The sequence below is a fragment of the Hydrogenophaga pseudoflava genome (assembly GCF_004353865.1).
In the GTDB taxonomy this organism is placed as follows: Bacteria; Pseudomonadota; Gammaproteobacteria; order Burkholderiales; family Burkholderiaceae_C; genus Hydrogenophaga; species Hydrogenophaga pseudoflava.
Window position 1 is genome coordinate 3,315,253 of the sequence record NZ_CP037867.1, and the last position, 114,098, is coordinate 3,429,350.

Here is a 114,098-nt window from a genome sequence, read left to right on the forward strand (position 1 = left end):
TCAGCATCTATTGGTCCAGTGCTTGCCCTGGCTGTGCAATGAAGGCGCAATGCACAACGAGCAATTACCGACGCATCAGGAGATGGGAGCATGAGGAAGTCATGGACAGGGCCCAGCAACGGCTAGACCAGATGTCCAACGCCATGACCGTGCGCAAGAGCACCGTTGAACACGTCTTCGGAACCCTCAAGCACTGGATGGGCTGGACGCACTTCCTGACCCGAGGCATGCAGAACGTCGCAACCGAGATGAGCCTGAACGTGTTGGCGTACAACTTCAAACGCGTCCTTGCCATCTTGGGCTTTGAGGAGTCCAAGAAGGCGATGCGGTTGTTGGGCGGATAGGCGCCCTTTGCAGCCGCTGAAGGCCCGATGTAAAGCCTCGAATACGCTCCAGCGTCGCCTTGCCGACGCTCAGACGACGTCAATTCGCTAAAGCCGAAAAATCTGCGGTTTGAGCGTGACTCGCCCGAACTGCCAGGGAGTTGTCACACGGCCTCCAGCGTTTGCGGCCGGTCGCCGCCAGCGGCCCTATTCACGCTGCCTGGCACCAAGCGGCCATCGGGACCGGCGACCGGTGGGCGACGGAAAGTCTGCTCTCCAAGGTGACGCGTCGTGTGACGACTTACACCCAAGTAAGGCCCCAGTGACCGTTACCGTGCTGCGGGAACTGGAAGTACCGAGTTTGTGCCGCAGTAGGGCTGGCTCGCATTCACCCGACTACCGAGCATCAGCCCGACGCGAATCGCATCGAGCAAATAGCCGCACGCCGCCACCGGCGGTGGGCTAGCGGCCGACAATTGCGGGCGGCGGAACATCACAAGGATCTTCCCCTGATTCAGTTCCATCGGCTTCGATGCCATTCCGGCCAATTGCAGGCGGTGGAGAAGCCAAGATCTTCAGCAAGGTCAAGCGCCCCTTTGAGATAGGTCAACGTGGCCCATATCGCTGGGATGTCGGCTATCCTTCTTGCGCCGCAGCGACCAGCCAATCCAACTCTTACCTGACCGAAACGGTGGCGCCCTGCGCGTCAGTGCTGTTCGCATCCACAGCGATTCGCCGAACCGCAGATACAGCCGGCAAAGACTCGCTTACAAGTCTTCCCGCAAGCTCCTCGGACCGTGTTGGCCACGTGTTGACATGTAGCGTCATGGGCAAATCGGGAATCGGCGTGGGGTCCCAGAGCACTCTCCGATGCACAAGGCGATCGTCGACGAACCATCGGATCTCGTCAGACGCCCATTCAATAGCGTAGGTGTGGAACGCCTCGGAGGCATCGAACCCGAGTTCGATGGCGAATGGCGTCCCCCGGTAACCGTAGTCAAACTTCGCACCATCGCAGCCTGGATTGAAGAAGACATTGGCCAGCATCTGGTCTGGACGGCTACCTGTGATCTCCACATCGATCTCCTGGCGCGGAAGATCTCGGTGGAGGAAGAAGCCCGAGACCAAGCCAGGCACGTTGGTTGCTCGCAGAGTTGCCTCGAAGCGTCCATACAAAAACAGGCCTCGGCTGGAAACAGCGCCCGCGCTTAGCTCGCGAACACCGAGTGACTCACTTGCGACCACCAGTTCTAAACCGCCAGAAGGCAGAGCTCGCACGTTACCAGGCCTGAAGAGTGCGAGGTTCCCGGGGAACGTATCGTCGCGCGACAGCCAACGAGATGGATCGAGTTCGCTCAAATGGTCGTCAAACCGGGTTCGAGATGGCATCGACGTCGGCCCCGGCTCGCGTAGCTCTACGTCGATACCGTGCCAGTGGCGGGATGGCGGGGCAACCCATGGCGAAACGTCGTGCTTAAGCCGCTTGCCTCTTGCAAGTCTCTCAATTGCGGCCGCAGGAGAGCGAAGGCGACGAACACCCCGCTCTGCAGCGTACGGAAAGCTACTGCTGGGTGGCGGCATGCGCAGGTACTCACACAGCTCCGTCCAGTCCTCCGGAACGGCACGCCGGTGCAAAACGCTCTCAGGGGGCAGCGGCAAGTTCTCAGGGATCTCGCCGACGAAGATGAACTTCGCCCCGGGATACCGCCCCTTGAGCTGCGCAATGTGGGGCTCAAGCGCGGCGACATTGACGTAGGCATCAAAGACGCGTCCACGCAGACCTCGAAGCAAGCGGCCTCGCTCCACGGGCGGTAGGTCGTCCATGTCGCTGCAGCAGCGATAGCCCAGCATCGACAAGGCCACGGCCAGAGTCGATAGGCCCGCGTTCCGAGAGCCGAAAGCAAAAACCGGTGTTTCCCTAGGACGCTGATGAAACGTACCGGGTGTCGAGTCGGAAAGAATTCCGATCTGGCTGAGGACGGGGAGAATCGAGTAGGAGTTCGTGGAATGCAGATCGATGCGCTGAGGAACTACAGAGCGGCGCAGCGCGCGCACATCTGTCACTGGGAACTGCTGATTGATCCAAAGGTCGACCGGTCCGCGGCACGGCAGGCGTGCAAGAAGCCGCTGCGCGCCGCGCTTGGAAAGCACATATCCCGAGAGATACCAAAGCCCGCGCTCCGGTCGAAAGACGCTGCGCGACAGCGCAATCTTGGGAGCGCCGTGCTTCACCTCTTTGTAGGACAGATAGAGCACGTCAAAGTCAGGATCGGTTCCGTCGCGATCCCGCATCTCCTCCCAGGCTGTGTCGACAAGACTGCCAAAGCCTTGTTCGAACCAGACGTCATCTTCCAGCACCAGCGCGTATGGCGCATTTGAACTGGCAATCTTCTTCCAGATATCAATGTGCGATTGAGCCACCGCAATTTCTGCATTGCTCATTCGGATCGGAAGGGTCAGATCAAACATGTCAGGAAGCACCTGCGGGTACGGGTCGACGGAAAGTTGATCCGCAAGTGTGTAGTAGGGCTCGACATCGACACCAGCAAGCGTTACGGCCGGGAGGGCCCGCGCGTCGCAAGCTGCGTGTCGGATGAGTCGCATAGACAGTGGTTGCCCCGTGCAATCCACGATGCGATCCAGCTCCCGGGCAACAGCCATCAGCCGCTGCGGCTGACGGTCAAGATTGATCACATGGATGTCGCTGATCCTCCCCGGGTAGCCACCGCCAGCGGGGCCGAATGCGCAGGCCGTCTGTTTCGGCAGCAGCACGCGCAAGCGCAAGAACATGGTGTGCAATAGGTGGCGGATGCCACTCAGTGGCTCAAATAGGTTCATTGCGCCCCTCCCCATCAAAGGCAAAGCGCTTCCTATTGGAGATTCGCCAATTTCTCCCGTCGGCACGATAGCCCAGCGGCCACTTGGACACACCGATTGAGTCCCAAGTTCGAAGTATGGTCACCCCGGGCTCATCAGGGCATCGCACGCCTAGCTCGAAGATGATGCGCGAAAGGTTACCCGGGCCGGTAGTCGATTGAATTTCCGGCAGCTCATCCTCGGCTGCGAAGTTCAAGCGCATGGTTGCACGCTCAAGTGCTCGGCTGACGATGGGATCTCCCTCGCAAGCAATCAACGGATTATTGTTGACGTAGAAGATCAACCCTTCCCGGTTGGTCCCCGCTTGCAGGAAGACCTCGCACTGAACCATCGAATCCGAAGCGATGTCGTAGCAAAGTGGCTGAACCTTGACGCCGCTCCCAACGAACAGCTCCGAGATGTCTTTGGCGATGCACACGTCGTCGGCATCGACGTACATCCCGCCACTGATGACGAGATAGCACAGCCGGAAGTAGTCGGCCTGCATCGCGGGGTGATAGCAGCGCATGAACGCACTCAGGTGGTCCCTTCCGAGTGATTGCTCGATGAAGCGACCCGCGCTGCGCGCATCGAAGACACGGTACTCAAATCCGCTTGAATGCCACCTCGACCAAGAATCCATGCACTCCTGCACGTCAGCAGGCAGTGCCTGCAGGTTGTGCCAGTACTGCACGATTCGCCGAGGAATGGACAGTCCCTGACTGTCCGGAGCCATTGATGGTGGTGTCTGAACAAGCCGTCGAATGAAGTCTGATCGTTGCAGGTGATGGCAGTGGCTGTCGTCTTCGAGTTGCATGGGTGCGCGAGTCAGTGGCTCTTATGAAGGGCTTTTAACAGCAGATTGGATTCGTTCGAGCGACGAAACTTCTGCGCGATCATTGGGCTTGCGGACGTGGATGCCCGGCTGTTCGGCATGGTCGACCAAGCGCAGAGCCTCACCCATCAAGCGACCCGCTGACCACAACCCAATTCCCTACGCATCAGCCGCCGCTATTTTGCTGTCCAATAGGGCAAAGGGAGGGGTGAGGCATGACACGCGCGGACTCAACCGGGCGGCATGTGCGCCTCTTGTATCAACGCCGCGACAATCGCGGCAACTCAATACGGGAGGCACGGCACCGTGACCACGCCATCAGCACCAGCAGCACCTTCGGGAAGCATCACGCTGCGATATGTCGAGTTGTGCAAGTTCCGGCGCCTGGGCAAGGTCCAGCTGGACCTGGACTCGCAGACGACGATTCTTGTGGGCGCGAACAACAGTGGCAAGACTGCCATCCTTACCGCGCTCCGGCACTTCCTGTCTGAATCGTACCCCTTCGGCGCGTTCGACATCAGCCTGTCTGAGTGGCCCGCGCTGCGTGCGCTGGGCGTCAAGTGGGAGGCATTGGCGGAGGATCCGGCGACCGCGACACCGAAGGATGGCGACGACTGGGAAGGCCAGCTCGCTACGCTGCTGTCAGCAATGCCCACGCTGGATCTGTGGTTCGATGCTGAGGCTGGGATGTTTCACTACGTCCAACCCTTCTTGTCCAAGCTGGTCTGGAAAGGGGGCGCCGTCGGCGTCCGGCTGCGCCTAGAGCCGGCTAGCGATGTCGCGTCGCTTCAAGAGCTGGCCTGGGCTTACAACGCCGCGCGCCAGCCCGTGAAGGGTATGAGCAACGATTCGCATGCTTGGCCGATCGACCTGTTGGACTACTGGCTGCGCGAGCCTCGGAAGCTAGGTCAGGTCAGGTCGTACAGCTTGGATGGGGCCAACAATCCCATTCAGGGGATCAAGACCTACCAGACGCAGCCCCTGGCGGCCAGTGCGCAGCCGGCCGACCGCAAGCACTTGGCCAAACTGATCCGCATCGACTTCGTGGCCGCCCAGCGGGGCTTGGGCTCGGAAGAGGCCGATTCCAAGTCCACATCGTCGTCAAATCCCGTCGGATTGTTTTCGAACCAGCTCCTGAAGTTCGCGCGCCAGCATCTCAACGTCGCCGTGACGGGACACGGGCAACGCGCCGACCTCATCCAGGCGGTCGCCAACGCGCAAAAGGACCTGGATCAGAAGATCCACGATGCCTTGGCACCCTCGGTGGCTGAGGTGAAGCTGCTCGGCTACCCAGGCCTTCACGATCCCCAGGAGATCCGGTTCAGGACTCGCATCCACACTGCCGACCTTCTCGACCACAGCACCGCCGTCCAGTACAGCATGAAAGGTGGGACCGGCGAAGACATGCTGCCGGAGTTCTCGATCGGCCTGGGCTACCAAAACCTGCAGTCGCTGAGCTACCAACTCGTGTCGTTCAAGACTGCGCGCATGAACCCCGAGAAAGGCTCGCCGCCGCCGGTTCACCTCGTTGTGATCGAGGAGCCAGAGGCCCACCTGCACGTCCAGGTTCAGCGAATCTTTCCGGCTAGGGCGCACAAACTCATTAGCCCAACCGACGAGGATTCCGTCGCGCTGCAAAGCCAGTTGCTGATCAGCACGCATTCAAGCCATCTCGCGCACGCAGAGGACTTCAACCGGCTGCGGTACATGCGGCGGATTCCACCATCTGAAGTCCACCCTATGCCGAGTACCGAGGTCGTCGACCTCGGCGAAGTGTTCGGCGACGATGATGAGACGCGTCAATTCGCAGAGCGCTACTTCCGCGTGCAGCACACCGATCTTCTGTTCGCCGATGCCGCTGTATTCGTGGAGGGCGTCGCAGAGCGCATGCTTGTGCCGCTCTTCATGGAACGTCAGCACGCCAGCCTGAGCAGCCGCTACGTCTCCTTCCTGGATCTTGGCGGCAGCCACGCCCATAGGCTGAGACCCCTCATCGAGAAGCTTCGGATTCCGACCGTGGTCATCACCGACCTCGACCCGACTGAGTTGAAGGTTGGTCCCAAGGGCAAGCCGCGCTGGATAGCCACGGCGAACACAGGCCAGGCCGGCCTCAAGTCCGGCAACTCCACGCTGCGCGACTGGCACCCACAGTTGCAGGACGTGGAGGACTTCAAGGTACCGACTCCTGCCCAACTCATATGGACCGGCGCCCCGGAATGCAAAGTGCGGTTTGCATGGCAACTGCCGGTTGCCGAGGCGGGCAGTCAGTGGCCAACGACTTTTGAGGACTCACTGGTCCTGACCAACATCGATTGGTTTAAGGGGTTGAACAAGTTGGCTGAAGAAGCCGAGGCCGCGAAGGCCAGCGGTCAACAAAAGGCTGACGATGACAAGAAGGTCAGACCGCCGACTGGCGCACTGGCTGACGTGGCGGAGGCAGTTGCTGACGCTGCCACTGCTGTCGATCTGCTGACCGCCCTGCACGCATTGATGCGCAATTCGTTCAGCAAGGGCGATTTCGCGGCCAGCATCTTCGAGTGCGTCGCGGCCGGAGAGGACGTGAAATGCCCGAAGTACATCGCTGACGCCCTCACCTGGTTGCAAGACGAGCTTGATCCCGCCGGAGGGACCACGCCATGAGCGGCGTCTTGGTGCCTGAAGGCAACGACCGCGATGCGGGCGTCGTCGAGGAAATCTGCGGATACCTGACGGAGCAGCCGCCGCGCAGCTTTTTCATGTTCGCGGGAGCCGGCTCGGGCAAGACGCGCACGCTGGTTGAAGTGTTGCGCCGGCTGACCGGCGTGGTGGCGCACGACAGCGGCGGAAAGCTAGCCCGCCGCCTACGCCTGTATGGGCGATCGATCCGTGTCGTCACATACACAAAAAACGCGGTCGCGGTCGTCAGCGGCCGGTTGGGCAGCAACGACCTGGTCGCCGTCTCCACCATCCACTCCTTCTGCTGGGAACTGATCGGCGGCTTCGACGACGACATCCGCGAGGCGCTCATTGCCGTAAAGACGGCAAAGCTCGAAGGCAAGCGCGCCAAGGCGTCGAAGAAGGAGAAGGGAATCAGCAAGACGGACCTGAGGAACTTCGCCGAAATCGAGGCAGAGATAGAAGCTCTAAGAGCCGTGCCGACGTTCATCTACCATCCCGACAAGGACACCTACGGTGAAGGAGCCTTGCAGCATGGCCAAGTGCTAGAGGCCACGGCCTGGTTGCTGTTAAACCGGCCAACGCTGAAAACCATCCTGCACGACCGTCACCCCGTCATCCTGATCGACGAGTCCCAGGACACGATGAAGTCGGTTTTGGACGCGCTGATGAAACTGGCTGAGCCCAGGGGCAGCGGCCTCACGCTCGGCCTCCTCGGGGATCACCGCCAGCGCATCTACATGGAGGGGCATTCCGACCTTCCCGGACTCGTGCCTGACGGCTGGGCCAAGCCCGAGCTCAAGATGAATCACCGCAGCCAGCAGCGAATTGTTCAGCTCATCAACAAGATCTGGTCGTCGAAGCTGGCCGGTCGGACACAGCCAACATCAGGCGTCGAACAGAACCATCGCACCGAGAAGACCGGTGGCATTGTTCGCCTGTTCATCGGGCATACATCCCTCTCGACACCTGAAAAGCGCCAAAAAGAAGCCTGGGTTGCATCGCAGATGCAGCAGGCGACCCAGAGCAACGCCTGGGCGACGCCTGCCGGCTATCAGTCGCTCGCGTTGGAGCACAAACTGGTCGCAGCGCGCGGCGACTTCTTGAATGTGTACACGGCGATGACCCTTATTGATCCGAACGCCGCCGCGCCATCGGGTAGGGGTGACAACACTGGGCCTGCAGCCGCCCGCCTGCTGCTTCAGGATCTCGCGCAGCTCGCGGCCTGTGTGGCCGAAGATGGGACCATCAACGACTTCGCGACCACAGAGATGCTGAGACGCGCCGGCTGTCTTGATCAACTCCCGGCCGTTGCCGATCAGCGGATCACGCGAACCGAGGAAATTCATGGTGCCGTCGTGGCGTTCGGCGCGGCATCCATCAAGTCAGGTGCCATCGTCGAAGAGGTAATCGCGCCAATCATCAAGGCGCAGGTGTTCAAGGTTGACGCCCGGCTGCTGCAGCAGTTCGCTGACGAGACCCCACCGCCGGCCGCTCCCATTCCGCGCAAGGAAACCGAGACGGACGACGCACGACGGCGTAGAGGGTGGTACGCCTTGTTCAACGCGCCGTGGGCCGAACTGGAGCGGTACCGCCGCTACCTGGCCGGCAATTCCGAACTAGCCACGCACCAGGTGGTCAAAGGGTCGGAGTTCACTCACGTCATGGTCGTTATGGACGACGAGCAGTCCGGCGGTAACCAGATCTCTTACGACAAGCTTTTTGGCGCCACCGCGCTGGGAGAGAGTGATTTGGACAACGTCCAGGCCGGCAAAGAAACAACCATCGACCGGAGCCTGCGACTTTTGTACGTCACCTGCAGCCGTGCCTGTGAATCTCTGGCGCTTGTCTTATGGGCTGAAAACCCGACCGAAGCGCTGAAATTCGCGCAGCACGAGAGCGGCTGGTTTGCCGAGCAAGAAGTTTTTGAGATTCCATAGGACGCCGGATCAGACCAGGGCCGGAGCGGCTGTTCATAATCGACTCAGCGATCACAAATCTCGAAGCACCTGGTACTGGATGCAATGCGGACGTACGAGCAATTTCGCGTCGGACGGTCGCTATTGATCGCAGCGGTCGCTCGGGTGGCGACCGCGAGTGACGGCACCCAGCCTGAAGCAGCCAGATCGTAGAGCCGCTCTGCAGCGAGGCCGTGTGACAACTCCCTGGCAGTTCGGGCGAGTCACGCTCAAACCGCAGATTTTTCGGCTTTAGCGAATTGACGTCGTCTGAGCGTCGGCAAGGCGACGCTGGAGCGTATTCGAGGCTTTACATCGGGCCTTCAGCGGCTGCAAAGGGCGCCTATCCGCCCAACAACCGCATCGCCTTCTTGGACTCCTCAAAGCCCAAGATGGCAAGGACGCGTTTGAAGTTGTACGCCAACACGTTCAGGCTCATCTCGGTTGCGACGTTCTGCATGCCTCGGGTCAGGAAGTGCGTCCAGCCCATCCAGTGCTTGAGGGTTCCGAAGACGTGTTCAACGGTGCTCTTGCGCACGGTCATGGCGTTGGACATCTGGTCTAGCCGTTGCTGGGCCCTGTCCATGACTTCCTCATGCTCCCATCTCCTGATGCGTCGGTAATTGCTCGTTGTGCATTGCGCCTTCATTGCACAGCCAGGGCAAGCACTGGACCAATAGATGCTGATCTGCAGTCCAGCCTCTTCTCGGCTGAAGCGGTGGATGGCTCGTTCGCCTGCTGGGCACTGGTATTCGTCGGCATCAGCGATGTAGATGAAGTCTGTCTTGTCAAACCGGCCCTCTGCTCTCGCATTGGATGTCATGGGCTTGGGTACAAGCGCTGCAATCCCGGCGTCGTCACAAGTCTTGAGCTCCATACCGTTGTAGTAACCGCGGTCGGCAATGGCCTTCAATCGGCGCTTTCCCATCACATCACGCGCGGCCATTGCGATTGCACTGAGCTGTGACCGGTCGCTGCCATTGTTGGTGACCTCATGGGCGACGATCAGATGATTCTTCGTGTCGACCGCTGTCTGCACGTTGTAGCCCACCATGGCCGTCCCCTTGGCGCTGTGGGTGGTCATTGCACGTGCGTCAGGGTCCGTCTGGGAGAGCTGCCGATCAGGCAGCGTCTCCAGTTGCGCCTTGACGACTTGAAGGTCTTGCAAGCGCTGGCGCATCTTTTGGATCTTGCCTTGCAGACGCTCGGTCTTTGCCTGCATCTCAATGGGCTGGGTTCGATCCGCAGTCTCAAGGGCATCAAGGTAGCGCTGGATGCTCTCCTCCAGCTCCCGTTCACGTCGCTCGATCTTGCCTGGCGTGAAGTTGCGCTCGCGGTTGTTGACAGCCTTGAACTTGCTGCCGTCGATGGCCACAACGGCGTCGGTGAACAGCTTCAACTCGCGGCACAACATCACGAAGCGACGGCAGACGTTGCGAATGCCTTTGCCGTTGTCGCGGCGGAAGTCTGCAATGGTCTTGAAGTCAGGGGCGAGCCGGCCGGTCAGCCACATCAGTTCCACGTTGCGCTGGCATTCGCGCTCCAGTCTGCGGCTGGACTGGATGCGGTTGAGATAGCCGTAGAGGTACAGCTTCAGCAGCACTGAGGGGTGGTACGAAGGCCGCCCGGTTGACGCCGGCTGCAAGCCCTGGAACTCCAGAGACGCAAGGTCCAACTCGTTGATGAAGGCATCCACGATTCGAACCGTGTTGTCCTCTGCGATGAAGTCATCCAAGCATTCCGGCAGCAATGTGACTTGCTGCCTGTCCTGACCTTCGATGAATCTGGACATATTGACCTCGCTGTTCAATATGTCTGCGGACTCTACCGGCTGGATAACAAAGCTGCGAGAGGGTTTTCACACGGCCTCCAGCGATTGCTGTCGGCGCGTGCTGCCCAGCGTTTTCACGCTATCGGGCACAAAGCGGCTGTTGGTCACGGCGAGAGTTGCTGGCCGGAATGACGGATGTCCGAGGCACAGCGGGCATCAGAATTCCTTGACGTAGCGACTGCGGCGGAAATGATGTCGCCCTCATGGTCAGGCTGTCAGCGGCAGCCGAGTGCATTCGCGACCGCCGCCCCCTATTTGCTGCATCAAGACCGGAGTTGGCCAGCGCTTGACCTCCGCATCAGCCGATAGACAACCGGCACCACCAGCATGGACAGCAGCGGCGCACTGAGCATGCCGCCCACCATCGGCGCAGCGATGCGCTGCATCACTTCGCTGCCAGCGCCCACGCCCCAGAACAGGGGCAGCAGGCCGGCCACGATCACCGCCACCGTCATCGCCTTCGGCCGCACGCGCAAGACCGCGCCCTCACGGATCGCGTCGAGCAGATCGGCGTCGGTGTTCAACCCCTTCTCCAGCCGTGCCGCCCAGGCCTGCTTGAGATACAGCAGCATGATCACGCCGAACTCGGCCGCCACACCCGCCAGCGCAATGAAGCCGACCACGCTGGCCACCGACAGGTTGTGCCCCAAGGCCCAGAGCAGCCAGATACCGCCGATGAGCGCAAAGGGCAGCGTGGCCATGATGAGCAGGGCCTCGTCCAGGCGGCGGAAGGTCAGGTACAGCAAGAGGAAGATCACCAGCAGCGTGAACGGCACCACCAGCTTGAGCTGGGCGCTGGCGCGCTCCAGGAACTCGTACTGGCCCGACCACGACACCGAGTACCCCGCGGGCAGATCCACCTGCTCGGCCACTGCCTGCTGCATGTCCAGCACGGCGCCGCGCAGGTCGCGGTCGCGGATGTCCACGTAAACGAAGCCGGCCAGCCGCGCGTTTTCGCTGCGCAGCATGGGCGGGCCGTCGGTGATGCGCAGGCGCGCGACGTCGCCGAGCACCAAGCGCTGACCACGCGGCGTGACGATGGGCAGATTCCGAAGGTCGGCGAGCGAGTCGCGAGCGTCGCGCGGGTAGCGCAGGTTGATCGGATAGCGCTGCAGGCCTTCCACAGTCTCGCCGATGTTCACGCCGCCCACCGCACCAGAGACCACGGCCTGCACGTCGGCGATGTTCAGGCCGTAGCGCGCGGCTTCGTCGCGGCGGATGTCCACATCGATGTAGCGGCCACCGCTCAGGCGCTCGGCCAGTGCGCTGGTGACACCGGGCACGCCCTTGATCACCGCTTCAATCTGCTGGGTGAGGCGGTCGATGGTGGCCAGGTCGGCACCGGCCACCTTCACCCCCACGGGGCTCTTGACGCCGGTGGCGAGCATGTCGATGCGGTTGCGGATGGGCGGCACCCAGATGTTGGCCAGGCCGGGCACGCGCACCGTGCGGTCTAGCTCGTCCACCAGTTTTTCAGGCGTCATGCCCGCTCGCCACTGGTCGCGCGGCTTGAACTGGATGGTGGTCTCGAACATCTCCAGCGGCGCCGGGTCGGTGGCGCTGTCGGCGCGCCCGGCCTTGCCGTACACGCTGGCCACCTCGGGCACGGTCTTGATCAGCCGATCGGTCTGCTGCAGCAATTCGGCGGCTTTGGCGGCCGAGAGGCCGGGCAAGGCGGTTGGCATGTAGAGCAGGTCACCCTCGTCCAGCGGCGGCATGAACTCGGCACCGATGTGCTTGAGCGGCCAGAGGCTCACCCCCAGCAGCAAGGCCGCTACCAACAGCGTCGTCTTCGGCGCCTTGAGCACCGCATTGAGCACCGGCCGGTACAGCGCGATGAGGCCCCGGTTGAGCGGGTTGGCGGTTTCCTCAGGAATGCGCCCGCGCACCAGATAGCCCATCAGCACCGGGATCAGGGTGACCGCCAGACCCGCCGCCGCTGCCATGGCGTAGGTCTTGGTATAGGCCAGCGGCGCGAACAGCCGCCCTTCCTGTGCCTGCAACGTGAACACTGGAATGAAACTCAGGGTGATGATCAGCAGCGAGAAGAACAGGGCCGGGCCGACCTCGGCGGCTGCGTGGCCGATCACCTGCCAGCGTCTCTCGCCTTCGAGCGCCTCGCCTGGGTGTTCGTGCGCCCAGCGCTCCAGGTGCTTGTGAGCGTTTTCGATCATCACCACCGCCGCGTCCACCATCGCGCCAATCGCGATGGCGATGCCGCCCAGCGACATGATGTTGGCGTTCACGCCCTGCTGGTGCATCACGATGAAGGCCGCCAGAATGCCCAGCGGCAGCGAGACGATGGCGACCAGCGCGCTGCGCAGGTGAAACAGGAACAGCGCGCACACCAGCGCGACCACGCCAAACTCTTCCAGCAACTTGATGCCGAGGTTATGGGTCGCGGCCTGAATCAGGCCGGATCGGTCGTACACCGGCACGATTTCCACCCCTTCGGGCAAGCCTCGCTGCAGTTGCGCCAGCCGCGCCTTGACCGCTTCGATGGTCTGCAAGGCGTTCTTGCCCGAACGCATGACCACCACGCCGCCAACCGCCTCGCCCTCTCCATTGAGTTCGCCGATGCCGCGCCGCATCTCGGGCCCGATCTGCACGCGCGCCACGTCGCCCAGCCGCACCGAGACCCCGGCATCGGTGGTCTTTAGCGGCAGCGACCGGAAGTCGTCCAGGGTTTTCAGGTAACCGTTGGCGCGCACCGCGTATTCGGCCTCGCCGAGTTCGAGCACCGAGCCGCCGGCTTCCTGGTTGCCGCGCGCCACGGCCTCGCTCACCATCTGCTGCGTGATGCCGTAGGCCGCCAGTTTGTCCGGGTCCAGCACGATCTGGTGCTGGCGCACCATGCCGCCGATGCTGGCGACCTCGGCCACATCGGGCACCGTCTTGAGCTCGAAGCGCAGGAACCAGTCCTGCAGCGAGCGCAGCTGGGCCAGGTCCTGCCGCCCGGTGCGGTCGATCAGCGCGTACTGGTAGATCCAGCCCACACCGGTGGCGTCGGGACCGAGCGATGATTTCGCCGTGGCCGGTAGGCGGGACTGCACCTGGTTCAGGTACTCAAGTACCCGCGAGCGCGCCCAATACAGGTCCACGCCATCGTCGAACAGCACATAGACGAAGCTGTCGCCAAACATGGAGAAACCGCGCACCGCCTTGGCGCCGGGCACCGAGAGCATGGTGGTGGTCAGCGGGTAGGTGACCTGGTTTTCCACCAGCTGCGGTGCCTGGCCGGGCCAGGTGGTGCGGATGATGACTTGCGTGTCCGACAGGTCGGGCAGCGCGTCCAGCGGTGTGCGCAGCATCGACACCACGCCCCAGGCGGTGATCATCACCGTGGCCATCAGCACCAGGAAGCGGTTGGCGATGCTCCAGTGGATCAGGCGCGCGATCATGGCTTCGCTCCCGGGGTCGCGGGCTGGATGCGCGTGATCTGAGGGATGTCGCCGTCGCGCATCTCAAACTCGACCTGGACCGACTGGCCCGCCGCCAGACCCTTGGGTCTCTGGTCGGCGGGTGGCAACCCGAAGTCCATGGTCATGGCAGGCCACTTGAGCGCCGGGATGGCCGGGTGGTAAAGGGTGACGGTGTCGCCATCCACCGCCTTGATCTCGGCGGGCGTCTGATGCGTTGCCGTTGGCATGGTGCCGGGCTGCTCCGTCATCTGCATTGGCTTGTCCATCCCCGCCTCTTGAGCCGGGCTCAGCCGTGCCAGCAAACCGTTGAGGCTGGCCTCGGAGTCGATCAGGAACTGGCCCGAACGCACCACCTTCTGCCCGACTTGCAAACCTTGCAGGATCTCGGTCTGGTCGCCCACTTCGCGCCCGGTGCGCACCTCCACCGGCGTGAATCGGCCATCGCCTTCGGCCACCATCACCACGCTGCGCTGGCCGGTGTGGATCACCGCGTCGCTGGGCAGCAGCAGCACCTTGGCGGCGTCGGGGTTGGCCAGGCGCATCTGCACAAACATGCCCGGCACCAGCCGGTCCTGGGGGTTGGCCAGTTCCAGCCGCGCCTTGATCGTGCGGGTGGCCGGGTCCACCGACGGCAGCAGCGCCTGCAGCCGACCAGTGAAGGTCTGACCCGGGGCAGCCGGGCTGGTGGCGCTGACCTCGGCGCCGGGCTTGAGCTGGGCGGACTGGCTCTCGGGCACCTGGCCTTCGGCCCAGACGCTGCCTGTGCCTTGCAGCCGCATCAGGGTCATGCCCGGCATCACGGTCGCCCCTTCGCTCACCATCAGTTCTGTCACCACGCCGCCGAGTGGCGCGCTCAGCGTGAAGCGGGGTTGCAGACTGCCGTCGCGCACCACGCGCTCGATCTGCGCCGGGCTCATGCCCGCCTGTCGCATGCGCTGCTGCGCTGCCTCGCGCAACGGCGCCAACTGCGCGTCCTGTTCGGCCATGCGCGCCACCGCCAGGTACTCCTCCTGCGCCGCCACCCAGTTGGGCACGTAGATGTCGGCCAGCGGAGCGCCCTTAGCAACGCGGTCCTGCGTGGCGCGAACGTGCAGCCGCTCGACGAATCCCATCGACCGGGCGCTGACCAGCACCTGGTCGCGCTCGTTCCAGGCCACGCTGCCGACCACCGACACCGCGCTGTCCAGCCGGCCTTCGCTCACCTCCACCGTGCGCAGTCCCAGGTTTTGCTGTACGCGCGGACTCACGGTCACCCCGCCCGTGTCGGCCGCGCCGCCAGCACCGGCGTAGCGCGGCACCAGCAGCATGTCCATGAACGGCGACTTGCCGGGCGCGTCGAAGTTCTTGCCCGGCACCATGGGGTCGTGGTAGTTGAGGATTTTCGAGCCGGTCATTGGGTCCACGTCGCCCGCCTTGAGGCCGTCGCGCATGTGGCGCTCGGTGGCCTCAAACCCCTGGTTCATGCTCCAGGTGCTGGGGTCCTGTGTGGAGGCGCTCGCTGCGCCCGCGTCGGTGGACGCGCCCTGGGGTGTGGCCATGCCCATGCTCATGCCGGCGTTCATGCCGGCGGTCCAGGCGCCGTAACCCACGGCGCCCAGGATGGCCAGAGCGACGGCCGAAAGGCCAATGGAGGTGGAGGTTTTCATGGTGTCAGTCCTTTTGTGTGAGGGCCGCGGCCGTGTCGGGGGCCGCTGCTGCGGTGGAGTGGCTCAGGTCAGCGGGCTCGGGCAGGAGGTATTCGAGCCGGGCCCACAGGCGGGCCGTCGAGAGCTGCACCTCGATGCGTTCCATCTCCAGCGCCAGGGCCATGCGCCGCGCCGCAAGCACATCGCCCAGTCGGGCGTTGCCGCCGCGGTAGGCCGCCTGCGCCAGGTCGGCGCGCTGGCGCGCCAAGGGCAGGCGCTCCTTGTCGATCAGCGCCAGTTGTTCCAGGCCACCACGCCAGGCCGCCAGCCAGCGCTCGGCCTCGGCGAGCACCTCGCGCGAGCGCTCTTCGCGCTCGGCCTGCAGCTCGTCCACCCGGGCCAGCCGCGCCGCCAGCAAGCGATCTTGCCGCTGCGCGCGGTCCCATTGCAGGGGTACCGACACCGCCAGCGAGACCATGTTGTCAAAGCCCGGCCGCCGGTGAACAAACGCCAGCTCGCCGCTCCAATCGGGCTGGCGGTCTTGCCGCGCCAGTTCGGCGTCGGCTTCAGCTGCTGACAGGCGAGCGCTGAACAACGCCAGATCCGGGTGTTGCTGCAGGTGCGGCGCGAATCCCGTTGCCGAGAACGCCAATGACCTCAGTGCGGGCGCTTCGCCCAAGGGCTGGCCGAGCGGCGTGCCGGTCCAGCGGGCCAGCGCCTGGCGCGCGTTGTCCAGGGCGGCCTCGGCCCCCAGCAGGGCTTGCTGAGTCTGGGCGAGCGCGTCGCGCGCAGTCAACCAGTCCACCGAAGGACTGCTGGCACCGGCGGGTAGCGCGCCGCGCGTAGCGGCTTCGGCCGCCTGGAGCTGCAGGCGGTTCTCGGTCAGTTGTGCACGCAGCAGCGACACCCGCTGTTCCTGGGCCTGCCGTTCAAACCACGCGATGGCGGTGTCGCGCCGCAGGCTGGCGGCGCGCTGTGCCCGTGTGGCCAGGGCCACGTCGGCTTCGCGCTCGAAGCGCTGCGAGCGGGCCTGGCGCTTGCCCTCGGCAGGGAACGCCTGCATCAGCGACACGGCCTTGCTGGTCATCCTCTCGCTGGATATGCTGAAGCGGTTGTCGCCTTCAATGGGCAGGTTGTTGAGCGAGAACCGCAGCACCGGGTCTGGCCGCTGACCCGCTGCCACAGCAGCCTCTCGCGCCGAACGGGCGGCGGCGTCTTGCGCGCTCAGGGCCTGCGAGCGCGCCATTGCAGCCTGAACCGCCATGGAAAGACCCAGCGCCCCTTGCTCCGATGCCCGGGCGGGTGATGCAACGCCCAGACACAGGGCGAGCAGCAGGGCTGCGGTGTTGAAGACGTGTTTGGGCGTAATGGCGCCAACCAACGGCCGGGCTTGCCGGTTGTTGCCGGGTGGAAAGACATGCATGTCTGTGCTCCATGAAGATGAACATGGGCTGCAGGCGCCATGGGCGCGCAGCCACGTCACGGACTGCGGACCGCCTCAGCGGCAGCGCGCAGTCCGGATCAGTGGAGTCAGAGGGTGGGGGGGCGCCAGACGCTGGCGCCAGCGCCGTCGGGCGGCGTGGGCGAGCCGACCACGAGCAGCACGCTCGACGGCTGGGTCTGGACGAAAGGCTGCGAGAAAGGCGTCATCCAGCCGGTGGGGGCCTGGCATTCCTGGCCGGTCTTGCAGAGTTTGCCGGTCAGCGCAAAGGTGGCTGCGTCGTTGCAACAGTCGCCAAGTTCGGCCGTCTGCTCAATGTCGCCGTTGGCAGCCATTGATTGCATGACCATCATGTCGCCCATGGGGCATGGCGCCTGCACACCCGCAGCCGCCGCCCATCCCTGGAGCGAGATGCTCAGGCTCAGCAGGAAGGCGACGAACGAGCGCATGGGCGGATTCTAGGCCGACATCGCGGATTCAGCGCGTGGCAGACGGAACACCCCGATCAAAGCCTGTCACAACTGCTGCATTGGCCGGTCTGAATGGGCGGGCAAGGCACCGAGCCGTAGGAACAGAACACGCAGCAGTCACCGGGCTGGGGCTTGAGCACCTCGTGGCACTGCTCACATTCGTAGAACCACTGGCACGCATCGGTGGGCATGGTTTCGGTTTTGCAGTGCCCGCAATGGGGGCAGGTGAGCGTGGAGATCAGGTTCACCGCGCTCATGGCTGGCGCTCCGCCAGGGTGGATGGGTAACCCGCTCCCGCCGTGGCACGCATCAAGGCGTCGACCTGGGTCCGTTCGTTGTCAAACGTGACCAGGGCTTCTTTCCGTTCGAAGTTCACTTGAGCCTGGCTGACCCCTGCCACCTGGAGCAGGGCTTTCTTGATGGTGATCGGGCAGACCGGGCAATCCATGGTCGGCACGGACAGCCTGACGGTCTGGGGGGCGGCCACCGCGATGCCCGCTGTCAGGAAGAGTGCCAGAGACAGACAGATCTTCTTCATGAGGTGCCTTTCAGTAAAACCAGTGCGCGATGAATGGGAACACCAGCGCCACGGCGATCAGGGCCACGGCCAAGCCAAACAGCCATTGGTAGGCGCGCTTGACCGGAGGCAACGCACAGACCTGACCCGGTTCGCAGACCTGGGCCGGTCGCCAGATGCGGCGCCAGGCCAGCGCCAGTGCAAGCACCGCTGCGCCGAGGAACACAGGTTGCAAGGGGCCCAATTGAGTCAGGTGGCCGATCCATGCGCCAGAAATGCCCAGGGAGATCAACAACAAAGGCCCCAGGCAGCAAGCAGACGCAAGCAGGGCCGCCAGCCCGCCCGTCAACAGCGCCCACAGGCCGGTTTTCTGACTGGTGTTGGTGGATTGGTGGGTGTTCATAGCGTAAGCTTAAAACCGTACCTAAGTACGGAGTCAAGCAGCATGTCTGGCACTTTCACCATCGGAGCCCTGGCGCAAGCCGCCGGGGTGAATCTGGAAACCATCCGCTTCTACCAGCGTCGGGGACTGTTGTCAGAGCCGGAGCGGCCTCAAGGCGGCGTCCGCCGCTATGGAGAACCTGAACTGGCACGGGTTCGTTTCATCAAGTCGGCACAGCGCCTGGGTTTCAGCCTGGACGAGGTGGCCGAGCTGCTGAAGCTGGAAGACGGCTCGCATTGCGGTCAGGCTCGCGCGCAAGGGGAACGGAAACTGGCCGATGTGCGCGCCCGACTGGCGGACTTGCAGCGCATCGAACAAGCCTTGTCCGAATTGGTGGAGCGTTGCCACAGTGCACGAGGACGGGTGTGTTGCCCGTTGATCGCATCGCTGCAGAGTTGATCGGTTGCACCAAATCAGCTCTGCACCGTGAGCGGCCCGTCGCCGTTGAATGGCCGCTGCTGAAGATGCCGCGGACGCTCGCCTTGCAGGATGACAAATGTCAGGTTCCGGCCGCGGCTGTCATCGGACTGCAAAACCTGACTGGCTGGAGTCAGCCTTGAACCGACATCGTGATGCCGAGGACGGACGTGCAGCGTTTGCTGCAGGTCAAGCGGTCCACCCTGTAGGGAGGGCTAGCTGCTGGGAGCAGCCCATATCTCGATGACGCCGTTTCCAACGGCTCACCGATGTATAGGAAACCCGGGTCGATTTACGGATGTTGAGCCTTCAGAGCACCAAGATAGCTCTGAAATCGTTCACGTTCGTGTGAGTGGGGCCTGTGATCACCAGATCATTCAATGTCTTGAAAAAGCCATAAGAGTCGTGGCGATCGAGATGGTGCTGCAGGGACAGCCCCGCCAACTCGCTGCGGGCGACGGTATCTGGTGTGACCAACGCGCCAGCGTTGATCTCGACACCGTCGATGCCATCTGTGTCAGCGGCCAGCGCCCAGATGTTGGGCTCCCCCTTGAGGGTCAATGCAAGACCCAGGCAAAACTCGCCAGCCCGGCCACCGCGGCCTCGGTTAGGGACCAATGGATTCACAGTGACTGTGGTCTCTCCGCCCGAGAGGATGACGCACGGCCTCTGAAGGGAGCTTTTGCCGTGGGCCACCGCCCGCGCAATCTCGGCGTGCACCTTTGCCACCTCGCGCGATTCGCCTTCGATCGAGTCGCTCAGCACATGAGCGTTGAAGCCCGCCTGGCGAGCGGTTTCTGCTGCCGCCTGCAGCGATTTCCATGGCGTGGCTATCAGCGAGACGTTGTGGTTCCATGTTGAAGGGCTCGCATCGGCAGCGTGCGCGCGCGCCTCGCATTCAAGGTGTTCCAGAACCGATCCCGGGACACGAATACCGTGGCGTTTGAGCAGTTCAAGCGCCTCGCCCGGCGAACTCGTACACGGGATGGTCGGCCCGCTGCCGATGACCGAAGGGTCGTCACCGGGTACATCACTGATGGCCAGCGTCACCACCTTCGCCGGTGCGCAAGCCTTAGCTAGCTGACCGCCTTTGATCCGGGACAGGTGCCGACGGATCACATTCATGTCCTTGATGTTGGCCCCGCATGCCAATAACTGCCGGTTGATGTCCTGCTTCTGTTCGAGCGACAGCCCTTCCACCGGCAACGTCAGCAGCGAGGATGCTCCGCCGGACATCAGGCACAGCACCAGATCGTTCTCGGTCAGTCCCGCCACTTCCGACAGCATCCGCTCGGCCGCATCGACGCTGGCCTGGTCCGGGACCGGGTGCGCAGCCTCCAGGACTTCGATCCGATGCGAGAGCCCGTGTGGACGCGGCGGGACATGGCCATAACGCGTCACCACTGCACCCGAAATCGCGTACCCGGGCTGCCAGTGCTCTTCTACCGCGAGAGCCATGGCCGCCGCGGCTTTCCCGGCGCCCACTACCACGGTGCGACCTTTGGGGGGCGCTGGAAGGTAGGTTGCAATGACCTCGCGGGGGTGGGCGCGGCCGATTGCGCTCAGAAACATGGCTTGGAGCAGATCTCGGGGATTCATGGTGATCACGGCGTGAAAGGGGCGGGTCAGTGCAACGGGATGCAGCGATGGAAGGGATAGAGTCGTTGCGCGTTGTCGTCGGCCTGGTCGGGCGAAATGAAGCCCTCGTCGGACCACCAGCATCCGGCATCGGCCTGTGGCAGGCCACTGCCCAGCACCACCCGGTCCGGGCTATGGCGGCACACCAGCCGGTTCATGGGGTGGAAGCAGTCGTCTGACTGTGAGCCGGTCAGCTTGAGGTAAACATTGCCCATGTCAAACCACCATAGGATGGTCCGACTGGATGCCTCGTGCGTTTCGGCGCGGGACAGCTGTGGTGCGAGGCAGAACCGGCGGTCCAGGCGGGCGAAAACCGGGGCGAGCCTGCCCACTAGGGTCCAGGGCATGTCCAGTTCGATGTGCCAGGTGCGGGGCAACGCGTCGTGCAGACGTTGCACCTCATCGTGGGAGCGGGCGCGGGAGTCGGAATCCGTAAAGCGGACCAAGGCACCACAGGTGCCCTGGGCTTGCAGGCGGTCAAAGCCCAGTACCAGGTCGTGGCCGTTGATGACCGCCACGCCACAGGCGCCCTGGCCTGGACCGAGACGCGACAACCACTCGTTCCTGGATCTCGGGTCTGCGCCCTTCTGCACAAACACCACGCCGGACGGCTTCCAGCGCCTGAGATGCTGGTCCACGCGGTCCGGATGCGTGAGACTGGAGACCTCCAGGTGGCAGTCGTAGTGCATGGCGTTGCCGGACTACACCGTCACAAGATTTCTAGGCTGACCGTTCACGAACCCTTCGATGTTGTCGATGAGCTGGTCGGCGAGGCCTTGAATGGCCTCGTCACTCGCCCAGGCCACGTGGGGCGTGAGGATGAAGTCGGGCCGCTGGCTCAGGGCCATGAACGGGTGATCGGGCGGCGGCGGTTCGACGCTGACAACATCAAAGCCAGCGCCGGAAATCTGCCCCGAGGCCAGCGCCGCAGCCACGGAAGACTCGTCGACAAGGCCGCCACGCGCGGTGTTAATGAGCAGGGGCCTGCGCTGCATCTTCGCGAATTCGGGGGCGCCGATCATGCCCCGCGTCTCGTCGTTGAGTGGGCAGTGCAGGGTGATGATGTCGGCGCGTGCCAGCACATCGTCAAACGGCGTGTAGAGGGTTCCCATGGGCTGGTGGCCCTTGAAGCCCGAGAACAGCACCCGCATGCCCAGCGCTCTGCCCATCGTGGCCACGGACTGTCCCAGCACGCCATCGCCGATCACCCCGAGAGTGGACCCCGCCAGGTCGCGGATCGGGTAGTCGAAATAGCAGAATTGGCCCGACGACTGCCAGCGACCGGCGTTGACCGAATCGCGGTAGGCGCAGATGCTGCGGCGCAGGGCGAAGATGAGAGCAAAGGTATGCTCGGGCACCGTATGGACCGCGTAGTTGCGGATGTTGCTGACCGCAATGCCACGGGCCGCACAGGCCTTGAGGTCCACGTTGTCGGTACCGGTGGCGGCCACCGCCACCAGCTTGAGGCGCGGGGCCTGCCGCAGCATGTCCTGCGTCAGCCGCACCTTGTTGATGACCACGATGTCGGCCTCGGCAATGCGCGGCACGACCTCGTCGGGTACCGTCTTGCCGTGGATCGTCAACTGGTGAGAAAACCCGGGACGGCGCAGCACCGTCTGCGGCGAAATGGTGTCCCGGTCGAGAAATACGATATTCATGGATGGCATCACCGATTGCGTTTTGCGTAGAAGTCACGGATGAAGTCAAGACGCGAAGAGGCCTTCAACGGGGCGGTCGAGAGGTTGGCACCAAATTCGAAGTAGGTTTCGTTCGTCGGTGTGTAGGCTGGCCAGTTGGGCAAATCGCCTGTGTTGGGATTGCCCGTCTTGACAAAACTTGCCCAGGCAGAGGCCATGGCGGCAGAGACCTTCTCGTCTGACTTATCGAAAGGTCGGAGCCGACCTCTGTGCAACGCACCAAGGTTTTCGAACGGGTATTGAAGTTCATCACCGTGAATAGGGTCGATGGCCGCTGCGTTGCGACGCTGCGAGAAGACATACCGGTAAACCCTAGGCTGGCGAGGTGCCACGGTGCGTAGCATTTCCCGGGTACCGAACTGGTACTGAGTGTCGGACACGAGATCACTGAGAACCTTCATGACATCTGCATCGCTGCTTGCCTCGTATTCCTTCAACGCTCGCGCTTCGTCCCCCAGGAAGTTTCGAGTTATGTACGCGTTAAGGTCTGGCACGGTCTTCAATGCCAGGCGGCGGGCAATTCCCGCGCCTTCGTTCGACACAGTTCCCACGATCAACGGAATCTGCATGTGCTTGCCTTCGCGGTATGCGGCCCGATCATCCCTGGGAACCACATAGCCATCGACGATGGTGCCAATCCCGCGCGAACTAGTCACTTCGCGGCTGGGCGGCGAGACGTCGGCGAGTCTCTTGACAAGATCTTCGGCCGGTAAGCGGCGCAAAGCAGAGATGTCCGGTCCCACTGTCATCCCGAACTCCTCAGCCTCCTTCAGAACACTCATGGGTCTCATAACGCCAACGCTCTGCAGAATGGCTTGCTGAAACAGCCCGCGAGACAGATCAGAAGTCATCAATGAGCTGATGGACATCGCTCCGGCCGACTGACCAGCGACTGTGACTCGGAGGGGATCGCCACCGAAGGCCGAAATATTGCGCTGAATCCATTTCAGGGCCGCAATCTGGTCCATGAGTGCATAGTTTCCGGACGCCTTGTGCGGACTCTCCGCCGTCAACTGGGGATGCGCCATGAAGCCGAATAGACCCATACGGTAGTTGAAGGTAACGACGACGACACCTCTTCGTGCGAGCGCCTCTCCGTCGTAAGTTGGGTGGGAGCCGGAGCCATAGGTGAATCCGCCGCCATAGATCCAAACAAGCACCGGAAGACGCTCAGCAGAGGTCCTGGCGGGCGTCCACACGTTGACCGATAGGCAATCCTCGCTCATACCAGCACCGCGCAACTCCGGGTACTCGTTGGGCTGCATGCAGTCGGGACCGAACTTGCTGCCATCACGAACTCCCGACGACGTAGGCGCAGCCTGTGGTTCTCTCCAACGCAACGCTCCGATGGGTGCCTTGGCGTAGGGAATGCCTCGGAACGCAAGAACGTCCGTGCCAGTGCCAGACACCAGCCCCCCCTCGGTCTGAACAGCTTCAGTCAGACTTCTTTCGGGGTTGAGTCCGGCACAGCCAGAAAGAGACAACACAATGAAGACAGCGCTAAGAAATTTCATAATCCGCTCCTTGGCCATGGTCAGTCCAAGGTGATGGCGGCCTTCTTGATCACCTGGCCCCAAAAATCGAGTTCCCTCTTCGTGTATGCGCCGAGCTGGGCGGGTGTCATGACTTCGGTCGTCGTGCCCGAATCCTCAGCCTTCTTCTTGACGTCGGCCTGCTGAAGAATCTTGCTGACGGCCTGATTCAGGGTTTGCACCACGTCGGCGGGCGTGCCGGCGGGCGCGTACAGAGCAAACCAGGAATCCAGCTTGAACTGTGGCAGGCCGGCTTCCGCTACCGTGGGTACATCGGGCAGCGAAGGCAAGCGCTTGTCGCTGGTCACAGCGAGAGCTTTCATCTTGCCCGCCTGTATCTGGCTCACCACTGAAGCGGGCGTGGTGATGAACATGTCCACATTGCCTCCCAGCAGGTCCTGCACTGCCGGTCCTGCTCCCTTGTAGGGCACATGGGTCATCTCTGTTCCCGTCTGCTGCTGCAGCATCTCGGCAGCAATGTGCTGGATGGAGCCGTTGCCCGATGACGCATAGTTCAGCTTGCCCGGGTTGGCCTTGGCGAAAGTGACCAGCTCTTGCATGCTCTTGAACGGCAGTCCCGTCTTGGTCACCACCACCTGCGGCGCCCGGGTCATCATGGCCACGGGTTCGAAATCCTTGATTGGGTCCCAGCCTGCCTTCTTGAACAGGTGCGGGTTGCCGACCTGGTAACCGCTGTAGGCGACCAGCAAGGTGTAGCCATCGGGCTTGGCGCGGGCCACAGCCTGATTGCCGATGTTGCCGGCGGCACCCGCCTTGTTCTCCACGATCACCGGCTGACCCAGGGCGGTCGACAGCTGATCGGCCACCAGGCGAGCGGTGAAGTCGGTCGTACCTCCCGGAGCGCTGGGCACCACCAGTGTGATCGGTTTGTCCGGGAACTTGCCTTGCGCGTGTGTGGCGCTAGTGATGACACACAGCAGCGCCGAGGCGCCCAAGATGGTGAGGTTACGTCGCTTCATTCTTGTCTCCAGTTGGTGTGTTGAGGGAACTCAGGAATTGCTTAGGGAGCAGTCGAGCCATTGACACAGTGCCTGTGTCACAGCGGTCGGTTGCTCTAGGGTGGACAGGTGACCGCAGTCCTCGATCACGATCAGCCGGGAACCGGGTACGCACGCCGCCATGGCCTCGTGGTCCGAGACCGGCGTGACCGGGTCCTGGCGGCCACAGATCAGCAGCGTGGGAACCTTGACGCGCTCAAGGTCTTTGTGAGAGTCCGGGCGGCCCAGCATTGCGGTCTGCTGGTGGTATTGACCCAGGGCACCTACGCTGTGGGCCATGCTGCCCATCAGCGCCACCAGCGCGGCGTCGCTTGTGTGGGCTGGCAACAACCAGCGCGATGGCAGTTCCGGAATCAGCGCCTCGATGCCACCTTTCTGAACCGCGGCGATGTCGCGCAGCCGGCCATCCCGGCGGGCCGGGTGATCGGCCACTGCCGTGGTGTCGATGAGCACAAGACGCTCCAGCCGATGCAAGGCCTGGCGGATCACCTCGAACGCCATGTAGCCTCCCAGCGAGAGACCGATCAGCGTGAAGCGTTCGGGGGTGTGGGCTAGCAGGTGTTCTGCCATGGCCCCCATTGACGACTGCTCGCGGAAGACAAACACCTTGCAGTCGTGGGTCGCGCTCAACGCTTCGATCTGGTGGGCATACAGGCGCTCATCTGTCATGTGCGCGCAGGCGAACGCGAGAAAGGGGCGAGTGCTCATGCCGTGGCTCCTTGAAGGCTGGGGACCGCTTCAGGCCAGCTCAGAGATCTCGATGAGGTTCAGGTCTGGGTCGCGTACATAGACGGATCGGATCTTCTGTGTCGCGCCCGTGCGCATGACCGGTCCTTCGACGATTGGCCACGGCGCCGCACGGAGCCGTTCAATGACCTGCTCCAGCGGCACGCTGGCGATGAAGCAAAGGTCCAGCGCACCCGGCACCGGCAGGTGGGCCTTGGGTTCAAACTCTGCGCCCTGCACATGCAGGTTGATCTTCTGGTGCCCGAACTTGAACGCCTGGCGCTCCACGGGTGGTGTGCCACCGACGAAAGTCTCCAGCTGCATGCCCAGCACGCGGGTGTAGAAGTCGACGCAGGCCTCGCGGCGGGCGGTGGTGAGGACCAGGTGGTCGAGGTGGTGAATCATGCGAACTTGCTCCTGATGTCGGCGACGAAATCGGGTTCAGGGTGCAGGTCCAGGATGCGGCCGGCCTTGGCCACCTGACCCGGTACGTCGTGCCCCACGATGTCCGGAAGCTGACGGGCTACAGCGAGCAGGCGGGTCAGATCGATACCGGTCTCGTAGCCCTCGGCCTGCAGCATGTGGATCGCGTCCTCGCTGCAGATGTTGCCGCTCGCGCCCGGTGCGTAGGGGCAACCGCCCAGGCCACCCAGCGAGCCGTCGAAGCGATCGATGCCCTGCTGGGCTGCGGCCAGCACATTGGCCAGCCCCATGCCCCGCGTGTTGTGGAAGTGCAGGGTCAGCTGCAGGCCGGGGAAGCGTTTGCGCAGCGTCTCGCACAGCCGGCTCACCTGCGAAGGGTGGGCCATGCCGGTGGTGTCGCAGATGGTCAGGCCGCGCACGCCCAGTTCGGCGAAGCGGTCGGACCAGGCGATGACCACATCGGCCGGCACCAAGCCCTCCATCGGACAGCCGAAGCAGGCCGACAGCGACACATTGACCGGCACCCGGCCCTCAGCCAGCGCGACCACCTCCTTCAGTGCCGCGAAACTGCGTTCCCGAGGCATGCGCAGATTGGCCAGGTTGTGCGTTTCCGAGGTCGACATCACGAGGTTGAACTCGTCTGCTTTAGACTCAAGTGCACGCTCTGCGCCCCGCACGTTGGGCACGAGTACCGTGTACTCGACGCCTGGCACCCGCTGGATCCGACCCATCACTTCTTCTGCGTCGCGCAGCATCGGGATGGATTTGGCGGACGTGAAGGACGTCACTTCGACTTTCGCGTAGCCGCACCGGCTGAGGGCATCGACCAGCGCCACCTTGCTCTCGGTGGGAACGAACTCGGGCTCGATCTGAAAGCCGTCGCGAGTGACGACGTCATTGAAGTAAATGCGTTGCATGTCAGCGTGTCTCCACAATGCCGCGGTCGATGAGTTGCCGGATCTGGTCGGCGCTCAGTCCGATGTCGTTGAGCACCGAGACCGTGTCCTGCCCCAGACCAGGCGCCACCCGGTCGCGGGCGCCCGGCGAACGCGACAGCTTGGGCACCACACCGGGTACGGTCAGTTCGGTGCCGTCGTCCATTCGCACCTTCTCCAACATGCCTCGGGCCTGGTAGTGGGGGTCCTTGGCGATGTCCTCCACCGTGTAGATGCGGCCGGCGGGTACCGACGCCGCATCGAGCGCAGTCATCACCTCCTCCACCGTGCGGTCCTTGGTCCAGTCACCAATGACCTGGTCCAGTTCGGCGACCCGCGCCACGCGACCGGCGTTGTCGGCCAGCGCCGGATCGTTGGCCAGGTCATCACGACCGATCAGCGTCATCAGTCGACGAAAGATGCTGTCGCCGTTGCCAGCGATCAGCGCATAGCCACCATCGCGACACAAATAGGCGTTGGTGGGCGCAATGCCGGGCAGCGCCGATCCGGCGGGGCCGCGCACTGCGCCGAACGCGCTGTACTCGGGCAGCAGGCTCTCCATGCAGTTGAAGACCGCTTCGTACAGCGCCACGTCGATGACCTGGCCTTCGCCCGTGGTGTGGCGGTGCTGAAGCGCCAACAGGATGCCGATCACGCCGTGCAAGGCAGCCAGCGTGTCGCCCAGGCTGATGCCGACACGCACCGGTACGCGGCCAGGTTCTCCGGTCAGATGGCGCAATCCGCCCATGGCCTCGGCAACGACGCCAAAGCCGGGACGGTTGCGGTAGGGGCCGGTCTGGCCGTAGCCGCTGATGCGCAGCACGATCAGCCGCGGGTTGAGCGACTGAAGCTCGTCCGGGCCCAGGCCCCAGCCCTCCATGGCGCCGGGCCGGAAGTTCTCGATCAGCACATCCGATTCAGCGGCCAGGCGCCGCACGATGTCCTGGCCTTCCGGGGTGCGCAGGTCCAGCGCCAGTGAACGTTTGCTGCGCGATTGCACCTGCCACCAGACCGATGTACCGTCCTTGAGCAGACGCCACTTACGCAGCGGGTCGCCTGCACCGGGTGGCTCGATCTTGACCACATCGGCACCGAAGTCGGCCAGGGTCTTGCCAGCGAACGGCCCCGCGATCAGCTGTCCCAGTTCCAGCACCTTCAGGCCAGACAGCGGTCCGGGCCGGGGTGCTTGCGTTGTCTCACCGTGTGTGTGTTGTGTGTCCATGGCCGGCAGTGTCCGGCCGGTGGCTCACACGGTCTATTTGAACTTGGCGAGGGAAGCCTTAGCGTTTTGCTTAGGGTCGCACAGGAAATCCCGGATGGCGCGGATCGCGGGATCGGCGTCCGACCGGATGGCGATCTTGAGCTGGCGGTGCGACCAGTCGTCGCTCAAGGGCCGCCAGGCCAGCTTCATCGCCTTGATCACGGGCAGCGCCACGCCCTTGGGCAAGGCAGCGATGCCGAGGCCCGAGGCGACCATGTGACCCACGGCGTCGAAACTGCGGACCTGCATTCGCAACTTGAACGGACGCCCAGAGGAGAGAGCGGCCTGCTGCTGCTTGATCAGAAGAGCTGCGCCTGCCGTCAGGCTGATCCAGGGTTCGTCCAGTGTGTCCACAAAGGCGATCGGTGAGCGTCCTGTCAGCCGGTGACCCACAGGAAGAATCAGCACCAGTTGGTCCTGGCGAAAGTTGCGAGTTTCCAGTCCCTCGTCGTCTGGCCCTTCCACATAGGCGCCGACGTCGGTGCGACCGTCGCGCAGGCTGGAGACCACGATCTCCGAAACCTGCTCATCCAGGTCGACCTGGACATCGGGATTGACCTGGGCGTAGCGCGCCAGCAGTGGCGGCAGAAACTGGTTGATGGCTGCAGTGCTGGAAGTCAGTCGGATGTGTCGCATCACGCCTTTGCGCAGGTCGGACAGGTCTTCCATCAGCAGGTCCATCTCCTGCAGCAGCACCAGTCCGTGCTTCACAAACGCCCGGCCCGCCGGTGTCGGGTGCAGTCCACGCGAGTGCCGCTCGAACAGCGGCTCACCAATGCTCGTCTCCAGATCCCGGATGCGGCGGCTGGCTGCCGGTAGCACCAGATTGCAGTCGCGCGCCGCAGCGGTCAGGCTACCGCTCTGTGCGCACAACACGGCCAGGCGAACAGAAACGAAGTCGAAACGGGCCAGGTTGTAGGCGCTCATGTTCCGCGGATGATAGAGCGAGGCACAGCAGCACAGCGCAGCATCAGAAGCGGTAGAGGTAGCCGAGTCGAACTTCTGGCACCGATCGCCTGTCCACGAGCGGGCTCTTTCTGATCTGCTGGCCCAGCACCTCGACGCCGAGATCGAGGAACAGCGTCTGTTGTGGCGCGAGCCGGTAGTCCAGGCGCACCCCAGCCGATGTGTTTACGGTGGCATCGGGGCTGTAAGCCGAGCGACCCGGGCGGGCTTCCCCTGTCGACACGCCGTAGTAGTAGCGTGTGAACTCGCGGTCTATCCAGGTGGCGGCCAGACGCGGCGTGATGCCCAGCTCGCCCAGCGCAAAACGCCGTTCCATGCCGATCCTGACCTTCGTTCCGCCGCTGTGATCAGAGGCGTCTACCGAAATTTCGCTGGACATCGTGGCCCAGTCGAATGCATGACGACCGCGCAAGCCCAGCCAGGCGCTGTTCTTGCGCTCACCCATACCGGACAAGAAGGGCGAGTCGCTGGCCTTGAACCCATTGTCCGAATAAGTGGCGGTCAGGCCCAGGGCTGTGTCGCCCACCGTGCCGAGTTTGACCTCCAGTCCTGGTCCAAAGACCCGTACCCAGCGGTTTTCAAAGGTGACGACCGGCAATGCCTTGGTCTCGTCGTCCACACCGCGGTAAGGTGAGCTTTCAAGGATCGCGGCCAGGCCGACACCCCAGACAGACCCGTCGATGTCGGTTGGACCCCCGTGCTGTGCGAAGGCGCCAGCAGACAGCAGCATAGACCCTGCAAAGAACAGTGTTGAGAAGGTGGCGGACAGATGAGGAATTTGATTCATGGGTGTCGGGGTGAGTTGAGAAGGCTGTTGATGTCTCGACGGTTTGCGTGGTTCGAGGGCTTGGGGGCTCTTCGGATCATTCTGGACACTCGCCGAAGCGGTAGCTCGACACCGCGATGAAGCCCATCAGCCGCTCGCGGTAGATGCACTCGGCGGGGTCTTCTAGCGCGGCGCCCGCTGCAACCATCAGCGGAATCAGGTGGTCTTCGCGCGGATGGACGGCTCGGGCCTCGGGAGCACGCGTCCATTCGCACAACGCAGTCCACCTCGTGGCGCTGTCCTGCATCACCAGCGTCTGCTGCAACCAGTCATCGAATGCGACAGAACGCATTCCCATGTCAGGGCCCCGTTCATGACAGCTCATGCCACTGCCAATGATCAGCACGCCTTCGTCGCGCAGGGGTGCCAGTGCGCGACCGGCGCGCAAGTGCTCCAGAGGATCGAGGCCGGCCTTTAAGGATAGTTGCACGACTGGCACCTGGGCCTGAGGGTAGAGGGTCTGAAGCACGCTATAGCTGCCGTGGTCGTACCCGCGATCTGCGCTACCACAGGCAACAAGCCCCGAGCTTTCCAGCAAAGCGGTCACCCGCTCCGCCAGCGGGGGCGATCCTGTACTGGGGTAGCGTATGGCGTAGGTCTCGGGTGGAAAACCGAAATAGTCGTAGACCATGCCTGGTTGCGATGCGGTTGTGACTGTGAACACCGGTTCTTCCCAGTGGGCAGACACGACGAGAACCGCGCGCGGCTCCTCGGGCAACTGCCGCGGTATGGCTTGCAGTCCACGCTCAAGGCCACGCAGACTTTCGCGCAGGGGCCCTTGCAGCCAGGGCCATGGACCGCCGCCATGGCAAAGGTAGTAAGAGGGTTGGCGCATATTCAGCCGTCTGCCAATAGGCCGCGATGCGCGCGAACCCAATCCACAAAGCGCTGCGGGTCGCGGCCAGTGATGAGCCGGTAGTCGGAGGTCACATCAGCCACCCGTCCGGCGGCGGTGTTTGTGTCGAACGACGCCAGGACGCGCGCGACGCTTTCGGGAACGCCCGCCTTGCACATGCCTTGCACCAGATCCTCCAATGGCACTTGGTTCACTGTGATGGACGTGCGCAGCTCCTGTGACAGTATGGCCGCCTGCTCCTCCGTGCTCAGTGCCTCGCTACCGCTTAAGGTGTAGGTGGAGCGACCGCCATCGGCAGACGCCAACACCATGGCTGCAGCGCGCGCCAGGTCATCACGCGAGATGTTTGCCAACCTTCCCTCCCCCGCGGCGCTGTACCACTGTCCACCCTGTGCCCGGACGGCGGGGAGCGTGAAGTACAGATTCTCGAAGTACCAGTGGTTGCGCAGCACCGTCCAGCCCTTCAAATCGCTGAGAGCGAGCGCGCGCTCGGTGCCCTCATGGTCGCCAGCAATCAACAGAGGCGATAGCTCTGGCTGGGGCATGGAGGTGTAGATCAGGTGCTTTACACCAGCCTTCTCAGCTGCGGCGATGGCCTTCGTGTGCTGTTCCTGTCGGCGGCCGGGCCGGTCGATGGGGTCCGTGCTGATGAGCAACATGCGCTGTGCTCCATGGAACGCGCCACTCAGCGACGCTGGATCGTCGAAGTCTGCAGCGCGCACTTCCACCCCTCTTTCCGACAGGGCCACCAGTGCTTGTGGCCGACGCGTCGTGGCGATGATGTCTTGCGGCGCGACATGCAAGGTGTCCAGCAGATGGTGCAGGACGCGCTTGCCCAACTGGCCGGTGGCTCCGGTGACGAGCAGTTTGGTCATGATCGTGGTCCTGGCAGTGGTCAGCGATTGATCGCAGGGATGGCATGGGTGCGTCCCCACAACACGAAGGCAACGAGGGCGATCAGCACCACGTTCATAGGCAGCACTGTCGGCTCATGGCGGCCATGGACCTGATCAACACACGCTTCGGGAAAGGCACCGTGCACTCCGGTGGCACCGGCAACCCGGGAACAAATCGGGTGTGGACGATGAAGCAGGAGCGCAGGACACCGGCCTACACCACCTGTCTGGCCGACGTGCCGGTGGCAAGGGCGTAGCCGCTCAACCGCCTATGCTGATCGTTTGAAACAGATGTGAGGACGACCTCAAGGCCACAGAGTGATTGGCGATCTTCTGACCTGCCCGCTCAGCGGCGCCGTGCCCGGGCCTATCCCCTGTCGCGCGGGGGAACATACACCAAACTTTGGGATGTGGTGATGCGGCAGGACCTATCCCCGCTCGCGCGGGGGAACCTCTTGTCCTGAAAGGTCCGGGAGTTCAGCCATGGGCCTATCCCCGCTCGCGCGGGGGAACCGGAAACATGCTCCGTCGTTTCATCGCGGGCCTGGGCCTATCCCCGCTCGCGCGGGGGAACCCACGACAAAGCGGCCACCTCTCCCCTCAATTCGGGCCTATCCCCGCTCGCGCGGGGGAACCGTCGGGCTGATGGCGTTCTGCCCGGTGGTGTAGGGCCTATCCCCGCTCGCGCGGGGGAACCGCCAGCAGGCCGTCGATTCCGGCGCCCGTGTAGGGCCTATCCCCGCTCGCGCGGGGGAACCGGGTGGACACGACCAATCAGGGCGTTGTAACGCGGCCTATCCCCGCTCGCGCGGGGGAACCCCTGACATGAGCAACGCCTATGAAGACCTCCTGGGCCTATCCCCGCTCGCGCGGGGGAACCTTCGTTCATGGCGCGGGCCCTCTCTGGGAGTGGGGCCTATCCCCGCTCGCGCGGGGGAACCTGGCGCAGGCGCTGCAGCGTGTGTTGCAGCGGGGGCCTATCCCCGCTCGCGCGGGAGAACCTGCTCACCGCGCACGCCGGCATCGATCATCAGGGGCCTATCCCCGCTCGCGCGGGGGAACCGTTCATTCGGGCCGCGAACTGGGCCCTGGTCAGGGCCTATCCCCGCTCGCGCAGGGGAACCACGTGCTCGCCCACCACGCGCACCTCGGTCGTGGGCCTATCCCCGCTCGCGCGGGGGAACCGCTCAGCAAGCCTTCAACACCCAATACGGGCAGGGCCTATCCCCGCTCGCGCGGGGGAACCTTTCGGGAAGAACGCATGAGCTTGAGGGCTCGGGGCCTATCCCCGCTCGCGCGGGGGAACCAGCACCTGCAAACAGGCCCTGTGCGCCCTGCTGGGCCTATCCCCGCTCGCGCGGGGGAACCGCCGAAGGTCGGCAGCGTGGGGCGCTGGGTCTGGGCCTATCCCCGCTCGCGCGGGGGAACCTGGGCCATGTGCCACTCGCGGAAGGGTGGGCGGGGCCTATCCCCGCTCGCGCGGGGGAACCGGAGCATCAGGCGTCGCCGTGGCTGTTTGCAGGGGCCTATCCCCGCTCGCGCGGGGGAACCTCGCCAACCTTGGCTGTGACGCGCGCTTCGCCGGGCCTATCCCCGCTCGCGCGGGGGAACCTATTCAGCAGTTTTCGGGAAGGCCAACACGCTGGGCCTATCCCCGCTCGCGCGGGGGAACCATGTTGAGACGCCGACCACGCCGGCCGAATAGGGGCCTATCCCCGCTCGCGCGGGGGAACCTACGTGGGCGACCGCGACGGGTGGCTGGACTGGGGCCTATCCCCGCTCGCGCGGGGGAACCCCACCGCACGCGGTCGTCTCCGTCGCTGTCTCGGGCCTATCCCCGCTCGCGCGGGGGAACCACGATAGAGGTCCATTTGCATCAGTCCTTTTGGGGCCTATCCCCGCTCGCGCGGGGGAACCGGGGGGCCAGTAGGTATGTCCACTCATGGGCGGGGCCTATCCCCGCTCGCGCGGGGGAACCTGGCAGGAATACCCGTCCACACCTGACGAAGCGGGCCTATCCCCGCTCGCGCGGGGGAACCATTCCGGCTCTGGTGGGCGGCGTGACGGGTGCGGGCCTATCCCCGCTCGCGCGGGGGAACCGGAGCCGAAGAGGCCCAGGCGCGCGCAACGGTGGGCCTATCCCCGCTCGCGCGGGGGAACCCGTCATCCCGACATTCGGTCTGATCGCTGGGAAGGCCTATCCCCGCTCGCGCGGGGGAACCATTTCGTAGATCACTGCCTCGTGGCCTTGCTCGGGCCTATCCCCGCTCGCGCGGGGGAACCTTGAGTTCAGAGGTCTTGCGAGCTTGGTACTCGGGCCTATCCCCGCTCGCGCGGGGGAACCCTACCGCCCATGACTTCCATGATTTCCATGCGGGGCCTATCCCCGCTCGCGCGGGGGAACCGCAAACACCGACATCCGCCGCACGTTCGCGGCGGGCCTATCCCCGCTCGCGCGGGGGAACCTGCTTGGTCAGGATGTAGCAGGCGTCACGGTACGGCCTATCCCCGCTCGCGCGGGGGAACCTCGATGATCTTGAGGTAGCCATAGGTCGGCGCGGGCCTATCCCCGCTCGCGCGGGGGAACCAAGCATTCCCGCGCCGCGCCGGCTCGCCGGCTGGGCCTATCCCCGCTCGCGCGGGGGAACCCAGGTGCGGTCATGGTCAGATGAATCCTTCTACGGCCTATCCCCGCTCGCGCGGGGGAACCGAACAGCAGCGCTGCCACGGGGCGGCTGGGCAGGGCCTATCCCCGCTCGCGCGGGGGAACCCACGTAAAACGTGCTCGCTGGCGGTGCCAGCAGGGCCTATCCCCGCTCGCGCGGGGGAACCGGCGACATGGTCGAGATCGTCGACCCCGACCACGGCCTATCCCCGCTCGCGCGGGGGAACCGAGTCGAGGCCCCGGCAGTTGGACCGGCAAGGGGGCCTATCCCCGCTCGCGCGGGGGAACCAAGCTCCATTCGCCACGCCCCCTGCCTGATAGGGGCCTATCCCCGCTCGCGCGGGGGAACCAGCGTCAGTCTGCTGGCAGAGGTGCGTCGCCAGGGCCTATCCCCGCTCGCGCGGGGGAACCGAAAAGGCGCGAATGCGGGCATTCAGCGGGAGGGGCCTATCCCCGCTCGCGCGGGGGAACCACGTAGATGTAGGGCGCCGAGACCTCGGCCAGGGGCCTATCCCCGCTCGCGCGGGGGAACCGACGTCAGCTCGGCGGCGCTGGATCTCGCCAAGGGCCTATCCCCGCTCGCGCGGGGGAACCGCTGGATCGGCTGACGATGTGGCCGGTGACGAGGGCCTATCCCCGCTCGCGCGGGGGAACCGTCGATTGCCATTGGCAGGGATCAATCGTGACGGGCCTATCCCCGCTCGCGCGGGGGAACCGGCGTTGAAGTGAAGGCCAGAGGTAGGGAACCGGGCCTATCCCCGCTCGCGCGGGGGAACCATCACCGCCCCATCGGGCACCGTCTCCATCCACGGCCTATCCCCGCTCGCGCGGGGGAACCATGCGGTTGGTTTCTTCCAGGCTGGCGGCCAGGGGCCTATCCCCGCTCGCGCGGGGGAACCTGAACGCAGCGCGCAGCGCGTCCGCGTCAGCGGGGCCTATCCCCGCTCGCGCGGGGGAACCACGGCGCGCACGCTGTCGGCCCGCGCACGGGTGGGCCTATCCCCGCTCGCGCGGGGGAACCTCTCACACCCAACTTGTTGAGGAGTAAGAGAAAACAACGAATCACATTCGGATTATTAAAGAGCGTTTCCTGATCCGCCGAGACGGGTCACCCACATGCCGTCCAGCTCCACCAACTCACGAGGAGGAGTACCGAGGTGCGCAAGGCCAATACCGCCAACCTCATTCAGATCACGCCAAACCATCACCAGACTGCCTCTCGGGTCCTGTCCATACCAATCGGCAACAACTCCCCATATGCGCTCCCGAACACCCTTGTTCATCCTGGGTGCGACGAACACTTTGGGAGCCACCTCCAACATCACAGACGCGAGGAAGCCGTGGAATCGGTCGGCGACATCACGTGCCACGATCATCACAAGCGCCATCGATCTCCTCCATGCGCAGCACCTGCTTGATCTTATCGATCATCGACGGGATGACTTGCTGTTTGCGAAACACCTGTGCCGCTTCACGGCGAACCAACCGGTCAACCGTTTCCTCGGCTCCTCCGGCCATCCTCTTCGCTGTCGAGAAGGCGATCTGCAACGTGACCGTCTCGCGAAACAAGTCAGCAATATCCAGCACAAACGACTGTCCCGAATCCTCATGAATGAAGCCGAGAGGTGGCAGCGCCGCCAGAGACTGAACGGCAATTGCCGCCGCTGCTTGTACGGCAGTGGCGGCGTGGTTCAGAGCCTGATTGGGAATGTCGGCGGCCGTTGGGTCGGCACGGTCGTAGTGGCGACCATTCCATTCAATGCCGTGTCTGTCTGCGATCAGCTTGTACATGATCTTGACGCGAGAGCCCTCGATGCCTCGCAGCGTGTCCAGATCGCGATGTGGCAGAACCTCGCCAAGCCGCAAGGCATACATATGTCGCGCGACACTCACCCGCCGACGCGGGTTTCCCCACAGCGCTGCCTGTCGCCGTGCGACATCTGAACGATCCGGCATCAGTGGAGGTGCGGTGTATGCGCGCACACCGTCCGCTCCAACGGCTGCCATCAAAGTGCCGTGGCGGGCGAGCAATCGCAATGCGTCGTGTGTCACGCTGCTGCCCGGCCCCAGCAAGATCATGGACACCGTTTGGTGGGGAACCTGATCCGCTCGCGGAGTCAAGGTGTCGCTGCCCCGCACGAAGTGCAGACACCCGTCAACCACGCACAACTCACCACGTTCTAGCCACAGCAACCCATGGCGGTCTGCATGCGGAAATCGAGCCGTTTCCAGCCCGAGGCGTCCTTTCAGCACTTTGGAAACCTCGCCGTCTCAGCTTCGAGCAGGACGCAGCAGCAACAGGCCAAAACCAAAAGAGCGGTGTCGCCCAACACCTTGCGCTAGCAACCCTGCGAACGCAAGCGGGTCGGCCACTCTCAAGTGGCCCGCCAGTAATGCGTCGGGTCCATCGACAACGCGGCTGTGGCGAGCATCATCTGCGCCCCTTTTCTGACTCCTGCGTGTCACCCCCAACTGCCTATAACCCGTCACCTGAGCATCCACCAGCTCTGCGCCGCGCTGCCGTATCAACAGATCGCGCAGCCATTGCACATACACCTCGCCGCGATTCGGCTCGCCATCACCAGCCTTCTCAATCGCAACCAAAAAGGCATCTCTCTCTCGCCCCGTCTTTCCCTCGCGAATGACGGGACGCACACGCACCTCGAACCCAAGCACGTGCCCTTCGGCCCATTGCGTTGGGAACGACCGCACGTTCATGCCACTGTGGTGCTGAGTCTCACCAAGACCCAATGCAGCCGCCGCATCTGGTTCTGCCAAAGCAGCAAGTTGGGCCAGTTCGGTAGCACTTAATCTGGTGTAAGCCAGCAAGCCCTGTTCAACATCCACGTAGCGAAATGGCTGCGGCGCATGTTCACCGAAGACCGATCGCAACAGCGCGTGAAACGCATAGCCCAAATCGCCTTGAGCATCCAACAGCCGATGGCGCGCAGCCCATGCAGCCAGTCGCTGCGGATCAGGTCGGGTGTGCAGAAGATAGAGAGGTTCAACACTCATGACATGTTTCCTGCGTATCGGATGAGCCCTTCGCGCACGGGACGCCAGCCGCCGTGGACGCCACTGGTCCAGTTGCGTTCATCGCACACATCCACCAAACGGTCACCCGGTAGTTGCCCTTCGCCATCTGGCCACTGGGCTCGCAAACCATCTTGCCCACTGGCCAATGGCGCAAGTTGCAGGGCTTGCAAAACCGTATCGGCGTCAATCCATCCGGCCACCAACCGACCCACGGGCAAACAAGGTTTGCGCCCGATGAAAAGAGGACGCTGGGGTCGGTCCATCGCTTGGGCTATTTCCTCCAGCGTGGGCGACTCGTCAGCAGGATCAAGCCGCAAGGCAAGAAGGGCCGTGAGGTCGGCGTGGTAGTCGCGGTACCGCTGCAATGTTAGGGACTTCCGCCCATTCTTTTCCATCGAATAGCTAGGGCTCTTTGCTCGCCCCTCTGGTTGCCCAAAAGTCGTCCAGCCGGCGTCATCTTCAAATAGCTCTGCTGTTTGATATTCCCGCAGCTTCTGCGCTTGCGTCTCCAGTCGGGTACCCACTAGCAACCGCTCTTGCAGCCGGTTGTGCAACACGTCGTCGCCCCGATCCCAGCCCAAGGCATTGGCAATCAGCCCAGTGACCATGGAGAGCGCCGGGAAGTCACGAATGACACCGAAGTTGTCGATGGTTTCGCCCCCAAACGCTATGAGTGGGGACGACAACCTGATCAGCAGATGGCGCGCCATATCAGTCCGCCTGCGCTGGCGCTGCACCTTGGGTGATGTAGGCCTGCACCCACGTTGCTAGGTCATTGAGGGGCAGGCGCTCGGCGTTGGGGACGGTCACCTTGTCCAAGGCCAGGAAGCGCCGATCCAGCGTAGCCCCGTAAGCCCCGTCCAGCTTGCCAATTTCGTCTGCCAGCATCTGCACAGCGGTCTCTCGAAGCGCTGTGTGGTCGGTCGGCAAGGCATTCTGGAATGCACCCGCGAGGCTGCGCGGTTGCCAGTCGCCTACTTCCACCAACATGAACTTGGCCCAGTCAAACGGTGCGGTCGATCCACGCTTGGCACCGGGGCTGACCGTGGCGATCAGATGCAACAAGTGTTGAACTACGCGGCCCGCCAGTTCCCGCTTCTCCTTAGGCAAAGTGGCCCAGTCTTTGGCTGCCTCACCTTCCAGGTTGGCAATCAGTTGCGGCACGTCCACCACCACGTAGCCGTAGTACAGGCCGGAGGCCAGTTCGGTATCGAAGATGCCAGCGGAACCCAGTTCACCCGCTTCGCGCTGCAGGTCGTCCACCACGGTGAAGTAGTCGTTCTCCACTTGGGCTTCGTGCACCGTGAAGGCGTGTGCCACGTACACAGCGGCATCGCGGCTGGCCAGTACGTCAGAGGTGACCATGCGACCGAACAGGGCAGACTCCAGCCCACTGCCGTGTTTCAGCGCTTCGATGTTCTTCTTCTCGTCCTTCTCCTTCAGAAACTTGCCGATGGACGCTTTGAGCGCCGTGGCTTCAGTGTTCTCCCGTGCCAGCTCGGCACACCTTTTGACAAGGTAGTCAATCTCCGCGTAGCCCATCAAAACGGCTTGCCCTGTTTCAAGTGCGTCTTTGCCTTTTGATTCTTTTCCGCCCTTGTCCAAAAGACCTGCGTCGCGCAGACCTTCGCCGGCCGCCTGTGCCAAGGCTTCGGACAGACCGCCCTCCATCAACCTTCTGCGGATCAAGTCCAGTGTCACCCTGGAGCGGACGGCCATGGGCACACCCAGGTTCGCCAGCGAGAAGTGATCCTCCGCAACCCGCCAGTGGCGCTTCAAACACTGAGACGAAATGCGCGTGCGTATGGCATCACCATAGGGCAAACGCTTCGCCAGACCGGCGTCGTCGCGGTTCAGCAGTGCGCCGGGGTAGTTGTGCAGGGTGTGAATTTGGATGAAACGGGGCAGATTCATGAAAGCTCCTTGAGTGATGGTCTGTTATGACTTGGATTCGGCTCGGGCCAGCGCCGAGAAATAGGGTCCAGCGATCTGGAGACGTATTTCCTCGGCCTCTGCTTGGCTGCTGCGCAAGGCGCTACCTTCCTTGAGTACCAGTTCACCCAGTTCGCGCCAGTTGGGTGCCACGCCTTTGCTGGCCAACAGTCGCAGCACACGAGGCAAAAGCTGCGTAAAGGCATCACCTCGCGAAGTGAGCAGTTTGGTGACGCGCGACTCAGACACACCGGCGGTGGCCAACTGCCGGCCCAGCCTTTGTTTGCCGTCGTGTCCAGTGAGCGCCATGCCGTGAGCAATCAAAGCCCAGCGTGGCCAGGTATCTGCATGCCATTGCTCTAGGGCCAAACCTGCCGCAGACAAGGCCCGCGCCAAAGCGGCAAGCTGGTGGGGCTGGAGCGCTTCTGGTTTGAGTCGGGCCAGTGCCGCGCGGTCACCGGTGCTGGCGCGCTTGATGCAGGCAGCCAGCGCACCAAAGGGCTCGCTGTACGTGGCGGCCGCCTCTGGTGGGGCGTGCTCTTCCAAAGTGGGTTCAAGCGTGGTCACTGGTTTCCTCCTGACGTTGGGCGGTTTGTTGGCGGTAGTAATTGACCAGATCGGGTATAGGGAACTTGTCACTGCGAAGCCCGCCATGAAAGCGTGACAAGGCCGCGGACTGGGCTCGGTACTTTTGGATGCCGCTGCGCGGTCCGGCGTCAAACGCCACTTTCAAAATGGCTTCTGCCCGTTCAACCAACCCAAGCAACCATTGCAGTCGCTGTGCGGCGGGATCAGCGGCCTCCATCTCTTCATTGAGGTCAACAAAGAAGCGCGAGTCTTCGGCTTCTTCAAATGGTGCGGAAAACTTGCTTGCCTTTGCTTTGTTTCCTTCACTGCTGTCATCAGAGGCACCGTTCCCAAACAAGACCGCCAGCGCAAGCCAGAGCAGCTTCCGAACTTCGCCAATAGCAGAGATGCGCTGCCCGGCAATGCGCTCCAGATGAGCTTTCTGGTTCGTCTTCAAAAGCCCCTGCACCTTGGGTGATACAGGTACGCGACGCTCGTGGTAACCCTCCGTCTTCCCTTGCCCACGAGTAACTCCCTGCGTGACAAAAACCAAGCTATCGCCGTTGGTTGAGTGATCAAAGTCTTGAGCAACCGGTGCTTGGTATTTACCGCCGAACATCAGCTCCGAAACCAATTTGTAGGTGAACCCATTGGCGGTAATCGTGAGTGCCTTACCGCCTTCCACATCAATGGGTGTCCATGCATCACCCGTCAACCCGTTTAGCTCTTTCGCAGCAATGCGCGCCGCTTTGCTGCCCGTCCCAACAGACATGATTTCACCGTCAACACACCGCAAACGAATACGACGACAAATCTCGATGTAGAACGGATCGAGCTTGGAAAACGACAGGCTGCTGAGCCCATCCCAAGGAGCCAGCCAGACCAGGGCCAAGCCGTCATCACCTTGCAAACCATGCGCTTCCACCGTTCGGTCGCGTCTCCTGAGCAACGCAGCAATGTCTCGCATCCAACGGCCTCCGGGGAAACCGACAGCAGCCACCCCCACACCTGGCTTGCTGGCAAAGCCTCCATTCATGCGAGAAATGCCGTAGTTGCCAGCACCCAAAAATCCCTCCTGGGTCTGCAAGCTCAACAAAGCAAACAGCCAGTCTTCAGGCTGTGATCGTCGCGCGCGGCTGCCCTTGAGATCATGGTTTTTTGATGTGACCAGCATGTCAATTTCGTCAGCGGCAAATGCTTCAGATTTCCAATCCGAGATACTTCCGCCGACGACGGTCGCCTGCAACAGCGCAGGTCGATTCGGTGGCGATACCAAACACCACGCAGCCCCGTCCGGGTCATCCGGCGTGAGCGCCAACAACGCATCACGCCACCCCTGCGCAGTTTCAAAAACCGCGGTCCTCTCTGCTTTGTGCAGTGCTATTGCGGCCAACTGCACCAGGAATGCATGCCATGGGTGACGCTGATGCGGACGCAAAGCCGGGTAGTCGCGTACCTCGTCTGCGGCCAGTGCCACGAACAACTCAGGCAAGTTGGCACATACGGTTTGCCCGTCGCTCGCACGGCGATAGCGAATGAGAGGCTCGGTGAGCAAGCAAAACTGCAGCTCCGGGGCAATCGTCATATGGGTCTTCCCTGTGTGGGTTAGTTTTTGTCGTGGGCTTTCAAGCGCTCAAGCCCAAAGCGGTTGTAACGATAACGCGCGGAGCCCAAGGTGAACTCAAAACCTGCGCTGGCGGGCAATACGGCGATGTCTGTTGGCAGCGCGTCAGGGCTGACCCCCTCGGGAATCTGATGGTGACGCAGCGCCAATTGCTTCACGGTCTGCTGAAACGGCCCGGGCTGGGGCGGGTCAAAAACCACAAGACGGTCAGCCGCGCCAAGGCGAGTCGCAATTTTTTGATCACTGTCCGGAAACAGAACCTCGCCAAACGCCTCGTAGTAAGGCAAGGTGTGGAGGTGCCCAACGCCTCTGCGAGCACTGGTGTCGCCCTCAATGGCCTGCCCCAGTTTCTGCCAGTCGGGCCCAAGTTCTTCCTCGACCCCCTGCAGCGCCTCAATGTGCGTGGCGTGCTCAACCAGCTGGCGGTTGTCGGCGGGTATCTGGCGGCTGGGCTGCGCCTGAACCAGGCGCTTGGTGGCTTCCACCATGCGCAAGTCGGGATAGACACCACCCCCATCGTGGAAGCGGCCCAGGCCATGGCGAGCACGCTTGAGCAAGGGTGAGAGATCGTGACCCGCGGGTGTGAGCACCCAGGCGTGTGGTTGGCGATAACCCTCGGGCCGCTCAGCCTCGGGGCGGTTGTGCCTGTGCAAACGGCCCAGGCGTTGCAGCAGCACATCCATGGGGCACAGGTCGGTGATGAGCAAATCGGCATCAATGTCCAGGCTTTGTTCCAGTGTTTGCGTGCCGACGATGACGCGCCCCCTCCCGTCTTGCCGTGTCTTCCCCAATTGGGCTTCGACCGCTTGATCAAGCAAGGGACGGTCTTGTCGGCTGTAGCGGCTGTGGTGAACGGTGCTGACGCCGTTGACCTTGAACAACCAGTCACCGCCTTGAGCCAAGGTCAGTTCTTCCAGTGCTTTCAATGTGGCGACGGCAGCAGGCACGGTGTTGCGTACCACCAGCACGCGCGCGCCTTGTGCCGCAGCCTGCGCGGCGAGCATCGCGATCTGCTTGGGGTTATCCATGGCATCCAGCGTCTCCCAATGCACTGTTTTGTGTTGTGGGTTGCCTGCCACGGGGTGCAAGTGAATGCCAGTTGAATCTCGGAAGCTGAGTACCGGATAGGCTGCTGCGCATGCATCGGCCAGCGAGGGTGGCGCATGCTTCTTTTTGTTTCCAATGTTGAGATAGCGCGTTCGGGCCATGGCGCCGAGGGTGGCGGAAAGCAATATGGAGTGACCACCGGCCTTGATGTGCGCTTGAAGCAATTTCTCCAACAGCACGGTCATGTACGCATCGGATGCGTGCACCTCATCAACCACCAACAAACTGCGAGCCAACAAGGCGTGCCGCATGTGGGCGTGCTTGACCTTGAGCGCCCCAAGCAATGCCTGGTCGATGGTGCCCACCGCGATGGTGGCGGCCAGAAAGCGCTTGGGTGATTCGGCCACCCACCGCTGGTGAGCTGTGTAGTCACCAGGGACATCTGGCCACTGGACTTTGAAATCAGGCAGGCTGATTTTTTCCTGATCGTCCGCGGCTTCGTATCCTGGCAACGCGCGCACGACCACAGGAGCACCCTTTGGCCACAGCCGCGTCACCAGTGCCAACACGCGTTGATAGAGCTGTGTCGCCGCAACGCGTGTGGGCAAGGCGAAGTACAGGCTGTCAACCTTGCCCGCTTCAAACAGCTGCACGAAGCGCCACAACGCAGCCTCGGTCTTTCCGCTACCGGTTTCAGCCTCCAGCACCACGATATCGCCCAAGGAGAGCTCGGCTGCGGCCAACTGCATGGGGCGGGCCGTCGGCACACCAAAAGCTGCGCTAAAGGTGGGCGGTTGACCATTCAGCTCGTTCTTCCAAGCAGACACATCCAAACCAATGGACCGCACCGCATAAGCGGCACGCGCGACAGCCGACTGGATTCGATCTTCCCCCGGCGCGGTGTAGGGAAAGAATGCTTCGCGCGTGTCAGAGCCCAGCCAGTCAGCCAGCTGAACCAGCCCGGCAAATAGATGTACGAAGGCGGGTTGGTCGGGCAGAGGTCGCAGGCATTCCATGAACGCCAGCGGATAGCTTTGCTTCAAGCGCTCACCCATGCGGGTCAAAGTAGCAGCCGGGTCGTACAACACCGTCCCGCTATTCGCCAACACCGGCTTCCAGATACTCGCCGTTTGCTTTTCAGGACATTCACACAGCGGTCGACCGTGATGGCTGATGCTTGCCTGAAGCAATTCACCGACAGCCACTTCACCCCAGGCAACTATTTCTGCAATGGGCAACCCGGCTGCGTAGTGTTCGGCGTTCGGCACGCGCCCGGCAATCAGTTCCCAGCCTTCGGGTCCATGTCCAAATGGGGTCGTGGGCCAAAGCGCTGGCGGTCGTTCGGGTGGTTGCCATCGTCGAGACTGAAAGCCGGCGTTGGCTTTGCCGACATCGTGCAGAAAGACCAACACGGCCAGTCGTTGCAAATCTGATTCGTCGAGGGGCCGACCAGCTGCAAGTTCAAGCGAACGCCGAATACCCGCGCATTCAGCCAAAGCCAAGAAGCACGCGGCGACGTCGGTCATGTGATCCAGCAACGGATGCTCGCCGATCAACTGCCCCGATTGGTCTCGCGAGAGCTTTCCCCAAGCCACCGGGTTGGTATTCGCCGTCAACGTGCGCCCTCCTGTCTGTGCCTCTGCTTCTGACACGACCGATTTCTCCCTGAAGGTTTTGCCAAAGCTGGTGGATTGCTTGACGGAGTGTGCAAGCGCCCGGTCTCAATTCATGAGACACCCCACCGAGCCACCCCATCCCGCATCCTTTCCAGCACCCGCTCGCGCAACCCAACTGGCGCCAGCACCTCCACCTCCGGCGTGTGCCGCAGGATGTCCATCACCAGTTCGCGGTCGTCGCTGTACGGGATCTGCAGCAACCAGTGGCCCTCGCTGTCCCACTCGCCTTTCTGCGCCGGGTGCCACTGCTCCGCCGCGACCCAGCGGGCGCGCTCTGGCGAAAAGCGCAGCGTGGCCCATTGCACTTCCTTGCCGCTGAAGATGCCATAGCCGTTGCCCAGGGTCTGGTTCAGCTCGTCTTCGGGCACGTCGATGGCCGGCGTGTCTTCGATCTGCGGCTGGCTGATGTTGTCGAGGCTGAAGCTGCGCAGTTCGTCGCGCTCGTGGCACCAGGCGTCCAGGATCCAGTTGCTGCGGTAGTGGATCAGGCGTTGGGGAGACACGGTGCGCTCGCTGCTCTGGCCAGAACCGCGCGCTTGGTAACGTATGTTCAACCTCTTGCGCTCCGCAAGGGCCATACCCACCGCTTCAAAGCACCGAGGGGGTACTTCACGCTTCCCGAGACCGATGATTCGGACGCGACTACGCAGGCGGTCGACGAAGTCGCTCAAGCCCTCCTTTTGGAGAATGTGCTGCAGTCGATTTTCAATCGGTTGGATGTGTCGGTGCAGCAGGTCGCCGGGTTGAACATCCGAGATCAGGTGCTGTAGTGTGAGCAGTGCCAGGACTTCACTCGGCTTGAACCACAGTCCTGAAATCTCCTGCGGAGCATCATGGCTTCCTGCTTGTGGTGTCCAGCGATAGGTCTGGCCTTCGTTGTCCCAATGTATGGGATGACCAAGCTTGTCACGCAACCAGGCCAAATCTCTCATCAAGGTCGCTCTTGAGGCGCCGGTCTCTTCCTGTAGGTGAGCCAGTGTGGTACTTCTTCTTGCGCGAAGCAGCGCGACGATGTGGTGCAGACGATCCGTCTTGTTCAATGCAACACCTCCCCTGACCAGCTACTTTTCGATACCTCCAACTCTATCTTGAAGCGCTTTTCGGGGAAATGGATCGGGGCGCAGGGGAAAGCCCGCTCGTCCATGAACGCACATGTCGCTCTAGATGAAGCAGCACCAAGAGCCTCACTGCCGAAAACCGCCGTCAGAGAATGGCCCGCTGCATCGGTCATAAAACTAACCGCGAGAGACACGACAGAGAATCACCCCTCGCCCGCAACCCCGCGAAAACACTGGGCCCAGAAAGACAAAAGGCCCCCACTTGCGTGGGAGCCTTGTCTTACTGGCGGAGTGAGAGGGATTCGAACCCTCGATGAGGCTCTACACCCCATACTCCCTTAGCAGGGGAGCACCTTCGGCCACTCGGTCATCACTCCTGAGCCGCGTATTATGCCTCAAGTCTTTTCCGTTTCCGGGGACCCAGGCCTTGGCGGCATCACTTAGAAATCGTGTCGGCCGTCTGATCCAGATCGAACTCGCGGTGCAGCGCGCGCACAGCCAGTTCCATGTACTTCTCGTCGATCACCACCGAGGTCTTGATCTCGGAAGTCGAGATCATCTGGATGTTGATGCCGTCGTCGCTCAGGCACTTGAACATGCGGCTGGCCACGCCCACGTGGCTGCGCATGCCGATGCCGACGATGGACACCTTGCAGATGCGATTGTCGCCCACCACGTCGGCCGCTCCCAGGGCTGGCAGAACCTGGCCCTTGAGCAGGTCCAGCGTCTTCTGGAAATCGTTGCGGTGCACCGTGAAGCTGAAGTCGGTCTTGCCGTCCTTGCTCAGGTTCTGGATGATCACGTCCACTTCGACGTTGGCAGCCGCCACGGCGCCCAGGATCTGGTAGGCGATGCCTGGCTTGTCGGGCACGCCCAGCACAGAAACCTTCGCTTCGTCGCGGTTGAAGGCAATGCCGGAAACAACGGCTCGTTCCATATCTTCGTCTTCCTCAAAAGTGATCAGGGTGCCAGAGCTGGCTTCTTCATTCAGGTCGATGTCCCAAGGGGTGAAGCTGGACAGCACGCGCAGCGGCACCTTGTACTTGCCGGCAAATTCCACCGAGCGGATCTGCAGCACCTTGGAGCCCATGCTGGCCATCTCCAGCATTTCCTCGAAGCTCACGCGCTCCAGGCGCTTGGCTTCGGGCACCACGCGCGGGTCGGTCGTGTACACGCCGTCCACGTCGGTGTAGATCAGGCACTCGGCGGCCTTCATGGCTGCTGCCACAGCCACGGCCGAGGTGTCGCTGCCACCACGGCCCAGCGTGGTGATGTTGCCATCGGGGTCCACGCCCTGGAAACCAGTGACGATCACCACCTTGCCAGCGGCCAGATCAGCACGCACGCGGGCGTCGTCAATGGATTCGATGCGGGCTTTGGTGTAGGCGTCGTTGGTCTTGATGGCCACCTGCCAGCCGGCATAACTCACAGCGTCGATGCCCTCGGCCTGCAGCGCGATGGCCAGCAGGGCCGACGAGGCCTGCTCGCCGGTGGCGGCCAGCATGTCCAGCTCGCGGCCGTAGGCCTTGCCCAGCTGGGCGGGTTGCAGTTCCTTGGCCAGTGCCAGCAGGCGGTTGGTCTCGCCGCTCATGGCGCTGGGTACCACCACCATCTGGTGACCAGCCTTGTGCCACTTGGCGACACGCCGGGCCACGTTGCGGATGCGCTCGGTGGACCCCATGGAGGTGCCGCCGTACTTGTGAACAATCAAAGCCATCGGGTTGGATCGGGAAGAGGATCGTTGGAATGACCACGCGGCCGTTGGTCGCGCTGGGCCGGTCGCCGGAACCGGCCGGGCCGCCGGATGCATCCGGCAAAGCCTTGGAATTATATCGGCGCGGCCCCGGCCGTCCGGCCGAACGTCAGATGCCCACCGTCCCGACGCAGGGTCCCGTCGGCCACCTTGAGCTCGATGCGATGCCCCCGCGTCCGACAGGCCGCCAACTGGTCCAGCACCTGCTCCATCTGAGCCGCAGCGGGCACCACACCCCAGTGCCTGTGCAACCAATGGCGCAAGGCATTGGCTTGACGCTCGCGGCTGAGCGCTTGCAAACCGGCGATGGACGGGGGCTCTCCCACCGTAGCCAGGTCGATGCGCGCGAGGTCGCCCAGCAACTGCTGGGCCTGCGCGGCATGGCGCGCACTGCGGGCAAGCATGGGGCGGAACCCCGGGAAGCAGGCGTCCCAGGCGGGCAGCAAGGTCTTGCGAATGCGGTTGCGCGTGTAGCGCAAGTCGGCGTTGCTCGGGTCGTCGACAAAAGGCTCCCCACTGCTTTCGACCCAGGCCCGCAGGGTGCTGACAGGAAGCTCCAGCAAGGGGCGGGCGAAGCGCATTCCGTGGCGCTCAAAGTGATCGGGCATGGCTGCCAGCCCGGGCAGCCCGGCACCACGGCTGAGCGCCAGCATCAGGGTCTCGGCCTGGTCATCGGCGTGATGGGCCAGCAGCACAAGGTCCGCACCCGCAGACCTGGCCAGATCCGCCAGTGCGCGGTACCGATGGAGGCGCGCTGCGTCCTCCGGGCTCTGGCCTCGCGCAGGCGTGGCACGGACATGCGCCAGATGCAATGGCACACCCAGCCGGTCGCAGGTGATCCTTGCTGTGGTTTCGAAGGCATCTGCCGCGGCCTGCAAGCCATGGTGCACATGAAGGGCCACCACGCACCCCGGCCAGAGCGCGTGGGCCGCCAGCAGCAGCGCCGTGGAATCGGCACCGGCGCTGTACGCGACGGCCAGCCTGGGGGAGGTGTCTGGCGCCCTTTGTGAGTACCAGCGCAGCAGCGCCGGCCCGCACGGGTTGGGCGACGCGGCCACGCTGCGCCTCAGCGCTTGGCGCTGTCGGCCTTGGTGTCGGTGAAGCGGCCGTAGCTGTCCAGGCGCGCGTGGCGTCGCTCCAGCAGCTCCTTGACCTTGAGATCGGCCACCTGACGCCAGGCGTCGTTGAGGGCGCGCTTGAGGAACGCGGCCATCTGACCAGGGTCGCGGTGCGCACCGCCAACCGGCTCGTTGACGATCTTGTCGACCAGACCCAGCGCCTTGAGGCGATGCGCCGTGATGCCCAGCGCCTCGGCCGCGTCGCTGGCACGGTCGCTGGTCTTCCAGAGAATCGACGCACAGCCCTCGGGACTGATCACCGAGTACACCGAGTACTGCAGCATCAGCACCTGGTCGGCCACCGAGATGGCCAGTGCACCGCCCGAACCACCTTCACCGATGATGGTGGAGATGATCGGCACCTCCAGCTGCGCCATCTCGAAGATGTTGCGGCCGATGGCCTCGGACTGGCCGCGCTCCTCGGCGTCGATGCCGGGATAGGCACCGGGCGTGTCGACGAAGGTGAACACCGGCAGCTTGAATTTCTCGGCCAGCTTCATCAGGCGCAGCGCCTTGCGGTAGCCCTCGGGCTTGGTCATGCCGAAGTTACGCAGACCACGCTCCTTGGTATCCCGCCCCTTCTGGTGGCCGATCACCATGCAGGGCTGACCGTTGAAACGGGCCAGACCGCCGACGATGGACAGATCGTCCGAGAAATGCCGATCGCCGTGCAGTTCCTGGAAGTGCGTGAAGATCTCGTTCACGTAGTCCAGCGTGTACGGCCGGTCCTGATGGCGCGCAATCTTCGTGATCTGCCACGGCGTCAGGGTGCTGTAGATGTCCTTGGTGAGCTGCAGACTCTTGCCCGACAGCTGTTCGATCTCGGCAGAAATGTCGACCGCGGATTCGGTCTGCACATAGCGGAGCTCTTCGATCTTGCTTTCGAGTTCGGCAATGGGCTGCTCGAAGTCGAGAAAATTTCTTTTGGCCAAGGTATGACTCCTTTGGTCTTTGTGCGAACGACGTCCGGAAACAGGAAAGCCCCGAAGGGCTCAGTAGCTGACCGGCAGTGGGTCCAGCGAGCGCCAAATATACCAAGTGGCGACGCTGCAGTAAGGCGCCCAGGAGGCAGCCACTTCGCGGATCTCGCTGCGGCTGACCGGTTCACCGGAAAAGTAGGCGCGGCTGATGCCGTTCTGCAGGCCGATGTCGTCCAGCGGCAGCACGTTCGGACGCATCAGGTGAAAAATCAGGAACATCTCGGCGGTCCAGCGGCCAATGCCGCGGATGGCCACCAACTCGGCGATGATCGCCTCGTCGTCCATCTCGGCCCACTTGTCGACGTGCACCTGATCGTTGGCAAAGTGAAGCGCCAGGTCCACCAGGTACTCGACCTTGCGTGCTGACAGACCGGCTGCCCGCATGTCGTCCACTTTGAGCTTGAGCACATAGGCCGGCGTCATCTTGCGCGGCAGCTTTTCGAAGCGGTCCCACACGGATTGCGCCGCCTTGACCGATATCTGCTGCCCCACAATACTGCGGGCCAGCGTGACAAACGCATCGCCCCGAGACTGAAGGCTGGCGCCCGCGTGCTGGGGGATGAGCTTTTTCATCACCCGATCGCGCTTCATCAGATGCCGACATGCCTCCTGCCAATACAGCGGCGCATCGGGCCCGACATCGGGCAATTGCGAGGTCACCATCAGGCACGCTCCCAGGTGGTGCCGGCAGGACTGTCCTTGAGCACGATGCCCTGGGCCAACAGCGCCTGGCGGATACGGTCCGCCTCGGAGAAGTTCTTGGCGGCTTTGGCGGCGGCCCGGGCCGCAATCTGATCAGCAATGGCGGCTTCGTCCAGGCCATCACCGGCGCCACCCGCTTGCAGATAGCTTTGCGGATCCTGCTGCAACAGTCCCAGCACGCCCCCGAGCGCCTGCAACACACCGGCCAGCGAGGCATCGCGGGTGCGGTTCACTTCGCTGGCCAGATCGAACAACACGGCGACGGCCTCGGGCGTACCGAAATCCTCGTCCATGGCGACCTTGAACCGGGCGGCAGACGGCTGGTTCCAGTCAATGCGCTCGGGCACCTCGGCCCTGACCGCGGCCAGCGCGGTGTAGAGGCGCTTGAGGGCCGAGCGTGCATCGTCCAGATGGGCATCGCTGTAGTTCAGGGCGCTGCGATAGTGGGCGCGCAGCACGAAGAAGCGCACCGTCTCGGCGTCGTACTTCTCCAGCACCTCGCGGATGGTGAAGAAATTGCCCAGGCTCTTGGACATCTTTTCGTTGTCCACCCGCACGAAGCCGTTGTGCATCCAGAAGCGCGCCAGCGGCTGGCCAGTCGCACCCTCGCTCTGGGCGATCTCGTTCTCGTGGTGCGGAAACTGCAGATCAGCGCCACCGCCGTGGATGTCGAAGCTCTCACCCAGCATCTCGCAGCTCATGGCAGAGCACTCAATGTGCCAGCCCGGTCGACCGCTGCCGTAGGGACTGTCCCACTTCGCCTCGGCAGGCTCCTCGGCCTTGGCCGATTTCCAGAGCACGAAGTCCAGCGGGTCCTGCTTGCCGTCGTCTACTGCGACACGCTCGCCAGCGCGCAGATCGTCCAGCGACTTGCCGGAGAGCTTGCCGTAGCCAGGGAACTTGCGCACCGCGTAGTTCACATCGCCATTGGGACTGCGGTAGGCCAGCCCTTTGTCTTCCAGTTGGCGCACGATGCCCAGCATCTGCTGCACGTAGTCGGTGGCGCGCGGCTCGTGAGTGGGCCGCTCGATTCCCAGCGCATCCGCGTCCTGGTGCAGCGCCTCGATCATGCGGTTGGTCAGCTGGGTGATGGTTTCACCGTTCCTGACCGCACGGGCGATGATCTTGTCGTCGATGTCCGTCACATTGCGCACATAGGTGACGCGATACCCGCTGGCCTTGAGCCAGCGCTGCACCACATCGAACGCCAGCATCGAGCGGGCATGACCGAGGTGACAGAGGTCGTACACGGTCATGCCGCAAACGTACATGCGCACATGCCCGGGATCGAGCGGCAGGAACGGCTCGACGCCGCGGGAGAGGGTGTTGAAGATTCGCAAGGACATGGAAGGCCAGCCGAACGACCCGACCGGAGCGCACCTGCATGCAGGGAGCATCTCGACCCGGACGTCGACAGGATTCAGGGAAAAGAAGCGCGAGAACAGCGGACAACTCACCGGTGTCGCGCGACCACCGGACTGCAGGGCCTGGCGGGGGGCCCTCAGATACAATGCGCCAGTATATCCAGCCCACTGCGCCACCGGCATTTTCGATGCCCGCACACAGGAGCGCTATAGTATTCGCCGACCGGCGCAGGCCGGCCTTCGGTTTGCTGTTGTCGCCATCTGAGGTCACATGATCAACCCCATGCAATTTCCCTCTGCCCAGCCCGTCAAGTCCCGCAGTCTCGGCACCCGGCGACCCTTCGCTCCGCTGCGCCTGATGGCCATGTGCGTCGCAGTTTCAGCCGCTCTCGCCGCGCCGCTAGCGCAAGCCCAGGCCGACGACTACGCAGAGGTCAATCGCCTGTTGCGCGCCGGACAGTTCTCGGAAGCCATGAGCAAGGCCGACCAGTACCTCGCAGGCAAGCCCCGGGACCCCCAGATGCGCTTTCTCAAGGGCGTGATCCAGACCGAAAGTGGCAAACAGGCCGATGCCGTCGCCACCTTCCAGAAGCTGACCGAGGAGTTCCCCGAACTGCCCGAGCCCTACAACAACCTAGCCGTCCTGTACGCAGGCCAGAGCCAGTTCGACAAGGCACGAGCGGCGCTCGAAATGGCGATCCGCACCAACCCCAGTTACGCCACAGCGCACGAGAACCTGGGCGACGTCTACGCCAAGCTTGCCAGCCAAGCCTACAGCAAAGCCTTGCAGCTGGATGCCGGCAATGCCGGAGTCGCGCCCAAGCTGAGCCTGATCCGCAACCTGTTCGCGGCCGATGCCAAGGGCGCCAAGCCTGCAGCAGCTCCCGCAGTATCGACGCCCCCTGTTGCCGCAGCCAAGCCCGCAGCGTCGGCGCCCGCCGCAGCACCCGCAGCCCAGGCGCCAGCTGCCACCGGCAACGCCGAAAGCGACGTGGAATCAGCCGTAGCGGCCTGGGCCAAGGCCTGGTCCAGCAAAAACATGTCGGGCTACCTGGGTGCCTACGCCGGTAGCTTCACCCCTCCTGGCGGCCAGAGCCGCAGCGAATGGGAAGCCGACCGCAAGGCCCGCATCATGCCGCGCAACCGCATCGACGTGGACATCAGCGAACTCTCCGTTTCGGTCAACGGTGACCGGGCCTCTGCCAAGTTCCGTCAGGCTTACTCTTCCGATTCACTGAGTGTGACAAGCCGCAAGACACTGGACTTGGTCAGGAGCGGGAATCGCTGGCTGATCGTGCGCGAATCCACGGGATCCTGATGGCCGGTCGGCGGTTTTTCCAACGGGGTCACGCCAGCGTACCAGCCGCCTCCCTGCGCACCGTTTCCGGCCTGCCCCGATGGCTGATCGGAACCTTGGCATTTGCAGCCCTGTCAGGCTCTCTCCTTGCGTTCTTGCACCAGGGACCTGTGGATCCCCTGCTCTTCCGGGACGACTCGCCTGCAGGATCGACCTCAACGGACACCGCGGTAACCGGCCCGTCGATCATTGATGCCGCCATGGCCCGGATGCACGACGCGTCCGATGCCATCAAGTCGGTGACCAGGCCCTCCGGCCTGCGACCACAACCGTTGTCGGACGACGCCATGGCCCGCGTCGCCCCTTTGTTGGGTCGGGCCGAGGCCAGGCTGATCGATATCTACCGTCTCATCAGCCAGGGCCAGCACCGCGAGGCGCTGTCACAAGCCGATCGCCTGGTCCGCGATCACCCCAACTTCCACCTCGCTCACCTCGTGCACGGAGACCTGCTGAGCCTGCAGGTCCGGCCGGTCCGCCAGCTGGGTGACGTGCCCGACACCACCGCTATTGCAGCGGCGCAGCAGCTCGCCGTTCTTCGGGACGAGTCGCGCCGACGCCTACGTGCGTTGACCGAAAGACCACCCGAAGGAGCCATTCCTTCCCAGTTCCTGAGCCTCTCCTCCCAGAGCAGGCATGCGATCGCCGTCGACGCGTCCCGGTCACGCCTGTACCTGTTCGAGAACCAGACGCCGTCCGGCGGTACGAACGGCTTGCTGGCGACCCCTCCCAGGCTCAAGCTGCTGGGCGACTTCTACATCTCGGTCGGCTTGTCGGGTATCGAGAAAGAGGTCGAAGGCGACAAGCGCACACCTCTGGGCGTCTACTACATCACCAGCAATCTGCACCCCGACAGCCTGCCCGACCTCTATGGCGTCGGTGCGCTGCCCATCAACTACCCGAACCCGCTGGACCTGCAGCGCGGCAAGACCGGTAGCGGCATCTGGCTGCATGGAACACCGCGCGAGCAGTTTGTCCGGGCGCCACAAGCGTCGGACGGCTGCGTGGTGCTGTCCAACCCGGATCTCGAACGACTGCTGGCCACCGTGCAGATCCGCACCACGCCGGTGGTGATCGCCCCCGAACTCCAATGGGTGCAACCGGAGGAACTCGAAGCCGAACGGCTTGCGTTCGAAAGCGCACTGGCCTCCTGGAAAGAAGCCAAGAGCGCGGGCCAGAGCGAACGCCTGAGCGCGTTCTACTCCAGCAAGTTGCTCGCCGGGAGCGGGTCCGGCGGCGGCCGACCGGAGGCTGGTCCAGACTCCGCCAAAGGCGTGAGAGCAGTCGACATCAAGGATGTTTCCGTGCTCCGCTGGCAGGACCAGCAGGAAACGATGGTGGTCACCTTCGGAGAGGTGCCACAAGGTCAGAGCCGAGGGGTGACCCGGCGCCAGTACTGGGCTCGTGAAAGCGACCAGTGGAAGATTTTTCATGAAGGGACTCCCTGATGCCGTCCGAGCTCGATCACACCACCCTGAACCGCCGGACCTCGGTGCGCACCCTTGTACTCGCCACCCTGGCGGCATGCACCTTCGGCGCCCTGTCCATATCGGATGCCAGGGCCGCCGGCGCGTCGAACCCCAAAGTTCGCCTGAGCACCTCGGCCGGTGACATCGTGCTGGAGCTGTACCCCGACAAGGCACCCAAGACGGTCGAAAACTTCCTTCAATACGTCCGTGACAAACACTACGACGGCACGGTGTTCCACCGCGTGATCAACAACTTCATGGTCCAGGGTGGCGGATACGACGCCCGCTACCGCGAGAAGCCCACCCGCGCACCGGTGGTGCACGAGGGCCAGGCGGCGCTGGAGCGAGGTGGCCCGCGCAACGTGGCGGGCACGGTCGCCATGGCGCGCACCAACGACCCGCACTCCGCAACCGCCCAGTTTTTCATCAACGTCAAGGACAACGCCTTCCTGGACCCGACCCCCATCCCGCCAGGGGATCCAGTGCCGCGCTTCGAATACGGCGGCCGTGTCTATGAAAATGTGCCTCGCGCCAATCTGCTGGCGGCCGGACAACTGTTTGGCTACACCGTGTTCGGCAAGGTGATCGCCGGCATGGACGTGGTCAACAAGATCAAGGCCACGCCCACCGGTGCCGGCGGCCCCTTCCCGACGGATGTCCCCAAGACGCCCGTCACCATCCTCAAAGCCACTCTGGAGAACTGAACATGGCCAACCCCCAGGTCGAACTGCACATCACGGGCCTCGGCGTCATCACGCTTGAACTCGACGCAGAAAAAGCCCCCCTGACGACCGCCAACTTCCTGGCCTACGTCAACAAGGGCCACTACAACAACACCGTGTTCCATCGCGTGATCCCCGGCTTCATGGTGCAGGGCGGCGGCTTCGAGCCCGGCATGAACCAGAAAGCCACCGACGCCCCGATCCAGAACGAAGCCAACAATGGCCTGCGCAACGAGATCTACACCGTGGCCATGGCGCGCACCAGCGACCCGCATTCGGCCAGCGCCCAGTTCTTCATCAACGTCGCCAACAACGCTTTCCTGAACCACACCGCTCCGAGCGCCCAGGGCTGGGGCTATGCGGTGTTCGGCAAGGTGGTGTCGGGGTCCGATGTGGTGAAGAAGATCGAAGCCACCCCCACCGGTCGCCGCGGCTTCCACGACGACGTGCCCAAGCAGGACGTGGTGATCGAAAAGGCCGTCGCGCTCTGAGGCTCAGGGTGCATCCCTGACCGATGACGAACCTGCCTGTCGACCGCTTTGCCGAGCTGCGCGCCCCCGCGCACTGGCAGGCGGTCGATTTCATTTCAGACCTCCATCTGCACCCCGGGGAGCCACAGACCTTGGGCGCCTGGTGGCGCTACCTGGAACGCCCGCCAGAGGAACGGGCCGATGCACTGTTCATTCTCGGCGACCTGTTTGAAGTGTGGGTCGGAGACGATGCGCTTGAGAACCCGGACTCCTTCGGCGCCCTGTGCGCCCGGCAGCTGCACCAGCACAGCATCGACACGCCGGTGTTCTTCATGTGCGGCAACCGGGATTTCCTCGTTGGCCCCTCTGCCCTGAGCGCCTGCGGCATGCAGGGCCTGGATGATCCCACAGTGCTCGAATTCATGGGGGCGCGCTGGCTGCTCAGCCACGGCGACGCGCTGTGCCTGGACGACACCGACTACCTGGCCTTCCGGGCCATGGTCCGCTCTGCAGAATGGCAGCGCAGCTTCCTGGCCCAACCGCTCGCCCAGCGGGAAGCCGTGGCGCGCGACCTGCGCGAACGCAGCGAAGCCCGCAAGAAGAGCCTGGCGCACGACCCTGCGCTGTGGGCGGATGTCGACGCGGAAGAGGCGCGCCGCTGGCTCCGAGCCGCTGGTGCCGCCACACTGATCCACGGACACACCCACCGCCCTGCGACGCACGACCTGGGAGAGGGTCTGCAACGCGTGGTGCTCAGCGACTGGGACGCCGCAGCCACCCCCGCCCGGCTGGACATCCTGCGCCTCAGGCACAGCGGTTTTTCGCACCTGCGCCCGTGATACAGACACTGCAGCGCTGGCTTCCGCGCCGCTGGCGCACGGAGCCCCAACTGCCCGACGGGCCGTGGTCGGCCATTCTTGGGTCCCACCCCTTTCTGGCGGAGCTCTCCGGGCCGGATCGCTTCCGCCTGCGCCAGCTCAGCGGCCACTTCCTGATGGAAAAGGAATTTCACGGCGCCCATGGACTGGTCGTGACCGACCCCATGGCGCTGGCGATTGCCGCCCAGGCCTGTCTGCCCCTGCTGCACATCCGCCCTCCCTCAGGCCAAGCCGCGTCGAATCCGCTGGACGCGCTGGCCTGGTACGACGACTTCGTCGGCATCGTGGTGCAGCCGGGGGCCGCGCTGGCACGCCGACGCGTCGCCGACGCCAGCGGGGTGGTACACCACTACGAGGAAGTGCTGGCTGGCGAAGCCATGGACCGGGGGCCGGTCATGCTGAGCTGGCAGGAGGTGAGCCAGGCGCCCGATGCCGCCAGCACCGGCAGCAACGTGGTGATTCACGAGTTCGTGCACAAGATCGACATGCGGGGCATGCATGCAGGGGGCAATCCGGACGGCGCGCCCGCCCTGGTTGCGGGGCTCTGGGGCACTCGCAGCGATGCCCAGGCCCGGGAACACTGGCGGCGCACCATGGCGCAAGCCTACGACCACTTCCGGGAGAGCGTGTCCATGGCAGAGCGCTTCGGCGCCGAACGTCCCTGGCTGGACGACTACGCAGCCACCAATCCAGCTGAATTTTTTGCAGTGACCTGCGAAGCCTACTTCGTGAGCCGACCTCGGTTTGGCCAGACGTTTCCCTCGCTCCTCGCACTCTACGACGGCTTCTTCCGCCCGGACGCCTGAGCACCCGGGCGGGCCGGACGGATCAGCGCCGCAGCAGCACCTTCAGCGCCTGCTGCAGGCGCCGCGCGGAACCTGCGTCGAACGGTGCGGCCAGCACACGCCCCACATCCTGTGGCCAGGTGTCCGCCGGAGCGGCCTCGTGGCGCCGGGTCAGCAGCTGCAGCTGCAGAAGCCGGCGCGCCTCCACATGTTCGGCGGGCGTGGGCACTTCGGCCGCCATCTCCAGGCGCAACAAGGCCTCGGCGGGTATGGCCGCGGACGGCGCCGCTCCCAGCGACTGCACCCAGGAGCCGCGCGCCGCCGTCACCCCACGGCCGCCCAAGGCCTGGGCTGCCGGCACTGCCGACGGATCGCGCTTCTCCCAGGCAGTCAGCAACTGCGTGAGCACCTCACCATGCGCCTGCGCCGCCAGCTTGCGCAGCGCCGCTTCGGCATGCTCAAGCGCCTGGCGCTGTGCGCGGAACGCCGCATCGCCCAGCCTGGGAGCCGGTGCACCCCGCGGTTCGCGGGGCGGGCGGGCATCCCCCCAGCCATCGCGCGAGCCTCTTCCGGCGTCCCGAGCCCCGCGACCATCCCGTCCAGCGGGTCCACGGCGCTCGTCGCGCCCGGCGGGCTCTGCCTTTTTCATGCCCGGCCGGTCGTCACCACGCATGGCCACCAGCTTGCGGGCCGGCGCGGATGCTGGCTTCGGCACTGCCTCGGGCGAATCGGCGGCCTCAGGAGCGGTCTCAGCTTGTGGCGTCGCGCCATCCAAGGCGGGAGCGTTGGCCGCCTCTTCCCGAGCAGGGGTTTCACCCCGCATCGCCTGCTCAAGCGCCGCCTGCGCTGCACGGATCTGCTGGGCATCGCCGCTGGCGCTGGCGGCATCGAGCGCACGAGCAGCATCCAGCACGCGCTGGTCGTGTGCGTTCAGCGTGGCCACGGCGCGTTCCCGCTCGGAGCTCTTGCGCTGGAACGCAGCGTCGATCGGCTGGCGGAACGCCTCCCAGAGCTTCTGTTCCTGCTTTCGCTCCAGCGGCACCGCGTGTGCCTCGGCCTGCCAGCGCTGCTGCAAGGCCTTCACCGCATCGATGCGCAGCTGAGGCGCCTCGCCCAGTGCCACCGCCTCGTCGATCATGGCACGGCGACGCGCCACGCTCTGTGCCTGGGCAGCCTCCAGTTCGACGTGAGCGGCCTGCATGGCGGCCTTCCAGAGGGGCTGCAGCTCGGCAAATGCCTTTTCACTCAGGTGTCCGGCCTCGCGCCAGCGCTCGGAGAACGCGTGCAGGTCGCGGATCTGGCTTTTCCAGTCGCTCTGGCCGGCATGGGCTGCGGTCCAGGCCTTGACCTCTTCGATGATCGCCAGCCGCTGGGCCCTGTGGGCCTCCGCCTGCTGGCGAACCTGGGTCAGCCAGACCTCAACCTCCTTGTGCGCCAGGGTGCAAGCCTCATCGAAGCGCTTCCAGAGGGCGTGGTTGGCAGGCCCGCCTTGGTCCGTCGTCTTCCATTGGTCTCGAAGGCTGCGCAGGGTTTCCTGCATCTTGCGGCCACCCAGACGCTGCCCTTCTGGCGCTGCCATCAGAGCTTCGGCTTTGCGAACCAGCTCCTCACGCAATTGGTCGGCGCGCCAGCGCTGCCAGTCTTCCAGTTCACCGGCCTGGGCCAGAATCGCGTTCGCCTTGCCTTCGAGCTCAGCCCCGACCAGCCGCCCCGACGAACGGAGCAGCGCACGGACATCGGCCGCGGCCTTGGGCGTGGCCTTGCCATGTCCTTGCGCCAGCTCACGCTCCAGCGCTTCCAAAGCCTTCTGCAGCTCCGCCTGCGCCCGGGCGCGGCGCTCGGCCGCCTGCGTGTCGGTCTTGTCGGCTTCAGCAGGCGTCTCGATGCCACGCGCCTGCCTCAACTCATCGGCCCACACCGGAACGGCCGGCAATGGCGCCTGCGGGTCCGCATCAGCGGCCACGGCCTGGGCCAGTGCGGCTTCAAAGGCGTCCCAGACCAGTTGCAACTGCTGTCGCGATGCCTCCAGCATGGGCGGAAACCGCACTTCCACGCTGGGCCACTGAGGGTCGTCGGCCAGCCCACTGGCCTGCGCCTGCCACTGCTGGACATCCGCCCGCAGCCCATCAATACCCGCCTGGGCCTCTTTCCATGACTTGGTCGAGAGGATTTCGATGCGCTGGGCCATCAACACAGCGGACTCGCGCTCGACCTGCACCCGGTGCTGCAGGTCTTCAATGGCCTTGACCCGCTCGGCCAGCGCCGCCTTGAGCCCTGCGAGTGGTTCGCGCGACAGCGGCGCCCCTGCCCGCGCGGCATCGCGCTGCCAAGCCATGGCGTCGGCCAGGTTCAGCCGCGACTGCGCAATCAGCGCCTGGGCTTTCTGGGCCCATTCCACGCCAATGTGCTCCTGGGCCTTCTGGCGCTTGAGTTCGTCGAGCTTTTCCTTCAGAGGCTTGGCGGCCCCGCGGTCCCGCTGGGACAGCTCCTTGAACACCTCGTTCATGCTCTCCCAGCCTGGCTCGGTCTGCAACCAAGCACGCACGCGGGCAGCGCGCTCTCCACTCGTGGGTGCGGAAAATGCACCTCCCGTCAATGCATCCAGAGGATGGGACGACGGGGTCGAGGCGGCCCCGCCACCGCCGGCCGGTGTCGCGGCGGGATCGGGCGTGGGAGACTGGGGCGCGCTCTTGCGCAGGGAGAACAGCGACATATTGATAGGTACAGCAGTGAGAGACGCCCACGCCGACGGGCGATGGACCACATCCGCTATTGTCGCCCGGGATGACCCGCCAACGACCTGATGCGCTGGCCCAAAAAAGAAACCCCGGCAGGAGAGCCTGCCGGGGTTGACGGCGGGCAAACTGCACTTGCCGTCGGGGCTGGCAGACAGGGAGTTGAATGTCCCTGACGCCTGGAAGCAAGAGATTGCTTCCATTGGGAGCCGACTGGCAGCTGAACTGCCTGATCGGCTGAATGCCGGTCATCACAACCGACGGTTGAAGATTACGCCGGAAGCGTCTCGATTTCAAGCGCAGAGACGCTCAGTTACCCGTGCACTTCAGTCTGTCCGACTGGCGGTAGCACCCCGTGCTGCAACCAGGTGCAACGACTGGCTTACCCGACGAACGGCATCGAAAAGGCGGATGGACGGCAACCTGCATGTGTGCTGGACCCGCCGCTAGGAATCTGCAAACAAGGGCAAAATCCCCATCCTCTTAATAACCAAATATTGTTTTAAACGTCGTTTAAAACATTGACCGAACATTAACGGGCACATACCATTCGCCCCGTTTTCCGTTCCGGGTAAACCCTCACGACGTCGGCACCCCTCAAACACCACAGGTGCCCGCGAAACCGCCATTGATGGCGCCCCCCTCACCGCTGCATCAGACCTTGTGGTCGGCGCAGCCCTGCAAGGAGCGACAACATGACAACGCTTTCCATTTCAGAGGCGCAGCAAAAGAGCAGCGCCTCCGCTGTCCAATCTTCCGTGTTCATCGCGCTCGCCGATGCGTACAGGGGCTTCGTCGCCCTCACCCGCAACGGCATGGTCGCGCTGGGTGCTGGCTTTGCGGTGCTGGTCATTGCACTCGCCGTGCAAAGCGAACTGCGCTCGAATATGGAGCAGTTGCTGCTGAGCTGGTTGCAGGAGCGCCAGGATTCGGCCGTGGTGGCAGCAGATGACGCCGCCCCCATGCCGGAAAACAGCAATGACGACCGCCTTGCGGTCGCTCCGCCCCCCCTTCTGCCCAAACAGCAGGCTGCCGTGACCCAGTGGCTCAGCCGCAAATACCGTGTGGCGCCGGAGCCGCTGGGCGCATTGGTGGCCGAAGCCTTTGCGGTCGGGGCCAAGGTGCGCCTTGATCCGACACTGATCCTGGCAGTCATGGCCATCGAGTCGCGCTTCAATCCCTACGCGCAGAGCCCTGTGGGCGCTCAGGGCCTGATGCAGGTGCTCACCCGCGTCCACACCGACAAGTACGACGACTACGGGGGCGCCATGGCCGCCTTCGACCCCCTTTCCAATCTGCGGGTCGGCGTCAAGGTGCTCCAGGATTGCATCAAGCAGGCCGGCTCTGTCGAAGGTGGACTGCGGCTCTACGTGGGGGCGGTGACCACCGACGGCAGCGGCTACATCAACAAAGTCATGGCCGAGCACCTTCGGATCCAGAGCGTGGCGCTGGGCAAACCGATGCCGACTTCCTTCCCGATCTTCACCGCCGCGCCTGCGCCCGCCGCGCCGGAGCCGATCGAGCCAACCCAGACCGGGCTGCTCGATCCCCAGCCCGAAGCCATCCCTGCCGGCCAGCCGGTTGAACCGGCAGCCGACGCCGCTCTCACCAGTTCCTGACCACAGACCGCCAAGCTGCGAGGCCTGCGGGCACCTCGCCACTCGGATAAACTACACAGGTGCGCAACTGGCGATAGGCGCGCGGCAGCCACCTGCCGTCCGTGCTGACGTGGCCCCCCGCTCCCCGCGAGCGGGACAACCACTGGGAAGCGCACCGCCCGCTCTACGGGTGTTCAGCCGTTCGCCTGGGCAGTCCCTGCCGCTTTTCAGAGAGTGCGCGGGGTCCCATCTCATCCGAGACCGTCCCGAGACTGCCAAACCATGTACGACCGCAACATCCTCATCGAGCAAACCGACCCCGAACTGTTCAAGGCCATTCAAGCGGAAAACGCCCGCCAGGAACACCACATCGAGCTGATCGCCAGCGAGAACTACGCCTCGCCGGCCGTGATGGCCGCCCAGGGCACCCAGTTGACCAACAAGTACGCCGAGGGCTACCCCGGCAAGCGCTACTACGGCGGCTGCGAGTACGTCGACGTGGCCGAACAGCTGGCCATCGACCGCGTCAAGCAGATCTTCGGTGCCGATGCCGCCAACGTGCAGCCGCACTGCGGCGCCTCGGCCAACGAGGCCGTCTTCCTTGCCTTCCTCAAGCCCGGGGACACCATCATGGGCATGAGCCTGGCCGAAGGAGGCCACCTCACCCACGGCATGCCGCTGAACATGTCGGGCAAGTGGTTTAACGTGGTCAGCTACGGCCTCGACAAGAACGAAGCGATCGACTACGACGTCATGGAAGCCAAGGCCCGCGAGCACAAGCCCAAGCTCATCGTCGCCGGGGCGTCCGCCTACAGCCTGCGCATCGACTTCGAGCGCTTTGCCAAGATCGCCAAGGAAATAGGCGCCATCTTCATGGTCGACATGGCCCACTACGCCGGCCTGATCGCCGCGGGCGTGTACCCCAACCCGGTGCCATTCGCCGACGTGGTGACCTCTACCACCCACAAGAGCCTGCGTGGCCCGCGCGGCGGCATCATCCTGATGAAGTCGCAGCACGAGAAGGCCATCAACAGCGCCATCTTCCCCGGCCTGCAAGGCGGCCCGCTGATGCACGTCATCGCCGCCAAAGCCGTTGCCTTCAAGGAAGCGCTGCAGCCCGAGTTCAAAGCGTATCAACAGCAGGTGGTGAAGAACGCCCAGATCGTGGCCGAAACACTGACCCAACGCGGTCTGCGCATCGTCAGCGGCCGCACCGAAAGCCACGTCATGCTGGTGGACCTGCGCGCCAAGGGCATCACCGGCAAGGAAGCCGAGGCTGTGCTGGGCAGCGCCCACATGACCATCAACAAAAACGCAATTCCGAACGACCCGGAAAAGCCGATGGTGACCAGTGGTGTGCGCATCGGCACCCCAGCCATGACCACCCGCGGCTTCAAGGACGAGGAAGCCCGCATCACCGCCAACCTGATTGCCGACGTGCTGGACAACCCGCGCGACCCGGCGAACATCGAAGCGGTGCGCGCCAAGGTCAATGCCCTGACGGCCCGTTTCCCCGTCTACAGGTGAAATGCCCCTTTTGCGGCCATCTGGAAACCCAGGTCGTTGAGACCCGGGTTTCCGAAGACGCGGACTTCATCCGCCGCCGCAGGCAGTGCGGCCACTGCGAAAAGCGCTTCACCACCTATGAGCGGCCAGAGGTCAGCTTCCCGGCGGTGGTGAAGAAGGATGGTCGGCGCGTGGACTACGTGCCGGCCAAACTGCGCGCCTCATTCACCCTCGCCCTGCGCAAGCGACCGGTGAGCACCGAACAGGTGGACGCCGCCATCGAGCGCATTGAAGAAAAGCTGCTCAACCTGGGCAGCCGTGAAGTCGCATCGACCAAGCTGGGCGAAATGGTCATGCGCGAGCTCAAGAAGCTCGACAAGGTTGCCTACATCCGCTTTGCCAGCGTTTACCGCAGTTTTGAAGACATCGACGAGTTCCGCGCGCTCGTGGACGAAGTCCGCCGATAACACGCGGCTCAACTGCTGAAACAGGGCCTCCTCCATTGGAGGGAAAAGTCGTCGTCATTTACCTCCTCGGAGGCATGATTTGGCGCCAACGCGCGGGAATAATGAGTTCGAACGCATTACACATCCGAACTCATCATGCGATTACCATCCCACCAGCATCCTTCGCAATTCCGTGGATACACCTTGATGGAACTGGTCGTGGCGACTGCGCTGCTGGCCATTCTCATTCAGCTCGCGATTCCTCCCATGAGCCGCCTGCTCTCTGAATGGCAGAGAGAACACGCCACCCGAGCTATTGCAGACCACCTTGTGCTCGCCAGATCAGAAGCCATCCGCTGGTCCCAGCGCGTGGTGATGTGCAGCAGCGTCGATGGCCTTCGCTGCTCTCCAAGCTCCAACAGAGAATGGAAATCGGGGTGGATTGTTTTTCAGGACATCGATGGCAATGGTCAATTCGGCCCTTCCGACAAATTGGTCGCTGTTTCGCAGGGCTCCCATGGAATTCGAAGCATCCGGGGAAATGCATTGCTCCAGCGCTTCGTATTCATGCCAACGGGAATGATGGCATCTGGAATGGGAACACTGGAGATTGTCCCCACGATGGGTACCAGTCAGAGAATCACCGTCAATCGAATTGGAAGAGTCAGGCTCAGCACAAGTCTGCCGGTCGAATGAAGCCAAATTCGCTGGACACAGAGTAGACGGCGTCAGGGCGGCAGCGATCTGTCGGCGGTGTGTGTGGCGACCCAAAGCGACAACTGCGTGAGAAATGAATGCTTTTTGCCGCTGAGCACGCCAAACACGACCGCGCGTCAGGGCGCGCAGAAGACCCTCGAAAGCGGGCGATACATTGCAGTACGGAGCTGCAAATTGAACCACCTGCCCTCACCCCTGACGCCTTCTGCCAGACAGCACGGATTCACGCTGGTGGAGTTGGTCGTGACCATCGCGCTGCTGGCCATCCTCACCACCCTGGCGGCACCCAGCTTCAGCGAGGTGCTGCGCCAGTGGCGGCGCGACAGCGCCACCCGCGAGCTGTCCTCCACACTGCAGCTGGCGCGATCCGAATCTATCAAGTCCTCCCGTCAGATCGTGGTCTGCCCGAGTACCGACGGAGAGTCCTGCGCTGACGGCACCGAGTGGAACACCGGCTGGATCGTGTTCGTCGATGACGGGGCGGGCACGCTGGCCAACGCGGGCAACCAGGTGGTCAACACCAATGAGCGCATTCTCAAGGTCGTGTCAGCCCAGTCTGGTGTGGCATCGATCACCAGTTCGGGAGGGGTGGAATGGATGCAATTCCTTCCAAACGGGTTGATGGGCTCAGCCACCACCACCCTGACGGTCACACCTTCCGGTGCGAACGCCAATACCAAGGTGGACAAGGTCACCGTCTCCCGCGTGGGGCGCGTGTCTGTTGCGACCGAGCTCCCATGACAAGCAAGGCCTTCATGAACATCTCCGTGACCAAGTCCGTTGCACCCCGCCACCACCGGGGTGCCAGCATGATCGAGGTGCTGGTGGCCATCCTGCTGGTGTCGGTGGGGCTGCTGGGCATCGCAGGGCTTTCTGGCGCCACCTTCAGTTACAACAAGGCATCGCAAATGCGGCTCACTGGCATTGCATTGGTCAATGACCTGGCCGACCGTGCCCGCGTCAATGTGCACGGATATGACCGCCAGGGCTATGACATTGAACTGAGTGACAACTTTGAAAGCACACCGGTCGAAGTCGACGACACCAACCTCGACCTGGACCCTGCCGTTTCCGCCAATGCAGAAAGCGTTGCCGATGCCCTCGCTGCTGCAGACGTTGACCAGTTCTTGCGTACGGTCCGCAGCCGCCTGCCGCAAGGCGATGCGGTGGTGATGAGCCGGCGGGATGCAAACGCGCGCGATCTGGATGTGTGGCTGTTGTGGAAGGAAGCCGCCACGGCGGAGGGGGACGAAGACGATGACCGGGGCGACTTCTCCCTCTTCGACGCTGGAAAGGGCAACTGCCCGGACAACCTCAGCACAGCCGACAAAGCGGAATACAGCTGCATGTACTTCAAGGTGGGGCTGTGAACATGAACTCAAAAAATCACCTTCACCCGTCTAGACGCAGCCAGCGAGGCCTGAGCCTGGTCGAGCTGATGATTGCGCTGACCATCGGTCTCTTTCTCATGGGCGCTGTGGGCATCATCTATGTGAACACCGCAACCACTTCCCGCGGCAGCACGCTCGAGTCCCAGATGAACGAGGACGCGGCGCTGGCGCTGGAGTTGCTGCAGCAGCAGATTCGCCTGACCGGGTTTTCCAACGTGGAAGCGTCGGGAGATCGGCGCTTCCCCGGGCAAGCGGTGCGGGGCTGCGATGGTGGATTCACTGACTACGATGCTGCCTTTGCCGACTTGGCGTGCAATGCGGATGGCGACGGCCCGGATGCCCTGGCTGTGAGGTACGAGGCCACGCTGCTTAACAGCCAGACAGCGCAAGATGCTGGTGGAGTTGCTCGACCAGGAAACTGCGCGCACGAGGCCATCGAGCCTTGGGACGCGACAGGCACAGAAGGCGCGCGGGCCGGTGTGACCAGCATGAACCTGGCCGACAACCGCTACTACATTGCCAATGACGCGGCCAATGAAAACACCCCCACGTTGTACTGCCAGGGCCGTACCGGTGCAGGATTTGGCAACGCCACCGCCCTGATCCCGAACATCGAAGACATGCAGGTGCAGTACGCCGTCACGGCATTCCCCACAGTGGGAGACCCACTGCCTCACCAGGTGGCGGGATATGCCAACGCAACCGAAGAAACGGACGCAACGGATGCAAGCCCGCGGTTTCCTGCCCTGGAGGACCTGACGATTCCCGCGGGCACCCCTGCAGACATCAACAACTGGTCCCGGGTCGCGGCTGTGCGCATCTGCCTGCTCGCGCGCAGCGCACGCCCGGTGCCCACGGGCGACAACCCCGTCGGCACCGCCAACGCCGATGGCACCACGTTGACGGCTGGTCTCGGCACCTACGTCGACTGCAAAGGCGACTCTCGAACCGCCACCGACCGTTTCGTCCGCCGCGCATACGTGACCACCATCCAGCTTCGCAACATGCGGCCCGGCCTGCCTCGCGACTTCGAGGAGGGAGGCAACCCGTGGCAGTACATGTACGACAACTGACGCCCGAGAACCTCACCATGCGCCGTCATACACCCATTTCCAAGAACGGCTCGGAACGCGGGGTCGTGCTTCCGATTGCGCTGATCATGTTGGTGATCATCTCGTTTGCTGGCCTACTCGCAGCCCGCAACTCGGCCACCTTCGAGCAATTCTCCAACAACATGCGCACCAACCAGGTGGCGCGCACATCCGCTGAAGACGCCTTGCGCCAATGCGAGCGCATCGCCCGCGCCAGCGTGGAAGACAACGCGGCGTTTGCGGCGGTCGTGGGCCGGATCGAAGCCGGTACTGTGATCTCTGCAGACACCGAGGAAGCCATCAGTGACGGCATCTGGAACACCCGCGCCAACTGGGCCGAAGGTGCCGCCAACCTGATCACCGTCACGCCCGAATTCGGTGACGACGTCCAGTCCGGGGCCCAGCTCAAAGAAGCCAACTACCCCACCTGCATCATCCAGGCCATGGTCAACGACCGCTTCCTGATCACGGCGCGCGGCTTGTCCAACGACGCACAGGTTGACGATGACAGCGGACTGCTGACGGCCGGCTCGGAAGTCTGGCTGCAGTCCATCCTGACGCCCCTTGTTCCGACGCTCAGCGACAAAGGCGGCGCCCAGTGATGCCGCGCAACATATACCAACAGCCTTCCAGTGAGGTGTCCATGAACTCCCCTGTCACAAATCGGCTCGCACGCCGCCTGCTCTGGTCGGCCGCCCTCGGGGCGTTGCTGCTGCCCGCCATGCAAGTCTGGGCCCAGCCAGCGAACCGTCCGCTGCTGACCAACCAGTCTGGCGCCAAGCCCAACCTGATGGTGGCGCTGGACAACTCGGGGTCCATGGCGTTCACTTATCACGAAACCTACAACGTTACCGACAGCAACGAGTACCAAAGGAGATATTGCCCATCGCCGTACTCCAGAAGCTCGTCCACGGACGCAACCACCTTCGCAAACGGCGTGGGCCAGGAAGCGAACACGACCAACGGTCCCCCAGCCGTCTATACCTGCTACCAGCGGGTTAGGGTTTCCGGCAATTGGGTCACCCAGGCCCGCACTAATGTGTCCTTGGCGTACACGCCAGACCAGAACATCCTGAACTGGTCCGCCCAGCGTTCGGCCGAGGTGAACCCGATTTATTACAACCCGCGCGTCAGGTACCTCCCACGGGTCGATGGCAGCGGCGCGATCGTGAACCCACGCGACCCGCTGCTTCCAGCAACGGTTCCGGCCTCGGAGAGAGGGTTGACCTACAACGTGGTCTGGGTATCGAACCAGAACTCCGCGGACTTCCGGTACACCGTCTATCAGCGAAGCGTTGCTCCAAGCGACTTCCGCATCTATCACTCGATGTATGCGGACAACGCCGCATCGCCTCCAGCGGGCAGCGCCGCCACACGGAATTCCCAAGGGCATGTCAACACGCTTGCTCCCACCGGGTTCACCTCTCGCTACAACCTCCAGTACACACTGAAGATTCCCCAGCACATCGCCTATACCACGGCACCGACCGCAGGCCCTGCAACCACTTTCAGCTACGCCTACTGCAGCAACGTGGTCACCAATGCGCTGGGACAGGAAACAGGGTGCGCAGCCCGCACAAGGGTCGATGTGAGGCTCGGCGACACCGCCACCTACACCATCCCGACCCCCAACAACCGCACAGACTGCACAGCCAATGTCTGCAACAACGCCCAGGAGGTCGCCAACATCCTGAACTGGTACCGCTGGTACAGCACGCGGCAACTGGCCACCAGCACGGCCATCGGCCTTGCACTTGCGGACACCGATGCCACCGGCGCACTCAATATCCCCTCCAAGTTCGACAATGAGCTGCGGATCGGGTACCTGCCCATCAACCAGCGGTATGACGGTCCGCTGACGCTGCCGCCCGGTGCCGGCGCTCCTGCGACGCTGTCGCGAGGGGTACGAATGCTCAACCGAGGCTCGACCGCCAACAACGAGCTCTTCAACTGGCTCAACACCATGGTGTCTCAAGGAGGGACGCCACTGCACTTCGCCGTCGAACGGGCCGCCAGTTACTACAGCATGCAGGCTGGTGTGACGGAAAATCCGTGGCGCACCGACCCAACCGACTCGAGCACTCCCGAAATGAGCTGCCGCCGGTCCTTTAACCTGCTGTTTTCCGACGGTGGCTGGACGTCTGGTGCTCCCTGGGGTCCCACTGTCCCTGGTCTTGACTACGACAACATCAACGGCCCGACGTTCTCCCGGACCCGCGCCGATGGCACTACGGAGTCGTTCAGCTACTCCCCAACCGGAATCAACACCCCGGCTGGCCGCGCGAGGTACGTCCCCTTTCCTAGCACGGGCACGGGCAGCCTGGCAGACCTGACGGCCCGCTACTACTGGCACACCGACATGCACCCCGGGCTGGACGACAACATCCAGAACGGCAACGGTCAGCCAACGTTCTGGCAGAACATGACCACCTACACGGTGGGTTACCTCATCGAACCGTCTGCTGGAGAGGCGCCCCCTGCGCCGGCCCCCCTGCCTCCTGGTCTCTCGTTCCGCCAGATCAATGAGTACATCACCCAGTACAAGCTGAATGGCCTTGGTGGCACCACCTTGCCACCGGCCTTTCCTACTGGAAATCTCTTGACCAGCGGCGCACAGACCCGGGTGGACGACTTCATCCACGCCGGCTATACCGGGGGCGCTCGTTCGTTCAGCGCCAAGACGGCCGACGACGTGAAGTCCATCTTCAACACCGTCCTGGCCGAGATCCTCGGTGCGTCCGGGAGAGATGCTGGTGTATCCGTCAACACTGGCGGGGGCGACAACAGCACTCTGGCCGGGCGCCTCAAGTACACGGTGTCCTACCGAACCATGTACAACACCGGAGACATCCTGGCGCGGCAACTCGCGGCCGATGGCAGCGAAACGGGCGTCACCGTGTGGTCGGCCAACCAGTTGATGCCGAGCCATTCAGCCCGCCGCGTCTTCACCATGCACAGCCTGAATCAGCCCGTCGATTTCATTGGTTCGTTCAGTGGACTGCAAAGCGACATTCAGAGTGCACTGGCCACCGGGCCCGACGCAGGACGTATTCGCAGCGATGCCAGCTTCATCAACTACCTGCGAGGCGACAACACGGCACTGGACAGCTATGGGATGCTCTTCAGGCAGCGCGAGTCAAAAATCGCAGCCATGGTCAACCCGCCTGCGGTGTTCATGGGTGGAGGACGTGACTATGCATACGACCAGGACGGCAGCGGCGGCGTGGATGGACGCGGAAGCTATGTGGACTACACCAACCGCAAGCGCGGCTACCCCGCATCTCTGTTCGTGGCCACCAACGCGGGGACGATGCACGCCTTTTCCGCAGAGGCGGGCACCGAACTGGCAGCGGTCATGCCGCGCCGCAGCCTCCGGCGCATGCTCAACTTCGCAGACGAGCCGTACACCTTCGAGTACGTGCTCGATGGTCCGATCACCGAGAACGACATCTTTGATCGCCGCAAAGCCAACGCAGAAGGACTCACAGCAGCCAACGAGTGGCGCGCATGGCGCCATCTGGCGGTCGGTACTGGTGGTCGAGGTGAAAGACTGGTTTACGGAGTCAACTCCCCTATCAAGCCTGGCATAACGCCCAACCGCATTCCTGATCGGCAGGATTTCCTGTGGGAGACAGGACCCGACGTGATCGACAACGCCGACGGTAGCGACGTGACCACGGGCTACATGTCCAACTCGGCCCGCAGCGGTCAGACCGAGGACCTTTCAGATGCGACCAACGCCCGGCGTGGTCGCTGGATCGTGGCGATCAACAACGGCCATTACAACGGGGAGCCCAACGGTGAAAAGAACGGACTGGTGGTTCTCGACGCCGTGACCGGCGAAGTCATCCGGACCATTCCGCTGCCCGACGCGTACCCGGCCGGAGATGGCCTCAGTGGCGTCACCCTGTTGCGCAGCTACGGCACCAACACACGGGTGGTTGCCGCCTACGCTGGCGACGCCATGGGCCAACTGTGGAAATTCAATCTGTCCGGAGATCCGTCCACCTGGCATGTTGAACACAATCGTCCCCTGTTCACAGTGCCGGGCAACCGCCCCATCTACGGGCATCCTGCCTGGCAAGCACATGAGGCCGGCGGCTTCATTGTGGTGTTTGGCACAGGCATCCTGCTGGACGAAGACCATCTGGAAGACCTGGGCGAGCAAACGATCTACGGCATTTGGGACCGGCAAAACCTTGATGGAACCATGCTCAACAATGAGACCTTCACACCGGTTGATCAGTCGCAACTGGAGGAGCGAACAGTCGTCCAAGCATCTGAAGCGTCTCGAAATGGCTTCTTCTACTACGCCATTACCGGCGACACCATCGATTGGGAAAACCAACGCGGCTGGTTCATGCGCATGAACAACGTTCATCAGCGGGACAACGCATTGCGGGCAGGCGAGCGTTCCATCGCCGATGTGCAGAACTTCGGTCGCAGCGTGATCATCACGTCCACCGTGCTGCGCCCCCCTCCAGAGGGCGAAATGTGCACCGCGGCTTCTCTGCCCGGCAACTACGTGTACATCGTGAATGCTCAAAGCGCATCTCCAGAGCTGAGCCGTTCGTTCGACGTCGACGGCGACGGGCGCCTGGATGCCTGGGACTCGAACAGCGACAGCAGAGTCGATGCCGGATACGCCGTGGCCTTCGCCCCGCTGGGAGGATTCACGCGCGGCATCTCCGTAAGCCGCTTCCGCTCGCGTCCAGACGGCACCGCCCTGCCCGACGACCCTCAGACCGACACCGGTGACCCCAGTGACCCACAAGTGGCCGAGAGCATTACAGACCGCATGGAAAAGGCTGCCGACGAAGCGGCTGGTGAGTCGTCGATGAGCGATGCGGGGAGAGCGCCGAAGTGCCGGACCATGCGAGGCATCATTCTTGGCACGGAAGAAACACCACTGGGCGCAGGCGTCTACTGTCCGACCACCGGCTGGAGTCGCACCCAGTTTCAGCTGAGCGCCCCACCGAGCAACTGAGACCAGACCAATGAACAGAACCCGAACGTTCGCTGCCCACCGCCAGACTCATGGCGGCTTCACTCTGATCGAGGTGATGATCGTCGTTGCCATCATCGGCATCCTGGCCGCGATCGCCTATCCCTCGTATCAGGAGCAAGTGGCCAAGTCACGCCGGGCCGACGCCCAGCGGGCGCTGATGGAAGCCGAGCAGTACATGCGACGGTTCTACAGTGCACAGGACACGTTTGAGGGTGCCTCCTTGCCGGCAGGGCTGGTCACCTCGCCGCGCGCTGGATCGGGTCCGGCCGCATACAACATCCAGTTGATTGAAGACGACGATGAGGTGGACACCACCACAGCCGCATCGGCGTCGTCCTTCACCCTGCGCGCCGAGCGCACAGGCAGCATGGCAAACGACCGCTGCGGCGACCTCACCATTACCAATACCGGTGTCAAGACCTTGAGCAACAACGCATCTGGCACCACCGTCGCTGAATGCTTCAAGGCATCCTGATCGCATGCCGACGGATGTAGGTCCGCTGTCCGGCGCCCTCCAAAGGGCTCGGCAGTCCTTGACACTGTCCAACCCCAACCCCCGCGTCGGCTGCGTGCTCCTCGCACCCGATGGGCGGAAAATTGGTCAAGGCCACACCCAACAAGCTGGAGGGCCGCACGCTGAGGTGATGGCGCTGCGAGATGCTGCGCAGCGCGGCGAATCTACCCGGGGCGCGGCGGCATATGTCACCCTGGAGCCCTGCTCCCACCATGGCCGTACCCCTCCTTGCTGCGACGCGCTGATCGAAGCCGGCGTGGCCAAGGTGGTCGTCGCAACGGGCGATCCGAACCCGAAAGTGGCCGGGCGAGGCCTGGACCGACTTCGTGCTGCGGGCATCCAGGTCGAACTCGTTCCTTCGGAAAGCGAGGCAGCCCTCGCCTCCCGCGACCTGAACATCGGCTTCTTCAGCCGCATGATCCGTGGCACCCCCTGGGTTCGCATGAAAGCGGCGATGTCACTGGACGGGGTCACCGCCCTGGGCAATGGCGTCAGCCAGTGGATCACCGGGGAGGCTGCCCGCGCGGACGGCCACGCCTGGCGTGCGCGGGCCTGCGCGGTGCTGACGGGCATCGGCACCGTGCTGGAGGACGACCCCATGCTGGACGTGCGGCAGGTGCCCACGCCCCGGCAACCCCATCTGGTGGTTGTCGACAGCAAGCTCGAAACCCCGCCCACCGCCCGCCTGTTCCAGGCTCCGGCGCAGGGGCTGGCGCGCCGCATCTTCATCTACTGCGCCGCATCCGATACCAGCCGCCAGACGGCGCTGGAGCAGCTGGGTGCCACCGTGATCCCCCTGCCCGGCCCGGGCGGCAAGGTCGATCTGGCCGCCATGCTGCGCGACCTGGCTACCCGGGAGGTGAACGAGCTGCACCTGGAAGCCGGCCACAAGCTCAACGGCTCCTTCATCCGCGAAGGCCTGGTCGACGAGTTCCTGCTGTATGTGGCCCCCCAGATGCTGGGTGTCGGCGGGGCGGCGTTGGCCAGCTGGGGGCCCTTGCAGTCGCTGGACCAGCGCCTGCCCCTGCGGTTCGCCTCGGTGGAACCGGTGGGCGAAGACCTGCGCATCCTCGCGCGGGTGCAGGGTCGGGACCGTTTCCTGCACGCCTGAGACCAGCAAATCGCCGGCCTTTTGACGCCACGCGCGGCGCCGGGCCAAACCCTGCGAAAATACGCAGATGTTTACCGGCATCATCACCGGTGTGGGCCGCATCGCCGACCTTCACCCCCTGGGCAGCTCTTTGGACCACGGCAGGCGCCTGACGATCGAGGCGCCACCGGGCTACCTCGACGACGTCGCCCTGGGCGACAGCATCGCCCACAACGGCGCCTGCATGACCGTCACGACCCTCGACGCCGCCGCCTCCCGCTTCACCATCGACGTTTCGGCCGAATCCCTCTCCAAGACCACCGGGCTGGCCGAAGCCGGTCACCGGGTCAATCTCGAAAAGGCTTTGCGGGCGAACGACCGGCTGGGCGGCCACATCGTGTCGGGCCACGTCGATGGCGTCGGGCAGGTCACCCATTTCGAGCGCGTGGGCGAGAGCTGGGAGCTGCGCGTGCTCGCGCCGCCGGCCCTGGCCAAATACCTCGCCTACAAAGGCTCGATCACGATCAATGGCGTGAGCCTGACCGTGAACCGCATCGAAGACCGCCCGGATGGCTGCGAGTTCAGCATCAACCTGATTCCGCACACCGTCCAGAACACCACCCTGGGCGACTTGCGCGCTGGCAGCGCAGTGAACCTGGAAATCGACACCGTGGCACGTTATGTCGAGCGCATGCTCGGCGCAGCGCCCTCCCAGAACTGACCCCCACCCAAGAAAGACCCCCATGTTTGGCGCAGACAAAGGCAGCACCAGCCTGCTAGACGGCAAGAAGCTCTCCATCGGCATCGTCCAGGCCCGCTTCAACGAAGGCATCACCAACGCGCTGTTCGAGGCGTGTCACGCCGAGCTGCTCGCGCTGGGCGTGCAGGAAAAGCACATCACCCGCGTGACGGTGCCAGGCGCCCTGGAGGTGCCCATCGCCCTGCAGGCCATGGCCGAGCAGGACGAGTACGACGCACTGATCGCGCTGGGCTGCATCATCCGCGGCGAGACCTACCACTTCGAACTGGTGGCCAACGAATCGGGCGCCGGCGTCAGCCGGGTGTCGCTGGACACCCACACCCCGATCGCCAACGCCATCCTCACCACCGAGAACCTGGAACAGGCCGTGGCCCGCCAGACCGAAAAGGGCCGCGACGCGGCGCGCGTGGCGGTCGAAATGGCCCATGTGCTGGAGCAGATCGGTTGAACTCCATGAACGACCAGAGCCCCATCAAACCGCGCAAGGCGGCCGACAAGTCGGCGCGCACCCGGGCGCGGGAGTTCGCGCTGCAGGCGCTGTACCAGCACCTGGTGGGCCGCAACACGGCCAGCGACATCGACACCTTCACGCGCGACCTCTCCGGCTTCCACAAGGCCGACAGCGCCCACTATGACGCGCTGCTGCACGGCTGCGTGGAGCAGGCCGATTCGCTGGATGCGCTCATCACGCCGCTGCTGGACCGGCCGATGGCCGAGATCTCGCCGATCGAACACGGCGTGCTGTGGATCGGCGCGTACGAGCTTCAGCACTGCCTGGACGTGCCGCTGCGCGTCGTGATCAACGAGTGCGTCGAGCTGGCCAAGTCCTTCGGCGGCACCGATGGCCACAAGTACGTCAACGGGGTGCTGCACCAGCTCGGCGCCCGGCTGCGCCCACACGAAGCGGCAGCGGCATCGGCTGGCGCGCGCAAGTCGTCCAAGGCGGAATGACGTTGCGCCCGGACCCTTTGCGCCTGTCCCGCCGCGCCCGGCGCGTCGAACCTTTCTATGTGATGGAGCTGGCCAAGGCCGCGGCCGACATGGCGCGGCTGGCCCGCCCGGGTGACCGGCCGATGATCTACCTGAACATCGGCGAGCCGGACTTCACCGCGCCCGCACCGGTGCAGGCGGCGGCCGAACGCGCGATCCGCGATGGCCGCAGCCAGTACACGCCGGCCACCGGCCTGCCCGCTCTGCGCGAGGCCATCAGCGGCTGGTACGCCAGCCGTTTTGGTCTGGACATCGACCCGGCCCGCATCGTCGTCACCGCCGGGGCCTCGGCAGCACTGCAGCTGGCCTGCCTGGCGCTGATCGAGGCCGGTGACGAGGTGCTGATGCCCGACCCGTGCTATCCCTGCAACCGCCAGTTCGTACAGGCGGCCGAGGGCACGCCCGTGCTGATTCCGTCCGGCCCCGAAGACCGCTTCCAGCTCAGCGCCGACCATGTGGCCTCGGCTTGGGGTGAGGCCACGCGCGGCGTGCTGCTGGCCTCGCCGTCCAACCCCACCGGCACCTCGATCGCCCGCGCCGAACTGGAGCGCATCGCCCGCTTCGTGCGGGAAAAAGGCGGGGTCACCCTGGTCGACGAGATCTACCTGGGCCTGTCCTACGACGACGCCTACGGCCACAGCGCGCTGGGACTGCCCGACGGTCTGGGCGACGAGGTGATCAGCGTCAACAGCTTCTCCAAGTACTTCAACATGACCGGCTGGCGCCTGGGCTGGCTGGTGCTGCCGCCCGCGCTGGTGCCGGCGGTGGAGCGGCTGGCCCAGAACCTCTTCATCTGCGCCAGCACGGTCGCCCAGCATGCGGCGCTGGCCTGCTTCGAACCCGAGAGCCTGGCCGAGTACGAACGCCGTCGCGCCGAGTTCAAGGCGCGGCGCGACTTCTTCATCCCCGCGCTCGACCGCCTGGGCCTGCCGGTCCCGGTGATGCCCGACGGCGCGTTCTACGCCTGGGCCGATGTCTCCACGCTGTGCGACCGCTGGGGCCTGAAGGCACCGGACGGACGGCCTGAGGAAGGTGGCAGCTGGGCGCTGGCCTTCGAGCTGATGCGCCGCTGCCAGCTGGCCACCACACCCGGGCGCGATTTCGGTCTGGCCGACCCCGGCCGCTACCTGCGCTTCTCCACCGCCAATGCCCTGCCCCAGTTGCAGGAAGCGGTGCACCGGCTGGAGGCCGCGCTGTGAGCCCTGTGGACACGACCTTCAGATGGCCGGTGCGCATCTACTGGGAGGACACCGATGCCGGCGGCATCGTGTTCTACGCCAACTACCTCAAGTTCTTCGAGCGCGCGCGCACCGAGTGGCTGCGCCACCTGGGGGTGGAGCAGCAGAAACTGCGCGAGCAGGTGGGCGGCATGTTTGTGGTGACGGGCACGCAGCTGCGCTACCACCGCCCGGCTCGGCTCGACGATTTGCTCACTGTTACCGCCCGCGTGACGGAACCGGGCCGGGCCTCGCTCACAATCGAGCAGACCGCCTCGCTGCAGCCCGCCGACGGCTCGGCACCGATCCTGCTTTGCGAAGGCAGCATCCGCATCGGCTGGGTCGATGCGGTGCAGCTTCGACCCCAGCGCATCCCGACAGCCGTGCTGCAGGCACTCGCCCCCGGGAACCAATGACCCTCTGACCCGACTCCAAGTCCTCCATCGACATGTCCCAAGATCTTTCCATCGTCCAGTTGATGCTCAACGCGAGCTGGGTCGTGCAGGCCGTGGTGGTGCTGCTGGTCCTCGTGTCCGTGATCAGCTGGGCGGCCATCTTCCGCAAGGTGTTCACCCTCAAGCGCGTCAACCGCCACAACGAGGACTTCGAGAAAGAGTTCTGGTCGGGCACCAACCTGAACGACCTCTACTCGGCCGCGGCCCAGAGCGCGCGCCACGGCGGGCCGATGGAGCGCATCTTCGCCAGCGGCATGCGCGAGTACCATAAGCTGCGCGAGCGCCGCATCACCGACGCGGGCGCCCTGCTCGACGGTGCGCGCCGTGCCATGCGGGCGAGCTTCCAGCGCGAAATCGACGTGCTGGAAACCAACCTTTCCTTTCTGGGTACGGTCGGCTCGGTGGCCCCGTATGTGGGCCTGTTCGGCACAGTCTGGGGCATCATGCACGCCTTCACCGGCCTGGCCGCGCTGGCCCAGGTGACGCTGGCCACGGTGGCGCCCGGCATCGCCGAGGCCCTGGTGGCGACCGCCATTGGCCTGTTCGCCGCGATTCCGGCGGTGGTGGCCTACAACCGCTTTGCGACCGACATCGACCGCGTCGCCAACCGCATGGAGACCTTCATGGAAGAGTTCTCCAACATCCTGCACCGCAACCTGGGCCAGCAGCCCAGCCAGGCCACGCCGTCGGGACACTGAACATGGCCGCTGTCTCATCGCGGGGTCGCACCCGCCGCACCAAGAACGAGATCAACATGGTCCCGTTCATCGACGTGATGCTGGTGCTGCTGATCATCTTCATGGTGACCGCACCCCTCATCTCTCCCAGCCAGATCAGCCTGCCCAGCGTGGGCCAGGCCGATGCGCAGCCCAAGAGCTTCGTTCAGGTCGTGATCAGCAAGGACGAAACCATCCAGGTGCGCCTGGGCTCGGCGAGCAAGGGCGGCCAGGGCGTCAAGCTGCCGCAGCTGGCCGGCGAGGTCCGCAAGCTGCAGGGCACCGCAGCCGAAGCGGGCACCCCGGCCGACGCCGTGCCGGTGGTCATCAGCGCCGACAAGGACATCAAGTACGACACCGTGGTGAAGACCATGGACACGCTCAAGCGCGCGGGCGTCGACCGCGTGGGCCTGGCGGTCCAGGCCAGCCGCTGAACGCCCGGACATGCAGATCATCACCGACGCCATCGACTTCAAGCCGCCGCGCTCCGGCCGCTGGGGAACGCCGCTGGCGCTGGCCCTGGGCGCGCACGTGCTGCTGATGGCGGCCCTGACCTGGGGAGTGCACTGGAAACAGGACGAACCGCCAGTGGCGTTCGAAGCCGAGATCTGGTCGGCCCTGCCGCGCGAGGCCGCGCCCCGTGCGGTGGAGCCCCCGCCGCCTCCACCCGAACCCGAACCCGAGCCCCGGCCGGAGCCCAAACCCGAACCGAAGCCGGAACCCAAGCCCGAGCCACCACCGCCCCAGCCGGCGGTGAAGCAGCCGGACATTGCGACCGAAAAGGCCAAGCAGAAGAAGCTGCAAGATGAGAAGAAGCGTGCGCTTGAAGAAGCCGCGAAGAAAAAAAAGGCGGCTGAGGACAAAGCAGAGCGCGATAAAGAACTAGCTGCGAAGAAGGCCGAGGAACAAAAGAATAAAGAGCTTGCAAAGAAAGAACAGGACCGGAAAGCTGCCGAAGCGCGCCAGCGTGAGGAGGCGAATCAAAAAGCGCTTCGTGATGAGCAAATGCGCCGGATCATGGGTCAGGCCGGTGCCAGCGGCGGCCCCGAGGCCCGTGGCTCTGCTCAGCAGTCCAGCGGGCCGTCCTCGGGTTATGGTGCCCGCGTGCGGGCCAAGGTCAGTCCCAACATCCGCTACACGGAGGATTTCCCGCGCTCGCTGCGCACGGAGATCGAGGTGCGCGCGCTGTCGGACGGCACCATCACCTCGCGGCGCGTGGTCGACAGCAGCGGCAACCCAGCCTGGGACGAGGCCGCCCTGAAGGCCATCGACCGGACCGGTTCTCTGCCACGCGATGTCGATGGCCGGGTTCCCTCGCCCATCATCATCGTGGTCCGCCCGACAGACTGACCCGCGTTCATGGCGGGGTCGCCGAGGCCTCTTCCGGCAACGACAGCCCCTGCAGCACCCGGTCCAGCTCGGTGGGGTCCACCGGTTTGTGCATCACGGCGGCGAACAGGGTCTTGAGCAGGCCCGCCTCGACCTCGTCGACGTGACCACTCATCAGCACCACCGGCGGCGGTGTGCGGGTGGCCTTGATCCGCTGCGCCAGCCCCACCCCGTCCAGGCGGGGCATCGACTGGTCGGTCAGGACCACGTCGAAGTGCTTGCCCGTCTGCGAGAGCTGGCTCCAGGCCTCTTCGCCGTCGCGTGAGCGCGTGACGTGCCAGCCCTTGCGCTCCAGCAGCGCGGCCCAGGCGTGGCGCACCGACTGGTCGTCGTCTACAAACAGCAGCTGCCGACCCTTGCCCGGCCCGCCCGGGGTGGTGACGGAGGCCACCGCCTCGTCGCGCCGGCTGGCGGGCAGGCACAGCACAAAGCACGCACCGTCCGGGCTGTTGACCAGGCCCAGGGACCCGTGGTGGCGCGCCATGATGCCTTGCGCCACCGAGAGGCCCAGTCCGGTGCCCCTGCCCTTGGCCTTGGTGGTGAAGAAGGGGTCGAACACCCGGTCCACGTGCTCGGGCGGTATGCCCGGCCCATGGTCGCGCACCCGCAGCACCAGATAGCGCCCGTCGGGGAGACCGGTGGCACCGGCGGGCAGTTCGTGGCCACGCCCGGGTGGAAACTCCACCGAACCCAGCGTGAGATCGATGCGTCCCTGCCCTTTCATGGCATCGGCCGCGTTGATCAGCAGGTTCACCAGCACCTGCTGCAGTTGGGTGGGGTCGGCGTCGACCTCGTCGTCGTCCACCTCGTAGTGCACCACCAGTTCGCAGTCGCGGGTCAGACCGGCGGAGACCATGACCTTCGTCTCCTCGATCAGCGCCGCCCAGTGCAGCCGCCGCAGCCGGGGCGCGGACTGCCGGCCGAAGGCCAGCAGCTGGCGCATCAACCCATCGGCGTATCGCGTCGACTTGAGCGCCTGCTGAAGAGCTTCGTGGCTCGGGTGCGCGCTGTCCAGGTCTTCGCTGGCCAGGCGGATCCAGCCCGTGATGGCCGCCAGCGAGTTGTTGAAATCGTGTGCGATGCCGCCGGTCAGCCGACCCAGCGCCTCGGTCTTCTGCGACTGCATGAGCTGCACCTGCAAGGCCTCCTGCTGCACATGCGCCTCGCGCTGCGCCTGGGCATCGGAGCGGACGCGGCCCAGCAGGGCATTCACGCCCTCGGCCAGCTGGGTGAGTTCGTCGTCACCGCCCACCTGGACCTCGTGGCCCGCGGTGGGCCCGTCCACCGTGATGCGGTTCACATCGTGGTGCAGCTTCTGCAGGCGGCGCAGCACCAGACGATCCAGCAGCAGCACCAGCACCACACTGGCGAGCAAACCGGCCAGCGCCGACAGCCCCATGCCCTTCCAGGTCAGCACCCGGCCCTGCTCCTCAAGGGAACGGTCCAGCGTGAGCACCAGTTCCGCGACCGGCCGGCCCTGGTGGTCCTTGAGCACCGCGTGCAGGTCGGCGTGCCGGTTGTCGACCGGCTCGAGGTGCAGGTCCTGTCCGCGATGGTCGGGCGCGTCGAACGACAGGGTCGCCGGCGTCATCAACACCTCGGAAAAACGCGCCAGCTCGGCCTGGTCGAAACGACGCACCATGACGATGGCCCCGACCGCGGGTTCCCCGCGGACGCCGGGCTTTTGCACCGAGGCCGCGGCCACCAGGTCCAGCTGGCCATCGGCGACGCGCAGGGTCTGGAGCGAGTGCAGAGGGTCGGGGGACGCCAGCACCTCCCGGGCCAGGGGCCTGATCGACTCGATCCGCACATCGGGCACCACCACCTTGCGGCCCTGCTCGTCCACGGTGACGCTGGAGACCAGCCGGCCCTTTGCGTCGAACACCGCCACTTCGGAGATGCGCAGATACCCCAGGTTGCCCACGTCGAAGTTGTCGTCCATGAACTCGGGTTTGCGCCCCTGCAGGAAGTCGACCGCGTCCACCCACTGCGCGTAGTCGCGCGCGGTGGCGCTGAGGGCCTGCACCTGCTGGTCGAGCACCCGCCGTGCCCGCTCTCCTTCGCGCTGGGCACGCTCGGCTTCGAGCTGGGCGAACGATTCGCCAACAATGTATCGGGCGCCCAGCATGGCCGAGCCGGCGGCGAGCCCGACGATGGCAAAGACCAGCGCCCAGGCCTTGTATTGCAGTTTCATGGTTGTCGAAGTCATCGACCCGACCCGCGCCGACTTGAACGACGAGACCCGCCTCAGCGTGACAGGATTGGCAAATCCCTGGGGCGTTTTGCCACGACCAGATGGCAGCGGTCAGTCGAACACGATCTCGGCGCGCCGCTCGTGGGCCTGCGCCATCCAGCTGGCCAGCGCCGCATCGGTGGGGAAAAACAGCGCCCGGTCGTCCAGCTGCAGCTCGCAGCGCGCGCCGGCGCGCTCGATCATCAGCCGCACCCCCAGCCCACGGACCAGTTCGCCCTGCTCGGTGTCTTCGCGCCGGGGCGGGAAGTCGCGCACCAGCTGGGCAATGGCCGGTGCGTGGCCGTTGACCGCCACGCGCAGGTACTTGCCGAAACGACAGCGGGCGGCCGCCAGGTCCCAGATCTGCTGGATCTTCAGCCGCAACCCGCCGGAGAAGCGGTCCGGCTGCACGGTCGCCTGTACGACCAGCAGCTCGTCGTCCTTGAGCAGGTGGCGGTACTGGTTGATCAGGTGCTCGTCGGCACTGACCTCCAGCACGCCGCTCTTGTCGTCGAGCTTGAAGAAGGCCAGCTTGCCGCGCTGTCCGTTGATGACGCGGAAGTCCGAGACGATGCCGGCCAGGATCACCGGGTCGCGGCTTTCCTTCACGTCGGCCAGCGGCGTGCGCGCGAAGCGCCGCACCTCGCGCTCGACCTCGTCGAACAGGTGGCCCGAGAAGTAGAACCCGATGGCGGTCTTCTCGTGCGTCAGCCGCTCCTTCACACCCCAGGGCGTGGTGGTCTCGTAGGCCGGCTCCTGCGTGCTGGAACCATGGTCGTCGCCGCCCAGCATGTCGAAAAGCCCGCCCTGGTGGGCGTTGGCCTGGGTGGCCGCGGCGTACTCGAAGGCCACGTCCAGCGAGGCCAGCAGCTCGGCCCGGTTGAGGTTGAGCGCATCGAAGGCCCCCGCCTTGATCAGCGCCTCCACCGTGCGCTTGTTGATGCGCTGGCGGTCCACCCGCAGGCAGAAATTGAACAGGCTGGTGAACGGGCCTTTTTCGTCGCCGTTCGGGCCTTCGCCGCGCCCTTCGCGCGCCGCAACGATGGCTTCGATCGCCTGCTGGCCCGTGCCCTTGACGGCCCCCAGGCCGTAGCGGATGAGCTTGTCGGTGACCGGCTCGAAACGGTAGCCGCCGCGGTTCACGTCGGGCGGCTCGAAGGCCATGCCCATCTTGCGCGCGTCCTCCCACAACACCTTGAGCTTGTCGGTGTCGTCCATTTCCACGGTCATGTTGCCGCAGAAGAACTCGGCCGTGTAGTGCACCTTGAGCCAGGCCGTGTGGTAGGCCAGCAGCGAGTAAGCGGCGGCGTGCGACTTGTTGAAACCGTAGCCGGCGAACTTCTCCATCAGGTCGAAGACCTCGTCGGCCTTCTGTTCGCTGATGCCCTTCTCGGCCGCGCCCTTGCGGAAGATCAGGCGGTGCTCGGCCATCTCCTCGGGTTTCTTCTTGCCCATGGCCCGGCGCAGCATGTCGGCGCCGCCCAGCGAGTAGCCGCCCAGCACCTGGGCGGTCTGCATCACCTGCTCCTGGTAGACCATGATCCCGTAGGTCTCGGCCAGCACCGGCTCCACCAGGGGGTGCGGGTACTCGACCACCTCGCGCCCGTGCTTGCGCGCCACGAAGCTGGGGATCAGGTCCATCGGGCCTGGGCGGTAGAGCGCGTTCAGGGCGATCAGGTCTTCCAGCCGGCTGGGTTTGGCGTCGCGCAGCATGCCCTGCATGCCGCGGCTTTCAAACTGGAACACGGCCTCGGTCTGGCCCTTGGAGAACAGCGCGTACACGGCCTTGTCGTCCAGTGGCACGTCCTCGAAGCGGAAGTTCTCCTGGCCCTTGTGGCGCTTCATGATGAACTCGCGCGCGATCTCCAGGATGGTCAGCGTGGCCAGGCCCAGGAAGTCGAACTTCACCAGGCCGATGGCTTCCACATCGTCCTTGTCGTACTGGCTCACCGCCGATTCGCTGCCCGGCTGCTGGTAGAGCGGGCAGAAGTCGGTCAGCTTGCCCGGCGCGATCAGCACGCCACCGGCGTGCATGCCGATGTTGCGGGTCATGCCCTCGAGCTTCTGCGCCAGCTCGATCAGGGTCCTGACGTCCTCTTCCTTCTCGATGCGCTCCGCCAGGATGGGCTCCATCTCGATGGCGTAGTTGTTTTTGTCGCCCTCCTTCTTTGGGTTGGGCGGGTACTGCAGCGTCACGCTCATCCCCGGCTTGTTGGGGATGAGCTTTGAGATGCCGTCGCAGAAGCCGTAGGAGAAGTCGAGCACCCGGCCCACGTCGCGGATGGCCGCGCGCGCGGCCATGGTGCCGAAGGTGGCGATCTGGCTCACCGCGTCCTTGCCGTAGCGGTCCTTCACGTAGTCGATCACCCGGTCGCGATTGGACTGGCAGAAGTCGATGTCGAAGTCGGGCATGGAGACCCGCTCCGGGTTCAGGAAGCGCTCGAACAGCAGGTTGTACTGCAGCGGGTCGAGGTCGGTGATGAGCAGCGCGTAGGCCACCAGCGAACCGGCCCCGGAACCCCGGCCCGGCCCCACCGGGCAGCCGTTTTCCTTGGCCCACTTGATGAAGTCCGACACGATCAGGAAGTAGCCCGGAAACCCCATCTTCAGGATGGTGTTGAGCTCGAACTCCAGCCGCTCGACGTAGCGCGGGCGCTGCTCCTCGCGCTTGGCCTCGTCGGGGAAGAGGTGCTTCAGACGCCCTTCCAGTCCCTCGTAGGACACGTGGCGGAAGTACTCCTCCACCGACATGATGCGGCCGTCCACCGGCGGGATCGGAAAGTTCGGCAGCTGCGGCTTGCCCAGCACCAGGGTCAGGTTGCAGCGCTTGGCAATCTCCAGCGTGTTGGCGATGGCCGAGGGGATGTCGGCGAACAGCGCTTCCATCTGCGCCGAGGACTTGAAGTACTGCTCGCGCGTGAAACGGCGCACCCGGCGGTTGTTGGCCAGGATCTCGCCCTCGGCGATGCAGACCCGCGCCTCGTGCGCCTCGTAGTCGTCCTCGGCCAGAAACTGCACCGGGTGCGTCGCCACCACCGGCAGGTGCAGGCGCGCGGCGAGCTGCACCGCGGCGATCACATGGCGCTCGTCGTCGGCACGGCCCGCGCGCTGCAGCTCGATGTAGAACCGGTGCGGGAACAGGCTGGCCAGCTGCAGCGCCAGGTCGGCGGCGCGCTGCGCATCGCCCTGCACCAGCGCCTGCCCCACGGGGCCGGCTTGCGCGCCGGAGAGCATCAGCAGGCCGGCGTTGAGTTCCTCCAGCCATTCGCGCTGCACCACCGCGCCGGCCCGGCCGTCGCTGCGCGTCCAGGCGCGGGCGAGCAGCTCGCTGAGGTTGAGGTAGCCCTGCTTGTCCTGCACCAGCAGGATCACGCGCGGCGCCGGCGGCTGGTGGGCACCGGGCATGGCACCCGGCGTTTCGTCGGTGAAGCCGGCCAGCGACACCTCGGCCCCCAGCACCGGCTTGACGCCGGCCCCGCGGGCGGCCTTGTAGAACTTGACCGCACCGAACAGGTTGTTGAGGTCGGTGATCGCCAGCGCGGGCTGGCCGTCGGCCTGCGCCGCGGCCACAGCGTCGTCGATGCGGTTGGTGCCGTCGACGACGGAAAACTCGGTGTGCAGGCGCAGGTGGATGAACATCGGTGCAAACGGCCCGCGGGTGGCGGGCGGAAAAAATCAGGGCGCCTTGTCGGCGTTGTGCGCCTTCCAGGCGCGGATGGCGTCGGCGATGGTGGCCTTGTCCTCGCCGGCCAGCGCGTGGCGGCGCCAGAGGAATTCGCCCAGGAACATCAGGCCGATCAGCGGGCCGCCCAGCAGGTAGGCGAAGGTCGACCAGACCGGCGTGGGTGCCCACAGGAACAGCGCCACCGACACCAGGGCCATGACCAGGAAAAACAGGCTCCAGGCGATGGTGACCCCGCGGGTGTAGACCAGTTGCCGGGCCGACAGCACCCCGCCGTGGACCAGCCGCGCCATCTGGGTCACCAGCGACTCGCCCGGCCCCCGCAGGGTGCGGCCGAACACCACCGCCATCAATATATAGACGCCGGTCTGGTCCAGAAAGAACAGCAGCGGCACGCGGGCGGTGAGCCAGGGCCAGGCGCCGACCAGCAGGGCCGCCATCAGGGCCAGGCCCGTCAGGCCCAGCCAGCGCGCCGGCAGGCTCCACAGTCCCAGCACCAGGGCCGTGACCACCGGCGCCAGCGCCAGGGCTGCGCCCCAGCCGGAGGGTTCGCTCTGCCCGGCCGCCATGTGCGAGGCCACGGCCCAGGCCACCGCCACCAGGGCCGCTGCCAGGCCTTTGATCCAGGGCCAAATGGAGGAGGCCGCCGGCGGGGGCAGTTCGGTCGTCGAAGGGGGCATGGGGTGGGGGGGTGCGCGCCAGCAGGCGCCATACAGGACAGAGCGGTGATTTTACCGGGGGGTGGCCTGTCCGCAGCCCCCGCTTCGCTACCTACAATGCCCGCCACCACCCCACCCACCCACCGATCACCGTGCCCATTCCTCCGCTTCGCGTCCAAGCCTTCACCGCCGTGTCGGCCCTGGGCGACGGCCAGGCGGCGATGCGGGACGCGATCGCGCAGGGTCGCAGCGGCCTGCGACCACTCGGACCGCACGACTTCGGCGCCAACCCGATGGCCGAGCCCCTGGACACCTGGGTCGGCCGCGTCGACGGGCTGGACCAACCCCTGCCGGCGCGCTGGGTGCACTGGGACTGCCGCAACAACCGCCTGGCCTGGCGGGGCCTGCAGGCGGACGGCTTTGTGGATGCGGTCGGCGCCGTGGTGCAGCGCCACAGCGCCGCTCGGGTGGCCCTGGTGCTCGGCTCGTCCACCGCCAGCATCGGCGCCACCGAGGACGCCTACCAGGCGCTCGACGCGACCGGCGTGTTCCCGCCCCAGCCCGACAACCCGGCGTTGCACACCTTGCATTCGCTCACCGGCTTTGTGCAGGAGGCGTTGGGCCTGCAGGGCCCGGCGCTCACGGTGTCCACCGCCTGCTCGTCGAGTGCCAAGGTCTTTGCCGCCGCGGAGCGCCTGATCCGCCTGGGGCTGGCCGACGCGGCGGTCGTGGGCGGGGTCGACAGCCTGTGCGGCAGCGTGCTGTTCGGCTTCCATGCGCTGCAGCTGGTCTCGCCCGAACCCTGCCGGCCCTTCGACGAGGCGCGCCGGGGCATCAGCATCGGCGAAGCCGCGGCCTTTGCCCTGCTCGAACGCGGCGCCGGTGGCCTGCAGCTGCTGGGCCACGGCGAGTCCAGCGACGCCCACCATCTGTCCGCCCCCGACCCCGACGGCGCGGGTGCCGAGGCCGCGCTGGACCAGGCGCTGGCCCGCGCGGGGCTGGGCACCGGCGACATCGGCTTCGTGCACCTGCACGGCACCGCCACGCCCAAGAACGACGAGGTCGAGGCGCGGCTGATCGGGCGGCGCTTTTCCCCTGGCACACCGGTCAGCTCCACCAAGGGCATGACCGGCCACACGCTGGGCGCGGCCGGCGCCCTGGGCGCGGTCTTCAGCCTGCTGGCGCTGGAGCACGGCCTGCTGCCCGGCACGGTGAACACCCGCGACCCCGAGGCGGGCCTCCAGGGCCGGCTGCTGCTGGCACCGCGGGAACAGCGGGTGCGCGCAGTGGCCAGCCACGCATTTGCCTTCGGCGGCAGCAACTGCGTGCTGGTGTTCGGTCGCGCCGACGGAGCGGATTCATGAGCCGGTTCAGCGCCAACATCGACGGCCTCGCGCTCTGGTCACCCACCCTGCCGGGCTGGACGGTCGCACGTTCCGCGCTGCGGGGCGAGGCCGCTCCGGCGGACCCGCCGCTGCCGATTCCACCGCCCAGCCAGCTGCCACCGGCCGAGCGGCGCCGGGCACCGCAGACCGTGGCGCTGGCGCTGGCCGCCGCCCACGAAGCGGTGGCCGCCTGTGGCCACGACCCCGCGCAACTGCTCGCGGTGTTTGCCTCGGCCCACGGCGACCTGCCCGTGATCGACGAGCTGTGCCGCACCCTGGTGCACACGCCCACCCTGGTGTCGCCCACCCGGTTCCTGCACTCGATCCACAACGCGCCGGCCGGGTTCTGGAGCATGCTCACCCGCAACGGCCAGAGCAACACCGCGGTCAGCGGCGCCGCGCACAGCTTCGCCCACGGCCTGCTGGAAGCGCTGGTGCAGTGCCAGGCCGAGCAGCGGCCGGTGCTGTACGTGGCCTACGACACCGCCGCCGTCGGCGCCCTGACCAACACCACCCGCAGCCAGGGCGCACTGGCCGTGGCGCTGGTGCTGGCGCCGCAGGCCGGGCCGGCCCGCACCGCGCGGCTGGACTGGCAACTGCGCCCCGGCGCCACCGAGGCGCCGGCCGCCCGCAGCCCCGCCGCGCAGGCGCTGGGCCGCAACGCCATGGCGCCCGCCCTGCCCCTGTTCGAGGCCCTGGCCGCCGCGCAACCGGCGCGGCTGGTCTGGCCGCTGTCGGCCCACCAGTCGCTGGACCTGCTCATCGCCCTCTGAACCCCTCGGTTTCCCCGTTCCGCAGGCCGCCACAACGAAGCAATGCGGCGATACTGCCGCCATGAATCCGCAACACCCTCCCCGCGACGTCGTCATCCTCGGTGGTGGACTGGCCGGCCTGACGCTGGCCCTGCAGCTGCGCCAGCGCGAGCCCGACCTGGACATCCTGGTGCTGGAGCGCCGCGCAGGCCCGGCGCCCGAAGCCGCCCACAAGGTGGGTGAATCGACGGTCGAGGTCGGTGCGCACTACTTCGACAAGGTCGTGGGGCTGGGCGATCACCTGCGCGAGCGCCACCTGCGCAAGTTCGGTTTCCGCTTCTTCTTCTCCGAAGGCCGGCGCGACCTGGACCAGGTGACCGAGATCGGCGCCAGCCGCCACCTCTCCGTGCCCAGCTACCAGATCGACCGCGGCATCTTCGAGAACTTCCTGGTCGAAGAGGCCCGCCGCCGCGGCATCGAGGTGATCGAGGGCTCCATGGTGCGGCAGATCCACCTGGCCGAGTCGTCCGCCGACCCGGCCGCCCTGCACCGGGTGGGCTACTCGCTGGGCACATCGCCACACGAGGTGGACAGCCGCTGGGTGGTCGACGCCTGCGGTCGCGCCGGCCTGATCAAGCGCAAGCTCGGTCTGGCGGAGCCGAACAACCACGCCGCCCACGCGATCTGGTTCCGGATCAAGGACCGCATCGAGATCGACCGCTGGACCGACAACGCCGAGTGGCGCGGGCGCTGCGACCCGCCGGCGCGCTGGCTCTCGACCAACCACCTGGTCGGTGCGGGCTACTGGGTCTGGCTGATCCCGCTGTCTTCGGGCTCGCACTCGGTCGGCATCGTGGCCGACCCGGCCATCCACCCGCTGGACACCATGGACACCTTCGAGAAGGCCATGGACTGGTTCCAGACCTACCAGCCGCTGCTGTTCGACGAGCTGGACGGCAAGCGCCACCTGCTGCAGGACTTCGCCTTCTTCAAGCGCTTCTCCTACGGCTGCAAGCAGGTCTATTCGGCCGACCGCTGGGCGCTGACCGGCGAGGCCGGGCTGTTCCTCGACCCCTTCTATTCACCAGGCAGCGACTTCATCGCCATCAGCAACACCTACATCACCGAGCTGGTCAGCATGGACCGGCGCGGCGAGCGCCTGGGCGCGCGGGTGCAGGTGTTCGACCAGCTGCTGCACTCGTTCTACGAGAGCACGCTGGCGCTCTACCAGGACCAGTACCCGATCTTCGGCGACCCCGAGGTGCTGCCGGTCAAGGTGATCTGGGACTACACCTACTACTGGGGCGTGCTGGCGCAGTTCGTCTTCCACGACCGGCTGGCCGACCTGTCGTCGCTGGCCGCACTGCGCACCGAGCTGGCCCAGTGCCAGGCGCTCAACCGAGCGGTGCAGGACTTCCTGCGCGCCTGGTCGGTGGTCAGCGAGAAGCGCAACCCCGCGGTGATGCTGGACCAGGCCACCCTGCCCTGGTTCGCCGAACTCAACCGCAGCCTCAACGACACACTGGACGCCGCCGGCTTCGTGGCCCGCATCCGTGCGTCCAACGCCCAGTTGCACACGCTGGCCGGGCAGATCCTCGGTCGCGCCCTGGCCGACCATCCGGGGCTCGACACCGGCGCGCTGGGCCGGCTGGTGGCGCCCGACCCGGCCGCCAATGACCCGGCCCGCGCCCTGCTGCCGGGCCGGCTGCCCGAGCCGGTCGGCTGAGGGCGACGGACTATGATGCGGGGCTTCCGCCGGCACCCGCCCGGCGGCTTCCGCATTGCATTCCGAATCCCACGCCATGAACACACCGGTCCCGGGCAGCGTCAGCGCCCCTTCCTGCGATGTGCTGGTCATCGGCGGCGGCCCGGCCGGCTCCACGGTGGCCAGCCTGCTCGCCGAAAAAGGCCACCAGGTGGTGCTGCTCGAAAAGGCCCACCACCCGCGCTTTCACATCGGTGAATCGCTGCTGCCCGCCAACCTGCCGCTGTTCGAACAGATGGGCATTGCCGACGAGATCAAGGCCATCGGCATGCACAAGCCGGGTGCGGAGTTCGTCTCCATGGAGCACGGCCGCGCCCAGACCTTCTATTTCGCCGACGCCTGGGACAAGTCCATGCCCGCCGCCTACCAGGTGCGGCGCGCCGACTTCGACCACATCCTGTTCCGCCATGCGCGCAACAAGGGCGCTTTGGCGCTGGAGGGCGTCAAGGTCACCGGGGTTGAATTCCTGGACGGCGGCGGCGCCCATGTCAGCGCCATGGACGCGGATGACCAGGCGGTGCGCTGGCGCGCGCGCTTTGTGGTCGACGCCTCCGGGCGCGACACCTTCCTGGCCAACCGCTTCCGCATCAAGCACCGCAACCCGCGCCACAACAGCTCGGCCCTCTACGCCCACTTCCACGGCGCCGACCGCGGTGAAGGAGAGGAAGAAGGCAACATCCGCATCTTCTGGTTCGCGCACGGCTGGTTCTGGTTCATCCCGCTGACCAACGGCACCACCAGTATCGGCATGGTCACCTGGCCGTACCACATGAAGTCCAAGGGCTCGCGCAGCCTGCAGGAGTTCATGATGGACAACATCGCCACCTGCCCGCCGCTGGCCGAGCGCCTGTCCATGGCCACGCAGGTGAGCCCGGTGGAAGCCACCGGCAACTTCTCTTACGTCTCCGAACGCAACCACGGCCAGAGCTACCTGATGCTCGGCGACGCCTATGCCTTCATCGACCCGGTGTTCTCCTCGGGTGTCTGGCTCGCCATGCACAGCGCGGTGGTGGGCGCCGACACCATCGACACCTGCCTGCGCCAGCCGCAGCGGGCCGCAGCCGCGCTCAAGCGTTTCGACCGGGTGATGCGCCACGGGCCCAAGGAGTTCTCCTGGTTCATCTACCGCGTCACCAACCCGATCATGCGCGACTTCCTGATGGGTCCGAAGAACGTGTTCCGCGTCAAGGAAGCCATCCTGTCGGTGCTGGCGGGCGACGTGTTCGGCAAGACCCCGATCTGGCGCTCGATCCTCATATTCAAGGCGATGTACTACATCGCCAACATCACCCAGCCCCGACGCGCGTTCAGGGCCTGGCAGCGGCGCCGCTTCAACATCCGCAAGGTGGACGACCCCGCCATGTACAACGCATGAAGACCCTGCTCCGCCTCGCGTCCGCACCGGGCATGGCCGGCCTGCTCCTGGGCCTGGGTGCCACCGCCCCGGCCCATGGCGCGGAAGACAAGCCGCTGTGGGAAGCCGGCGCCGGTGTGGCGGCGGTGAGCTTTCCGGCCTACCGCGGCTCGGACCAGCGCCAGGCCTTCGTGCTGCCGACGCCCTACTTCGTTTACCGCGGCGAGTTCCTCAAGGCCGACCGCGACGGCGTGCGCGCCGAGCTGTTCGATTCCGACCGCGCCGAGCTGACGGTCTCGGCCGCGTTGTCGCCGCCGGCGTCGAGCGAGGACATCCGGGCACGCGCCGGCATGCCCGACCTGCGCGCCAACTTCGAGGTCGGCCCGCAGCTGAACCTGACCCTGTGGCAGACCGAGGGCAAGGCACGCCAGCTCAAGCTGCTGCTGCCGCTGCGCGCGGCCTACACGCTGGAACGCAACCCGAAGAGCCTGGGCTGGGTGCTGCACCCCAAGCTCAACCTGGACCTCACCGACCTGTCCGGTCTGCCGGGCTGGAACGTGGGCCTGCAAGCCGGCCCGCTGTTCGGCGACCGCAAGCAGCACCAGTATTTCTATGGCGTCGACGCCGCCTACGCCACCGCCGACCGAGCGGCCTACCGGGCCGGCGCCGGGTTCGCCGGCATGCAGTACCTGGTGGGTGTCTCCAGGCGCTTCGGCAACCAGTGGGTGGGCGCCTTCCTGCGCTACGACAACCTGCGCGGCGCGGCCTTCGAGGCCAGCCCGCTGGTGCGCACGCGCAACTACGTGGCCGGCGGCGTGGCGGTGTCCTGGGTGCTGGGCGAATCGAGCGAGCGCGTACCGGTCGATGAATGACACGCTGCGGCCACGTGGTCCGCTGTGGACCCTGTACGAGCACCTGGCCATGCACGTCGGCCTGGGTGCCCTGGCGCTGCTCTGCCTGACCTGGCTGCCCTTTGCCATGCTGCTGCACCCGCTGCTGCCGCGGCCCGTGGGCCAGCGGCTGGGCCGGCGCGTGATCGCGGCGGGTTTCCGCTTCTACCTGGGCCTGCTGCAGCGGCTGTGCGCCTGCCGCTTCGACCTGTCCGAGATCGAGGGCCTGCGCCATGAGCGCGGACTGGTCATCGCCGCCAACCACCCCTCCCTGCTCGACGCGGTGATCATCGTCTCGCAGCTGCCTGATGCGATCTGCGTGATGAAGGCGAGTCTGATGGACAACCCGCTGTTCGGCTCGGCCGCCCGGCTGGCGCGCTATGTGCGCAACGACGGCATCCTGCAGATCATCGCGGGGGGCTGCGAAGCGCTGCAGCAGGGCACCCACCTGGTGCTGTTCCCCGAGGGCAGCCGCACCGTGCACTTCCCGGTCGACCCGCTGCAGCCCACCACGGGCATGATCGCCCGCCGCGCCGGTGTCCCGGTGCAGACCGTGCTGCTGGACTTTTCCACCGCCTATCTGGGCAAGGCCTGGCCGCTGCTGCGCCCGCCGGTGCTGCCGCTGACCGTGAAGGCCCGCCTGGGCCGGCGCTTCGACGCCCCCACCGACCACATGGCCTTCACCACCGAGCTGGAGGCCTATTTCCGCCGCGAGGTCCAAGCGCCCGCCGCCCCAACCGCATGACCGCTTCTCCTTCGAGCACCCACCTGGTCCTGATCCCCAGCTACAACCCCGGCCCGGGCGTGCTGGACACCGTGCGCCAGGCCCGCGCGCAATGGACACCCGTGTGGGTCGTCGTCGACGGCAGCACCGACGGCACCGACCGGCTGCTGCAGGCCGAAGCCGCCCGCGACCCCGGGCTGCGCGTCATCGTGCTGCCCCACAACCAGGGCAAGGGTTCGGCCGTGCTCGCCGGCATCGAACAGGCCGCGCGCGAGGGCTTCACCCACGCGCTGACCATGGACTCCGACGGCCAGCACCCGGCCGACCTGATCCCCACCTTCATGGCCGCCTCGCAGCGCGACCCGGGCACCATGGTGCTGGGCAAGCCGGTGTTCGGCCCCGAGGCCCCGGCCCTGCGCGTCAACGGCCGCAAGGTCTCCAACGGCTGGGCCAACCTGGAAACGCTGTGGATGGGCGTGGGCGATTCGCTCTACGGCTTCCGCGTCTACCCTATCGCGCCGCTGGCGAAGATCATGCGCGGCAACCGATTCATGCGCCGCTTCGACTTCGACCCCGAGGCCGTGGTGCGGCTGTGCTGGGCCGGCGTGCGGCCGCTCAACATCGACGCCCCGGTGCGCTACCTCAGCGCGGAAGAAGGCGGCGTCTCCCACTTCAAATACCTGCGCGACAACACCCTGCTGACCTGGATGCACACCCGCCTCTTCATCGGCTTCGTGCTGCGGCTGCCGCTGCTGGTCTGGCGACGTCTTTTTGGATCGGAACACTGACATGAACAACCCCAGCCAGGGCAAAGGCGCGCTCAAGGACGACCCGCGCCTGCGCCCCTATTTCAAGAGCGAGGGCGAGCGCCGCGCGCTCACCCAGACCATGTTCAACCAGGCGGCCGGCGGCTACGACAGCGCCGAGAGCCTGACCGCCCTGGGCAGCGGCGCCTGGTACCGGCGCGACGTGCTCAAGCGCAACGGCCTGTCCGCCGGCATGACGCTGGTGGACGTGGCGGCCGGCACCGGACTGGTCACGGTGGCCGGCGTCGAGCTGGTCGGCCCGACGGGCCGGGTGATCGCGGTCGACCCCTCGCCCGGCATGCTGGCCGAGCTGCGCAAGAAGGTGTCGGTGGAGACCATCGAGGCTTTCGGCGAGGCCATTCCCCTGCCCGACGCGCAGGCCGACTTCGTGTCCATGGGCTATGCCCTGCGCCATGTCGACGACCTGGACAAGGTCCTGTCCGAGTACCTGCGCGTGCTCAAGCCCGGCGGCAAGGTCTGCATCATGGAAATCAGCCGCCCGCGCGGCCGCCTGCTGCGCGGCCTGCTGCGCTTCCACATCTCGGTGCTGGTGCCGCTGATGGCGCGGCTCACCGGCCGGCACGCGGACGTGCAGAAGCTCTGGGCCTACTACGGCGACACCATCGAGGCGGCGCTGGACCCCGAGACCATCATGGACGCCCTGCGGCGCGCCGGTTTCGCCGACGTGGGCTGCTCGGTGTCGCTGGGCATCTTCCGCGAGTACACCGGGGTGCGCCCGGCATGAACACCACCGAGATCTTCCTGATCGCGATGCTGATCATCTTCAGCCTGCCCTGGCTGGTCTGGAGAGTCTTCAACACCGACTACTTCGCGCCGCTGGTGGTGGTGCAGATCATCATGGGCATCCTGCTCGGGCCCGGGGTGCTGGGCAAGTGGTCACCCGAGTACTACCAGTTCGTGTTCACGCCAGCGGTGGTGCAGTCGCTCAACGGCATCGCCTGGTGGGCGGTGATGCTGTTCGTGATGATCGCGGGCGTCGAGCTGGACCTGGCCCAGGCCTGGAAGCACCGGCGCGAGAGCGGCATCACCGCCGGACTGGCGCTGGGCTCGCCGCTGCTGCTGGGCTGCGGCGCCGCGCTGGTGCTGCTGCAGTTTCCGGGGTGGATGGGACCGCTGGCGCAGCACTGGCAGTTCGTTCTGGGCATCGGCATGGCCTGCGCGGTCACCGCGCTGCCGATCCTGATCCTGCTGATGGAGAAGCTGGAGATCCTGCGCCACCCGCTGGGCCAGCGCATCCTGCGCTACGCCAGCCTGGACGACATCGCCATCTGGGGCGTGCTGGCGCTGATCCTGATGGACTGGAGCCGCATCGGCAAGCAGGTGGTCTTCCTGATCGCCTTTGTGCTGCTGGGCTGGGGCTTCCGGCGCCTGATGGCCTGGCTGCAGGAGCGCGACCGCTGGTACGTGGCGCTGATCTGGCTCGCGGCCTGCGGTTTCGGCGCCGACTGGGCCGGCCTGCACTACATGGTGGGCGCCTTCCTGGCCGGCGCCATCATGGACGCGCACTGGTTCGATCAGGACAGGCTCGACCAGCTGCGCCACCACGTGCTGCTGGTGATGATGCCGGTGTTCTTCCTCTCCACCGGCCTGCGCACCAACTGGGCCGTCGGCGGTGCCGAGGTGTTCGCCGCGGCGGCGCTGCTGCTGTTCGTGTCGGTGGCGGGCAAGCTGATCGGCGTGCGCATCGCCGGCCGCGTACTGGGCTGGGGCCCGGGCGAGGCCAGCGTCATCGGCTGGCTGCTGCAGACCAAGGCGCTGATCATGATCATCTTCGCCAACATCCTGCTGGACAAGCAGGTCATCACCAGCGAGACCTTCACCGCCCTGCTGCTGATGGCCGTGGCCAGCACCATGCTGACGGTGCCGGTGGTGGCGCCGAGGATGTCGGCGCACCGCTGAACGCGGGCCCGATCAGCTGCGCGCGCAGCCCACGCGCTCGACGCTGATCGCGCCCATGACCGACACGCCGCGCCCGGCGTTGTCGCCCAGCACCGAAGTGCCCGAGGTGGCCGACGCGAGGTGGGCGTCGCAGTGCAGCTTGATGCGCAGCCCGCCGCCCACGTTGACCGCCGCGCGCAGGCAGTACCAGCCATTGGGGTTGAGCAGTTCCATCTCGCTCTCACCCAGCACGTTCACGCCGGGCTGCACCACCACGAGCACGGGAAAGTCGGTGACCTCGCGGTCTGCCACCGACGAGCCGCGACCCAGCACCCGCACCGCACCCGACACGGTGCGCAGCGGCGGCGTGTCGGTGAAGGGGTGCTGGCTGCCCCAGGCCCGCATGCAGGCCTGGGCGGCGCTCTGCACGGTGTCCGTTTCCTTGGCGTGGGCGGTGGCCGTCAGCAACGCCGACAACACCAGCACACAGCTGGAAACTGGCAGGGTCAGCAAACGCTTCTTCATGGCCATGGCTCGGACACTCCTTGGTTTTTTTCAGATCATCGCGCCATTGATCGAAATCACCTGTCCCGAGATGTATCCCGCCTGGTCGGAGGCCAGGAAGGCCACCAGGTGCGCCACCTCGGCGGGCTGGCCCACGCGCTGCATCGGCACCATGCGCTTGACGGCGTCGGCGTCGAACGTGCCCTCGATCATGCCGGTGGCGATCAGGCCGGGTGCGACCACGTTGACCGTCACTCCGCGACTCGCCAGCTCCAGCGCCAGCGACTTGCTCGCCGCGTGCAGCGCGCCCTTGGCGGCAGCGTAGTTGACCTGCCCCCTGTTGCCCGCGACGGCGGCGACCGACGAGACGCTGACGATGCGGCCCCAGCGGGTGCGCATCATCGGCATGGTCAGCGGCTGGGTGACGTTGAAGAAGCCGTTGAGGGACACGTCCAGCACGCGATCCCACTGCTCGCCGGTCATGCCGGGGAACACGGCGTCGTCGTGGATGCCGGCGTTGTTGACCAGGATCTGGATCGGCGCAACCTCGACCAGCGCCTCCAGCGCGGCGGCAGTGGCGGCGCGGTCGGTGATGTCAAACGCGACAGCCTCGGCGCTGCCGCCAGAAGCCTTGATCTTCTCCGCCAGCGCCTGGGCTTTCTCCAGGCCGCGGTTGGCGTGCACGATGACGTGGTGGCCATCGGCCGCCAGGCGTTCGCAGATGGCGGCGCCGATGCCGCCGCTGCCACCGGTGACGAGGGCGCGGCGGCGCTTGGTTTCTGTGTTCATAGGGACTGGGCGTCGAGCACCACGGAGGCGCGGCCGTCGAGCAGGCAGCGCCCGCCGCAGTGGAGGGAGAACTGGTAGAGGATCAGGCGCGCGTCGCCCGAGAGGCGCTCGGCCGTGACGGTGAGCGGGCCGCCCGCGTCGTCGAGCCGGTCGGTGTGCAGGCTCAGGCCGCGCACGCTGGTGAGGTAGCCCTGGGTCGGCGCCGCGTCGCTCGGTGCCAGCAGCGCGCCGTGCACCGCCATCGCCTGCGCCGCGTATTCGACGCCGGTGGCGGCGCCCAGGCGGGCTGCGTCGCGCAGCGGGTTGGCCGGGTCGGTGTGGCTGATGGCCTCGCAGACGATGCGCTGATCGCTCCATTCGACCACGCGCTCCAGCAGGCACATCGTGCCCTTGTGCGGCACATGGGCCTCGATCCAGGCGTGGTCCAGCGACGCGCTCAGCATGGCTGCCAGCCCACCTGCAGCTGCATGGGCGCGAGGTAGTCGAGCACCGCCTCGCCGCCCTGCCCGGCCGCCACGCGGCGCAGCAGCGGCAGCGCGCGCATGGCAGGGATCGATGTGCGCAACGCCTCCAGCGAGGCGTCGGGCATGGGTTCGGCGGCCTCGGTGGTCGGCGCCACGGTGAGCACGCCCAGCGCGCCCTCGGCATCTGGCGAGAGCAGCAGCGCCACGGCGCCGCAGTCGGGCGTGTCGCGCTTGGCGCGCAGCGGCTCGGGGTACTCGCTGTCGTAGGCGATCAGCAGCACCGGCTGGCCATCCACCGCCACCTGCGCCAGCGCGTCCAGCAGGCCCGCGCCGAAGCTGGCGTCGTAGGCGCCGATCACCTGGCACGGCGCCATCGCGCGGGTGGCGATGCCCCAGTAGCCGGCGGCCGCGTTATGCACCGAGTTGTGGAAGCGCGTGGGCGAAATCTGGCGGTCCTCGCCCGCCAGCTGCTCGCACAGCGCGTGGCAGTTGTGGCCGTCGGCGCCGGAGGCGGAGAACACGGTCGCCAGCGTCGACGCGTCGGCCCCGGCCTGCTTCACCGCTTCAAGGCCCACACCCAGCGACAGCTTGATGACGCGGCTGGCACGGCGGCGTTCGGCCGGCGGCAGCAGCTCGGGCACGGGCAGCAAGGTGGGGGCAGGCGTGTGGCCTTGTTCACCGCGCAGCACGGCGGCGGCGATGGCCCAGTCGGGCAGTCCGGGGGCGATCAAGCCGATGCCGGTGACAAAGGCTTGCAGCGGTTTCATGGCCGTGCTCATGGCGCGACTCCCAGGATGAGCGAGCAGTTGCTGCCGCCAAAACCGAACGAGTTGCTCAACGCATGGCGCAGCGGCCGGTCTTCACCTCGCAACTGGTAGCGGATCGGTATCGACGGGTCGAGCGCGCCGGTGCCCGGGCTGCCGGGCAGGCGGCCATCGGTCAGCGCCATCGCGCAGACAAGGGCCTCGATGGCGCCAGCGGCGCCCAGGGTGTGTCCCATGTAGCCCTTGGTGGAGTTGCCCGGTACGGAGTCGCCGAACAGCGCGGCCACGGCCTTGCCCTCGGCGGCGTCGTTGGCCGGCGTGGCGGTACCGTGCAAGTTGATGTAGTCGATGTCAGAGGCCACAAGACCGGCCGAGCGCAGCGCCGCCTCCATCGCCAGCCGCGCGCCCAGGCCCTCGGGGTGCGGCGAGGACATATGGTACGCGTCGCTCGATTCGCCCACGCCCAGCAGCATCACCGTGCCCGAAGCGGGCGATGCGCTGCGCTCCAGCAAGGCGAAGGCCGCGCCCTCGCCGATGGAGATGCCGTCGCGCGATGCGTCGTAGGGCCGGCAGGGGTTCTTCGACGTGAGCTGCAGCGAGGCGAAACCGTAGAGCGTGGTCAGGCACAGCGTGTCGACACCGCCGACGATGGCCGCATCGATGGTGCCCAGCGCCAGCTGGCGCGCGGCGGCGGCAAACACCTTGGCGCTGGACGAGCAGGCGGTGGAGATCGCCATCGCCATGCCGGTGAGACCGAAGTGGTCGCGCGTGAACTCGGCCAGCGAGAACGCGTTGTGCGTGGTGCGGTAGTGGAAGTCGTCGGGCAGCGCGCCGGTGGCGGGATCGCGGTGGCGGTAGGCCAGCTCGGTCTGCAGGATGCCGGCCGTGCTGGTGCCCAGGAACACGCCGACGCGGTCCGCGCCGTATCGGGCGGTGGCCTCGCGCACGCGGTCGCCAAAACCGTCGGTTTCCAGACCCATGAGCGTGAGGCGGTTGTTGCGGCAGTCGTAGCGGGCCAGCGCCTCGGGCAGGCGCTGGTCGTCGACGCCGGCGACCTCGCCGATCCAGGTGTCGAGCCGCACCGTCTCGAAGGTGCATGGCGCCAGCGCCGAACGTTCGGCGCGCAGGGCCTCGCGGGTGGCGTCGATCCCGCGGCCGAGGCAGGTGGTGAGGGTGTAGGCGGAAAGCGCGAGCGGGGTCATGGGGCGCAGTGTAGGAAAACCGCCGTCAGCCGTGCTTGCGGCAGACCAGCATGACATTGGCGAAGGGCTTGCCCTCGCTCATCGGGGCAGACTCCACGTCGAAGCCGAGGTCCGTCAGCAGCGCGGTCCAGTCGGCCAGCGAGCGGCAGTACAGCTGCGGCAGCCGGTGGCCGCGGGCAAAGGTGACCACGTGGTCGACCCAGTTGGAGATGTGGAACGGCAGGCCGGCGCTGGCGTCGCCGATGCGGGTCAGGAACAGGCCGCCTTCGGGCAGTGCGGCGTGGATGCGCTTGAGCACCTTGGTCTGCTGGGCATGGTCGAAGTAGTGCAGCGCATCGAGAATCGTGACCGCGTCGACCTGGCCGAAGTCGACCGCGTTCATGTCGCCCTGCTCCACCCGCACCACCGGGTGGTCGCGGCCGAAGGTGTGGGCTGCGCGGTCGACGTCGTTCTGCATCAGCTCGACGCCCCGCATGCTGCGGAACCGGGGCGGCGCCGGCCAGTCGGCCTGCCACTGCCCCTGTTCGTGGAGCCGGCGGGCCGCCAGCAGCCACGCGAAGAGGCTGCCCTGGCCGCAGCCGAGGTCCAGCAGGCGGCCACCGGCCGGCAGCAGCCCGCGCCGCAGCATCTCGCGAAAGATCGGGTCGGTGCCCAGCTTGCCGCGGGCGTAGTGGTGGGCGAACGGCCCTCCGGAACGGAAGCCCTTGGTGGCCTCATCCAGCAGCAGAGGAAAGAAGGTCTGGCTCATTGCAGGGATTGTTGCAGGGTCACCGGCCGCAGCCGCTGCGCCCCCAGGGACTGCAGCAGCACCGGCAGGGTCGAGAGGATGACGGGCAGGCCGTCGGGCGTGAGCGCGGCGTGCCCGTCGTGCATCAGGAGGATGTCGCCAGCGCCCAGTCCGCGGGTCAGCCGCGCCAGCACCCGCTCCGGCCGGCCGTCGCGCGTGTCGTAGGGGCGCCGCGTCCAGGCCGCCAGCCGCAGGTCCAGCGACGCCAGCACCGGGTCGAGGAAGGGGTTGCGCAGCCCGGCGGTGGGCCGGAAAAACAGCGGCGCCTGGCCGGTGATGTCGGCCAGCGTGGCCTGTGCGGCAGCGATGTCGGCGCGCATGCGGCCAGGCCCGAACAGCGAGAACGCGTTGGAGTGCGAATCACCGTGGTTCTCCACCCGGTGGCCGCGCGCCACGATCTCGCGGCACAGCGCCGGGTGCAGACGGGCGCGCCAGCCGATGCAGAAAAAGGTGGCTCTGGCCTCCGCGGCATCCAGCAGGTCCAGCACCTGCGGCGTCACCTTCGGATCGGGCCCGTCGTCGATGGTCAGCGCAACCTCGCCGCGCGTCTGGGCGGCGGCCGGCAGGCGGGTCAGATTAGGACCCAGCAAGGTAGTCCGCGGCAGCAGGCCGGCGGTGGTGATCACCGCGTGGTTGGCCGCCACCGCACCCAGCACCCAGGGCCAGGACGAAGGGTCGACCACCGCACCCACCGCCGCGCCCGCGTGCAGCGCGGCAGACGCCTTTAGAAAAGGGGAAGGCGACCAGCGTCTGCTCATGCCAAGGCGTCGAAGTGGCCGGCGTCCAGAAAGCGCTGCCACAGCGGCAGCCAGGCCGACCAGTCGTGGTCGCCCGGCAGCACTTCGCAGCGCGGCAGCGGCAGGTGTTGTGCCAGCAGCGACATGCCGTCGGCAAACCGGTCCCGGTCGCCATAGCCCATGAACATCGGCACGGCCGGCGGCGGCGACAGCAGCCAGTGCCACAGACGCACGTCCGGGTCGCTCATCTGGTCGTCGGTCGCGATCCAGCTCGCCAGGCCACCGGCGCGCACGATGGCGTTGGTGGTGAGGCGCCCGCCCGCATAGGGCGCGAGCAGGCACAGGCCGTTCACCGCACCCACCTGCCCCGCCCAGCAGGACAGCGCCAGCTGCCCGCCACGCGATATGCCGCCCAGCCACACGCGCCGGTAGGTTTTGCGCGCGGGGGCCAGCCACTCGTCTTCGAGTCGCCGCAGCGCGATCCGGTTGTCGGCACCCTCGGCGTGCAGGTCGGGCGCCACCAGATCCAGCGCCAGGCGGCGTTTCGCCAACTCGTCGAACAGGCCGGCCTGCACCATGTGCTGCGGCGTCATCAGCGCCCCGGGCAGCATCAGCAGCAGGGTGTCGGCCCCCTGGAGCAGGCGCTCGGTCGGGTTCACGGCGCGGCCCCGCTTGGCGGGCGAGCAGGCTTCGGGTACACCAGCACGGCCGACAGCACCAGCGCCAGCAGCGCGCCCGGGCCCACGGTGATGCCCACCGCCTGCAGCACCGGCACGCTCGAACTCGCCAGCGTGCCGAAGCCGATCACGGTGGTCAGGACCGCCACACCCATCGACAGCAGGGTGGCCGGGTCCAGCGGTTCGCCTTCACCCGGGTGGTCGAGGAACAGCGCGTAGTTGGAACCGACCGCAAAGATCAGCAGCAGGCCCACCAGATGCAGCAGGTGCAGCCGCACGCCGGCCAGATTCAGCATCACCATCACCAGGCCCACCGCGAGCGCCAGCGTGAACAGCACGCGGGCCAGCCGCAGCACCGAGCGCAGCGAGACCGCGAGCAGCAGTGCGATGGCCAGCACACCCAGCAGGGACAACTCGACCGCCTCCTCGACATAGGTGGAATACAGGCCCTCGAACTCGGTCTTGAGGTCCACGAACAGGGCGCCGCTGCCATCCAGCACCTGCTCCACCGGCTGGGCCGGGATGGCGGCATCGGGGACACCAGGCGCCGGGCGCAGCGGCAGCATCACCGTCCAGTGCCCGTCCTTGCCGTGAATCAGCAGGGAGTCCACCGCCAGGGCCAGGGCGCTGCCGTCGAGGTCGGCACGGGTCATCGGCCCGGCGGCGCGCGCCGCCTCGGTGTCACTGATGAAGGGTTCGAGCCGCGCCGCGGACAGCGGGGCGTCCACCAGCGCCCGCTGCAGGCGCTCGCGCAGCACCTCGGCTGGCGGCAGGCTGGCCAGGCGCTGCTGCTGCAGCTCTGCGCTGGGCAGGAAGCGGGCGGGCGAGTCGTAGCCGCCGATGACGCCCTGCTCCACCAGCGCGTCCAGCCGCTGACCGGCCTTCTCGGCCGCCCGCAGGGCGGCTTCCTGGCTGTCGGCGCTGACCGTCACCAGGTAGCGCGCGTCGGGCGCCGCGAGGTCGGCGCGCATGCGCGCGTCGGCGTTCGCCTCGTCCGCGGTGACCGAGGACAGCGCGGACAGGTTGGCGCTCCAGAGGGCGTCGCGCTGGACCCAGAGGTAGGCCGCCACGGCCACCGCCAACCCCACCATCGCCCAGCGCAGACGATGCGCCTGCCCCAGCAGCGCCATCCAGCGCCGCACCCAGACCTCGTGCGCCGGCACGCGCAGGCCAGGCCCGGTCAGCGAAGGCAGCACGAAGCGCGTGACCAGCGCCGCCGTGACGACGCCCGAGAGCGCGTACAGACCCAGCTGGGCCAGCCCCGGGAAGCCCGAGAACAGCAGCGCGCCGAAGCCGATGGCCGTGGTCATCACGCCCAGCCGGATCGTCGGCCAGAACACCCGGCGCCACTGGTCCACGCCCTGGTGGCCGGCCTGAACAAAGTAGTAGATGGCGTAGTCCACCGCCTCGCCGATCAGCGCCGAACCGAAGCCCACCGTGACCCCGAACACCGTGCCGTGCACCAGGCTGACCATGGCGATGCCGGCCAGCGTGCCGCTGAGCACCGGGATCAGGCCCAGGGCCAGCAGCTTGAACGAACGGTAGACCCAGAACAGCACCAGCCAGATCGCGATCGAGCTCATCAGCGACAGGCGCTTGGCCTCGCTCTTGATGGTCTCGCGTGCCTGCACCGCGAACTGGCCCGGTCCGGACAGGACCATCGTCAGCGCGGAGTGGCCGGTCGACGCGCGCGCCTGCTCGAAGGCGGCGTGCACCTTGTCGATGGCCAGCGCCTGGCCATCGGTGTCCGAGCCAAGCACCCGCGTCTGCAGCAGCAGCATGGCGCGCTCGCCATCGCGTGAGGCCCAGACGCCGGCCCGCATCTGGGGCTGGGCGCCGGGGTTGAGCTGGCCCAGGATGGACAGCACCTCGCCGGTCGGATCGCGCGCCAGGTAGGGCTTGAGCAGCATGCCCGCGGGCGAGGACAGCAGGTCGATGGTGTCGGTCACTGCCGCGCGCAGGCCGTCCTCGGTGAAGCGCTCGGGCGCGACGGACGGGCTGAGCGCGTAGCGGTGCGCCAGCAGGCGGTCGCGCTCGCCCTCCAGGCCACCGGCCTCACCGTTCTGGACCGAGAGAAAGTCCGGGTCGGCCGCCAGCGCCTGGCGCAACGCCCGCGACACCGCCGCCCGCTGCTTCTCGTCGCCGCCCTCGACCGCCACCATCAGCAGGCGCGAGACGGACCCGTCCTGCAACTGCTCCACCAGGGCGCGCTGCTCGGCGCTGGGGTTCGAGGGCAGGAAGAACGACATGTCGGCCGTGAACCGGCTGTTCCAGACCACGGCCAGACCGGCCAGCATCAGCGCCAGCCAGACCAGGAAGACTCGGACCGCCGCGGACTTCACTGGGCCTCGATCGGGTCGATGCTGATTTCCGAGCGGTCGCCGTCGGCCTGGAGGTACTCGATGTGCCGCACCTGGTTCCGGCTGCCACTGACCGTGATGCGCTTGAGCAGCGCCAGGATGGTGTCGTCCCTGGGCACCAGGGTCAGCACCCAGCGCTGGCTTTCACCTTCCAGCGCGAGCGCGTAGTCCTGCTCCAGCGCCTTGCGGTTGCCCGATAGGGTGCTGCGGATGCTCTCGACGAAAGCCTGCGCCTCCGGGCGGTTGGCCAGGTGGATGGTGAACTTGCGCTTGTCGCGCTCCAGGCTCAGGGTGTCCTTGTCCAGCACCATGGTTTCGGGTTTGGGCAGCAGGGTGCGTTTTTCCAGCCGGTCCGGCGGGCTGAACAACATCTCGCCGCTGGCCCGCACCGGCTTGTCCAGCAGCGCCACATGGCGTGTCTCGACGAAACGCGCCCTCCCGCCCTTCTGCGTCGCCAGTTCGCTCATCAGCTGGTCGATGTCGAAGGCGGCCTGGGCACTGGTCCAGAGGCCCAGGCCCAGCAGGGCCAGCACAAAACGTCGCATCATTTTTTTTGCCAGAAATCGAAGAAATTGAACCAGTTGTAGGGGGCCTTGTGGCACAGATCGGCCAGGCTGTCGGCGTAGCGCTGCACCGCCTCGCGGATCGCGGCGTCGCGGCCACTGCGTTCGACCTTGGAAAAGTCGGCCAGTTCGACGAAATGCAGCTCGTAGCGGTTGCCGCCCAGATAGAGACCGGCCATCAGGAACACCGGCCGGCGCAGCATCGCCGCCATGCGCCAAGGCCCCAGCGGGAATGCAGCGGGAGAGCCCAGGAACTCCACCTCGTGCGTGGCGTCATCGCCCAGCGAACGGTCGGCCAGCATGCCCACCAGATAGCCCTGGTCGAGTTTGTCGCGCGCCTCCAGCATCGACTCCATCTGCCCCAGGGAAATGATATCTTGCATCGCCTTGGGGTTGATCGCGGCCAGCGTGGCGTTGATCTTGCGGGCGTTCTGCTCGTACATCATCATCGCGACCTTGAGCCCCTCCTTGCCACGCCCCATGGCGCGCAGCACCTCGAAGCTGCCCAGGTGTGCCCCGACCAGCAAGGCCCCGGGCTGGCTGCGCACCGATTCGATCAGCGCCTCGCCACCGTGGACCTCGATGTCGAACACGTCGAAGCGGTCGTTGAGCAGGTAGATGCGGTCGTGGATGGTGCTGGCGAAACTGAACACATGCCGGAAGCCGTCGCGCCAGAGCGCCCAGCGGCCCAGCACCCGGCGAAGATAGGCCCGGCTGGCCCGGCGCGCGGCCGGCGCAAACAGCACGAAGTACGCCGCAATGACGTGCAGAACGACGCGGCCGATGCCCCGGCCGAAGGTCAGCGAAATCCAGACCATCAGGCGCAGGATCGCCAGGTTGCTGCGCTCCTGGCGCCGCATCCACTCGGGCTGGGCGCTGTCCGGGGGGGCGGGAAGGCTCATGGCGCGGGTGGCAACAAACCGCCGGACGCCACCTCGCGGTCGCCACAGTGCACCGAGAAGGCCAGACCGCCCCGCGCACCGTCGCGCAGCGCGAAGACCAGCTCATCGTCCGGGCCACAGGGGCTGAGGAACTTCACCTGCGTGACCTGCCAACCGGCCAGCGGACCGCCCCGCAGCCGCTGGGCCATCTGCGCCACACGGTCGAGCAGCACCACCCCCGGCACGATGGGATGGCCGGGAAAGTGACCGGCAAAGGCCGGGTGGTCGGCGGGCACGCGCCAGGCCTGCTCAAACAGCGTCATGATCGCCCCCTCGCCCCACATACCGGCGGTGCAGCGCCTGCAGCGTCGAACGCATGAGCTTGCCGGTGCTGTTGCGCGGCAGGGCGTCGACGAACACCAGGGGCCGCGGCAGGAACACGCGATCGATGCGCTGGCGCAGTGCCGACTGCAAGGTCCGCGACGACACACCGGGCGCGACGACAAAAGCGGTGAGACGGGTGATGCCATCGGCGGACCGGTCGGCCTCGTCGGGCAGGAAGAAAGCCCCCTCCTGCACCCCCTCGATGGCGCACAGCTGGTGGTTGAGATAGGCCAGCGAGCTGCGCTTGCCCGCGATGTTGACCAGGTCGGCATGGCGGCCGTGCAGGAGGAAGCGCCCTCCGTCCTGCAACTCGATGATGTCCGACAGTGGCACCACGCCTTCCACATGCCCCTCGCAGGCGCTGGTGGTGTCGGCGTCCTGCACCAGCCGCACGCCGGGCAGGAGCTGCCAGACGGCGCCAGCGGTGGTGCGGCGGGTGGCCAGCTGGCCCGACTCGGTCGATCCGTAGATCTCGTGCACCGGTGCGCCACTGTGCGCTTCGACCCGGGCCGCGAGTTCGGTGCACAGCGGCGCGGTCGCCGACAGGCAGATGTCCAGGGCCGGCCAGTCCAGACCGGAGGCCAGCAGGGTGCCCAGGTGGTAGGGTGTGGTCACCAGCATGCGCGGCTGCGGCACGGCGGCCAGCGCGTCGACCACGTCCTGCGGAAAGAACGGTTTGCCGCTCCAGAAGCTGCACCCGCCATGCAGCGCCAGCAGGAAGGTCGACTCGAAACCGTAGCTGTGCTGCACCGGCACTGTGCCGACCAGCACATGCGGCCGTCGGTCCAGCCCGAGCGCCACCGCTTCGGCACGGCCGTTCTGCACCAGACGGCCCCAGGTCTTGGCGTGCGGCTGCGGCAGGCCGGTGGACCCGGAGGTGAACAGGATCGCGACCACACGGTCCGCGTCGATCTCGGGGACACGGTCCACCGACACGCGGGTCAAGGCAGCGAGATCCGGGAACGGCAGGCTCGGCAGCCCGGCCACGTCGAACGGCCCGTCGACCACGGCGAAACAGCCAGGATGTTCCTGCGCCAGACGCTGCAGCGTCTCGGCCGAATGGGACGACGGCTGCAGGCTGACCTTGTCCGTCAGCAAGCAGGCCGCGAACAGCACCGCGAAGTGGTAGCGGTCTTCACAGAGGTTGAGCACACCGGCGCCGGCCGGCAGCAGCGCCGCCACGGCCTGGGCATCGGCGAGGAACTCGCGCACCCGCACCGGCCCGGAAGCACGCCAGGCCAGGACATCGTCCAGCCCGTGACCGGTGATCGGCTTCACTTGGTGCGCTGGCTCGCGATGTGTTCCGAGAGGGAGCGCAGCGAGGCGAAGATCTTGACGTTGTTCTCGTTGTCCGACTTGAGCTGGAAGCCGTACTGCTTGGAAATGACCAGCGAGATCTCCAGCATGTCGATCGAGTCCAGCCCCAGACCTTCGCCATAGAGCGGATCGTCGGGCTGGATGTCTTCGGGCGTCACGTCGAGGTTGAGCGCCTCGACGATCAGGGCGGCGACCTCGGCCATGAGGTCGTTCAGGGGAGTCTGTGGGGCTTGGGACATGGTCGGTCTCGGTGAATCAGGGGGCGGGCGCGGCGCGGAACGCCAGCACGGCGTTGCTCCCGCCGAAGGCAAAGGAGTTGGACAGCGCGGCCCTTAGCGGCACGCCTTCGCGCCCTTCGAACACGTGGTCCACCCCTTCGCAGGCGGGATCCAGCCGCCCCTGGAGGTGGGCCGTCGGGGGAATGGCTCCTTCGCGCAGGGCCAGCACGGTGGCCAGGGCCTCGATCGCGCCGGCGGCACCGAGCAGGTGGCCATGCATGGACTTGGTGGCGCTGACCGCCAGGCGCGGGGCCCGGTCGCCGAACACCTGGCGCAGGGCCGTGACTTCAACCGGATCGCCCTCGACCGTCGCGGTGCCGTGGGCGTTGACGTAGCCAATCTCGTCCACCCCGAGCCCGCTGTCGGCCAGCGCTGCGCGCAGGGCCCGCGCCTGGCCATCGGCCTCGGGGCGCACCAGGTGGCTGCGGTCGCAGCTGGACCCGTAACCGACGATCTCGGCGTGGATGCGGGCGCCCCGGGCCACCGCATGGTCCCAGTCTTCCAGCACCATGGCGGCGCCCCCCTCGCCCAGCACCAGTCCGGCGCGATCGGAGGAAAAGGGCCGGCAGGCCATGAAGGCGGTGTCCTCGTTGCCCGGCGCCACCAGGCGCATGGCTTCCCAGGCCTTGGCCACACCGTAGGCCTGCGTGGCATCGGAACCACCGGTGATGGCCACCGTGGCATCGCCGTCGCGCACGCGGCGAAAGGCCTCGCCGATGGCCACCGTTGAGGACGCACAGGCCACCGTGTGGCTCATGCTGATGCCACCGAGCCCGAGCTGGATCGACAGGTGGGCGTTGACGGCGTTGTTCATGCCCATGACCACCGACAGGGGCGACAGGCGCTCGCGTCCGTTCTGCCACAGGTCGCGGTAACCCTTCTCGAAGGCCAGGATGCCGCCGAGGGCGGTGCCCCAGATGCAAGCCCAGTTCTCACGCTCGGCCGGATCGGCCGCCAGGCGCTCCAGGCCGGCGTCCCGCCAGGCATCGAATGCCGATGCCACGCCCAGGTGTGCAAACCGTTCCATCATGCCGGCCAGGGGCTTGCCCAGGGCCGCACCCGCATCGAAACCGCTGCAGGTGACAAAAGGCATGTTCAGGGGACGGGGCTTGTCCTCGGTCTGCAGCAGGCGCACGGCCGAGCGGCCTGCCAGCAGGTGTGCGAAGAAGGCATCGACGCCGTCTCCGTACGGGCTGACCATGCCAAGGCCCGTGATGGCGACTCGGCGGCGGGTCATGGTCGGCCGGTCTTGGCAGCCTGCAGCGAATCGATCAGGATCACCATGTCGCCGACCGTCTTGGGGGGCGGCACATTGGAATCGATCGAGATGCCCAGGCGGTCTTCCGCCTCGAACATCAGTTCTGCCAGCATCAGCGAGTCCACGCCGATGTCCGCCAGGCGCGCCTCATGGACGACCAGTTGCGGATCGGCGCCCAGTCGCTCGTGAAGGAATTGACGGATCAGTTCGGTCGATTGCATGACATACATTTCATGGCTGGCCAGTGGCCTGACACCGGCGCCGGACGCGGAACCCAGATGGACCGCAGGGCCAGCACGAAGCCCGGCGCAGACCGCCGAACATCTCATTTTTGGAAGCTTTCGATTGTACAGCCCGCACCTTCGGGGACCCGGTCCCCTCGCCCTGACATGATCCCCTCGATGGAGACCCTGGCGCCGGCCGCCGAGGGCTGGTGGTCGCGGGTATGGCAACGCATCTGTTTCCAGACCTGGCTCAAGGCCATCGGCACCAGCGCCTTCATGTTCCTGTTCTTCCGCGCCTATTTCGCGCTGCTGGAGAACCCGCAGGCCGATCCCACGGTCATGCCCGAAATCTGGCTGGACCACTGGGTGCAGTTCACCCCCTCAGCGTTTCCGGTCTACCTGTCGCTCTGGGTCTATGTGTCGCTCGCACCCGCCCTGATCGGCAACCTCCGGGCCCTGATCTGGTTCGGCGTGTGGGTCGGCGCGCTGTGCCTGACCGGACTGGCCATTTTCTGGGCTTGGCCCACGCAGACGCCGGTGTTCGACGTCGACTGGGCGCTCTACCCGGGCCTGGCCCTGATCAAGGGCGTGGACGCCGCGGGCAACGCCTGCCCGTCGCTGCACGTGGCCTCGGCGGTCTTCAGCGCCTGCTGGCTGCACCGCCTCCTGCGCCAGCTCCGGACGCCGGTCTGGGTGCTGTGGCTGTCCGCGCTGCATTGCGTGGCCATCGCCTGGTCGACCATGGCCACCCTGCAGCACGTAGCGCTGGACGTGCTGGGCGGCGCCGCGCTGGGGTTGCTGTTTTCGGCCGCGTCCCTGGCCCACATCCGGGACACGACCCCGCGCCCCCTCAGTCCCGCAAGACTTTGAGCACTTCGGAGTGAAACTCGCGGCTGTAGAGAATGGCCACCACGGCCATGGTGCCCAGCACCATCGCCAGCGGCGAGATGAACCACGCCAGCGCCGCGAACGAGAAGTAGTAGGCGCGCAGGCCGTCGTTGAAGGTTTCGGCGGCGGCGCCCACCATGGCCGCCGCCCGGTGGGCGTACTCCTGGGCATCGAACTTGCCGGACTGGAAATCGGACGGCGGCGGCATGGATCCGATCACCAGCGCCACAAACGTGTACTGCCGCATGCACCAGGAAAAGCGGAAGAAGGCGTAGACGAAGATGCTCACGAGCACGAGGATCTTGAACTCGAAGACGATCAGCGGCGTCGCCTGGGCGAACGGGATCTCGCTCATCAGCTCGGTCGCCTTGTCGGTGGTGCCCAGCAGGGCGAACAGACCACCGATGACCAGAATGGACGTGGAAGAAAAGAACGCCGGCGTGTTGGAAAGGGTCTGCGTAATCAGACCATCGAGCATGCGCGGGTCGCGCATCGCCGCCTGCTTCATCCAGTAGCCCCGGTAGCGGTTGGTGGTGATCAGCAGCGAGGACCGGCGCTGCCCGAGCACCTTGGCGAACCAGGCGTAGCCCACCCACAAGGCAAAAAAGCAGACCAGCGCCAGCCAGTCTGCCCAGGGGAGGATCGAGAAGATTTTCATGGCCGGGATGGTAAGGCCCATCCCGGCCACGGACACAGGTGCCGACCCGTGGTCAGCCCTTGAATTTCGCAGCCACAGACGCCACCCGCTCACCGAACAGGCGGGCCGTCTCCAGATCGCCCGGCAGCATGTCGGCGGCGCCGGCATCGGATGGCGACTGGGCGATGGCGCCGCTGTAGCTCACCAGGTAGTTCACGTCGTTGCGCTGCGCGCCCTTGGTGTTGCTGGGCATCAGGCCCTGGCTGACCCAGATCATCCCGTGCTGCATGGCCAGGGTGAACAGGGTGTTCAGCGTCTGCAACTTGTCGCCGTTCATGCCAGCGCTGTTGGTGAAGCCTGCGGCCACCTTGTCTTTCCATTTCTGGGCAAACCAGGGCTTGCTGGAAGCGTCGGCGAACTTCTTGAACTGCCAGCTCACCGAGCCCATGTAGGTCGGCGAGCCGAAGATGATCGCGTCGGCCGCATCCAGCGTTTCCCAGCCACCTTCGGGCAGGTTGCCATCGGCGTCGATCGCCAGCAGCTCCGCGTCAGCGCCCTGGGCCACCGACTGCGCCATGCGCTGGGTGTGACCGTAACCCGAGTGATAGACCACGACAACTTTTGCCATTTGTGACTCCTGAGTGAATGCGCCGGAGCGCGGGATGGTGAAAAGAGACAGAGGGCCAGGCCCTGCTCACTGGGACAGATCGAACACCAGCACCTCGGCGCTGTCGCCGTGTTCGAGCACGATGCGCTCCTCCTGGGCCAGCAGCGCGGCGTCGCCACCCTGCAGGCGCTGGCCGTTGACATCGAGCGCGCCACGGACGAGGTGCACATAGGCCTTGCGCGCCGGGTCGATGGCCAGCTCGGCGCGCTGCTCACCGTCGAACAGCCCGGCGTGCAGCGAGGCGTCGGCGTGGATGGTGACCGAGCCCTGCGCACCATCGGGCGACGCCACCAGGCGCAGCCGGCCGGTCTTCTCCGCCGCGTCGAAGGCCTTCTGCTCGTAGCCGGGCTCGATGCCGCGCCGGGACGGCTCGATCCAGATCTGCAGGAAGTGCGTCACGCTGTTCGGCGCATGATTGAACTCGCTGTGCATCACGCCGGTGCCGGCGCTCATGCGCTGCACCTCCCCCGGCGGGATGCCCTTGACATTGCCCATGCTGTCCTTGTGCGCCAGGTTGCCCTGCAGCACGTAGCTGATGATTTCCATGTCGCGGTGACCATGCGTGCCGAAACCGGTGCCCGGGGCGATCCGGTCTTCGTTGATCACGCGCAGGTTGCCCCAGCCCATCCAGGCCGGGTCGTGGTAGCCCGCGAACGAAAAGGAGTGGTGGCTCTTGAGCCAGCCGTGGTCGGCATAACCACGGTCCTGGGAGCGGCGGATTTTCATCATGTGGGTCTCCTGCTGGCGCCGACAGAGTGCCGGCATGGGAGTCATTGTGGGCACGGCGCCCACCTGGGAGGTCGCAGGAAATTGTTGGCACCATTCAATCCAGTTGAATGAAAATGTCTCCACAACCACTTTCCCGATGGTGATTCCATGGCCTCCACCGCCCCCCGGTCTGCCCTGTCTCCGGAAAACCTGGGCCTGCTCGAAGCGGTCGCGCGACTGGGCAGCATGGCCGCCGCGGCCCGTGAGCTGGGCATGGTGCCCAGCGCCCTGACCTACCGCGTGCGGCAGGTCGAGGACGCGCTGGACGTGCTGCTGTTCGACCGCAGCGCGCGCCGCGCCCAGCTCACCCCCGCCGGGGCCGAACTGCTGCGTTCGGGCCAGTACCTGCTGGACGAACTCGATGCGGTGGCCCAGCGCGTCAAGCGGGTCGCCACCGGCTGGGAGCCGCAGCTGACCATCGCCACCGACGCGGTCATGGCTCGCAGCACGCTGTTTGAACTGTGCGAGGCGTTCTACGCCACGGGCGCCCCGACCCGGCTGAAGATCCGGGCCGAAACCCTCTCGGGCACGCTGGAGGCGCTGCGGGGTGGCCTGGCCGACCTGGCGCTCGGGGTGTCGGCCGACGCCTCGCTACCGGACATCCAGACCGCGCCGATGGGCCAGCTGCGCTTCGTGTTCGCGGTGGCGCCGCACCACCCGCTGGCGGACATCGAGCACAGCATCGGGGACGACGAAATCCGCCCGCACCGGGCGGTGGCGGTGGCCGACAGCACCCAGCGCGGCAACGGGCAGTCGTTCAACATCCTGCCCGGGCAAGACGTGCTCACCGTGCCGACCATGCAGCACAAGCTCGAAGCCCAGCTGCGCGGCCTGGGCTGTGGCTTCCTGCCCTTGCCACTGGCCCAGCCCTACATCTCGGCTGGCCACCTGGTGGTCAAGGCGGTCCAGCGCCCCAACCACGTCTTCCGCGTCGGCTATGCCTGGCGCCGGCCGCACAGCGGCGAGGCCGGCCAGGCCATGCGCTGGTGGCTGGAACGCCTGCAGCACCCGACCACCCGCAGCGCCCTGCTGGAAAACCATCACGTGGGTTGAGGCGCCGCAAGCCTGCAACCGCATCTGCACTGCTACAGTGCTCTCATCCCAACCCACTGCGCCACACCATGAACAACAAGAAGGCTCCCAGCAAACGCACGACCTCTGCCCGGGCTCCCAAGGTGACCGAGCCGCTGCACTTTGCAGTGATCGGCGCAGGCATGGCCGGCGTGGCGTGCGCGCGAACACTGCTGCAGGCAGGCCACCGCGTCTCGGTGTTCGAAAAGAGCCGCGGCTTTGGCGGCCGCATGGCGACCCGCAGCACCGAGTTCGGCGGCTTCGACCACGGCGCCCAGTACTTCACGGTGCGGGACAGCCGCTTTGCCCGCGTGCTGCTGACCGCCCAGGCCCAGGTGCGCCCCTGGAGCGTGAGCACGGTGCGCGTGCTCGACGCCTTCGGCCATGTGCTGGCCAGCGCCCCGCCGCCCACCGAACCCCACTTCGTCGCCGTGCCGGGCATGAGCGGCCTGGTGCACCACTGGGCCCAGCCCCTGGCCCAGCCCGAACTGCACGGTCACCTGCCGGCCCGCACCTTCACCAGCACCCGCGTCCACCACATCGAGCGCGACGCGCTGCACCCCGAGCAGTGGCAGCTGCGGGCCGAAGACGCCGATGGTGGCCAGATGGTGATCGGCGGCTTCGACCGCGTGCTGCTGGCCGTGCCGCACATGCAGGCGCACGACCTGCTGCAGTCCTCCGGCCTGGCCCCCGACCTGCGCCAGGCGCTCACCGAGGTGCAGGTGGCGCCCTGCTGGACGCTGATGGTGGCCTATCCCAACGCGATGCAGCCGGGCCTGGCGCACCTGGGCCCGCAGTGGAACGCCGCGCGCAGCACCCACCACCGCATCAGCTGGCTCGCCCGCGAGAACAGCAAGCCCGGGCGCGAGCGCATCGAGCGCTGGACCGTGCAGGCCAGCCCGGCCTGGTCCACCAAACACCTGGAAGACGATGCCGAGCGCGTCAAGGCCAAGCTGCTCAAGGGCTTCGCCGAGATCACGGGCATCCGCGCCACGCCACCCCACGCCGTCGTGCACCGCTGGCGCTACGCGCAGACCCAGACCCCGCTGGGCCGATCGCACCTGTTCGACCCGGCGCTGGGCATCGGCCTATGTGGCGACTGGTGCCTGGGCCACCGGGTCGAGGACGCCTTCGTGTCCGGGCTCGAACTGGCGCTTGCGGTGATCTGACACAACCGTGGCATCCGGCTACCGCGGACGTTTCGCCCCCTCTCCTACCGGCCCGCTGCACGCGGGTTCCCTGGTCGCGGCGCTGGCCAGCTGGCTGGATGCGCGGGCACACGGCGGGGCGTGGCTGGTGCGCATCGAAGACGTGGACACGCCTCGCTGCGTGCCCGGGGCCGACCGGCTCATCCTTGAACAGCTGGCCGCCTGCGGCCTGGTGTCCGACGAGCCCGTGTGCTGGCAATCCACGCGCGGCGCCCACTACCAGGCGGCGCTGGACCGGTTGATCGCACAAGGCGATGCCTACCCCTGCGCCTGCTCGCGCAAGGACATCGAAGCCGCCCTGCACGCCGCCGGCCGACACCGCGAACGCCACCACGCCGCCGTCTACCCCGGCACCTGCCGGCCCGAGCGCGGCGGCCTGCAGGGCAAGGCGGCTCGCGCCTGGCGGCTGCAGGTCTACCCCGGTGAGATGCACTGGCAGGACCGGCGCCTCGGGGCTCAGCAGCAGGACGTGGCCGCCGAGGTGGGCGACTTCGTGCTGCGCCGGGCCGATGGCCTCTGGGCCTACCAGCTGGCGGTCGTGGTCGACGACGCCGCACAGGGCATCACCCACGTGGTGCGCGGCGAGGATCTGGCCGACAACACGCCGCGCCAGATCCTGCTGCAGCGTGCCCTGGGCCTGCCCACGCCCTCGTACCTGCACACACCCCTGGTGCGGGACGCCAGCGGAGATAAGCTGAGCAAGCAGAACGGGGCCAAGGCCCTGGACCTGCGCGATCCGCTGGCGGCGCTTCAGACCGCGGCCGCGGTGCTGGGCCTGCCGGGTGCGGCCGGCCCACTGCACGAGGCGCTGGCCCGCTGGACCCGCGCCTGGCCCTGGCGCGAACCGATCACCGGCTGACGCGGGATCAGGTCCGGACCTTGCCGTCGCCGGTCAGCATCGAGAGCTCGACAAACGACGACGCGACGTGGTCTTTCGGGCCGAGGGAGATCGCATAGCCCTCGAACGAGGTGTCGCCAATTGCCTCCAGCCCGCTGATCAGACCGTCGCGGCCCGAACGGCCGCCCGCGCGCCGCAGGCCTTCGGCCACCAGCCTGGCGGCGAGATAGCCTTCCAGGCTGGAGAAGTTGGCCTGCACCTTGTTGCCGCCCTGGGCGATGGCGTCCCTGAAC

At 65.7% G+C, this 114,098-nt stretch carries 104 protein-coding genes, 1 tRNA gene, 1 CRISPR repeat array and 1 riboswitch (2 of these 107 only partly in view); of the genes, 43 read left to right on the forward strand and 62 right to left on the reverse strand.

Annotated features, from left to right (window positions below; all coding sequences use genetic code 11):
* Nucleotides 1-344, forward strand: the 3' end of a protein-coding gene (locus tag HPF_RS15930; RefSeq protein WP_133156498.1) for an IS1182 family transposase. The gene continues 1,105 nt to the left of window position 1, outside the view; only the last 344 of its 1,449 coding nucleotides appear in the window; its start codon lies beyond the left edge, outside the window; its stop codon occupies nt 342-344.
* A 654-nt stretch (nt 345-998) separates the two neighbouring features.
* Here the strand turns inward: HPF_RS15930 and HPF_RS15935 are convergent.
* Nucleotides 999-3,161 carry a family 16 glycosylhydrolase gene (locus HPF_RS15935; RefSeq protein WP_165961723.1) on the reverse strand — a complete coding sequence of 721 codons (2,163 nt, stop codon included), beginning with the start codon at nt 3,159-3,161 and terminating at the stop codon, nt 999-1,001.
* A complete protein-coding gene (locus tag HPF_RS15940) occupies nt 3,148-3,996 on the reverse strand; it encodes a glycosyltransferase family 32 protein (RefSeq protein WP_133157154.1) in 849 nt (282 codons plus the stop codon). Before HPF_RS15940 ends, HPF_RS15935 begins: the two co-directional genes overlap by 14 nt.
* A gap of 324 nt (nt 3,997-4,320) precedes the next feature.
* On the opposite strand from HPF_RS15940, the gene HPF_RS15945 reads away from it, so the two are divergent.
* Nucleotides 4,321-6,654, forward strand: a complete 2,334-nt coding sequence (locus HPF_RS15945) for an AAA family ATPase (protein WP_243721596.1) — start codon at nt 4,321-4,323, stop codon at nt 6,652-6,654.
* Entirely contained in the window at nt 6,651-8,609 is a 1,959-nt protein-coding gene (locus HPF_RS15950; RefSeq protein ID WP_133157156.1) for a UvrD-helicase domain-containing protein, read from the forward strand. The genes HPF_RS15945 and HPF_RS15950 overlap by 4 nt, the downstream gene beginning before the upstream one ends.
* A 361-nt stretch (nt 8,610-8,970) precedes the next feature.
* On the opposite strand, the gene HPF_RS15955 is transcribed toward HPF_RS15950, so the two are convergent.
* From HPF_RS15955 to merT, 8 genes are all read right to left on the reverse strand, one after another.
* A complete protein-coding gene (locus tag HPF_RS15955) occupies nt 8,971-10,419 on the reverse strand; it encodes an IS1182 family transposase (RefSeq protein WP_133156498.1) in 1,449 nt (482 codons plus the stop codon).
* 302 nt (nt 10,420-10,721) lie between these two features.
* Complete coding sequence (locus HPF_RS15960) at nt 10,722-13,859, reverse strand: efflux RND transporter permease subunit (protein WP_133157157.1); 3,138 nt, start codon at nt 13,857-13,859, stop codon at nt 10,722-10,724.
* Nucleotides 13,856-15,526 carry an efflux RND transporter periplasmic adaptor subunit gene (locus HPF_RS15965; protein ID WP_133157158.1) on the reverse strand — a complete coding sequence of 557 codons (1,671 nt, stop codon included), beginning with the start codon at nt 15,524-15,526 and terminating at the stop codon, nt 13,856-13,858. The genes HPF_RS15960 and HPF_RS15965 overlap by 4 nt, the downstream gene beginning before the upstream one ends.
* Nucleotides 15,527-15,530: 4 nt before the next feature.
* The gene (locus HPF_RS15970) at nt 15,531-16,928 is read right to left on the reverse strand and encodes a TolC family protein (protein WP_133157159.1); all 1,398 of its coding nucleotides are present in this window, start codon (nt 16,926-16,928) and stop codon (nt 15,531-15,533) included.
* A 107-nt stretch (nt 16,929-17,035) separates the two neighbouring features.
* Nucleotides 17,036-17,395, reverse strand: coding sequence for a hypothetical protein (locus HPF_RS15975; RefSeq protein WP_133157160.1), 360 nt, complete (start codon nt 17,393-17,395; stop codon nt 17,036-17,038).
* 56 nt (nt 17,396-17,451) lie between these two features.
* Nucleotides 17,452-17,673: a GDCCVxC domain-containing (seleno)protein gene (locus HPF_RS15980; protein WP_133157161.1), complete on the reverse strand. Its 222-nt coding sequence runs from the start codon at nt 17,671-17,673 to the stop codon at nt 17,452-17,454.
* Complete coding sequence (merP, locus tag HPF_RS15985; RefSeq protein ID WP_133157162.1) at nt 17,670-17,954, reverse strand: mercury resistance system periplasmic binding protein MerP; 285 nt, start codon at nt 17,952-17,954, stop codon at nt 17,670-17,672. The genes HPF_RS15980 and merP overlap by 4 nt, the downstream gene beginning before the upstream one ends.
* 10 nt (nt 17,955-17,964) lie before the next feature.
* Nucleotides 17,965-18,336, reverse strand: a complete 372-nt coding sequence (merT, locus tag HPF_RS15990) for a mercuric ion transporter MerT (RefSeq protein WP_133157163.1) — start codon at nt 18,334-18,336, stop codon at nt 17,965-17,967.
* Nucleotides 18,337-18,378: 42 nt separating this feature from the next.
* Here merT and merR point away from each other — a divergent pair, with 42 nt between their 5' ends.
* Nucleotides 18,379-18,774, forward strand: coding sequence for an Hg(II)-responsive transcriptional regulator (merR, locus tag HPF_RS15995; protein WP_133157164.1), 396 nt, complete (start codon nt 18,379-18,381; stop codon nt 18,772-18,774).
* A gap of 327 nt (nt 18,775-19,101) precedes the next feature.
* On the opposite strand, the gene HPF_RS16000 is transcribed toward merR, so the two are convergent.
* The 13 genes from HPF_RS16000 to HPF_RS16060 all read right to left on the reverse strand — a co-directional run bounded on the left by HPF_RS16000 (nt 19,102) and on the right by HPF_RS16060 (nt 31,546).
* Nucleotides 19,102-20,391, reverse strand: coding sequence for a glycerate kinase type-2 family protein (locus HPF_RS16000; RefSeq protein WP_133158134.1), 1,290 nt, complete (start codon nt 20,389-20,391; stop codon nt 19,102-19,104).
* A gap of 26 nt (nt 20,392-20,417) precedes the next feature.
* Entirely contained in the window at nt 20,418-21,119 is a 702-nt protein-coding gene (locus tag HPF_RS16005) for a hypothetical protein (RefSeq protein WP_133157165.1), read from the reverse strand.
* Between the two features lie 12 nt (nt 21,120-21,131).
* Entirely contained in the window at nt 21,132-22,088 is a 957-nt protein-coding gene (locus HPF_RS16010) for a D-2-hydroxyacid dehydrogenase (protein ID WP_133157166.1), read from the reverse strand.
* Nucleotides 22,089-22,096: 8 nt separating this feature from the next.
* Nucleotides 22,097-23,659 carry a carboxylesterase/lipase family protein gene (locus HPF_RS16015; RefSeq protein WP_133157167.1) on the reverse strand — a complete coding sequence of 521 codons (1,563 nt, stop codon included), beginning with the start codon at nt 23,657-23,659 and terminating at the stop codon, nt 22,097-22,099.
* 2 nt (nt 23,660-23,661) lie between these two features.
* Nucleotides 23,662-24,639 carry a Bug family tripartite tricarboxylate transporter substrate binding protein gene (locus tag HPF_RS16020; protein WP_133157168.1) on the reverse strand — a complete coding sequence of 326 codons (978 nt, stop codon included), beginning with the start codon at nt 24,637-24,639 and terminating at the stop codon, nt 23,662-23,664.
* A gap of 30 nt (nt 24,640-24,669) precedes the next feature.
* Nucleotides 24,670-25,386 carry an alpha/beta fold hydrolase gene (locus HPF_RS16025; RefSeq protein ID WP_133157169.1) on the reverse strand — a complete coding sequence of 239 codons (717 nt, stop codon included), beginning with the start codon at nt 25,384-25,386 and terminating at the stop codon, nt 24,670-24,672.
* Nucleotides 25,387-25,416: 30 nt separating this feature from the next.
* On the reverse strand, nt 25,417-25,809 hold the full coding sequence (locus tag HPF_RS16030; protein WP_133157170.1) for a VOC family protein: 393 nt from the start codon (nt 25,807-25,809) through the stop codon (nt 25,417-25,419).
* Entirely contained in the window at nt 25,806-26,744 is a 939-nt protein-coding gene (locus HPF_RS16035) for a hydroxymethylglutaryl-CoA lyase (RefSeq protein ID WP_133157171.1), read from the reverse strand. Before HPF_RS16035 ends, HPF_RS16030 begins: the two co-directional genes overlap by 4 nt.
* Nucleotide 26,745: 1 nt before the next feature.
* Nucleotides 26,746-27,984, reverse strand: a complete 1,239-nt coding sequence (locus HPF_RS16040) for a CaiB/BaiF CoA transferase family protein (RefSeq protein WP_133157172.1) — start codon at nt 27,982-27,984, stop codon at nt 26,746-26,748.
* A gap of 33 nt (nt 27,985-28,017) precedes the next feature.
* Nucleotides 28,018-28,950 (reverse strand): LysR family transcriptional regulator, encoded by a 933-nt coding sequence (locus HPF_RS16045; protein ID WP_133157173.1) that lies wholly within the window; start codon nt 28,948-28,950, stop codon nt 28,018-28,020.
* Between the two features lie 43 nt (nt 28,951-28,993).
* A complete protein-coding gene (locus HPF_RS16050) occupies nt 28,994-29,776 on the reverse strand; it encodes a MipA/OmpV family protein (protein ID WP_133157174.1) in 783 nt (260 codons plus the stop codon).
* Between the two features lie 76 nt (nt 29,777-29,852).
* Nucleotides 29,853-30,650: a DODA-type extradiol aromatic ring-opening family dioxygenase gene (locus HPF_RS16055; RefSeq protein ID WP_133157175.1), complete on the reverse strand. Its 798-nt coding sequence runs from the start codon at nt 30,648-30,650 to the stop codon at nt 29,853-29,855.
* A gap of 2 nt (nt 30,651-30,652) precedes the next feature.
* The gene (locus HPF_RS16060; RefSeq protein WP_133157176.1) at nt 30,653-31,546 is read right to left on the reverse strand and encodes an SDR family oxidoreductase; all 894 of its coding nucleotides are present in this window, start codon (nt 31,544-31,546) and stop codon (nt 30,653-30,655) included.
* Between the two features lie 125 nt (nt 31,547-31,671).
* Between HPF_RS16060 and HPF_RS16070 the strand changes: the two genes are divergently transcribed.
* Nucleotides 31,672-31,824: a DUF4113 domain-containing protein gene (locus HPF_RS16070; RefSeq protein ID WP_243721597.1), complete on the forward strand. Its 153-nt coding sequence runs from the start codon at nt 31,672-31,674 to the stop codon at nt 31,822-31,824.
* A gap of 106 nt (nt 31,825-31,930) precedes the next feature.
* A CRISPR array of direct repeats spans nt 31,931-35,253; the repeat unit is 29 nt; unit sequence GGGCCTATCCCCGCTCGCGCGGGGGAACC.
* 55 nt (nt 35,254-35,308) lie between these two features.
* On the opposite strand, the gene cas2e is transcribed toward HPF_RS16070, so the two are convergent.
* The 15 genes from cas2e to cysS form a co-directional block, all read right to left on the reverse strand.
* Nucleotides 35,309-35,620, reverse strand: a complete 312-nt coding sequence (gene cas2e / locus HPF_RS16075) for a type I-E CRISPR-associated endoribonuclease Cas2e (protein WP_133157178.1) — start codon at nt 35,618-35,620, stop codon at nt 35,309-35,311.
* Nucleotides 35,592-36,485, reverse strand: coding sequence for a type I-E CRISPR-associated endonuclease Cas1e (gene cas1e / locus HPF_RS16080; RefSeq protein ID WP_133157179.1), 894 nt, complete (start codon nt 36,483-36,485; stop codon nt 35,592-35,594). The genes cas2e and cas1e overlap by 29 nt, the downstream gene beginning before the upstream one ends.
* An 18-nt stretch (nt 36,486-36,503) precedes the next feature.
* Nucleotides 36,504-37,247, reverse strand: coding sequence for a type I-E CRISPR-associated protein Cas6/Cse3/CasE (cas6e, locus tag HPF_RS16085; protein WP_133157180.1), 744 nt, complete (start codon nt 37,245-37,247; stop codon nt 36,504-36,506).
* A complete protein-coding gene (gene cas5e, locus HPF_RS16090) occupies nt 37,244-37,978 on the reverse strand; it encodes a type I-E CRISPR-associated protein Cas5/CasD (RefSeq protein WP_133157181.1) in 735 nt (244 codons plus the stop codon). The genes cas6e and cas5e overlap by 4 nt, the downstream gene beginning before the upstream one ends.
* Before the next feature lies 1 nt (nt 37,979).
* Nucleotides 37,980-39,182 carry a type I-E CRISPR-associated protein Cas7/Cse4/CasC gene (cas7e, locus tag HPF_RS16095; RefSeq protein ID WP_133157182.1) on the reverse strand — a complete coding sequence of 401 codons (1,203 nt, stop codon included), beginning with the start codon at nt 39,180-39,182 and terminating at the stop codon, nt 37,980-37,982.
* Nucleotides 39,183-39,206: 24 nt separating this feature from the next.
* Nucleotides 39,207-39,767: a type I-E CRISPR-associated protein Cse2/CasB gene (locus HPF_RS16100; RefSeq protein WP_207959175.1), complete on the reverse strand. Its 561-nt coding sequence runs from the start codon at nt 39,765-39,767 to the stop codon at nt 39,207-39,209.
* A complete protein-coding gene (locus tag HPF_RS16105) occupies nt 39,754-41,352 on the reverse strand; it encodes a type I-E CRISPR-associated protein Cse1/CasA (protein ID WP_133157184.1) in 1,599 nt (532 codons plus the stop codon). Before HPF_RS16105 ends, HPF_RS16100 begins: the two co-directional genes overlap by 14 nt.
* 20 nt (nt 41,353-41,372) lie before the next feature.
* A complete protein-coding gene (gene cas3 / locus HPF_RS16110) occupies nt 41,373-44,054 on the reverse strand; it encodes a CRISPR-associated helicase Cas3' (protein WP_243721598.1) in 2,682 nt (893 codons plus the stop codon).
* Nucleotides 44,055-44,164: 110 nt separating this feature from the next.
* Nucleotides 44,165-45,046 (reverse strand): helix-turn-helix transcriptional regulator, encoded by an 882-nt coding sequence (locus HPF_RS24160; protein ID WP_424955200.1) that lies wholly within the window; start codon nt 45,044-45,046, stop codon nt 44,165-44,167.
* A gap of 410 nt (nt 45,047-45,456) precedes the next feature.
* Nucleotides 45,457-45,549, reverse strand: a tRNA-Ser gene (locus HPF_RS16120).
* Nucleotides 45,550-45,608: 59 nt separating this feature from the next.
* A complete protein-coding gene (locus HPF_RS16125; RefSeq protein WP_133157186.1) occupies nt 45,609-46,889 on the reverse strand; it encodes an aspartate kinase in 1,281 nt (426 codons plus the stop codon).
* Between the two features lie 110 nt (nt 46,890-46,999).
* Nucleotides 47,000-47,983, reverse strand: a complete 984-nt coding sequence (tilS, locus tag HPF_RS16130) for a tRNA lysidine(34) synthetase TilS (RefSeq protein WP_424955180.1) — start codon at nt 47,981-47,983, stop codon at nt 47,000-47,002.
* Between the two features lie 8 nt (nt 47,984-47,991).
* Complete coding sequence (locus tag HPF_RS16135; protein WP_066158442.1) at nt 47,992-48,975, reverse strand: acetyl-CoA carboxylase carboxyltransferase subunit alpha; 984 nt, start codon at nt 48,973-48,975, stop codon at nt 47,992-47,994.
* A 60-nt stretch (nt 48,976-49,035) separates the two neighbouring features.
* Nucleotides 49,036-49,686, reverse strand: coding sequence for a DNA-3-methyladenine glycosylase family protein (locus HPF_RS16140; RefSeq protein WP_066158440.1), 651 nt, complete (start codon nt 49,684-49,686; stop codon nt 49,036-49,038).
* Nucleotides 49,686-51,071, reverse strand: coding sequence for a cysteine--tRNA ligase (cysS, locus tag HPF_RS16145; RefSeq protein ID WP_133157187.1), 1,386 nt, complete (start codon nt 51,069-51,071; stop codon nt 49,686-49,688). The genes HPF_RS16140 and cysS overlap by 1 nt, the downstream gene beginning before the upstream one ends.
* 376 nt (nt 51,072-51,447) lie before the next feature.
* Between cysS and HPF_RS16150 the strand changes: the two genes are divergently transcribed.
* From HPF_RS16150 to HPF_RS16175, 6 genes are all read left to right on the forward strand, one after another.
* Nucleotides 51,448-52,407: a nuclear transport factor 2 family protein gene (locus HPF_RS16150; protein ID WP_207959413.1), complete on the forward strand. Its 960-nt coding sequence runs from the start codon at nt 51,448-51,450 to the stop codon at nt 52,405-52,407.
* A gap of 149 nt (nt 52,408-52,556) precedes the next feature.
* The gene (locus HPF_RS16155; RefSeq protein ID WP_243721600.1) at nt 52,557-53,891 is read left to right on the forward strand and encodes a L,D-transpeptidase family protein; all 1,335 of its coding nucleotides are present in this window, start codon (nt 52,557-52,559) and stop codon (nt 53,889-53,891) included.
* A complete protein-coding gene (locus HPF_RS16160; RefSeq protein WP_133157189.1) occupies nt 53,891-54,616 on the forward strand; it encodes a peptidylprolyl isomerase in 726 nt (241 codons plus the stop codon). The genes HPF_RS16155 and HPF_RS16160 overlap by 1 nt, the downstream gene beginning before the upstream one ends.
* Nucleotides 54,617-54,618: 2 nt before the next feature.
* On the forward strand, nt 54,619-55,125 hold the full coding sequence (locus HPF_RS16165) for a peptidylprolyl isomerase (protein WP_079367223.1): 507 nt from the start codon (nt 54,619-54,621) through the stop codon (nt 55,123-55,125).
* A 23-nt stretch (nt 55,126-55,148) separates the two neighbouring features.
* Nucleotides 55,149-55,943: a UDP-2,3-diacylglucosamine diphosphatase gene (locus HPF_RS16170; protein ID WP_133157190.1), complete on the forward strand. Its 795-nt coding sequence runs from the start codon at nt 55,149-55,151 to the stop codon at nt 55,941-55,943.
* Nucleotides 55,940-56,788 (forward strand): M90 family metallopeptidase, encoded by an 849-nt coding sequence (locus tag HPF_RS16175; protein ID WP_279512593.1) that lies wholly within the window; start codon nt 55,940-55,942, stop codon nt 56,786-56,788. Before HPF_RS16170 ends, HPF_RS16175 begins: the two co-directional genes overlap by 4 nt.
* Before the next feature lie 22 nt (nt 56,789-56,810).
* Here the strand turns inward: HPF_RS16175 and HPF_RS16180 are convergent, their stop codons facing one another.
* Nucleotides 56,811-59,480: a DUF349 domain-containing protein gene (locus HPF_RS16180; protein ID WP_133157191.1), complete on the reverse strand. Its 2,670-nt coding sequence runs from the start codon at nt 59,478-59,480 to the stop codon at nt 56,811-56,813.
* Between the two features lie 717 nt (nt 59,481-60,197).
* Here HPF_RS16180 and HPF_RS16185 point away from each other — a divergent pair.
* The 19 genes from HPF_RS16185 (at nt 60,198) to tolA (ending at nt 78,351) form a co-directional block, all read left to right on the forward strand.
* Nucleotides 60,198-61,121 (forward strand): lytic transglycosylase domain-containing protein, encoded by a 924-nt coding sequence (locus HPF_RS16185; protein ID WP_084397447.1) that lies wholly within the window; start codon nt 60,198-60,200, stop codon nt 61,119-61,121.
* A gap of 53 nt (nt 61,122-61,174) precedes the next feature.
* A riboswitch (ZMP/ZTP riboswitch) is annotated at nt 61,175-61,319 on the forward strand.
* A gap of 63 nt (nt 61,320-61,382) precedes the next feature.
* Nucleotides 61,383-62,627, forward strand: coding sequence for a serine hydroxymethyltransferase (gene glyA / locus HPF_RS16190; RefSeq protein WP_133157192.1), 1,245 nt, complete (start codon nt 61,383-61,385; stop codon nt 62,625-62,627).
* The gene (nrdR, locus tag HPF_RS16195) at nt 62,624-63,073 is read left to right on the forward strand and encodes a transcriptional regulator NrdR (RefSeq protein ID WP_066158421.1); all 450 of its coding nucleotides are present in this window, start codon (nt 62,624-62,626) and stop codon (nt 63,071-63,073) included. The genes glyA and nrdR overlap by 4 nt, the downstream gene beginning before the upstream one ends.
* A 135-nt stretch (nt 63,074-63,208) precedes the next feature.
* The gene (locus HPF_RS16200) at nt 63,209-63,748 is read left to right on the forward strand and encodes a GspH/FimT family pseudopilin (protein ID WP_079367218.1); all 540 of its coding nucleotides are present in this window, start codon (nt 63,209-63,211) and stop codon (nt 63,746-63,748) included.
* 195 nt (nt 63,749-63,943) lie between these two features.
* On the forward strand, nt 63,944-64,510 hold the full coding sequence (locus HPF_RS16205) for a GspH/FimT family pseudopilin (protein ID WP_133158139.1): 567 nt from the start codon (nt 63,944-63,946) through the stop codon (nt 64,508-64,510).
* Nucleotides 64,511-64,524: 14 nt separating this feature from the next.
* Nucleotides 64,525-65,139 (forward strand): type IV pilus modification protein PilV, encoded by a 615-nt coding sequence (gene pilV / locus HPF_RS16210; RefSeq protein WP_165961725.1) that lies wholly within the window; start codon nt 64,525-64,527, stop codon nt 65,137-65,139.
* A 2-nt stretch (nt 65,140-65,141) separates the two neighbouring features.
* Nucleotides 65,142-66,233, forward strand: a complete 1,092-nt coding sequence (locus HPF_RS16215; protein WP_279512615.1) for a PilW family protein — start codon at nt 65,142-65,144, stop codon at nt 66,231-66,233.
* A gap of 17 nt (nt 66,234-66,250) precedes the next feature.
* On the forward strand, nt 66,251-66,853 hold the full coding sequence (locus tag HPF_RS16220; protein ID WP_133157195.1) for a pilus assembly PilX family protein: 603 nt from the start codon (nt 66,251-66,253) through the stop codon (nt 66,851-66,853).
* A gap of 41 nt (nt 66,854-66,894) precedes the next feature.
* Complete coding sequence (locus tag HPF_RS16225; protein WP_165961727.1) at nt 66,895-71,238, forward strand: pilus assembly protein; 4,344 nt, start codon at nt 66,895-66,897, stop codon at nt 71,236-71,238.
* 10 nt (nt 71,239-71,248) lie between these two features.
* Nucleotides 71,249-71,734, forward strand: coding sequence for a type IV pilin protein (locus HPF_RS16230; RefSeq protein WP_133157197.1), 486 nt, complete (start codon nt 71,249-71,251; stop codon nt 71,732-71,734).
* A 4-nt stretch (nt 71,735-71,738) separates the two neighbouring features.
* Nucleotides 71,739-72,884 carry a bifunctional diaminohydroxyphosphoribosylaminopyrimidine deaminase/5-amino-6-(5-phosphoribosylamino)uracil reductase RibD gene (gene ribD / locus HPF_RS16235; RefSeq protein ID WP_133157198.1) on the forward strand — a complete coding sequence of 382 codons (1,146 nt, stop codon included), beginning with the start codon at nt 71,739-71,741 and terminating at the stop codon, nt 72,882-72,884.
* Between the two features lie 67 nt (nt 72,885-72,951).
* The gene (locus tag HPF_RS16240) at nt 72,952-73,584 is read left to right on the forward strand and encodes a riboflavin synthase (protein ID WP_066158405.1); all 633 of its coding nucleotides are present in this window, start codon (nt 72,952-72,954) and stop codon (nt 73,582-73,584) included.
* Nucleotides 73,585-73,606: 22 nt separating this feature from the next.
* A complete protein-coding gene (gene ribH / locus HPF_RS16245; protein WP_079367212.1) occupies nt 73,607-74,071 on the forward strand; it encodes a 6,7-dimethyl-8-ribityllumazine synthase in 465 nt (154 codons plus the stop codon).
* Between the two features lie 5 nt (nt 74,072-74,076).
* Nucleotides 74,077-74,574: a transcription antitermination factor NusB gene (gene nusB, locus HPF_RS16250; protein WP_133157199.1), complete on the forward strand. Its 498-nt coding sequence runs from the start codon at nt 74,077-74,079 to the stop codon at nt 74,572-74,574.
* 17 nt (nt 74,575-74,591) lie between these two features.
* Entirely contained in the window at nt 74,592-75,812 is a 1,221-nt protein-coding gene (locus tag HPF_RS16255) for a pyridoxal phosphate-dependent aminotransferase (protein WP_133158140.1), read from the forward strand.
* On the forward strand, nt 75,809-76,246 hold the full coding sequence (gene ybgC / locus HPF_RS16260) for a tol-pal system-associated acyl-CoA thioesterase (RefSeq protein ID WP_243721601.1): 438 nt from the start codon (nt 75,809-75,811) through the stop codon (nt 76,244-76,246). Before HPF_RS16255 ends, ybgC begins: the two co-directional genes overlap by 4 nt.
* A gap of 32 nt (nt 76,247-76,278) precedes the next feature.
* Entirely contained in the window at nt 76,279-76,983 is a 705-nt protein-coding gene (gene tolQ, locus HPF_RS16265) for a protein TolQ (RefSeq protein ID WP_079367210.1), read from the forward strand.
* Nucleotides 76,984-76,985: 2 nt separating this feature from the next.
* Nucleotides 76,986-77,435 carry a biopolymer transporter ExbD gene (locus HPF_RS16270; protein ID WP_133157200.1) on the forward strand — a complete coding sequence of 150 codons (450 nt, stop codon included), beginning with the start codon at nt 76,986-76,988 and terminating at the stop codon, nt 77,433-77,435.
* 10 nt (nt 77,436-77,445) lie between these two features.
* Nucleotides 77,446-78,351 carry a cell envelope integrity protein TolA gene (gene tolA / locus HPF_RS16275; RefSeq protein ID WP_133157201.1) on the forward strand — a complete coding sequence of 302 codons (906 nt, stop codon included), beginning with the start codon at nt 77,446-77,448 and terminating at the stop codon, nt 78,349-78,351.
* Nucleotides 78,352-78,358: 7 nt separating this feature from the next.
* On the opposite strand, the gene HPF_RS16280 is transcribed toward tolA, so the two are convergent.
* The 3 genes from HPF_RS16280 to HPF_RS16290 all read right to left on the reverse strand — a co-directional run bounded on the left by HPF_RS16280 (nt 78,359) and on the right by HPF_RS16290 (nt 84,985).
* Nucleotides 78,359-80,584, reverse strand: coding sequence for an ATP-binding protein (locus HPF_RS16280; RefSeq protein ID WP_165961728.1), 2,226 nt, complete (start codon nt 80,582-80,584; stop codon nt 78,359-78,361).
* A gap of 111 nt (nt 80,585-80,695) precedes the next feature.
* Entirely contained in the window at nt 80,696-84,262 is a 3,567-nt protein-coding gene (gene dnaE, locus HPF_RS16285; RefSeq protein WP_079367208.1) for a DNA polymerase III subunit alpha, read from the reverse strand.
* A gap of 36 nt (nt 84,263-84,298) precedes the next feature.
* Nucleotides 84,299-84,985: a COG4648 family protein gene (locus tag HPF_RS16290; RefSeq protein ID WP_133157203.1), complete on the reverse strand. Its 687-nt coding sequence runs from the start codon at nt 84,983-84,985 to the stop codon at nt 84,299-84,301.
* A 137-nt stretch (nt 84,986-85,122) separates the two neighbouring features.
* On the opposite strand from HPF_RS16290, the gene HPF_RS16295 reads away from it, so the two are divergent.
* The 9 genes from HPF_RS16295 (at nt 85,123) to HPF_RS16335 (ending at nt 94,560) form a co-directional block, all read left to right on the forward strand.
* Nucleotides 85,123-86,328, forward strand: coding sequence for a beta-ketoacyl-ACP synthase (locus tag HPF_RS16295; protein WP_133158142.1), 1,206 nt, complete (start codon nt 85,123-85,125; stop codon nt 86,326-86,328).
* A complete protein-coding gene (locus HPF_RS16300) occupies nt 86,325-87,122 on the forward strand; it encodes a beta-ketoacyl synthase chain length factor (RefSeq protein ID WP_133157204.1) in 798 nt (265 codons plus the stop codon). The genes HPF_RS16295 and HPF_RS16300 overlap by 4 nt, the downstream gene beginning before the upstream one ends.
* A gap of 61 nt (nt 87,123-87,183) precedes the next feature.
* Nucleotides 87,184-88,827: an NAD(P)/FAD-dependent oxidoreductase gene (locus HPF_RS16305; protein ID WP_133157205.1), complete on the forward strand. Its 1,644-nt coding sequence runs from the start codon at nt 87,184-87,186 to the stop codon at nt 88,825-88,827.
* Nucleotides 88,828-88,903: 76 nt separating this feature from the next.
* Complete coding sequence (locus tag HPF_RS16310) at nt 88,904-90,241, forward strand: NAD(P)/FAD-dependent oxidoreductase (RefSeq protein ID WP_079367204.1); 1,338 nt, start codon at nt 88,904-88,906, stop codon at nt 90,239-90,241.
* Complete coding sequence (locus tag HPF_RS16315; protein WP_133157206.1) at nt 90,238-91,092, forward strand: MipA/OmpV family protein; 855 nt, start codon at nt 90,238-90,240, stop codon at nt 91,090-91,092. The genes HPF_RS16310 and HPF_RS16315 overlap by 4 nt, the downstream gene beginning before the upstream one ends.
* Nucleotides 91,085-91,855, forward strand: a complete 771-nt coding sequence (locus tag HPF_RS16320) for a lysophospholipid acyltransferase family protein (RefSeq protein ID WP_133157207.1) — start codon at nt 91,085-91,087, stop codon at nt 91,853-91,855. The genes HPF_RS16315 and HPF_RS16320 overlap by 8 nt, the downstream gene beginning before the upstream one ends.
* Nucleotides 91,852-92,622 carry a glycosyltransferase family 2 protein gene (locus HPF_RS16325; protein ID WP_127804983.1) on the forward strand — a complete coding sequence of 257 codons (771 nt, stop codon included), beginning with the start codon at nt 91,852-91,854 and terminating at the stop codon, nt 92,620-92,622. The genes HPF_RS16320 and HPF_RS16325 overlap by 4 nt, the downstream gene beginning before the upstream one ends.
* Before the next feature lies 1 nt (nt 92,623).
* Nucleotides 92,624-93,385 (forward strand): class I SAM-dependent methyltransferase, encoded by a 762-nt coding sequence (locus tag HPF_RS16330; protein WP_133157208.1) that lies wholly within the window; start codon nt 92,624-92,626, stop codon nt 93,383-93,385.
* The gene (locus tag HPF_RS16335; RefSeq protein WP_079367199.1) at nt 93,382-94,560 is read left to right on the forward strand and encodes a cation:proton antiporter; all 1,179 of its coding nucleotides are present in this window, start codon (nt 93,382-93,384) and stop codon (nt 94,558-94,560) included. The genes HPF_RS16330 and HPF_RS16335 overlap by 4 nt, the downstream gene beginning before the upstream one ends.
* 12 nt (nt 94,561-94,572) lie before the next feature.
* Here HPF_RS16335 and HPF_RS16340 read toward each other — a convergent pair whose 3' ends face one another.
* The 16 genes from HPF_RS16340 to HPF_RS16410 are packed head-to-tail and all read right to left on the reverse strand — an operon-like array spanning nt 94,573 to nt 107,725.
* Nucleotides 94,573-95,070, reverse strand: coding sequence for a hypothetical protein (locus HPF_RS16340; RefSeq protein WP_133157209.1), 498 nt, complete (start codon nt 95,068-95,070; stop codon nt 94,573-94,575).
* A gap of 24 nt (nt 95,071-95,094) precedes the next feature.
* The gene (gene fabG / locus HPF_RS16345; RefSeq protein WP_133157210.1) at nt 95,095-95,832 is read right to left on the reverse strand and encodes a 3-oxoacyl-ACP reductase FabG; all 738 of its coding nucleotides are present in this window, start codon (nt 95,830-95,832) and stop codon (nt 95,095-95,097) included.
* Nucleotides 95,829-96,275, reverse strand: coding sequence for a hotdog family protein (locus HPF_RS16350; RefSeq protein WP_133157211.1), 447 nt, complete (start codon nt 96,273-96,275; stop codon nt 95,829-95,831). The genes fabG and HPF_RS16350 overlap by 4 nt, the downstream gene beginning before the upstream one ends.
* Nucleotides 96,269-97,063 (reverse strand): beta-ketoacyl synthase chain length factor, encoded by a 795-nt coding sequence (locus tag HPF_RS16355; RefSeq protein WP_133157212.1) that lies wholly within the window; start codon nt 97,061-97,063, stop codon nt 96,269-96,271. The genes HPF_RS16350 and HPF_RS16355 overlap by 7 nt, the downstream gene beginning before the upstream one ends.
* 8 nt (nt 97,064-97,071) lie before the next feature.
* Entirely contained in the window at nt 97,072-98,262 is a 1,191-nt protein-coding gene (locus tag HPF_RS16360) for a beta-ketoacyl-[acyl-carrier-protein] synthase family protein (RefSeq protein ID WP_133157213.1), read from the reverse strand.
* 25 nt (nt 98,263-98,287) lie between these two features.
* A complete protein-coding gene (locus tag HPF_RS16365; protein WP_127804991.1) occupies nt 98,288-99,010 on the reverse strand; it encodes an SAM-dependent methyltransferase in 723 nt (240 codons plus the stop codon).
* Nucleotides 99,007-99,807 (reverse strand): polysaccharide deacetylase family protein, encoded by an 801-nt coding sequence (locus HPF_RS16370; RefSeq protein WP_133157214.1) that lies wholly within the window; start codon nt 99,805-99,807, stop codon nt 99,007-99,009. Before HPF_RS16370 ends, HPF_RS16365 begins: the two co-directional genes overlap by 4 nt.
* On the reverse strand, nt 99,804-100,445 hold the full coding sequence (locus HPF_RS16375; RefSeq protein WP_207959177.1) for a hypothetical protein: 642 nt from the start codon (nt 100,443-100,445) through the stop codon (nt 99,804-99,806). Before HPF_RS16375 ends, HPF_RS16370 begins: the two co-directional genes overlap by 4 nt.
* Entirely contained in the window at nt 100,442-102,805 is a 2,364-nt protein-coding gene (locus HPF_RS16380; RefSeq protein WP_207959179.1) for an MMPL family transporter, read from the reverse strand. Before HPF_RS16380 ends, HPF_RS16375 begins: the two co-directional genes overlap by 4 nt.
* On the reverse strand, nt 102,802-103,371 hold the full coding sequence (locus HPF_RS16385; RefSeq protein ID WP_079367193.1) for a LolA family protein: 570 nt from the start codon (nt 103,369-103,371) through the stop codon (nt 102,802-102,804). The genes HPF_RS16380 and HPF_RS16385 overlap by 4 nt, the downstream gene beginning before the upstream one ends.
* Entirely contained in the window at nt 103,368-104,288 is a 921-nt protein-coding gene (locus HPF_RS16390; protein WP_207959181.1) for an LpxL/LpxP family acyltransferase, read from the reverse strand. Before HPF_RS16390 ends, HPF_RS16385 begins: the two co-directional genes overlap by 4 nt.
* Nucleotides 104,285-104,590: a 3-hydroxyacyl-ACP dehydratase FabZ family protein gene (locus HPF_RS24165; RefSeq protein WP_165961729.1), complete on the reverse strand. Its 306-nt coding sequence runs from the start codon at nt 104,588-104,590 to the stop codon at nt 104,285-104,287. Before HPF_RS24165 ends, HPF_RS16390 begins: the two co-directional genes overlap by 4 nt.
* Nucleotides 104,577-105,929, reverse strand: a complete 1,353-nt coding sequence (locus HPF_RS16395; RefSeq protein WP_165961730.1) for an AMP-binding protein — start codon at nt 105,927-105,929, stop codon at nt 104,577-104,579. Before HPF_RS16395 ends, HPF_RS24165 begins: the two co-directional genes overlap by 14 nt.
* Entirely contained in the window at nt 105,926-106,207 is a 282-nt protein-coding gene (locus tag HPF_RS16400) for a phosphopantetheine-binding protein (RefSeq protein ID WP_066158346.1), read from the reverse strand. The genes HPF_RS16395 and HPF_RS16400 overlap by 4 nt, the downstream gene beginning before the upstream one ends.
* 16 nt (nt 106,208-106,223) lie before the next feature.
* Complete coding sequence (locus tag HPF_RS16405; protein ID WP_133157215.1) at nt 106,224-107,483, reverse strand: beta-ketoacyl-[acyl-carrier-protein] synthase family protein; 1,260 nt, start codon at nt 107,481-107,483, stop codon at nt 106,224-106,226.
* Entirely contained in the window at nt 107,480-107,725 is a 246-nt protein-coding gene (locus HPF_RS16410) for a phosphopantetheine-binding protein (protein WP_133157216.1), read from the reverse strand. The genes HPF_RS16405 and HPF_RS16410 overlap by 4 nt, the downstream gene beginning before the upstream one ends.
* A 168-nt stretch (nt 107,726-107,893) precedes the next feature.
* Here HPF_RS16410 and HPF_RS16415 point away from each other — a divergent pair, with 168 nt between their 5' ends.
* Nucleotides 107,894-108,598, forward strand: coding sequence for a phosphatase PAP2 family protein (locus HPF_RS16415; RefSeq protein ID WP_241559724.1), 705 nt, complete (start codon nt 107,894-107,896; stop codon nt 108,596-108,598).
* Here HPF_RS16415 and HPF_RS16420 read toward each other — a convergent pair.
* The 3 genes from HPF_RS16420 to HPF_RS16430 form a co-directional block, all read right to left on the reverse strand.
* On the reverse strand, nt 108,579-109,274 hold the full coding sequence (locus HPF_RS16420; RefSeq protein WP_066158472.1) for a DUF599 domain-containing protein: 696 nt from the start codon (nt 109,272-109,274) through the stop codon (nt 108,579-108,581). The two genes, HPF_RS16415 and HPF_RS16420, sit on opposite strands and share 20 nt — an antisense overlap.
* A gap of 52 nt (nt 109,275-109,326) precedes the next feature.
* Nucleotides 109,327-109,881 carry a flavodoxin family protein gene (locus HPF_RS16425; RefSeq protein ID WP_066158339.1) on the reverse strand — a complete coding sequence of 185 codons (555 nt, stop codon included), beginning with the start codon at nt 109,879-109,881 and terminating at the stop codon, nt 109,327-109,329.
* A 66-nt stretch (nt 109,882-109,947) separates the two neighbouring features.
* On the reverse strand, nt 109,948-110,649 hold the full coding sequence (locus HPF_RS16430; RefSeq protein WP_066158337.1) for a pirin family protein: 702 nt from the start codon (nt 110,647-110,649) through the stop codon (nt 109,948-109,950).
* A gap of 147 nt (nt 110,650-110,796) precedes the next feature.
* Here HPF_RS16430 and HPF_RS16435 point away from each other — a divergent pair, with 147 nt between their 5' ends.
* The 3 genes from HPF_RS16435 to gluQRS all read left to right on the forward strand — a co-directional run bounded on the left by HPF_RS16435 (nt 110,797) and on the right by gluQRS (nt 113,826).
* Nucleotides 110,797-111,741: a LysR family transcriptional regulator gene (locus HPF_RS16435; RefSeq protein WP_066158335.1), complete on the forward strand. Its 945-nt coding sequence runs from the start codon at nt 110,797-110,799 to the stop codon at nt 111,739-111,741.
* A gap of 68 nt (nt 111,742-111,809) precedes the next feature.
* Entirely contained in the window at nt 111,810-112,928 is a 1,119-nt protein-coding gene (locus HPF_RS16440) for an NAD(P)/FAD-dependent oxidoreductase (protein WP_133157217.1), read from the forward strand.
* Between the two features lie 7 nt (nt 112,929-112,935).
* Nucleotides 112,936-113,826: a tRNA glutamyl-Q(34) synthetase GluQRS gene (gene gluQRS / locus HPF_RS16445; RefSeq protein ID WP_133157218.1), complete on the forward strand. Its 891-nt coding sequence runs from the start codon at nt 112,936-112,938 to the stop codon at nt 113,824-113,826.
* A gap of 7 nt (nt 113,827-113,833) precedes the next feature.
* On the opposite strand, the gene HPF_RS16450 is transcribed toward gluQRS, so the two are convergent.
* A protein-coding gene (locus tag HPF_RS16450) for an ABC transporter substrate-binding protein (RefSeq protein ID WP_066158331.1) crosses the window boundary here: on the reverse strand, nt 113,834-114,098 show its 3' end. 893 nt of this gene lie beyond the right edge of the window; the window shows 265 of its 1,158 coding nt (coding positions 894-1,158); its start codon lies beyond the right edge, outside the window; it ends in the stop codon at nt 113,834-113,836.

Excerpts from the sequence above, each read along its gene's own strand:
- HPF_RS15935 (WP_165961723.1), bottom strand. The coding sequence starts at position 3,161 with ATGAACCTATTTGAGCCACTGAGTGGCATCCGCCACCTATTGCACACC.
- HPF_RS15940 (WP_133157154.1), bottom strand. The coding sequence starts at position 3,996 with ATGCAACTCGAAGACGACAGCCACTGCCATCACCTGCAACGATCAGAC.
- HPF_RS15950 (WP_133157156.1), top strand. The coding sequence starts at position 6,651 with ATGAGCGGCGTCTTGGTGCCTGAAGGCAACGACCGCGATGCGGGCGTC.
- HPF_RS15955 (WP_133156498.1), bottom strand. The coding sequence starts at position 10,419 with ATGTCCAGATTCATCGAAGGTCAGGACAGGCAGCAAGTCACATTGCTG.
- HPF_RS15960 (WP_133157157.1), bottom strand. The coding sequence starts at position 13,859 with ATGATCGCGCGCCTGATCCACTGGAGCATCGCCAACCGCTTCCTGGTG.
- HPF_RS15965 (WP_133157158.1), bottom strand. The coding sequence starts at position 15,526 with ATGAAAACCTCCACCTCCATTGGCCTTTCGGCCGTCGCTCTGGCCATC.
- HPF_RS15970 (WP_133157159.1), bottom strand. The coding sequence starts at position 16,928 with ATGCATGTCTTTCCACCCGGCAACAACCGGCAAGCCCGGCCGTTGGTT.
- HPF_RS15975 (WP_133157160.1), bottom strand. The coding sequence starts at position 17,395 with ATGCGCTCGTTCGTCGCCTTCCTGCTGAGCCTGAGCATCTCGCTCCAG.
- HPF_RS15980 (WP_133157161.1), bottom strand. The coding sequence starts at position 17,673 with ATGAGCGCGGTGAACCTGATCTCCACGCTCACCTGCCCCCATTGCGGG.
- merP (WP_133157162.1), bottom strand. The coding sequence starts at position 17,954 with ATGAAGAAGATCTGTCTGTCTCTGGCACTCTTCCTGACAGCGGGCATC.
- merT (WP_133157163.1), bottom strand. The coding sequence starts at position 18,336 with ATGAACACCCACCAATCCACCAACACCAGTCAGAAAACCGGCCTGTGG.
- merR (WP_133157164.1), top strand. The coding sequence starts at position 18,379 with ATGTCTGGCACTTTCACCATCGGAGCCCTGGCGCAAGCCGCCGGGGTG.
- HPF_RS16000 (WP_133158134.1), bottom strand. The coding sequence starts at position 20,391 with ATGAATCCCCGAGATCTGCTCCAAGCCATGTTTCTGAGCGCAATCGGC.
- HPF_RS16005 (WP_133157165.1), bottom strand. The coding sequence starts at position 21,119 with ATGCACTACGACTGCCACCTGGAGGTCTCCAGTCTCACGCATCCGGAC.
- HPF_RS16010 (WP_133157166.1), bottom strand. The coding sequence starts at position 22,088 with ATGAATATCGTATTTCTCGACCGGGACACCATTTCGCCGCAGACGGTG.
- HPF_RS16015 (WP_133157167.1), bottom strand. The coding sequence starts at position 23,659 with ATGGCCAAGGAGCGGATTATGAAATTTCTTAGCGCTGTCTTCATTGTG.
- HPF_RS16020 (WP_133157168.1), bottom strand. The coding sequence starts at position 24,639 with ATGAAGCGACGTAACCTCACCATCTTGGGCGCCTCGGCGCTGCTGTGT.
- HPF_RS16025 (WP_133157169.1), bottom strand. The coding sequence starts at position 25,386 with ATGAGCACTCGCCCCTTTCTCGCGTTCGCCTGCGCGCACATGACAGAT.
- HPF_RS16030 (WP_133157170.1), bottom strand. The coding sequence starts at position 25,809 with ATGATTCACCACCTCGACCACCTGGTCCTCACCACCGCCCGCCGCGAG.
- HPF_RS16035 (WP_133157171.1), bottom strand. The coding sequence starts at position 26,744 with ATGCAACGCATTTACTTCAATGACGTCGTCACTCGCGACGGCTTTCAG.
- HPF_RS16040 (WP_133157172.1), bottom strand. The coding sequence starts at position 27,984 with ATGGACACACAACACACACACGGTGAGACAACGCAAGCACCCCGGCCC.
- HPF_RS16045 (WP_133157173.1), bottom strand. The coding sequence starts at position 28,950 with ATGAGCGCCTACAACCTGGCCCGTTTCGACTTCGTTTCTGTTCGCCTG.
- HPF_RS16050 (WP_133157174.1), bottom strand. The coding sequence starts at position 29,776 with ATGAATCAAATTCCTCATCTGTCCGCCACCTTCTCAACACTGTTCTTT.
- HPF_RS16055 (WP_133157175.1), bottom strand. The coding sequence starts at position 30,650 with ATGCGCCAACCCTCTTACTACCTTTGCCATGGCGGCGGTCCATGGCCC.
- HPF_RS16060 (WP_133157176.1), bottom strand. The coding sequence starts at position 31,546 with ATGACCAAACTGCTCGTCACCGGAGCCACCGGCCAGTTGGGCAAGCGC.
- HPF_RS16070 (WP_243721597.1), top strand. The coding sequence starts at position 31,672 with ATGGACCTGATCAACACACGCTTCGGGAAAGGCACCGTGCACTCCGGT.
- cas2e (WP_133157178.1), bottom strand. The coding sequence starts at position 35,620 with ATGGCGCTTGTGATGATCGTGGCACGTGATGTCGCCGACCGATTCCAC.
- cas6e (WP_133157180.1), bottom strand. The coding sequence starts at position 37,247 with ATGAGTGTTGAACCTCTCTATCTTCTGCACACCCGACCTGATCCGCAG.
- cas5e (WP_133157181.1), bottom strand. The coding sequence starts at position 37,978 with ATGGCGCGCCATCTGCTGATCAGGTTGTCGTCCCCACTCATAGCGTTT.
- cas7e (WP_133157182.1), bottom strand. The coding sequence starts at position 39,182 with ATGAATCTGCCCCGTTTCATCCAAATTCACACCCTGCACAACTACCCC.
- HPF_RS16105 (WP_133157184.1), bottom strand. The coding sequence starts at position 41,352 with ATGACGATTGCCCCGGAGCTGCAGTTTTGCTTGCTCACCGAGCCTCTC.
- HPF_RS24160 (WP_424955200.1), bottom strand. The coding sequence starts at position 45,046 with ATGAGAGATTTGGCCTGGTTGCGTGACAAGCTTGGTCATCCCATACAT.
- HPF_RS16125 (WP_133157186.1), bottom strand. The coding sequence starts at position 46,889 with ATGGCTTTGATTGTTCACAAGTACGGCGGCACCTCCATGGGGTCCACC.
- HPF_RS16140 (WP_066158440.1), bottom strand. The coding sequence starts at position 49,686 with ATGGTGACCTCGCAATTGCCCGATGTCGGGCCCGATGCGCCGCTGTAT.
- cysS (WP_133157187.1), bottom strand. The coding sequence starts at position 51,071 with ATGTCCTTGCGAATCTTCAACACCCTCTCCCGCGGCGTCGAGCCGTTC.
- HPF_RS16150 (WP_207959413.1), top strand. The coding sequence starts at position 51,448 with ATGGCCATGTGCGTCGCAGTTTCAGCCGCTCTCGCCGCGCCGCTAGCG.
- HPF_RS16160 (WP_133157189.1), top strand. The coding sequence starts at position 53,891 with ATGCCGTCCGAGCTCGATCACACCACCCTGAACCGCCGGACCTCGGTG.
- HPF_RS16165 (WP_079367223.1), top strand. The coding sequence starts at position 54,619 with ATGGCCAACCCCCAGGTCGAACTGCACATCACGGGCCTCGGCGTCATC.
- HPF_RS16170 (WP_133157190.1), top strand. The coding sequence starts at position 55,149 with ATGACGAACCTGCCTGTCGACCGCTTTGCCGAGCTGCGCGCCCCCGCG.
- HPF_RS16180 (WP_133157191.1), bottom strand. The coding sequence starts at position 59,480 with ATGTCGCTGTTCTCCCTGCGCAAGAGCGCGCCCCAGTCTCCCACGCCC.
- HPF_RS16185 (WP_084397447.1), top strand. The coding sequence starts at position 60,198 with ATGACAACGCTTTCCATTTCAGAGGCGCAGCAAAAGAGCAGCGCCTCC.
- glyA (WP_133157192.1), top strand. The coding sequence starts at position 61,383 with ATGTACGACCGCAACATCCTCATCGAGCAAACCGACCCCGAACTGTTC.
- HPF_RS16200 (WP_079367218.1), top strand. The coding sequence starts at position 63,209 with ATGCGATTACCATCCCACCAGCATCCTTCGCAATTCCGTGGATACACC.
- pilV (WP_165961725.1), top strand. The coding sequence starts at position 64,525 with ATGAACATCTCCGTGACCAAGTCCGTTGCACCCCGCCACCACCGGGGT.
- HPF_RS16215 (WP_279512615.1), top strand. The coding sequence starts at position 65,142 with ATGAACTCAAAAAATCACCTTCACCCGTCTAGACGCAGCCAGCGAGGC.
- HPF_RS16220 (WP_133157195.1), top strand. The coding sequence starts at position 66,251 with ATGCGCCGTCATACACCCATTTCCAAGAACGGCTCGGAACGCGGGGTC.
- HPF_RS16225 (WP_165961727.1), top strand. The coding sequence starts at position 66,895 with ATGAACTCCCCTGTCACAAATCGGCTCGCACGCCGCCTGCTCTGGTCG.
- HPF_RS16230 (WP_133157197.1), top strand. The coding sequence starts at position 71,249 with ATGAACAGAACCCGAACGTTCGCTGCCCACCGCCAGACTCATGGCGGC.
- ribD (WP_133157198.1), top strand. The coding sequence starts at position 71,739 with ATGCCGACGGATGTAGGTCCGCTGTCCGGCGCCCTCCAAAGGGCTCGG.
- HPF_RS16240 (WP_066158405.1), top strand. The coding sequence starts at position 72,952 with ATGTTTACCGGCATCATCACCGGTGTGGGCCGCATCGCCGACCTTCAC.
- ribH (WP_079367212.1), top strand. The coding sequence starts at position 73,607 with ATGTTTGGCGCAGACAAAGGCAGCACCAGCCTGCTAGACGGCAAGAAG.
- nusB (WP_133157199.1), top strand. The coding sequence starts at position 74,077 with ATGAACGACCAGAGCCCCATCAAACCGCGCAAGGCGGCCGACAAGTCG.
- tolQ (WP_079367210.1), top strand. The coding sequence starts at position 76,279 with ATGTCCCAAGATCTTTCCATCGTCCAGTTGATGCTCAACGCGAGCTGG.
- HPF_RS16270 (WP_133157200.1), top strand. The coding sequence starts at position 76,986 with ATGGCCGCTGTCTCATCGCGGGGTCGCACCCGCCGCACCAAGAACGAG.
- tolA (WP_133157201.1), top strand. The coding sequence starts at position 77,446 with ATGCAGATCATCACCGACGCCATCGACTTCAAGCCGCCGCGCTCCGGC.
- HPF_RS16280 (WP_165961728.1), bottom strand. The coding sequence starts at position 80,584 with ATGAAACTGCAATACAAGGCCTGGGCGCTGGTCTTTGCCATCGTCGGG.
- dnaE (WP_079367208.1), bottom strand. The coding sequence starts at position 84,262 with ATGTTCATCCACCTGCGCCTGCACACCGAGTTTTCCGTCGTCGACGGC.
- HPF_RS16290 (WP_133157203.1), bottom strand. The coding sequence starts at position 84,985 with ATGCCCCCTTCGACGACCGAACTGCCCCCGCCGGCGGCCTCCTCCATT.
- HPF_RS16300 (WP_133157204.1), top strand. The coding sequence starts at position 86,325 with ATGAGCCGGTTCAGCGCCAACATCGACGGCCTCGCGCTCTGGTCACCC.
- HPF_RS16305 (WP_133157205.1), top strand. The coding sequence starts at position 87,184 with ATGAATCCGCAACACCCTCCCCGCGACGTCGTCATCCTCGGTGGTGGA.
- HPF_RS16310 (WP_079367204.1), top strand. The coding sequence starts at position 88,904 with ATGAACACACCGGTCCCGGGCAGCGTCAGCGCCCCTTCCTGCGATGTG.
- HPF_RS16315 (WP_133157206.1), top strand. The coding sequence starts at position 90,238 with ATGAAGACCCTGCTCCGCCTCGCGTCCGCACCGGGCATGGCCGGCCTG.
- HPF_RS16320 (WP_133157207.1), top strand. The coding sequence starts at position 91,085 with ATGAATGACACGCTGCGGCCACGTGGTCCGCTGTGGACCCTGTACGAG.
- HPF_RS16325 (WP_127804983.1), top strand. The coding sequence starts at position 91,852 with ATGACCGCTTCTCCTTCGAGCACCCACCTGGTCCTGATCCCCAGCTAC.
- HPF_RS16330 (WP_133157208.1), top strand. The coding sequence starts at position 92,624 with ATGAACAACCCCAGCCAGGGCAAAGGCGCGCTCAAGGACGACCCGCGC.
- HPF_RS16335 (WP_079367199.1), top strand. The coding sequence starts at position 93,382 with ATGAACACCACCGAGATCTTCCTGATCGCGATGCTGATCATCTTCAGC.
- HPF_RS16340 (WP_133157209.1), bottom strand. The coding sequence starts at position 95,070 with ATGGCCATGAAGAAGCGTTTGCTGACCCTGCCAGTTTCCAGCTGTGTG.
- fabG (WP_133157210.1), bottom strand. The coding sequence starts at position 95,832 with ATGAACACAGAAACCAAGCGCCGCCGCGCCCTCGTCACCGGTGGCAGC.
- HPF_RS16350 (WP_133157211.1), bottom strand. The coding sequence starts at position 96,275 with ATGCTGAGCGCGTCGCTGGACCACGCCTGGATCGAGGCCCATGTGCCG.
- HPF_RS16355 (WP_133157212.1), bottom strand. The coding sequence starts at position 97,063 with ATGAAACCGCTGCAAGCCTTTGTCACCGGCATCGGCTTGATCGCCCCC.
- HPF_RS16360 (WP_133157213.1), bottom strand. The coding sequence starts at position 98,262 with ATGACCCCGCTCGCGCTTTCCGCCTACACCCTCACCACCTGCCTCGGC.
- HPF_RS16365 (WP_127804991.1), bottom strand. The coding sequence starts at position 99,010 with ATGAGCCAGACCTTCTTTCCTCTGCTGCTGGATGAGGCCACCAAGGGC.
- HPF_RS16370 (WP_133157214.1), bottom strand. The coding sequence starts at position 99,807 with ATGAGCAGACGCTGGTCGCCTTCCCCTTTTCTAAAGGCGTCTGCCGCG.
- HPF_RS16385 (WP_079367193.1), bottom strand. The coding sequence starts at position 103,371 with ATGATGCGACGTTTTGTGCTGGCCCTGCTGGGCCTGGGCCTCTGGACC.
- HPF_RS16390 (WP_207959181.1), bottom strand. The coding sequence starts at position 104,288 with ATGAGCCTTCCCGCCCCCCCGGACAGCGCCCAGCCCGAGTGGATGCGG.
- HPF_RS24165 (WP_165961729.1), bottom strand. The coding sequence starts at position 104,590 with ATGACGCTGTTTGAGCAGGCCTGGCGCGTGCCCGCCGACCACCCGGCC.
- HPF_RS16400 (WP_066158346.1), bottom strand. The coding sequence starts at position 106,207 with ATGTCCCAAGCCCCACAGACTCCCCTGAACGACCTCATGGCCGAGGTC.
- HPF_RS16405 (WP_133157215.1), bottom strand. The coding sequence starts at position 107,483 with ATGACCCGCCGCCGAGTCGCCATCACGGGCCTTGGCATGGTCAGCCCG.
- HPF_RS16410 (WP_133157216.1), bottom strand. The coding sequence starts at position 107,725 with ATGCAATCGACCGAACTGATCCGTCAATTCCTTCACGAGCGACTGGGC.
- HPF_RS16415 (WP_241559724.1), top strand. The coding sequence starts at position 107,894 with ATGATCCCCTCGATGGAGACCCTGGCGCCGGCCGCCGAGGGCTGGTGG.
- HPF_RS16420 (WP_066158472.1), bottom strand. The coding sequence starts at position 109,274 with ATGAAAATCTTCTCGATCCTCCCCTGGGCAGACTGGCTGGCGCTGGTC.
- HPF_RS16425 (WP_066158339.1), bottom strand. The coding sequence starts at position 109,881 with ATGGCAAAAGTTGTCGTGGTCTATCACTCGGGTTACGGTCACACCCAG.
- HPF_RS16430 (WP_066158337.1), bottom strand. The coding sequence starts at position 110,649 with ATGATGAAAATCCGCCGCTCCCAGGACCGTGGTTATGCCGACCACGGC.
- HPF_RS16435 (WP_066158335.1), top strand. The coding sequence starts at position 110,797 with ATGGCCTCCACCGCCCCCCGGTCTGCCCTGTCTCCGGAAAACCTGGGC.
- HPF_RS16440 (WP_133157217.1), top strand. The coding sequence starts at position 111,810 with ATGAACAACAAGAAGGCTCCCAGCAAACGCACGACCTCTGCCCGGGCT.